A 115343-nucleotide genomic window follows, 5' to 3' on the forward strand; every position below is an offset into this window, starting at 1 on the left:
ATGAATATATTGAGGCTACCAAGGCTAGGGATAACATTTATCTTTCAACCAAACCGGCTTCAGTTCCCCATATTAAAAGGGTCGAAATAAAAACCTCGCTTCCCAATAACGTGCATGAATGTACCGCACCATTAGCATTGGAATTCATCGTAAATACTCCTTCTCCTATAAAAGATGCCTGTTTTTCATTTCAGATTATCGATTCCAAAGGAAGAAATTATGTCCATCAATGGATTTTTGATTGCGATATGCCCTATGGCAGAGAAAGCGGCCAATACAAGCTGATCTGTGCCATACCAGCTATCAAGCTTTACATGGGTAAGTACTATTTACGATGCTACTTTTCGGAACCACCAGGGGGTGCCATGTTTGAAGTGCTGGAAGATATATGCCCTTTTGAAATGGTGATGTATAAGGTAATACGTAATAAGTTTCAATGGTATCCTGATGCTTGTGCCTATCTGGAAGAGGCAAATTGGAGTATTAAAAAACTACTGTAACATATGATATTTAAAAAGCTTTTTGGCGTTGCTACAAAATCCAGAGATCAGTCGAGGGCTCAAGAGGTGATCAATGAAGTCTATCAAGGAAGAGGCAATATGGATAAACGGTACCCGTCTGATTTCAGTGTTGATGAAATAGCACAAATAGAAAAAGTAAGACTATATACCATGACAAGTAGCGAAAGATTGGTAAGCCTTTCGCGGGCTATTGAGTATATCCATTATAATAACATTGAGGGCGATATGGTGGAGTGTGGAGTTTGGAAAGGGGGCAGTATGATGTTAGCAGCCAATAAATTGAAATCTTTAAATAACACAAGCAAGAGCTTGTTTCTGTTTGATACATTCGAAGGAATGTCCCATCCGACAGACGTAGATGTAACCTACGAGCATAATTCTGCAAAAGAATTGTTGGAAAACCAGGAGCGCAATCCGGAAGTAGCAAATATATGGTGCTATTCTACACTGGAAGAAGTAAGGGCCAACTTACATTCAACGGGTTATCCATCAGAGAAGATTCATTTTATAAAAGGGAAAGTAGAGCAAACGTTACCTTATGGCAAAATCAATACGATCTCATTATTAAGGCTGGATACAGATTGGTATGAGTCTACCAAACATGAACTGGAAATCTTGTATGATAGGTTAGTGTCAGGCGGTGTATTGATCATCGATGATTATGGACACTGGAGCGGTGCCAGAAAAGCAGTAGATGAGTTTATAGCGAACAGGAAACTAAAATTATTTTTAAATAGGGTAGACTACACCTGCAGGCTAGCCATTAAAATGTAACAGCAATATGAAACGCATAATCTAATCTCTTCTGATTTATGGAAGACACAGTTATAGATCAATCAATACTTCACCAATATATCTATTTGCAAAACTGAGGATTTCTTCTGTATTAGTATGACGGATTGATTGAATGGATTAGGAGGAGATAGTTATTTGATAACGTTGAGCTTACATTTTCTATAGAAAGTACTAACGTTTTAATTATAGGAACTAGGCTTGATTTATAAATATCTCTAACTAAATGGACAATAAATTAAGAATAAAATGTTTTTAAAAAGAATATTTCAACAAACGCTAAATGTCCAGGAACGCATAGCTCTACCCAAAGCAGAACTAGTAGCTTCAATTGAAAAGAATCGAAGGTCCTTGGAGCTAATAGATAATTGGATAGATGATGTTGCATTTCTGCAATCGGTTTTTAATTATGGAGTTCCAGATTTTATAAAATCGGAGTTAAATAAACCAATTGATAATCAGCCAACCTATAGTGATTATATAGTTGCAATTGCCAATAAACATTTTGATTCTGTCAGTTACTTTGAAATTGGTGTTTCAGTTGGAAAGAACTTCTTTCAAATGATAAATGGTATTAATAATGCAAGCTTTACGGGATTAGATATTGAAGAGATTAACCCTATAATAGAAAAAAAGCTGCAGTTAAAAGATATTGTTGAATGGGATAGAATGGAAGGCTCTATTAAAAAAAATAAATCTTCCCTTCGAAAATATGTATCTAACGGTAAAGAAGTTAAATACCTATCAGCAGATGTTTGGGACCAAAATAGTTGGTCTAAACTAAGTGGCAATAAATTCAATATTATTTTTTCGGATGCTCTTCATACTCCCGAAGCAATTTTATTTGAATTTGAAATGCTAGTAAAGTTCAACCTGTTATCAGAAAAATTTATAATAATCTGGGATGATTTAGTAGGAAGTATGAAAGATTCTTTTTACAAAATCATAAAAAGATATGATAAGGCCTTTAAGGTAAAGGACGTTTATTTATTAAATGTGAATGGTTGGGTTGGGCAACATGAACAAGCTCATACAATAGGAATTCTATCAAACTTTGAAGTTTAATGAGAGTTGTACTTACAAACTTATCAAATGAACTTTATGAGCAAAGTCGCTTTGTTTTGAACAATTCTGCAAAGAAGTTTGGAGTACAAGAAGTATATTCTTATGACTTTGATGAGATAAAATATACCGCTTTCTTTTCAGCGAATAGAGAGATATTAGAGCAGCCAACGGGTTTAGGTTACTGGCTTTGGAAACCTTATATAATTCTAGAGGCTATGAAAAGACTGTCAGAGGGAGATATAGTTATTTACTCGGATTGTGGAATTGAAATCATTAACGATTTAGAACCATTACTAGAAATATGTAGAGCAAGAGAACCGATTTTGCTTTTTGGTAATGCTAATGATAGTAATTCTGCATGGACAAAAAGAGATTGTTTTGTGCTGATGGATTGTGATAATGAGTCCTATTGGAATAGTCCACATTGTGATGCAGCTTTTTCTCTGTTTCGAAAAAGCGAATACAGTATCAGGTTTTTAAATGATTGGCTACGATTTGGTAGTAATAAATATATTATTTCAGATTTAGAGAATGAATGTGGCTTGCCTAACCTACCCAATTATATAGCTCATAGGTGGGATCAATCTATCTTATCCTTATTGGCGCAGAAATATAAACTTTCTTTATACAGAATGCCAACGCAATTTGGTAATCATTATAAAATACATAGCGCTCGTGTACAAGGTGAATTTAACTGTGTAAATCAAAGCGACTATAGCCAGGTAAATTATTATTTTATTATTCCTTATTATAATTCACATTATGGCCAGCTACTTGACCATCATCGTAAAAAGAATAATAGTAATAGTGATCATAATACTCACCAGCAATCACAATATCCTAACAAAGGCATTCGTCAATATTTGAAAAGAGGTATAAAAAGACTAATAAAGGGAATGGGAATAAATGGTAAATTCTTTTCAAAAGAAACTGAAAGCTATAGTAGATTTCTCTTTTAATTTTAGTTAATTATAGTAGGTGATTATTTATGTCTTCCGTTTGAATAATTGCAAATCTGATCAATGCTTCATCCAAAAATTAGTATAATACTTCCAACATTCAACTCAGAAAAGTTTATATGCTCATGCCTTTCCAGCTTAGTTACCCAATCGTTTGAAAAAATTGAAATAATCATTCAGGATGGAATGTCTACGGATAATACGGTAAAGATCATTCAAGAGTTTTTAAATAAGCAGAACCAAGTTAATATAAGAATTGTTTCTGAAAAAGATAATGGTATTTATGATGCAATGAATAAGGCCATAAAAATGGCAAAGGGAGACTATATATACTTTCTAGGAAGTGATGATATTTTAATTGAAAGCAATTCTTTGCAAACTGTTTATGAGGCTATTGAAAAAAACAACTTCCCGGACTTTGTATATGGTAATGTACTCTTCGGTGAAACTAACTATCTATATAATGGGGAATTTGATATTTGTAAGCTGTATGATATTAATATCTGCCATCAAGCCATTTTTTATAAACGAACGGTCTTTAACACTATAGGTTTTTTTGATCTATCATTTCCAGCCTTGGCTGATTGGCACTTTAATATCAAATGCTTTCTTAACAGTCATCTTATAAAAAAGTATATCCCTGTATTGATCGCAAGATATGCAGCAAAGGGGTTTAGTTCTCAATTCAAGGATCCTTTCCTAGGCCAGAAGGAGTCTATAGTTAGGTTATTGGCAGTAAATGCTGAAAAAAATCAGTATCATCTGTTAATGCGTTACTTGTGTAATACCCAAAAACTAGCTGGTAGGCTTAAATCCTTTTATCATCAAGGCATGTATCATTTACTGCAAATCAAGAAAAAGATTTTCAGCCATACACCCAATAGAAAAATAGTTTAAAAGAATATTTATCACGTATAAATTTAAAACAATTAAGAGACGCTTGTTGCTCAATAGTTGAGCAATACTTTGTTGAAAATAATTTTGATCAAAAGTTACAATTGCCGGATTTGTAGAATCTGTCGATAGTTTCTATCTTAATGTTTATTGCCCTTTGTATGTTTCAATAATCGAAACAATTGGAAAAGTAAGAGTAGAGGCAATGTCATATTGAACTCCTGTAATTACATTAACCCAGGCAGGAAGGATAGAGGTTGTTAAACACATGGAGACTTTATTACTGCTTAATGAAAGTAATAATGATTTAGATTAAAAGACTCTACAATTTTAAAAGACAACTGGTGGTATCAGAAACTTGCAATGAATAGACAAAAAGCAACTACTCTATAGAAGTGCTGACTCAAAACTTTTATGACAAATGGATTCTGTCAATAATGGAAAAATAAGAGCTATTGCCATGTATCTCCCCCAATTTCATCCCATACCGGAAAATGATGAATGGTGGGGCAAAGGTTTTACGGAATGGACAAATGTAACAAAAGCAAAGCCCCTGTTTAAAGGCCATTACCAACCACATTTACCTGCAGACCTTGGGTTTTATGATTTGCGGTTACCCGAAATCAGGGAGCAACAGGCGCAGTTGGCAAAAGCGTATGGCATTTATGGGTTTTGCTACTACCACTATTGGTTCAACGGTCGCCGGCTTTTGGAACGACCTTTTGAGGAAGTGTTTAAAACCGGCAAGCCTGATTTTCCATTCATGTTGTGTTGGGCAAATGAAAACTGGACACGGGTTTGGGATGGAATGAATAATGAGGTCTTACTGGCACAAAACTATTCTGAAGAAGATGACCGGGCTCACATTAAAACCCTGATTCCTTATTTGAAGGACAGTAGGTATATAAAGGTGAACGGAAAACCTGTCATAGCCATTTATCGGTCCACCTCATTACCTTATCCAAAACGGACTACAGATGTATGGAGAGAAGAAGCCCGAAGGCAAGGGGTTGAATTATACATTTGTCGCTTTGATAATTCTTCTAGCATTGGCGAGTGCTACATTAAAGATGGAGGCTTTGATGCAGCAGTGAACTTCGAGCCATTTGGTTATCACTTCAATGAGTTCAAGGTGGAAATGGATCGGGTTAACCGCAAGCAGATCGGAAAAAGAATAATAGAAAAACTGCACCGCACACTATTGAAAAACTTTGATAAAGAAGCGTATAGAGAGGCATTGCAAAAGAAATGGCACATACTGGATTATAACAGCTACTCAGCATTTGTTTGCAATAAGGGCCTTCCTTCTTATAAATGCTTTCCAGGCATTACGCCTATGTGGGACAATTATGCACGTAAACAAAAGAACTATCTCATTTTTAAAAATGCTAGCCCTGAAAGTTATGGGCATTGGCTTCGGTTTATCGTTCAAAATTTTAAACCCTATTCTCCTGACGAAAATTTCATTTTTATAAATGCTTGGAACGAATGGGCAGAGGGTAACCATTTAGAGCCTTGCCAAAAATGGGGGCGTAGGTATCTGGAAGTCACAAAGGAAGTTTTGAACGGAAAGCAATAGGGGTAATGGAAAGTATACCAATACATTGTTTTAAGTAGTACTAACCCTTTTGGTCCAGCGATGAAACTGGTATTCTTATGTAAAGATTTGTAACTTGTATATGACAAACTTACAGAAGCCATTTAATGCTTACCCTGCTAATGAAAACAATAGAAATCAGCGCTTTGTTCATTCGATATACTAGCAGGCATGATCTCCATTATTATTTGTTCGAAAAGCCCAGCTTTATTGGAGCAAGTATCCCAAAATATTGCAGCCACTATTGGGCTGCCTTATGAGATCATAGCTGTTGATAATACAAAAGGAGAGTATGGTATTTGTGCAGCCTATAATAGAGGTGCAAAAAAGAGCAACTTCGAATGCCTGTGTTTCATGCACGAAGACATTTTATTTCATACCCAGAACTGGGGAAATGCGGTGGTTGATTTGTTGGCTGATCCATCCATTGGATTGGTAGGCGTTATTGGAAGTAAGTACTTAGTAAATGCCCCTGCCCATTGGTGGGGGGGAGGCATTGATCTTTGCCGCCGCCATATTATTGATGGGTATCCTGATGGTAAACAAGAATATGTATTACAAAACCCCGACAATGAGTCGATATCAGATGTAGTAGCTGTAGATGGAGTATGGCTATGTACACGCAGGCATATATGGCAGGAACACCCTTTTGATGAACAAACCTTTCCTTGGTTTCACTTTTACGACATTGATTTTTCGGCCCAGGTATTTCAGAATTACCGGGTTATAGTTACCTATAATGTTTTACTGGAACACTTCTCAAGAGGGAATATCGATCAATCATGGGTAAAAAGCGCAATTGCTTTTGTAAAGAAATGGCGCCGTCAATTACCGTTGGAAACTAAACCTTTACCAAAAGAAAAAGCGCAACAAATAAAAGAACGTGCCTATCAGGCTTTTGCCTCACGGTTGTTATCGTTACACTATGATAAACGAGTAACACTCAAGTATATTTTTAAAGCGCTTTCTTACGATTGTTTTAACCGGGATAATCTGTGGCGCGTAAAACAATTTATGAAAAACACATTACAGGTGAAATAGCAGTAAAATGAGATTAGCTATTATATCAATGTTGGATATAGCGCCATGGGGCGGAAGTGAAGTTTTGTGGTCTGCAACAGCAAAGCTGGCACTTTTGGCGAAACACGAAGTCTTTACTTCCACGTACTATTGGGAGCAGCCACCGGCAGTTATCAGAGAGCTAAGTCAATTGGGGGCTAAAACTCATTTTAGAAAGGGCTATCAACCCGATTTGGCCTCGCGCTTGCTAGAGCGTATCAGGCATGTCATAAAAAGCGAATCAAGAGAAATCAAAGCGTTAAAAAAGTTCAATCCAGAGAGGATATTGATCAATCAGGCAGGCGCTTACGATATGGTGCGCAACGCAGATCTCATGTCTTGGCTGTTGACTACCCCAAAACCTTTTTTTATCTGCTGCAATGGTTATCATGAAGATGAGGTATTGACAGAGGAAAGTAGAGCTATTCTCTTGAAGATATTTATGAAGGCAAAAGGAGTATTTGTAATTTGTAAGCGACAGGCTACTGTTATCATGAAGCAGTTGGCGCATCAACTTTCAAACATACAACTGATCAATAATCCGGTAAATCTGAAAGAGATCAAATGTCAGGAATTGCCTTCTTTTACTATGATTCAAATGGCAAGTGTGGCCAGTCTGCATGTTCATCTGAAAGGTCAGGATATCTTATTAGAAGTATTGAGTGCAGAGAAATGGAAAAGAAGGGCTTGGCAGCTCAATTTATATGGGGATGGTCCACATAAGACCTATCTTCAGGAGTTAGTGGAATACTTTGGGTTGCAAGGTCGCGTGGCTTTTAAAGGACATGTTCCTGACGTAAATAGTATCTGGCAAAACAATCATTTGTTAGTGCTTTGCTCTCGAACAGAATCGGGCCCCATGGCGCTAACGGAAGCCATGCTTTGTGGGCGGCCAACAGTGGCTACACGTGTGGGTAAGGTACCCGAGCTGCTGCAGGATAATCAGAATGGATATGTGGCGGCAGCTGCTACGGTTGTGTTGTTGGAGGAAGCATTAGAGCGTGCTTGGCAGAATAGGGAGAATTGGAGTGCTATTGGTAAGCGTGCACATGATTCAGCGTTAGCTATGGTAGATCTACATGCCCCGGAAACGTATTTGAATCTTTTGCTGACTGAATAAAGCATTCAGATATAAAGAGCTTCGTATTCGCTATATTGAAACTTTCGCTTACCATATCCATTACCTAAAGGAAACTTGTTTGAAAGTTTAAGTTGTTGTTGAAACCAATAAAAATGACATCAGCGCCTTTGGTCTCCGTTATATTGCCCTGTTATAATTATGGGAGGTACCTTTCGGATGCCTTAGAAAGTCTGTTAGCTCAGACCTATACAACCTGGGAATGTATTATAGTCAACGACGGCTCAACAGATGAAACAGAAGAAGTAGCTAAACGCTTTGCTCAAAAAGATACACGCTTCAAATACATCTATCAAAAAAATAGTGGTGTATCCATGGCCAGAAATCAGGCATTACAGGCAGCAGCCGGTACCTATTTCCAACTCTTGGACGCAGATGATATCCTGGAAAAAGATAAGCTAAAATTGCAAGTGGCATACTTGGAAGAAAACCCAGAAATAGACCTGATGTATAGCAGCATGATCTTTTTTAAAGAAGCCGATCCCAATTATGTTGTAGGTCCAAAATTAATGCATGACAAACAGCCGGTATCTGGTAGTGGAGAAGCATTGTTAAAACAACTCTTGGACGATAATCTTTTTTTACCAGGTTGTATGTTTTTTCGGAGAAGCCTATATGAAGAAGTCGGGCTATTTAAAAAAGGCATAGAGGGGATTGAAGATTGGGATTACTGTTATCGGGCAGCCTTATTGCAAAAGACCTTCTTTCATGATAGCAGAAGCGGAACCTGTTTGCTAGTTCGGAGTCACGATAACAATGCCTCTAACAATAGCAAAACAATGCTTATCCATAAGATCAAAGCCAGGCTGGCTTTGATGGAAGAGACAGATGCGCTCCTGACCAAAAAGCAGGCAGCATTTTCTAAAAGTTTTCTATACCGGGCTGGTAGGCTACACAAAGCATTTTTGAATCGCGATAAGTCCCGGTTGTATTTATATCATGACAATATTTTTAAAGGAGTCGGTAGCGTATTACGGCACGGATACTATTCCGGTAAACCTTTTTTCGCATTGTATGATGGAGCATATTGGATTAAAGAGCGAATAAAAAGAAAGATGCGATGGCCGTAGCGTTAATCCGGGTATTGGAAATGAATCCACTAATGAATTTGTTATAGTAAAGCTGAGGATAAGCTTCAGTTAGCATTGTAAGTTTGAAAACACACTTCTATATGCCGCCTTTAAAAAACAAGAAGTTTGATGAACTGATTGTGCTCTATGATTTTACGCTGGCAGGAGGTGCAAGTAGGCCCATCTATAATTATTACAAGCATCAACAAGAATCAGCTGGAAAAAGAATGGTTTTGTTGCGCTTGTTTACCAGGCGTAGCTTTTTGAAGTTGTGGTATTATGGTTTCTTGTCTGAACGGATAATTATAAACGGTCTCCCTTGCTTTAACTATTGGCAGGTTCTTTTGCTTTGCGTTTTAAAAAGAGGAGTGGTGATCTATTTGCATGAGGCAGCACCTCATGTCGAACCTTTTGCACAAAGACATGCCTTAAAATTCAAAGCTTTTTGTTGGATGCTTCGGAATAGAAAGGTAGCTTTTGTTTCTGAATGGCAAAGGCATTACTTTTTAAAGTGGACGACCGTTCCACGTTATAAAATAGTTTACAACAACATAAATTTTCCTTATGAGCAAAAGGCTGAAAAAGGTAAGATAACCATTGCTATGGTGGGTTACCAAAGTCGTTATAAGAATGCTGGGTTTTTCTCGAAAGTGGCTGATGAGGCTGTTAACAGGTACCTGCCTTATGAGTTTATTTGGATAGGGGGGGAAGGAGGAGAAATGAGCCAGATGTACCACTCTCCAAATGTTCGGTGGTTAGGTGATCTGGAACATGTAATGGATGCACTCAACAGTATTGATATTTTGTTTTTCACCTCTTACGGCGACACATTTGGTTTGGTCATTACAGAAGCCTTATACAAAGGGAAAAAAGTAGTTTCTTTTATAGAGAATGGTTTGGCCCCATTTGTCTCAAAATTAAAAGGTTGCCGTGTCTACGAACAATTTGATGAAAGTCTTGTTTTAGAATTGATTGATCAGGTGTTGAAGGAAGAGGTGAATGTAAAAGAGCATAGAGATTTGGTGGAACACCTATGTTCAATGGATAATTTTAAATCCCGTCTAGAAGAGCTCTTTGCAATGCCAGATGAATAGCAGAGGCATATTCCTGAAAGCAAAGTATTATTAGCTCAATAAGAGAAGCAGTTATGAATAACCGTAACACTTGGCTGAATTATTTTATAAAATGGTTTGTATATAGGAGCAGAAAAAAGAAAGTCTTATTTTTATTTTAGTGTTTTTTTTGAAAGGAACATGATACATAAGAATAAGTAATAAACACGCTCAAATTTTAATGGATTATCTACTCTTCTGTACTTCTTGTAAACAATTTCATGACCTGCCTTACGAGTACATAGCATTGTTTTTCTAATCTCTCCTTGAAAATAAAGCGTAAGCGGTGAATGAGTTATAGCCGTTGATGCTTGTAATTAGTACTCATTTGAAACAATGGCAAGCTGTTTGTGTGCTAAGCTTTCTTCTATCACACAAGTAAAGATCAAGGTTTGTATTCGAGTGAATAAAGGCATAAAGGCTTGAGATCAATTGCTGTCCTTGTGAACTATTATTAAAGTAAATAAATGATCACTATTATTTATTTATAGCAGATTATCCTCACACTATGTAGAAGTCCCTATAAAGCTGCTAACCTTAAAAAACGCAATTATGCCGCGACTTCTGCACATGATTGACTCCTTAGGCTTGGGTGGTGCTGAGCAACTACTGGTAGCCATCATTAATGATTTACACGAGTTCGAGCATCATATCATTATATTGAATGATCCTGAAGATTTAAATCAGGAGATTACTGTCGATCATCAATTGGTAAACTTGCACATGGCCAGCCACCTGAAACTGTTTACACAAGCGAAAAAGGTCAGGCAATATATTCAGCAAAATGGAATAGATATAGTGCATTCACATCTCTATTTTTCCAATATTTTGGCCCGGTTGGCTGTTCCCGCAACTGTACCCTTATTTAATAGCCTTCACACAATATCTAGTCTGGATAATTACTGTAAACATAAACTGACGCTGTATATTGATCAGTGGACATATCGGAAACGTCATCATATTGTTGCCGTTTCGAAACAGGTGTTGGATGATTATAAGCAATGGGTGGGTTTAAAAGGTGCCGCCACTGTGTTAAATAACTTTATCGATGATGAATACTTCCAGGCGCCAGCTAAAAAAACGATTTCTACACACCCATTGCGCCTGGTAGCTATTGGTAATTTAAAAGAAGTGAAAAATTATCGCTATCTGGTGGAGGCCTTTAAGCACTTGTCAAATGATGTTACACTAGATATTTACGGTGAAGGCGCACTTCGTCCCACGTTGGAAAAAGAAATTGAAAACAGTCATTTGCCAATACGACTAATGGGGGCTCAAAACCAGTTGCATAAGGTGCTTCCTACTTATGATGCCTTTATAATGAGTTCCTTATTTGAAGGAGGGCCTTTAACATTATTACAGGCAGCTGCCTGCGGTCTTCCCGCCATTATATCCGACATCCCCAGGTTTCATGACGTGATGGACGACCATGCAGTATTTTTTTCATTACAAAATCCAATGGATCTGGTAGGTAAGATCAATGCCATTCTCAAAGGCGAGTTGTCTATTTTAGACCATGTAAAACCAGCGTTAGAACATATCAGACGTTTTGCAAAAAAGGAAACTTATTTGGCCAAACTGCGCCAGTTATACCAAAGCAAATTATTGCATCCTAGCTCTAATCCACAGGCGTTTGAACAAGTGGCTTTTTAAGGCTTTGTAAATCCTATGCTCACAAACTTTTTAGTTACTTACATTATCAGGTTGCTATTTTGAACTTTTAAGAAATGCGTATTAGATATTGGTTTATTCTGTTGGTAGCCCTGTTCTTTAATTCTAAAGCAGCTAATACGTCGCCTTTTTATTCTCAAAGTATTTATGCCGATCAGCTGGATGATGGATTGTTTCAGCAATCGTTGGCGGATCTAAAATTTTATTTGCAAAAGGCAACGAACAAGGATTTTACCACGCAGCTATTTGATAAGCAGATTAACAAAGGCATTTACATTTTATTGAATCAGCCCGGCATCATCTCTACTACTCTTTTTGAAAGGTTAAAAAAGGGTTCTGTTGAAGATTTTGTTTTAATGGGTGATAAAGAAAAATTGGTAGTTGTAGCCAATCATCCCAAAGGTTTATCCAGGGCTATCTATACCTATTTGGATTGGCTAGGAGTTAAATGGTATTTCCCTGGTGATGAATGGACATCCGTTCCCTCGCTCTCGCAAATAACTTTTTCCAAAACACAATACATATCACCTTCTTTTTTGATACGCGATTTTTTCGGTACAGGCGGCATCGTGCCTATAAAAGCAGTGGACCCTAATGGCTCGCTGTCTGGGAAATGGGAAGAATGGAAACGTCGAAACAGACTAGGTGGACAGCTGGTATTGGCTGGGCATTATGGAGAGGCCTTTAATTTAAAGTATCGTAAAGAATTGGAGGCCCATCCAGAGTATCTGGCATTAGTGAGTGGGAAGCGTCAATGGAGTACAACGGCCAAGTGGAACATAAGCAATAAAGCGTTTAGAGATTTATTTATTGCCGATCGTATAGAGGAGTTGAAAAAAAAGCTGCAACAGGTTAAATACAGCAATGAAATCACCACCATTTCAGTAGAACCTGCAGATGGCTATGGCGATTGTGAATGCGAGGATTGTAAAAGGCTGGGATCGGTGAGTGATCGATACTTTTTTCTGGCCAACGAAGCTGCAAAGGCGGTTGCAAAAATTTCGCCTTTTGCATACGTAAATCTTTATGGTTACAATACCCATGCCGCACCACCTGCTTTTACACTGGAGCCTAATGTCATTGTCCAAATCATACCCTATGCTTTTCAAAAGATCAGTACTCCAGAACAACTGATTACTGATTGGAGAAAAAAGTGCCAGAACTTATTTCTCTATGATTATTATGGCATACCGGACTGGCACTATGATACACCATTAACAGCGGGATGGTCACCTGCTGGTTTGGTGAATAAGATAAAAGATTGGAAAAGGTTTGCGATTAAAGGATTTATGTTAGAGTCTTCGTACAGTATAGGCAGTACAGGATTGGGATTGTACTTTATGAGCCGGTTGGGTTGGAATATGAATGAGCAAGTAAACCCTATACAGAACGGCTTTTATAAAAACATGTTTGGGCAGGCCGCTTCGCAGGTAAGAGCATTTTACGAAAAGATCAATGGCAGTTTTCAAGGAGCTGCAGATCTGCCCTACTTGTTAAATCAATTAGAGCAGGCTAGTATAATTAGTAAAAATGATAAGGTGAATGAAAGGATCCAATTGCTTCAGGCCTACTTGCATTATTTGATAGTTTATTATCAATGGCAGGCCGCTACCCCAGAAAGCAGGGACAAGACATGGGAAGAACTTGTCAGCTATACGTGGCAAATTTATCCTACGGCCATTGTGCATACCACAAGGCTTGCACAATTGTTTAACACAAAAGCGCCAAATAATACCATTCGAAACGAATGGCAATTGCAGGGAGCTGCTACTAATAAGTTAAAAGATATACGATCTATAACTAGTAATGATATGAGCGAAACGTTCATAAAAGATCGCCAATCATATCCTTTATTGGAGGATTTTGTTTATGAAAGCAAAGGCAGGACTGAAAATTTTATAGTAAAGCCAGGTGCTGCCGGGAACTCTCAGGAAATGATGCTTTTAGACATTCCGGAAACTTACGTCAGGGCCAGTAAAGACGGGTATTTTACATTTAGTATAAAAGTAAACGACGGATCTCAGAATAATCAGCAACAAACTGCCACCATACAGTGTCTGGATACACCAAGCAACAAAAAGGTTTTTGAGCAGAGCGTCTCAATTGACCGCAACTGGAAACAACTTCAGATCAAATTACCTGCTTCCAAATCGTTTAGGCTGGTAGTTAAAAACAGTAACTGGATTCGAATGCAATTCCAACTAGATCAATGGGTGTCATTTAAAAACATTCCGGTTCATGCCGTCATGGGCCGGTTGTGGTTTTATGTGCCTTCAGATGTGAGCTACATTTATTTCAGTAATAACAATAACCAGCAGCCTTCATTTCAGGATGCAGCAGGCAAGCCTTTAAAAATTGATGCTGTAAATAAGCAGCACCTGTACCGTATTAAAGTAGGAGCGTCTACTGGCGATCGCTGGTTCTCTATAAATGAAAGCCAGTATAAGTTTTTGCAGTTTTATGCGATTCCTGGTTTGTTTTTCCTGCACCCTGGTTTTATCGTACGGCAAGGTTCCAAATAGTACCGCTACGTGCAGTATATTTGACCTTAATTTCCAAAATTATGTGCGGGATAGCCGGATTTGTTGATTTCAGAAATAATAGCAGTGAAGAAATTCTAGCGCGTATGTCTTGCGCTGTACCCCATCGCGGCCCAGACGGCCAAGGAGTTTACCTGGCACAGGCGCCAACCGCTCAAATTGGCTTGGGGCACCGTCGCTTGTCAATCATAGACCTGAGTACTTCGGCTAATCAACCCATGCATTATGAGGGCCTGCACCTTGTATTTAATGGAGAGATTTATAATTATAACGAAATCCGGGACCGGCTGATTGAACTGGGGCATGTTTTTTCAACGCATTCAGATACAGAGGTGATATTACATAGCTGGAAGGAATGGGGTGAAAATGGAATAGCACAATGGCGGGGTATGTTTGCCATTGCTATTTATGATGAAACTAAAAATGAAATAATCTTTATCCGAGACAGAGCGGGGGTTAAGCCTGTCCATTATTATTGGAAAGACGGGTTGTTCCTTTTTGGCTCTGAGTTGAAGTCTATTGTAGCGCACCCGCATTTTAAAAAGGAAATTAATCGTGATGCTGTAGCTTCCTTCTTGCAGTATGGTTATGTTTCTTATCCGCATTGTATTTATCAGGATACCTATAAGTTAGCGCCAGGACATCTCTTACGGTTGGATCTTACACAAAAGAAAATAGCCATTCAACAATACTGGAATGTCTATGATTATTATAACAAGCCGAAGCTAACCATTGACCTTCCAACGGCTATTGAAGAAACAGAAAAGATTTTGCAGGAGGCATTTCAACTACGCATGGTGGCAGATGTGCCGGTAGGTGTGTTCTTAAGCGGGGGCTACGATAGTTCATGTGTAACAGCTTTGCTGCAAAAAAACAGCACGGAAAAGATCAAAACCTTCACTATTGGATCAACTGCTGATCATTTGAATGAAGCCCCATTTGCCAAAGAAATAGCAAACCGATTAGGGACCGACCACACAGAATATTATTGTACCCACCAGGAGGCTTTGGAGATCATTCCCGAGTTGCCTTTTTATTATGACGAACCCTTTGCTGATAGCAGTGCCATTCCTACGATCTTAGTGAGCCGGATGGCCCGTAAAAAGGTGACAGTTGCGTTATCGGCAGATGCCGGTGATGAAATATTTGCAGGGTACAACCGCTATGATTATATAAGCCGTTATGGGCAGCGTTTACAGTCCATTCCAAAACCCTTCCGTAAGCTGGCTGCAGCGGCTATGGAAAGTATTTCTTCTGAAAGCTTACCTTATCTACGCAACAAACGGAATTTTCACAGTCGCTACGATAAGCTAAAAAACTTGTTGAATGATCCTTCCACCTCGCAACTCCTGAAAAATTTAAGCCATGTATTCTCACAAAAAGATATAGAAGCAATTTTTCAACTACGTGTACAGGAATTACAGACAGCGCACGACAGCACCGAGCTGAAACCATTGTTTAGTGATCCATTATCATATATGATGGCTATCGACTATCAAACCTATATGGTAGATGATATTTTGCAGAAGGTAGATCGGGCTACAATGTCAACCAGTTTAGAAGGCAGGGAGCCTTTTCTGGACCAACACATAATTGAGTGGGCCGCACAACTTCCATCAGATTATAAATACCACCAGGGTCAGAAAAAATACATACTAAAACAGATAGTCCATAAATATATACCTCAAGAGGTAATGGAACGTCCTAAAATGGGCTTTGCTATACCGGTAGAGTCATGGCTGACTAATGAATTAAAAGAGTTGGTTCAATATTATCTGAGTGAAGCAAAGCTAAATGAACACAACCTGTTCAACATTTCACAGGTTAAAAAGCTAACAGATGAATTCTTTAGCGGCCGCACCGAAAAATACCTGAAGATCTGGCACCTGTTGATGTTTCAGATGTGGTATGAAAAGTGGATGGCCTAGTAAGAATGCTTGAATGCATAGCCAGTAATACTGATTTTTTACATAATAACTATCGACTCTTTTTTGAAAAAAGTACTATACATTACCTATGATGGCCTCACTGACCCCTTAGGTCAATCGCAGATTTTGCCTTACTTGCGACATTTGTCTCAGCAAGGCTATCAGTTTACCATCTTGAGCTTTGAGAAAAAGGCCCGGTATCAAAAAGAAGGTGCATTGATCAAATCAATAACTGAAAGTTATGGAATCAATTGGGCACCTCTTTTCTTTACGGCCAATCCTCCCATACTCTCCAAAATGTATGACCGGCATCAAATGTGGCAAACGGTGCTTTCATTACATAAAAAGCACAAGTTCGATTTAACGCACTGCCGGAGTTATATAGCCGCAGAAATGGGCTTGCGTTTGAAACAACGGTTTGGTGTGAAGTTTTTATTTGACATGCGGGGTTTCTGGGCTGATGAAAAAGTAGACAACGGGCAGTGGAATCTTAAGAAACCTTTGTATAAGTACATTTACCAACACTATAAAAAGAAAGAAGCTGAGTTTTTACTAAAGGCAGATGGTATCGTATCATTGACCCAGGCTGGTAAGGAGTATATACTTGGTCAGAAAGCATACCGGAATCTATCTATATCAGTTATTCCCTGTTGCGCTGATTTGCAGCATTTTAATTACCAGGCAGTGTCAGAAGAGGAGGTGAACAAGCAAAAAGCGCATTTAGGTATTCCGGCTCAGGCTAAGGTGATCACTTATTTGGGATCTGTAGGAGGGTGGTATATGACAAAGGAAATGTTTGATTTCTTTGCCTTACTGTCTGCAAAGTATCCGGAGTATGTAATGCTGGTACTTACAAAAGATGATCCGGAAATTGTAAAACAAGAAGCAGAAAGAAGTGGCGTTTTGCCAGAAAAGCTTTTTGTAACTTATTCTACCCGGCAACAATTGCCAGCCTATTTAGGAATGTGTGAAAGCAGTGTATTCTTTATCCGCCCCACTTTTTCTAAAAAGGCATCTTCTCCTACCAAGCATGCCGAATTGATGGGTATGGGCATTCCTGTTGTTTGTAACGATATTGGCGATACCGGAAATATCATTCACGCCACCCAAACAGGTATTTTAATAAACAAATTTGATCGTGAAGAGTTGGTCAATGGTGTTGAACAATACGAACGTCTTCAGGAAGTGAGTAAAGCCACTATACGAGCCAGCGCACAACAGCTGTTTGATTTAGAGGCAGGGTCAGAAAAATACCTACAATTGTATCGAACTATATTGGAAAACCCAAAGGCTCCAACTAATTATAGCTAATGCCAGAAAAGAAACGCGTTTTATTTTTAGTGCCCTATCCCTTACATCGGGCGCCCTCTCAACGATTTCGAGTGGAGTTATTTTTGCCTATACTGAAACAACAGGGTGTTAATTACCGGCTTAGGCCATTTATGGACGAAGCCACATGGGAGGTGCTTTATAAATCGGGTTCTCCACTGCAAAAAGTATGGGGGGTTGTGAAAGGCTTTATTAAAAGGATAAAGGATGTTGTATTTATAGTGCCACAATACGATTATATTTTTATTCACCGCGAAGCCACTCCTATTGGCCCTCCTATAGTAGAATTTATTGTCAGTAAGCTATGGCGTAAGAAAATTATTTATGATTTTGACGACGCCATTTGGATTCCTAATACAACACAAGAGAATAAAATAGTTAATTGGGTAAAGGCCTTTTGGAAAGTAAAGTATATCTGCAAATGGTCTTACAAGGTTGTAGGAGGAAATGACTACTTATGCCAATTTGCAAAGCAATACAACAAGAATGTTGTTCTTATTCCTACATGCGTAGATACAGTAAATCAACATAATCAATTAAAAGAACAGCAGACCGAAAGGGTTGTAATTGGGTGGACAGGTAGCCATTCTACAATGAAGTTCTTAGATGAGATAATAGAAGTATTATCCAGGATAACGGAAGAATTTAATGTTGATATACTCATCATTTCAAATAAAGCACCACAGTTCACAATAAAGAACTTACGCTTTATCCCTTGGCAGGAAGCTACAGAGGTTGAAGATCTGCTGCAAATGAACATAGGGGTAATGCCATTAGAGGCAGATCCATGGTGTGAAGGCAAGTGTGGATTTAAATTGATTCAATACATGGCATTGGGTATACCAGCTGTAGCAAGTCCCATTGGTGTAAATAAGCAAATTATCGATGAGGGGCAAAATGGATTTCTCTGTAACACAAAAGAAGAATGGTATAACACAATCGCCCTCTTAATTCAGGATGTAGAAAAAAGACGCTTATTAGGGACAAAAGGACAAGCAAAAATTAAGGCACAATTCAGTATTCAGGCTAATGCCGGGGCTTTCGTTGACCTTTTCAATTGAGGTATAGGATTTCTTTGAGCTAGCTTATCATAATTTAAAATGATCATTAAAAAGGCGCCATAAAAGGGTAAACAAGGAATTTTATAACGCGAAAGAGAACCGAAGTTATAAGATGATATGCCCACCGCAAACGCAAAGATTAGTGAGAAGATAAGGCAGAATAAGAGATTAGGGTCTTTGGCTATTAGTTTAAAAGTATTTAATACTCCTCTCTTCCGGAAAGCTTTAAATGTAAAGTAAGCGAATAGTACAGCTTCTATGGCTGAAAGAAATACAATCACCTTTCGTGCTTCCCAAGGAAAGGGACGGAACAAGGTTACCACAACAGCTTGGGGAAACTTCTTTATCATACCACCTATACTGGGATCAAACTCTCCTAAATCATAAGCAGAACCTTCATCTCGCCCTGATACATAATAGATCCATTGGCGAGTAGTTTCTGCTGTTTTAGCAATGTTGTCCAAAGAATATCGTTGCAGCTCTTGGGCAAATAGCCGGGTAAAGAAAAGAAAGCCCACAATGGCAATCCCAATAAAAGCAATCCTGGTAAGGAAACGTAAAGCCGTTGATTGTATCCTGGAAGAATAGATGGTTAGTAGCCAAATAGAAAGGGCGGGCATAAAGCCAAGAAGAATGTAGATTTTGATCAAAAAGATGGAAAAGAAACTAAGGATCAAAAGCGTTACATTTTTGACTGAAAAATCTGCGTAAATAAAAATTCTAAAAGTGGTATATGTTAGCCAGCCTAAGCCAAACATACATACGGTGTCTTTGAATATCGCCGATCCCCACACAAAGGTGCTGGGAATAAAAAGGAAGGCTATGGCTAGCTCTTTATAGATCTTAGGGTATAAATTGGCAAAGGTTCTATACATGGCCCAAACACCTGTAAAAGAGAAAAAGGCAAAGAAGAGGGCTATGGGCAAATAAGTAGTGCCGGTAAACAAGCCAAAAACAGCTGCTATGGCTGCAACTGAATAAGAGGCAGGATCTCTATACCATTCCATTTGAGAGACGTAGGGATAAAGTTCTGGATTGGTTTCAACTGATTGTCTTGTTATCAATTTAAACCAGGTGGTAAATGAATCCTGTAAAGAAGAATTAATGATCTTGGTATGCGTAAAGTAATTAAATGTATCTCCGCCGCCATAGTAGTATTGATAGACCAGTGCAATAAAGATGGCTCCGCCAAATTTTACATACAATCCTTTCATGAAATATTCCCGTAATGGATGGCCCAAGGGATAACGCTTATCGCGCATCCGCTTGGCAATGGCTGTTAGTATCAGAAAGTAAATTGGTGTAAGTAGGAAGTCCCAGATAGTTAAATACTGCACAGGCTTGATTTCTTCAAAGGCGAAAATAACGTTTTCGTGCCGCTGATATTTGATTTTACTTTCTTTCATTCCCTTATTTTCGCTATCCTTAACAAAATGCCCAGAGTTTTACGCATATTAAATCGACTGGCCGTAGGCGGCCCCGTGCTGAATGCAACGTACCTGACAAAGTACCTGGCTCCTGAATTTGAAACCATTTTGGTGGTTGGAGAGCGGGAAAGTCATGAAAAAAGTGCTGATCATCTTACTGAAGCTTTAGGGATTGAATGTGTGACCATTGAAGGAATGGGTCGGTCAATTAACCCCACTTCTGACTATGTGGCCTATCAAAAGCTCAAGAAGCTAATAAAGGACTATAAGCCGGATATCGTACATACCCATGCCGCTAAGCCCGGCGCTATCGGGCGATTGGCAGCTTCGGCGGTCAAGGTGCCAGTAATTGTACATACCTTTCATGGCCACGTATTCCATTCTTACTTTAATTCCTTAAAGTCTAACTTCTTTATCCAGACAGAGCGATTCTTAGCCCGAAAGAGTGATGCTATTATTGCCATTAGTAATCAGCAGCATAAAGAGCTAACCGAAGAGTTCCGGATAGCGCCTAAGGAAAAGTTTCGTGTTATACCGCTAGGCCTGGATCTGGACAAATTTCAAACCAACCAGGAAGAAAAACGAAAACAGTTCCGTAAAGCCTTTGGTTTGGCTGATGATGAAATTGCTATTGGTATTATCGGTCGCCTGGTGCCGGTTAAGAATCATATCCTTTTCTTGCATGCGCTCAAGCATCTATTGAATAATACATCCAAAAAGGTAAAGGCATTTATTATTGGTGATGGAGAAACCCGCCATTCCTTAGAAACGCTGGCAAAGCAACTTGGGATTGCCTACAGTACTGAAAAAGATACCAATCACGTTAATTCATTAGTATTTACATCCTGGCGGAGCGATGTAGATTACATTATGGCAGGTGTGGATATTGTTACTTTAACTTCTTTTAATGAAGGTACCCCCGTAAGTTTGATAGAAGCACAGGCTGCCAATAAACCCATTGTCTCTACTCGAGTAGGAGGAATCAGTGATATTTTGCTTGAGGGTGAAACCGGCCTGCTAGCCGATGTGCAAGATGAGGCTACCTTTGCGCAGCACTTGTTACAGTTGGTAAACGACGATGCACTCCGTTTACGCCTAGGTGCTAACAGTCGCGCGCATGTAATGCAGCGATTTAGTTACCAGCGACTGATGCGCGATATGTCGGCGCTTTACAATGAACTGCTTGAAAAGAAAAAGGGATAGATATGTTTTTCTGGAAAAAGAAAACTGAGCCGGTTGATCTTTCTTGGTTAGGTGTGGATATGCATTCGCATCTAATTCCTGGTATTGACGACGGCTCTCCGGATATGGCCAGCAGTATTGCGCTTATTAAAGATTTGCAGCAATTGGGCTATCGCAAGCTTATCACCACACCTCATATTTTATCCGGACTTTATCCTAACACGCCTGAAATAATTCAAAGTGGCCTTGCTGAAGTGAAACAGGAGCTTGCTGCCCAGAAGATCAATATTGATATACATGCCGCCGCTGAATACTTTATCGACGAACAGTTTCAGGAACAGCTTAGTGAAAAAATACCTTTATTAACACTTAAAGACAACTTAGTGTTGGTAGAGTTCTCTATGATTACTGCTCCTTTGGATCTGCAGGACGTACTGTTTGAAATGCAGCTACAGCACTACCAGCCCATCATTGCACACCCGGAGCGTTATGTATACCTGCGCAGCCGGCTGGAGTTTTTTGAAGAATTGAAGCACGCTGGCGCGCACCTACAGCTGAATTTGCTTTCGCTAACCGGGCACTATGGCGTACATGTGCGGGAATTAGCGGAATACTTACTTAAGAATGGCCTATATGACTATGCGGGAACTGACTTACATGGGCCCCGCCATATTGAAAAATTAAAAACCCTTTCCTCTTCTCCATTATATTCCATTTTAAAAGACGCCAATCTTAAAAATACCAGCCTGTAACCGCAGATCGGTAGATTTTAGAATAGATAGATAGTGCATGAAGTTCAGAGAATAACACAATGTGGTTTAGTGTTCTTTATGCTTCCTAGCGCTTTCCCATCTTTGTAGTTTCCTCTCCTTAAATTTTAATCATTTGCCTCTTATTTATCAACAAATAAACCTGTGAACCGGTAAGCTGCAAATTTTCCTACTCATCTTCATTAATCTATAAATCCTAGTTCTCTCAACTTTTTTTTATTTTGTTTGTCATTATTAGCTGATGGGATTTACAATTAAAGAATTGGAGACATTGTCGGGTATCAAAGCCCACACCATTCGTATTTGGGAGCAACGTTACCATTTTTTAAAGCCTACGCGTACTTCTACCAACATACGCACCTATAGTAATGAGGAGCTCAAAACCATCCTTACAGTTGCCCTACTCAACAAACATGGATATAAGATCTCCCGTATTGATACCATGCCGCCCGAGCAGCGCAACAAGGAAGTGATTAATTTATCTTCTGAAGAAGCGCAGAATGAATATTTAGTGAATGAGCTGATTAGTGCAATGATAGATCTGGATATTTATGGGTATGAAACACTCTTGAATGATTGTATTCAACGGGTGGGCATTGAAGCCACTATTAAAACCATCATTTTCTCGTTTTTGGAAAAGATTGGAATTCTTTGGCAAACAGGCCATATCAACCCGGCTCATGAACATATTGTTTCTAACATAATTCGTCAGAAGCTGGTGGTAGCTATTGAAGGATTGCCATTCCCTGAGCAGCAAAAGCCATTGTTGCTATTGTTGTTACCAGAAGATGAGCATCATGAGTTAGGGCTTTTGTTCGTTTATTACCTGCTCAAGCAAAGAGGTTTGCCGGTTATCTATTTAGGCGCCAATGTGCCCTTAAAAGATGCGCAATATGTAATTAGTCTAAAACAGCCAGATCATATATATCTTCATTTAACGTCATCTCCTTCAAAGGCCAGTTTCCAAAAATACCTGAAAGGCCTAGCGGCTTCCAATTCGTCTAGTAAAGTAGTGCTTTCTGGCCATATTGCCGAGAGTTTTCCAGGCATAAATGGGCAGTTACTACCGCTGCATACGTTGTCTCAAGCTATTACTTATATATCTTCTCTGTAATGACTGCCTGATAGTGTCTTTATTCTTGCGTTTAGCTGATATAAAGGGTGGCAAACCACGTATGGCTACCTAATTCCTCTCGGTCATATTGTTGTACTAATCTTTATTAATACATCTAAATCATTCTATTAAGCCGTATATAAGCCGTCTCTTTATAGGGGCAGCTTATAGGCGGTTTATATACGGCTTATATACAGGTTATATACGGGATATTGCTGAAAAATGAGATGAGTATAGGGGATTTACAAGCCTGCTGCCTTTTCTAATTTTCTTGTATCAAGCCTTATTTATAGGTAGCCTGTATGCTCATTTTCTAAGAATAACTAAGGACTGAATAATAGTTGAGCCAATGCTATGATGGCTTTTTTGTTTAAATAAATATTTTATTTGTTAAACAAAACTGTTTAACTTTATCTTGTAAAATGTTAAACAATATGAGTACGCAGGAGTTTAATACCATAGTGGTAGCTAATGCAGACGGGCTAAAACCCTTTGCCATTACCCTGACGAGGGACCATGAAGCGGCGCAGGATCTGTACCAGGAAACACTGTTTAAAGCCATTGCTCATAAAGACAAATACCAACCGGGTACTAATATCAGGGCTTGGCTTTGTACAATCATGCGTAATATTTTTATTAATGATTATCGCCGCAATGAGCGTAAACATCAAATCATTGATACTTTACGATATGTAGAACACCAAAACAGCTATTCATTAAATGCAGAGAGAAACGTAAGATTAAAGGAAATCCATTCTGCTATTCACAACTTACCTATTATCTTTAAAAACGCTTGTGTTTTATACCTGCAAGGGTATAAGTATAATGAGATCGCATTGGCCTTGGATGAGCCTTTGGGAACTATTAAAAGCCGGATTCATTTTGCCCGTAAACTATTACAGAAACAAGTAGATCGTTGAGTAAAAAAGTTACCATAATAGGGGCTGGGTTTGCCGGCTTGTCCGCTGCTGCATTTATGGCCAAAGAAGGCTGGCAAGTAACTGTTATTGAAAAGAACGCTACAGCTGGAGGTCGCGCACGCCAATTAAAAGCAGAGGGCTTCACATTTGATATGGGGCCAAGTTGGTACTGGATGCCCGATGTATTTGAACGCTATTTTCAACAGTTTGGTAAACGAGTAAGGGATTATTATACACTTACTCGTTTAGATCCTTCCTATCGTGTGTATTGGCCCAATAGTCAAACAGATATTCCCGCAAACTATGAATCTTTAAAAGCATGGTTTGATTCTATAGAAAAGGGAAGTGGTGTGCAGCTGGACACTTATTTAAAAGAAGCTGCTCATAAATACAGTATTGGTATACAGCAATTAGTATATAAACCAGGTCAATCACTTTCTGAGTTTATGGATTGGGAAGTTATTAAAAATGTATTTCGCCTGGATGTGTTCACTTCTATAAAGCGGCATATAGCTAAATATTTTAAGCATCCCAAACTGCAACAACTCATGGAGTTTCCTGTATTGTTTTTAGGAGCGTTGCCAAAGGATACACCCGCTTTGTATAGCTTGATGAATTATGCTGATATTAAAGGTGGTACCTGGTATCCGGAAGGAGGAATGTATTCCATAGTTAGCGCCATGCAGCGCTTAGCAGAAGAGTTGGGTGTTTGTTTTCAGTTTAACGAAGAAGCCAAAGAAATTGTTATTGAAAAAGGAAAGGCAAAGAGGTTGGTAACGGATAAGGATAGTTATAATACTGATGTAATCATTAGCGGTGCCGATTACCATTTTACCGAAAGTCAACTCCTGACTGCCCCATACAGAAGTTATACAGAAGCCTATTGGAATAAAAAAGTATTAGCTCCCTCTTGTTTAATCTACTATGTAGGGTTAAATAAAAAACTGCCTGGCGTGTTGCATCATAATCTCTTTTTTGATGTACCTTTTGAACAACATGCTGGCCAGATTTATACAAATAAGCAGTGGCCTACTGAACCTTTGTTTTATTTAAGTGTTACTTCAAAAACAGATGGTCGAGTAGCACCTGCTGAAGGAGAGAATTTGTTTATTCTTATTCCCATTGCCGCTGGTTTAGAAGGTGATACAGAAACTATTCGTGAGCATTATTTCCATCAGGTATTGACACGTATTGAAAAGAGAACTGGGCAATCTTTGCATAACCATATTATTTATAAGAAAAGCTATTCCGTATCTGATTTTAAAAATGATTATCACTCGTTCAAGGGCAATGCCTATGGACTAGCCAATACCCTTTTGCAAACCGCCATTTTAAAACCATCCTGCCAGAGTAAAAAGGTGAAGAACCTTTTTTATACCGGTCAATTTACTGTGCCTGGTCCTGGTGTGCCGCCAAGCCTTATTAGTGGTGAGGTGGTATCGAAACAAGTTATTAAACTGTTCAAAGAAAGATGATATGACGGTGGAAACCTTTAACCAAGCCAGCTATGATTGCAGTAAGGCCATTACTATCAAGTATAGCACTTCTTTTTCTTCGGCTATCAAACTATTACATGCCGATTTGAGAACACCTATATTTAATATTTATGCTTTTGTACGCTTGGCCGATGAAATAGTAGATACATTCCACCAACACGATAAAGCTTTGTTGTTGCAGCAATGTAAACAAGAAACTTTCGCTTCTATTGAAAGAGGGCTTAGTCTAAATCCGATTTTGCATGCTTTCCAGCAAACTGTAAATCACTATAAGATTGATTTAAACTTGGTTCAGGCCTTTTTTAAAAGCATGGAAAGCGACCTAAAAGAAAATGCTTATGATCGGCAAGGATATGAAGAATACATTTACGGTTCAGCAGAGGTGGTAGGACTGATGTGCTTACACGTTTTCTGTGAAGGTAACCATAACTTGTATAACAAGCTGAGGATGCCTGCACAAGCATTGGGCGCTGCGTTTCAAAAGGTTAATTTTCTTCGCGATATTAAAGCTGATTACCAGGATCTTTCTCGCATGTATTTTCCCGGCTGTAACTTTCATAATTTTACCAACGTTGAAAAGTTGCAGATAGAAGCGGATATTGAAAAAGACTTTCAGCAAGCTTATCAAGGTATACTACAGCTACCTATTAAAGCCCGCTTTGGGGTGTATGTGGCATTTAAGTATTATTATTCGCTTTTTAGAAAGATTAAAAGCACCGCACCAGCACATATTTTGCAGAAACGTATTCGTATTGCTAATTATCACAAAGCCTATATTGTGCTAAGGGCTAGTGTAAAAAACCGGTTGCGCCTTATTTAGGATGGAGAAAAATAATGTCATACTAGTAGATGAGCAAGACCAGCCGATTGGTACCATGGAAAAGATGGAAGCGCACAGGCTTGGTGTGTTACACCGTGCCTTTAGTGTATTCATCTTTGATAAGAATGGGCGTATGCTGCTACAACAACGGGCTGCACAAAAGTATCATGGTGGACTGCTGTGGAGCAATACCTGTTGCAGCCATCCTTATCCTGACGAAGCTACTACTGCAGCTGCACACCGTCGGCTAACCGAAGAGTTGGGATTTGATACGGCTTTGACAGAGATCTTTTCATTTACTTATAAAGCGGAAGTGGAGAATCATTTGATTGAGCACGAGTTTGATCATGTGTTTGCGGGAGAATATGAAGGAGATGTAAAGATCAATCCGGATGAAGTAGCCGATTATTGTTATACGTCTATGAATGAAATACAAGCGGCTCTACAATCGAAGCCAGCTAAGTTTACTTCCTGGTTTCGCATTGTGTTTCCACAAATAGAAGCATGGTGGCAACAACATTACGCTCAACCCAAACCAAAAGAAATAGTGTAGCATGGTAGCAATCTATTTTATAGGAGTTTTAGTGGGTACATTTTTATTAATGGAGGGCGTTACCTGGTTAACCCACAAGTATGTCATGCATGGTTTTTTGTGGTATCTCCATCGCGATCACCATCAAAAAGAACCAGGTTTTTTTGAAAAGAACGATTGGTTCTTTGTCATTTTTGCTATACCCAGTATGCTGCTGATTTTGTTTGGTACTTTACACCAGTCCTGGTGGATGCAGGCTATAGGTTTTGGTATTATGGCGTATGGAGCAGCCTACTTCTTGGTGCATGATGTAATAATACATCAACGGTTTAAGTGGTTTACACGCAGCCGTAATACCTATGTGCGTGCTATTCGCTGGGCACACAAGATGCATCACAAACATTTGGATAAGCAGGAGGGCGAGAGTTTTGGTATGCTTTACGTGCATAAAAAATATTGGGAAAAAGTGCGTAAGGATAGACAACTAGGTGGCAAGAAAGTATCTTATGCTCCTGATGTGGACTGAAGTGGTTGTTTTCACTCTTATCAACTTAAATTACTAATACCGGTTATTAATTTTTGTCTTCTTGAATTCATCTGAATCATACGATTATATAATTGCTGGTGCTGGCTGTGCAGGGTTGAGCCTGGCAGTGCATCTGATTCAATCTAGAAAGTTTACTGATAAAAAGATCTTGCTTGTAGATCAGCAGACTAAAAACCGGAATGATCGCACTTGGTGTTTTTGGGAGAAAGGAACAGGACTTTTCGAATCGATTGTTTACAAGAAGTGGCAGCAGTTGACCTTTCATGCTGAGGAATGTAGTAAGACATTGGATATCGCTCCCTATACGTATAAGCTGATCCGTGGTATTGACTTTTATAATTATTGCTTACAGCAAATAAAGTCGCATCCTAATTTCAAATATCTGCAAGCGCCAATTGAAAGCGTTTTTAGTGATGAAAAAGGGGCAGGTATACTGGTTGGTGACAAATTAATAAGAAGTCAATTTGTATTTAACAGCATCTTATTTACTAAGCCGCAGTTGTCAGCCAGGCAGTGTTGGCTGTTGCAACATTTTAAAGGTTGGTATATTAAAACCGAGCAGCCAGTCTTTAATTCAGCTATAGGCACGTTAATGGATTTTAGGACCTCACAGGAACAAGGGGCTACCTTTTTTTATGTACTGCCTTTTTCACCTACAGAAGCCTTAGTAGAATACACGTTATTTTCTGATAAGCTGTTAGAATCGCAAATTTATGATGCAGCCTTGCGGCAATACATTTCTATTAAAGTAGGCATTACGGATTATCAAATAATAGAAGCAGAGTATGGTGTAATACCTATGACTAATTATAAGTTCTCTAAAAGACAAGGAAACATTGTTAACATAGGAACTGCCGGTGGACAAACAAAAGCATCCAGCGGATACACCTTCCAGTTTATTCAGAAAAAGAGTAGGGCGCTAGTAGATAGTTTAATACAGTATGGGCATCCCTTTAATGCGCCATCTGATAGCTCTCGTTTTCATTTTTACGACAGTGTGTTATTAAACATTCTGCATAAGCGGACACTGCAGGGAGCAGCTATTTTTACAGAATTATTTAAGAAGAACAAAGCAAGTAAAGTGTTTGCTTTTTTAGATAATGAAACTACACTTGCGGATGAGTTGAAGATCATCAGTACATTACCTACATTACCTTTTACCAAGGCGGCTTTACAGCATCTAGCATTTTAATTGTGTTGATTGACTACTTGTACAATCGTATTGGCGGGCATGACCCCCGATTGCCGCCATTTCATCTGCCCTTTTTTAAATAAAATAAGAGTTGGCACTCCTTGAATTTGATAGTGCTGTGCTACAGCAGGGTTCTTGTCAATATCTACTTTTAGAATAGTAACGGCATCTCCCAATTGTTCTTTTGCCTGCTTTAATATAGGGGCCATCATTTTACAAGGGCCGCACCATTCGGCAAAGAAGTCTACCAAAACCGGTTTGTCAGCATTTATAATTTCACCAAAGCTTGCCATTGTTTTTCATTTAATCAATCAGATAGTGTACCAGAGTCAATAACATTACAAATCTACACTACTGGTATAATTATTTTCATGTTGGCCATATGCGTCGGTTTTCTCTTTCTCATTCTGTGCAGGTGCTCTTATTCAGTATTCTTTTGATAGTAGCCTTGTACTATGGTAGAGCTTTTTTAGTGCCCCTGGTATTTGCCGGTATTTTATCCATGTTATTGTTGCCGGTAACAGAGAGGCTGGAGCAATATCATTTTCCTAAAGCATTGGCTATAGTATGTGCGGATCTATTGGTGGTAGCAGTAGTAGCTGGGATCATTGGCTTAATAAGTTGGCAAATTACTGACTTAGCCAATAATGCCGCAGAGCTGGAATCAAACATTACACAAAAAGTAGAACAGTTAAAACAGTTTATTGCTACTTCGTTAGGCGTATCTGCAGAAGAGCAGCAGCAAATGCTGAAAAAGCAACAAGATGCAACTTCAAGTATCGGGCAAAATATAGCAGGTGTTTTTTCTTTTTTGGGAAGTATACTTACCGACTTCCTTTTAGTGCTGATTTATATATTTCTGTTTTTGTATTACCGTAATCACCTTTACTCTTTTGTACTAAAACTGGTGGAAAAGGAAAAGCAAGAACAGGCCAGGGATGTAATGGAACAAATTGAAAAAACATCCCGGAATTACTTTTCTGGATTGATAATGATGATTGGGTGTTTGTGGATTATGTATGGAATTGGTTTTTCAATAGTAGGCGCTAAGAGTCCTATCTTCTTTGCTATCCTTTGTGGTATACTGGAGTTAGTACCATTTGTAGGAAACCTTGCCGGTACTACGCTTGCTGTTTTAATGAATGTTGCTCAAGGCAGTGATACTAGTGTTTTAATAGGAATAGTAGTAACCTATGCGGTCGTTCAGTTTTTACAGAGTTACATATTAGAGCCGCTGGTTGTAGGCGATAAAGTACGTATTAACCCACTGTTTACAATTGGAGGTATCGTTGCGGGTGAATTAATATGGGGTATTCCTGGAATGATAATGGCCATTCCTTTACTGGGCATGACAAAGATTATATGTGATCATATTGAATCACTACAGCCTTATGGTTTTTTAATTGGGGCTGAGGAAAAAAGGAAAAAGAAGGACATAAAAAATCCCCTCACAAAGAGGGGATAAAGCGTTTCAGGCGTAAATATGTTTAAAACATAAATCTTGGCTCAGTTTTCGGACGGGCACGCCTGCCGGACTTTTTCAAAGGATTGGATAAATATGTTTTCTAGAGTTGGATTTTGGTTGGTTGTTTAAAGGATTGGATTTTAAAGATGGGGCTATTTTTCCCCCAAGAGAAATGTCTTATAAGTCTATTTGAGAGAGTACTGAATCAATTTAAGTCAAAATAGGTAAATATACTTATGCCTTTGGTTTGTGCTACTTTAACACCCCTCACTGACAGCTTAGGTATGATTTTTCATCTATATAATACTGTGATAAACGTTACGTGTATGCATGTATTTTCTACAGTGTTGTTTGTAAACGGAAACCCAGTTGGCTATAAAGTATTTAAGCAGGAAAACCGACTGGTATTGAATCCTGCCGAAAATCCTAGTCGGGAAATTCTTCCTCCTGCCATTTCTGCCCGTAACGAGGGCGGGGAATGGTTGGTAGAAGGTACAAGTGACCGCGATTTAATAGCGCAGGTTATTGAAGATGTAACTTTAAACGAAGGCCGTTTACCTACAGCCTTGTTGAGCGCTGCCCCTTAATAATTTAAATGAAAAGCCCGCTACATATGTAGCGGGCTTTTCATTTAAATTATGTGCGGTTCTACGCTGTTTTACTGGGCTTTAATAGCTATTTGGTTGTCGCGGTATAATATCATTTGGGGTTTGCCGCGATGGAGTTCTATTTTTCCTGCAACTTGTACTTCTTGACCTTTATAGGCTTCTTCTGGGGCATTTTTGAAATTAGAGCGGTCTTTTCCCCAAACTACTAAGGTTAATAACTGATTAGGAAAATCGCCTCCAACATTTAAAAAGGTAGGTGCGTCTTCAGACTTTGACAAAAAGCGGCTGCCAAACACTTTTCCGCGGACAATTACACTATCTCCAATATGGTTAGAAAGCTCTTCGAGTTTAATAGTTTGCTGTGCAGATGCGGTGTAAGCGCCTATGGTCAGCAATACAACAGTTAGCAAATTTTTCATGGGGGACGAGGTTTCTCCAAAGATAAAAATTGCAACGGTTAATCCTAGGGGTTATAAATAATAAAGGCCGGATAGAAATCCAGCCTCGTGTAAAATCCAATATCCTATGAAAAACCGAGATAAAAATAAGGTAAATCTCTTAGCGTGTCAACCGTATTTCTACGCTATTTGATAATAAATTTTGAGTTTCTGATTTATTACATTCAAGTACAGGCGTTTTTACTAGAGAAAGTAATGAAAGAGAATGTGTTAGAAAAGTAGTGGCCTCGTCAGGAATCGAACCTGAATCTGGAGCTTCGGAAACTCTTATACTATCCATTGTACTACGAGGCCGGGTAAATTAGCTAGTGTGATGATTATGATTAGCTAATTGGCTGATTATTTAATTAAGCCGTGGGCATTAGTGGCAAAGATCTTTACCGCAATGGCGAGCAAAACTACGCCAAAAAATTTACGTACAGCAATCATTCCTGCAGGTCCCAGCAACCGTTCAATAATACGTAAGGATTTCAGTACAATATAGACGATGATCAGGTTTATTAAAATGGCCAATAATACCGTTGTTTGTTCATAGTTAGCCTTTAAGGAGATGATGGTAGTAAGGGTACCGGAGCCAGCAATTAGTGGAAAAGCTATGGGTACAACTGTCGCAGCTCTCACTTCTGGATCGCTTTTAAAAAACTCCATGCCCAATACCATTTCAAGCCCCAAAATAAAGATCACAATTGAACCGCCTACCGCAAACGAGCGCACATCCAGGCCTAATAAATTCAAAAAGGGTTCACCAATGAATAAGAATAAAATCATTAGGCCACCAGAGATCAATGTAGCTCTTAACTCATTAATGCCACCCAGCTTTGTTTTCAGCGAGATAAGCACTGGTACAGAACCAATGATATCGATGATGGCAAAAAGGGTAAAGGATACGGTAATGAGTTGCTTGATGTCTATGGCCATGGGTTAAGTTTCATCAAAAATAGGATATACCAAAGTTTGTTTAATACGAAGCTGGACGGTGTTGTTCTTTTGGTCTATCTGGATTGTGTAAAATAGTATGTCGAAATTGTTCGTTGGTTCCATGCACCTTTATTACACAACCATAACTAAAAGAAAACTGGCCAAAAGAGTCCCTTAATTTCACTTCATTAATATAGGCCAGGAGGCTGCGGATGACGCCACCATGCGCTACTATAGCCAGTGAAGAGTATTTCTGAACAACTTCTTCAAAGAAAGATGCAACCCGCTGGTACAGCTGCACATAGCTTTCTCCACCTGGTATCTGTACATTTATAAAGTCTGCCATCCAAGGATCCAGTTGTTGTTTATCAATCACATCCCAAGGCTGTAATTCCCATTCACCGCAATGGATTTCTTTTATACGGTCATCGTATTGAATGGTATGGCTGGGAAATAGATATTGAGCCAGTTTGCTACAACGCTGAAGTGGACTACTTATCACCTTTTCAATGAGTGGTGATAAGTAAGGCTTAATACAGGCGGCCTCCTGATCAAAGCTGTCTGTAACATCCAGATCCGCCTGCCCATAACAGGTGCCTTTATCTATCTGAGGTGTTGTATGTCGTATCAGGTAAATCTCCATAGTTTGGTGAGAGGCAAATAGCAAACCAAGTTAACTAAAGTATAAAACTGATGAACTATACATTGAAAACAAAAAACATTTTATAAAAAGAAGGGGAGCGATTCGCTCCCTTTCTAACGTTTAGAAATTAAACCGGAAACCTCCGTAGCCATTAAAGCCGGGGGCATTGTATCCATAAATTTCATTGTAATGCACATCGCCAAGATTGCGCAGGTCTGCAAAGATCTTTAAGCGGTTCTTCAGCAAAGCATATTCTGCATAGAAGTTGATCAATAGGTAATTGTCAAGCGTTAATTCTTTCTGCTCATATGTAGGCGGAGGGAAAGTAACGTCTTTGTTTTTGCCGATAGCATTTGCCTGTGCACTGATATACAGGGCTTTTGTTAATTGGCTACCCCAAGAGATGTTTAACTGACTCTGTGGACGGCGATACAGGTTAAAATAGGTAGTGTCTTTAGTTGCAGCTTTTGTATGTACTTCGCCATCTACATATGAGTACATTACTTTAGCCTGTAGTTGTTCAATAATCTTCCACTTAGCTTCCAGCTCAAAACCATGATCTTTTTGTTTGTCCTGGTTTATGTATTGCGATTGCATAGTAGCACTGTTAAAGCCAAAGTTGATCACATCATTGATGGTTCGGTTAAAGTATGTAGCTCTGACATTCGCTTTTTCATCTTTAGTAAAGAACTGTAAGCCGCCTTCCCATGTAATAGAGTTTTCTGGATCAAGGTATCTATTACCATAATTGGAGAACAATTGGTATAAGCCGGGCGTTTTATAACCAGATGAAAGATTAGCAAATACTTTCCATTGTTCATGTATCAAATAAGAAGGGTTAAGGTTAAAAGCAAAGTGACTACCGTATTCAGAGTGATGATTGAATCGGCCACCGCCTTCTAGATTGAACCCGTTTCCAGAATTAAAGTTCAACGAAGCATAAGCACCTAATTGATTATGATGTACACTATCGCTGCTTAAGTTTGGCACCCATACAGAACCTGATATTTGATCTGTATTAGAGCTACGGAAATCTATACCACTTGTTAGTGTTAGTTTGTTAAATGGAATAACGGCAAAGGCTTCTGCATAATGCTCATTGGCCTTATAGGAAGAGGCCGTAGTAGGTTGCTGATAGCCACGGTCTACCTTGTTATAGTTATAAAGCACATTTAATTTGGAGGCCCCCAGTTTCAATTCATTGCGGACACCAGCTTGCAGGTTTTCTACTGTATAGAAATAGTTCTCGCCATCGGTAAAGCCGCCGGCATCGTAACCACCTTTGTTCTTAGAATAGCGGACATAAGGTTTTACAACAAGTATGCTATTGGCTTGTATACGAAGGTTAGCCTGAAAAGCGTGCTGCTTCAAACCGTCTTTATCAAAGGTTTTTGTTGCTGATGTTGGCTGTTCTGCTTCAGAGATGCCATCTGTGTTAGAATAGCTGTAGCCTATTGAATAATCAAATTGTTTCTGCTTGCCATTCAAGCCAACATTAGCATGCAATGTGTTGAAGCTTCCATAATTGAAAGCACCATAGCCACCGAAAGGCTTTGTGCCACTTTTGCGTGTGATGATGTTGATCACACCGGCAATGGCATCGCTTCCATAGAGTGTGCTTTGGCTGCCTTTCAATATCTCTACACGTTCTACCTGGTCAATGGAGATCTGGCGGATGTCGAAGTTGCTGCCAATACCAGATGCATCATAAACAGGTACACCATCAATAGTGATAAGGGTGTGCTCTACACGGCCACCGCGGACATAAATACTTTTATCTTTAGCAGCGTTGCTATTGGCGCCATTAATGTAAATGCCGCCTTGTTCTGTAATCAGTTGTGATAGGTCGCGACCGCCTGCACGCTCAATGTCCTGACGGCTGATAATTGTAACTACTTTACCTGTCAAAGATGTTTTGTTAGGGTACTTGTTAGCGGTTACTACTACTTCGTTTAAAGTGTGCCCAGTGGTGTCGGCTTGGGCCATGAGTTGGCTGCTGGTAATTAATGCAGCCACAGCAAAAACTTTTCTCATTACGGTTAAAATTCTTTGTGACTGCTTTCGGAAAAGAATAAGGTAGAAGTGTAAAGCGCTGTTGCAGCCTGACATTTCCTGCTTTTCACCCGAAAGCGTAAATGGTTTTATGGAAAGTGGCAGGTCTTCTGGCTTGCTCCGTTGTTGCTCGTCTTCCCATCTGCCAGAAGCAGACAGTGACATTGTAGTACAACAACTCTAAAGGAGTTTACAGCTACGGGGATAGCGCCGGAATTACACCGGACTTCCCTTTTAATGATTCGCCTGAGGCGGATCAACCAATTTCTGGGCGCAAATGTATAGGTAAGAACGTGATGAAGCCAAATCTTTTTGTTTGAGAGTGGTGCAGGGGCGTGGGGAAAGGTTTCGCACAGAGGACAGGAGAAAAGGAGGAGAATATCGAACAAGGAACAAGGAATAATGAATGAAGAAGTGGAGAAAAGGCACAAGGGGCAAGAAACAAGGAACAAGAAAGGAAATGCTCAACGCTCAATAATCAATGATTAGAAATGAATAATGATTGATTATTAATGGAGGCGGTAAATAAAAAATCACCCCTTAAGTGGAGGGCTTGTTCTTCAATCCATTCCTTCTTAAAAGCCTCTGTGTCCCTTCCTGTCTCTGTGGTTCCCCTTCTGCGCCGATCGGCGCCATCTGCGGGACACCTGTGCGCAGGCCCTCCCCTTTAGGGGCCGGGGGCGTGCGGCTGGCCAATGACTATTGACTACTGACCATTGACTTTCTTTCTGTGGCCTGTCGTCTGTGGACCGTGGACTTCTTCTCACAGTTCATAGCTCGCAGCTATTCTCTTTTTCTCTGTGCGAAACCCTTTATTAGTATTCACATATGACGAATGCTCCAAATTCCTAGCTTTTCTCCTAACTTCAGCGCATGAGTACAAAACCAAAACTGGGTCTGTTCGACCTGACGATGATTGTAGTGGGTCTGGTAATCGGTATGGGCATCTTCCGCACTGCTTCTGATGCCGCCAGTGCAGCTATTACACCGGGCGTATTTTTCTTTGCCTGGGTGGCCGGTGGCTTGGTGGCTTTGTGTGGTGCATTGACCTATGCCGAGATAGGGTCGCGCTTTCCGGTAACAGGTGGTTACTATAAGGTATTTGCCGAGTGTTATCATCCATCCATAGCCTTTGCCATTAACTGTATCATTCTCATTTCCAATGCCGCCTCTATGTCGGGTGTGGCCCTAATTGGTAGTGAATATATTTCGCAGGTGATTTTTGATGTGGAGCCTACGGCTACTACCAAGGCAATGATTGCAATGATCCCCATTCTTATCTTTTATGGTATTAACCTAATGGGGCTGCGTATGAGTGCCAAGACACAAAATGTACTCATGATCATCAAGATCTTGATGCTGGTACTGTTGATCAGCTCTTTGTTCTTTACCATTGGGAAGGATACACCGGCATCGGCCGTTGCTGTAACGACTACCTATAGCTGGAGCGATTACATCAAATCGTTTGGAGTGGCCTTGATTGCTGTTTCGTTTACTTATGGAGGCTATCAGCAGACCATCAATTTTGGAGACGAAGTTGAGAATCCAAGACGTACCATTCCACGTGGTATTTTTATTGGTATCATCTTGATTATCACCTTGTACCTGGCGGTAAGCTTTGCTTACTATAAAGCCATTGGTTTTGAGAATTTAAAAACCTCTAGAGGCATTGCTTCTATTGTAGCCGAACAAATGTTTGGTCCTACCGGTAGGTATGTGGCTTCTATTCTTTTGTTCATTGCTGTACTGGCCTATGTGAATGTATTGCTGTTAAGCAATCCGCGCGTGATGTATGCTATGAGTACGGATGGTATTTTGCCTCCTGCCTTTAAGAAGAAGAATGAACAGAAAGATGTGCTCACCATTAGCTTAACTGCATTTGCCGCCATTGGAATTATTGTGCTGTTTTTCGCTAAGACTTTTGATAAGATATTAGGCTTTACCATTTTTCTGGATTGTATTGGTATGGCCACATCGGCTGCTACCATTTTTATTTTGCGCAAGCGTACACGTCACCTGGATGGTACCGGTATTTATAAAATGGCCATTTATCCCGTAATGCCGCTGATCTTTATTGCAGCGTATATATTCGTCGGTATCAGTATCTGGGTGAGTACGCCGGATCTGGCATGGACAGCCATAGCTGTATTTGCGGCCTTCTTGCTCATTTACTTTTTGGTAATGGGTGTTAAGAAGAAAGAGATCAAAGGGAGTTTAGAAAAAAAAGAAACGTACGAGCATCATATAAATCAATAGTTTTTTAAGACGAATCAACCACGTAACACATGCCTTTTCATTCAGAAGATCCCAGTTCAGATTTATCTTACATCATCAACGAGCTTGGCGAGGACCGCGAGCATTATTTCAATGCCATGGCGCCGCCAATTATGCAGACCAGCAACTTTGCCTTTCATAAAGTGGAAGATCTGCGTAAAGCGTTTGAAGATGAAATGAGCGGCTATTTGTATAGCCGGGGCTTGAATCCTACTACTGATATCTTGCGTAAGAAATTGGCAGCCATGGATGGGGCAGAAGATTGCCTTGTGTTTGCCAATGGCGCTGCGGCCATTTTTGCCGGGGTGCTTCCTTTTGTAAAAGCGGGTGATCATATTATTTCGGTACGACACCCCTATACCTGGGCGCAACGAACGTTTGATGTTATCTTACCACGCTTTGGTGTTAGCACTACTTACGTAGATGGTTATACGATTGAGGAGTTTGAAAAGGCATTACAACCTAATACAACCTTTATCTATTTAGAGTCGCCTAACTCATGGACCTATGCTATTCAGCCCATTCAAGAAGTGGCAGCACTAGCTAAAAAACATGGGATCATTACGCTGATTGATAATAGCTATTGCACCCCGTTGTATCAAAAACCTTTTGAGCTTGGCATTGACCTGTGTATGCAAACTGCTACCAAGTATATTGGCGGACATAGCGATACGCTGGGTGGTGTGCTAACCGGTACACACAAACACATGAAAAAGATCTTTGATAGTGAGTACCTGAATATTGGTAGTGGTATTGCGCCATTTAATGCCTGGCTGTTGATACGTGGTTTGCGTACACTGCCAGCACGAATTGAACGGATCACGCGCAGCACACAGCAAGTACTGTCGTATTTGAAGCAGCATCCTAAAGTGGACAAGATCTTGTTTCCTTTAGATGAAACTTTCCCTCAGTATAGTTTAGCAAAGCAACAAATGAAGGGAGCCTGTGGCCTGCTAACCTTTACTGTAAAGGAGGGAACTATGGAGCGGATCACAAACCTTTGCGAGTCGTTGCAACACATTTTAATGGCAGTAAGCTGGGGAGGGCATGAGTCATTGATACTACCCAAATGTGCAGGTATACGGCCTTCTCATTTTGATCCGAACAAAGTGGAGCATCAATATATTCGCTTGTATGTAGGCTTGGAAGAACCTGGTTATCTGATACAGGACCTGGAGCAGGCGTTAGATAAGATTTAACAGAGCGGCTTCCATTTTACTTTATTTTTATATTATGAAGCAACCATTACTTTGCTTACTGCTTTTAATTGGTGGCAGTACGGTCTTTGGGCAGGAAAAATGGGACCTGCAAAAATGTGTTACGTATGCTATAACCAATAATATATCTGTACGACAAGCAGATCTGCAAAGTCGTTTTTCCAAATTAGATGTACATCGGAATGAGTTATCGAAATACCCTGGCGCTACTTTTCAAACCAGTGTAGGTTACCAGTTTGGTCGTTCAGAGAACCCCACTACTGGTGTATTGGAGGACAGAAACTTTTTAAGTTCCGGTATACAGCTACAAACAAACGTATCTCTATTCAACTGGTATTCCAAAAAGAACACCATAGAATCATCACGACTTACCAACCAGGCTGATGTGGCGCAGGTAAAGAAAGTGCAAGATGATGTGGCACTCAATGTAGCCGTTGGATATTTGCAGGCGCTGTTGGCAAAAGAGCAGGTAAAGATTGCCAGCATTCAAGTACAACAAAACATTGCCCAATTAGAGTTAACACGTAAGCGGGTGAACGCAGGTGCATTGCCTGAATTAAATGCGGCTGAATTAGAAGCACAGGTAGCGCTGGATAGTTCCAGTTTGATTACTGCTCAATCGCAAGTAGAACTACAACTGCTACAGTTAAAAGCCATCTTGAATTTAGATGCTGCTGCTCCTTTTGATATAGAAGCGCCTCCGGTAGAAATGATTCCTATTGAGCCCTTGGCGGAATTGCAACCTGATCGAGTTTATCAGTTGGCTATAGTAAACCTGCCACAGCAAAAAGTAAATGACTTACGCTTGCAAGCCAATCAGGAAGCCGTGCGGGCAGCCCACGGTAGTATGTATCCTACGCTTTCGGCATATGGTGGATTGGCTAGTAATTATGTTAATCTGCAAAGTACCCAAAAAATAGTGCCTGTGCCTAGTGCTCCCACTGCGGCTACCGTGACGGTAGATGGCACTACCTATCCAGTATATGCCCCTAGTTCAAATTTCTTGTATGGCGTAACTCCATACGGTGAGCAATTACGCAACAACTTTGGTCAGAATATTGGATTGGCACTCAGTATCCCCATTTTCAATAATGGAACATTGCGTACGAACTGGGAGCGCTCCAAGTTGAATGTGCAGCAGGCTCAATTAAATATTGAAAGTAGCAACCAGACGCTGAAACAGGATATTTATAAGGCGTATAATGATGCTGTTGCATCTTTACAGAAGTTCACGGCTAATCAAAAAGCGGTTACTTCTGCTGAAAAAGCCTTTACATTTTCACAGAAGCGTTACGATTTGAGCCTGATGTCTACTTATGAACTGCTGAACAGTCAGAATAATTTGTTGCGTGCCCGTACACAGTTGCTGTTGGCACAGTTTGATTATGTGTTCAAGATGAAGTTGCTGGAGTTTTATAAGGGGCAGGGGTTGAAGTTGTGAGGGTGATGAGTTTACAAGTTTACATGTTCACAAGTTTGATTGTTAATAAAGCAGGTGAATTATGTAAGCTAAGCATGGATATTAATGTGAAAGATCAAATGCCAGATAAGTGTTGTTAAGTTAAATTGAGGGACAGGTCATTTTCGTCTTTTAACAGGTGAACTAGTGAACTCGAAAACTTGTGAACTTTTCATTTGAGACGCTAACCTCAATAAGAAAAAACATACTTTAATAAGTTACAATGTTCTTATATGAATAAAACAGTAAAATGGATATTAATTGGCGTAGGTGGCGTAGTGGCTTTATTGGCTATTATGAAATTTACGGCTGGCGCTTCTGACAGCGGGGTGAAAGTGGCGGTGGAGAAGGCTGCTAAACGCACCATTGTGGAAACAGTGAATGCCAGTGGTAAAGTATATCCAGAGATTGAAGTAAAAGTAAGCCCGGATATTTCGGGTGAGATTGTAGACCTGACTGTTCAGGAAGGCGATAGCGTTAGGAAAGGACAGGTGCTGGCACGTATCTATGCCGATATTTATTCCTCTCAGCGCGACCAGGCAGCAGCGCAGGTGTCACAGTCGCAAGCCTCTGTTGCCAATAGTTCTGCAGCTTTAGAATCTTTGCGCGCACAATTGGAGCAAGATCAACAGGCTTATACACGCAACAAGCAACTGTTTGACGAGAAAGTTATATCGAAGTCAGAGTTTGAGCAGTATGAAACCAAGCTGCGTTCATCACAGGCCCAGTTTAATGCTGCCCAACAAAATATCCGCGCCTTACAAGCTGGTGCACTAAGCACCAGCACGCAATTGCAGATGGCCAATAAAAACTTAGGACGCGCCACTATCGTAGCTCCTATGAGTGGCGTGATTTCAATGCTGAATGTAAAGAAAGGTGAGCGCGTAGTAGGAACCGCACAAATGGCTGGTACAGAAATGATGCGCGTAGCCGATATGGCTACTATGGAAGTAAGGGTAGATGTAGGTGAGAATGATATTGTAAAGATCAGTATTGGCGATGAGGCAGATGTGCAAGTGGATGCTTATAATAACCGTAAGTTTAAAGGACAGGTTACACAGATTGCCAGCAGCACAAAAACAGGCACGGCAGCTGTTACCTCAAATGATGTAACCAATTACGAAGTTCATATTCGCTTAGATCCTAGCTCCTATGCTGACTTGATGGAACCAGGAAAGTCTAAAAAATTTCCTTTCCGTCCCGGTATGAATGCCAGTGCCGATATTAAAACAAAACGAAAAGAAAATGTCATTGCGGTACCTATAACTTCGGTAGCGGCACGCATAAAAGGAAGTGATAAGAATATTGATCAAAAGAAAAAAGAAGCCAAACGTGGTAAAGATGAAAGTGAAGAAGATGCTGTGGATAATGCGGTATCAGATGAGTTAGAAGAAGTAGTGTTCCTGGTGAAAGAAGGAAAAGTGGAGAAGAAGGTAGTAAAAACTGGTATTCAGGATATTAACTACATTGAAATCACCAGTGGGCTGAGTGGTAATGAGGAGATTGTAATAGCACCTTATAATGCAGTAAGTAAAACATTAAAGTCGGGTACCAAGGTAAAGGTGGTAGAAAAGGATAAGTTGTTTGAACGATGATCTCAGATTTGATGGATTGTTCGGATTAACAGGATTTGATTTCTACATCGTTGAAATTTTTTTGGCAGCCAGAATAGACTACTATTCTGGCTATTTTGTTTTAGTAACTAGTTATTTCATTTTCGTCCATCGATTTTTGAATAAGAATGGTGCTTGTTCTATTGATGTGTTGTTATAGGAGATTATGTAACGTGTTGCAAAGGTTAGAAACTGCTAAATTTGCCGACATCTATTAAATATGTCGATTCAATCAAGCATGAGTTTTGGCGTTATTGGAAGCGGAAGTTGGGCAACAGCCCTGGTGAAGATCTTGACCGATAACGGGCAACGTGTGAACTGGTGGGTGCGAAATGCTGCTCACAAAGATTATATCTATAAGCGTAAGCATAATCCTCAATACCTGACATCTGCACATCTGAATGTGTCCTTACTCAATATATCCTGCGATATCAATGACGTAGTGGCGGCCTCCAATACATTAGTACTGGCTGTACCATCTGCCTTTATTCAAGATGCATTAAAAGGCGTAGATAAAGCAGAATTCAGTTCTAAAAGAATTGTATCGGCTATTAAAGGTATCGTTCCAGGGCCGGATATTTTGTTGAATGATTACCTGCAACAAGAGTTTAATATCCCCTTGGAAAACTACTTTGCTTTGCTAGGTCCTTGTCATGCGGAAGAAGTGGCCTCAGAGAAATTGTCTTACCTCACTTTTTCGGGTATTGACTTGCATGCAACTGAAGAAATTAGCCAGTTGTTCAAGTCGGATTATATCAATACCGTTACCAATAATGATATACTGGGCGTACAGTATGCTGCCGTTTTGAAAAATATCTATGCTTTAGGCGCCGGCATTGCTCATGGCCTGGAGTATGGCGATAATTTTCTGAGTGTTTACATTGCCAATACAGCTGATGAAATGGCGGTGTTCCTGCGTAAGGTAGGTATTCAGCATATGGTGGTGGGGGAGCACGATGAAGAACCCAACACACACCGTAAAACGCCAAACTATGCTGCCTCTGTGTATTTAGGTGATTTACTGGTAACCTGTTATTCGCCTTATAGCCGCAACCGCACTTTTGGCAACATGATCGGCAAGGGCTATACTGTGCAGTCGGCACAACTGGAGATGAATATGATTGCTGAAGGGTATTATGCCTCTAAATGTTTGAATCATATCAATCAAACGGTAGGAGCGGAGGTTCCGATTGCCGATACGGTTTATAAAATTTTATGGGAACGCTTATCGCCTGCTCAAGGATTTGCCAAGATTGAAGAAGGGCTGATCTAATGCCTGCGGCATTACTTAAATAAAGAAGCTGCAATACCATCGGCTAGTAAAAGACCTTCATCGGTAAGCTTTAAATGATGGTTTTGTTGTGTCACTGTGCCATGTGCCAGCGAAGGCTTGATGGTATGGAGGAGACGTTCCCGTTCTGTATGCCCCCATTTGTTTTCAATAACGTTCAGGTCTATACCTTCCATGGTCCGTAATGAAATCATCAGGTACTCATTCAACTGATCTGCTGAACTGAGTATTTCTTTTTCAAAAGGCACTTTATCTAGTTGGATAGCTGAAATGTACTGTTGGTTGTTGGCTACATTCCACTGGCGTTCTGTACCATTAAAGGAGTGAGCTGAAGGTCCCAAACCTAAATAAGCTTGTCCTTTCCAATAGGAGGAGTTATGACGGCTTCTATGGCCGGGTTTGGCAAAATTGGACACTTCATAGTGGTCATAACCCGCGGCCCGCAGCCACTGCATGAGCAGTAGAAACTGGTGGCCTTGTTTATCGGCATCCACCGGTAGTTTTTGATGATTGCTGATCAATTTATGAAGCGGGGTCCTTTCTTCTACCGTAAGCGCATAACAGGAGAGGTGTGGGATATTGTATTGAATAGCCGTCTGTACATTTTGCTCCCACATTTCGTTTGTTAAGAGCGGTGAGCCATAAATCAGGTCAATGGTCAGATTGGTTATGCCGGCTGCTAAGCTCAGTTCTATACACTGTCGTGCATGATTAGCCGTATGGGCCCTATTCATCCAACGAAGTTCCTCTTCAAAAAAGGATTGAACGCCTATGCTCAGGCGGTTAATGCCTGTGTCCTTCCAGCCCTTGAGTTTATCGGCCGTAATATCGTCTGGGTTGGCCTCCAAAGTGATTTCTGCATCTTCTGCAACAGAAAAGGTTTGCCTGATGTTTTCAATCAGCAATCGGCAATCGTCGATCGACAATAAGCTTGGCGTACCGCCGCCAAAATAGATGGTATTTACCGTAGCGTCGACCAGATAATCCTTTTGAAGGCTGATTTCTTTTGCCAAGGCCGCTACCAGGTCATCTTTATATCTTAAAGAAGTGGTAAAATGGAAATTACAGTAGTTACAAGCCTGTTTACAAAAGGGGATATGCAAATAAATTCCAGCCAATGACGTTCTAATTAAGCTCTACAAAATATTTTTACAAGATCGGATGGCGAAGTTAAAGTACCTATGTCTACTAATATTGTTAATGGTTCATGCTGCCCTATGGGCGCAAGACACCAGTTATCAGGTACATTATACCGTAGTAGATTCAGCCTCCCAATCTAATACGCCTACACTAACTACTTCATTCTCAAGCCGGGAGGGCGCAGCCGCCTATCTTACTGGCTTACCCACATTATTGCAAGCCAAGGGTTATATCAGTGCCTCTGTAGACAATATACGTTTTGATAGTGCCCAGGCACAAGTGCAGCTCTTCCTGGGGCAATTGTATAAATGGGCACGCTTACGTACCCAGCCTGAAGATGAAGTGTTTTTACAAGGTATTCGCTGGAGCAATGCGGCCTTCAGTAACAAACCCTTGCTTTTTTCCGACTGGCAAAGCCGGCAGCAACAATTGCTGAATTATTTGGAAGAAGCCGGCTACCCGTTTGCCCGTATCTATTTGGATAGCCTTTCACTTGATAATCAAGAGGTAACAGCCTTGTTAAAGGTGGAAAAAGGACCGCTTTACAAGATCGATAGCATTCGTGTATATGGGGATGTAAACGTGAGCAACAAGTTTTTGCAACGTTATTTAAATATTGAAAATGGCAGCATTTACAGTAAACGTAAACTGGCGGGCATAAGTAAAAGGTTAGCGGAGCTGCCCTATATCACTGAAGAGCAGCCTTCAACTGTTTCCTACTTGTCCACAGGATCCGTACTAAACTTGTATTTAAAGCCTAAAAAAAGCAGTCAAGTCAACCTGTTAGCAGGATTTTTACCTAACAGTGATCCTACAGCCAGTAAGAAGTTCCAGTTAACCATGGATGCCAATATTATGCTGCGCAACGCATTAGGGATAGGGGAGACGATTGGGCTGGTATGGCAAAAGCTGCAGCCACAATCTCAGCGTCTGAACCTGCTTTACGAGCACCCCTATATATTTCGGTCACCACTGGGGATGGGCTTTAGCTTTGATATGTTTCGTAAAGACAGTACGTTTTTAAACATGAATATGAAGTTAGAGGCTAAATATGGTGTCAATGAGCACCAGAGTGCGTCTTTCTTTTTCTTACGTCAGCAGAGCATTGTTAATGGTATCAATGTCCAGCAGGTTCAGCTTTACCGGCAGCTGCCGCCGGAAGCCGATGTGAGTTCCAATAACCTGGGCTCCAGCTTTACATTTAATAATACGAACTACCGTTATAACCCCCAACGAGGTAATGAGTTGCTGATCACTGCATCGGCGGGTATCAAGCGCATTAAAAAGAACAATCAAATATTGGAGATCAAAGACCCCAATGAACCTTCTTTTGATTATTCCCGGCTTTATGATACGGTAAAGCTGAAGACCTACCAGTTTAGGGTAACGGCTACTGCTGCCCATTTCTTTCCCTTGGGTAAACAAAGCGCCCTTAAGACCGCCATTAATGGAGGGGTTTTTAATAGTGGTAATATATTTCGAAATGAGCTGTTCCAGATAGGGGGGTACCGGCTATTGCGTGGGTTTGATGAAGAAAGCCAGTATGTGTCGCAATATGCAGTGGGCACACTAGAGTACCGTTACCTGATTGGGCAAAACTCTAATTTTTTTGCTTTTGTGGATGGGGGATGGGGGCAACCCGGGCCTAATATGGGCAAGGGGCATACCTATGTAGGTACTGGGCTGGGCCTTTCCTTTGAAACCAAGGCAGGGCTATTTAACCTTGCATGGGCGCTGGGGAAGCGTGATGATACTGAGCTTAACTTACGCCAGTCTAAGATTCATTTTGGGTTTGTCAACTATTTTTAGGGGGAAAGCATTTGTCTAACAGTTGTGCTCAATACATTTGCCTATAAACACTACCGGATTGCGTTTTTATCTTTTTATACTAAGTTTTTCGTTGAGTTTAGGGGCCTGGGGACAAGCTGATTCCTTAAAGCGCACTGATAGTATAGTGGCTGCAAAGGATACATTGGTACGGCAGGATACTGTAAAAGCTGATACCACTACCATACAGCCGGTAGCTGTTGAGCCTCCTTATATTCGATTTGATACTGTTCTGTACAAGAAGCACCCTTATTTCCAGATTGAAAACCCAATCCGGTTTATTGCCCCAAAACATGAATGGCATGGAAAAGATGCTCTATTTTATGCCTGTATAGGCTTGTTGCTCTTTTTTGCCTTTGTACGCAATGCCTTTCAGCGATACCTGCAGGATCTATTTCGTCTGTTTTTCAGAACTACGCTTAAGCAGCGGCAGGTAAAAGAACAGCTTATGGCTTCCCCCTTGCCTTCGCTGCTACTGAATATCCTTTTTATATTAAGCGGTGGGTTATTTATTACCATTTTGCTGCAGTATTATGGATTGGGTAAGGATTACAATTTTTGGCAATTATTATTATACGCAGCAGCTGGATTAGGAGTAATTTACCTGGTTAAGTTTATTACACTTAAGCTGTGCGGTTGGCTTTTTCGCCTGAAAGACGCTACAGATTCTTACACATTTATTGTTTTTACCACCAATAAGGTGTTGGGGATAGTGTGGTTACCATTTATAATTATAATGGTCTTTACCAGTGGTTTAACTCAGCATTTATTTATTACTGCTGCCCTAATAATTACTGGTGGCGCATTTTTGTACCGTTTCTTTTTGTCCTATGCTACCATCCATAAGGGGGTTAAGATAAATGCCTTTCACTTTATACTTTACCTCTGCGCCTTTGAAATTGTACCGTTATTATTGATTAACAAACTGTTGTTTACGTATCTTTCCTGATTTTTGTACTTTTGCGTTAACTTTAGCCCGACCACATATGGTAAAAAACGAGGTTTCTAAGCCTACTAGTGCATCTACAAAGGCCAGAAAGAAGATATTAATTACACAGCCCCGGCCCGAAAGCGACAAATCGCCCTATTTCGACCTGACTAGGAAATACAATGTTGATCTTCATTTTCAGCCTTTTATAAAGCTGGAACCCATTTCCGCTAAGGATTTCCGTAAGCAAAAGATTGATATTGCTGCGCATACTGGTGTGATTCTAACAAGCCGTAATGCTATTGACCATTTCTTCCGTATGTGTGAAGAAATGAGAATAACGGTATCGCAAGACACCAAATACTTCTGCATTACAGAAGCCGTGGCTTTGTACCTGCAAAAATTCATTTTGTATCGCAAGCGTAAGGTTTTTTATGGTGCTGATGGCAGTAATAAGAGTTTATTTGACGCCATTAACAAGCATAAGAACAATGAAAAGCTGTTGTATGTATGTTCTGAAAACCAGCAGGATAGTGAAATAACCGGCTGGCTGAAATCAAATAACTGTGATTTTTCATTAGCTTATATGTACCGCACGGTAAGTTCTGATGTTAAAGAAATTCTTGACCAGAACTCTTATGATGTCATTTGCTTCTTTACTCCTAGTGGTGTAAAAAGCCTGTTTGATAATGTACCCAAGTTCAAACAGAATGGTACCGTAATCGGCGCATTTGGAAATAATACCTCTAAGGCTGTTGAAGAAGCTGGTTTAGAGTTGGGTATTAAAGCGCCACAACCCCAGGCACCGTCTATGGTGGCTGCCCTGGATCAGTATCTGGCTGCTCAAACCAAGAAGAAGTAACATTCCTTATATAACTGTATAATGAAGCACCCTGATCCAGGGTGCTTTTTCGTTTACAACATCACGTGAATTTATTTAGATAGGATACCTCTGCCGCACCAAATGCGTTTACGGGCAACGGAAAGGTATAATTGAAAAGGATTTGTGTCTTGCTAAGCTATGTCCTTTTATAACGGTGAGTAGTAAAAGTAAATCCTGGACCAATAGCATAGTCGTCAGCTTTTTATCAGCTGCTTTATTTAATCTCGATAAGAAGGAGGGGACAGCCCAAACCAAGGGCATAAAATGTATTAAGTGTTGCTCCTACACATCAAATCTTGCACGTTACAAATCTGAAAACATGAAACAGGGCTGCTTTTTTTAAAGTTGCTCAATATTGACAATAGACTTGGCTTGGACGTTATTATTAGATATAAAAAGGGTATGTTTATGCATTAATAACCAACTGACAGGCAATTAAATAGAAATAATTTGTTAAATATGCAATAAAAAAAATACGGTTCCGTTTAATTCTATAAGTCAACATAGGCTATTGCAAATGAAAAAAATATATACTAACCTTGTGTATCTGTTAATTCGTAAATCATATATTTGCCCAATACCCCTGTATATGAAAATGAAAAACCAATACTTCACCCTATTTGCCCTGGCCTCTATTTCACTGGCTGGTTGCGGCATTATTGGAAAGAAGGACAAAGGTGGTAGCCTGCCAAATGATGGTCAGCTCCACGGCATTTCTCCTGGTAGCAAGTACGTTCTACCTAAACCTCCTGGTATGGTTTACATACCTCAAGGGACTTTCCACATGGGCCCTAGCGATGAGGATCCTTCTTATGCTTTCAGCGCCCGCAACCGTTCTGTATCCATTAGCGGATTCTGGATGGACGCCACAGAGATTACTAACAACGAATACCGTCAATTTGTTTACTGGGTACGCGACTCAATTGCTGCAAAGAAATTGGGTTATGTAAAAAGTGGCTCTGATGGTAATGAGTATGTTGACTGGGCGAAAATGAAAACCCTGAAATGGAGCGACCCCAAAGTCGTAGAACAATTAGGTCAGACAGATTTGATCCTTTCTCCTGAAGATCGCATTTTCGGCAAAAAGGAAATCGATGCGTCTAAGCTGATCTACCACTCTGAGACATTTGATCTGAAAGAAGCTGCTAAAAGAGAAAATGCTGGTAAGGCTCGTTCTCAGTTCATAGTAAAGAAAGACGTTCGCATTTATCCAGATACTTTAGTTTGGATTCGTGACTTTGCGTATTCTTACAATGAGCCTATGACAAAGCGCTACTTCTCTCACCCTGCTTTTGGTAACTATCCAGTAGTAGGTGTGAACTGGCAGCAAGCAAATGCTTTCTGCGAGTGGAGAACGCATTTTTTAAATTCTTGGTTGGATGGAAAGAAAAGAGCTCAGGAGTCTGATTTCCGTCTTCCAACAGAAGCCCAGTGGGAATACGCTGCTCGCGGTGGCCGTTCCCAATCAATGTATCCTTGGGGTAACTATTATTTAAGAAACAAAAAAGGTTGTTTATTAGCTAACTTTAAGCCTGGACGTGGTAACTATCCTGAAGATGGTGGTTTCTATACAGTACGTGCTGACGCTTATTGGCCAAATGACTTTGGTTTATACTGTATGGCTGGAAACGTAGCAGAATGGACATCTTCTATTTATTATGAAGGTTCCTACACTTTCCAACATGATATGAACCCAGACGTTCGTTGGAACGCAAAAGATTCTGACCCTCCTAAAATGAAGCGCAAGGTAATTCGTGGCGGTAGCTGGAAAGATGTAGGTTATTACCTGCAAACTGGTACCCGCACTTACGAATACCAAGACACCACCAAATCTTACATCGGTTTCCGTACCGTGATTGACTTACCTGCACAGCAAGGTAAAAAGGGACGTAAATAATCTAAACTACATACTGTGTTATGAATAGAGGTCTGCAACTGCAGTCCTCTATTCATCCTAAAATTCATTTTATCTTTTTAAACCATCTATTCTAAAAGTAAAGTTTTATGGCAGCTGCTATTCCTCCTAAAGTGAGCAAAATCGTTGACGTATTTGTATCTATTGCCGCGGCAATCGTTATCTGGGGTGCATTAAGAAAGATCTTACACTCCCCTGACGCGGATATCTGGTTGAAAATCGGTTTGACCACAGAAGCCGTTGTATTCTTAGTTTATGGTATTCTTTATTTAAGATACCCTGCCATTGAAGCTGATCACGGCGGTGGTAAGTTAGCTGTAGCTCATGTACCTCATGCTACTGGTGCTCTTGACAAGGCATTAATGGATGCAGACATCACTCCAGCTAATCTGAACAGATTAAGCGAAAACTTTAAAAAATTAAACACTACTGTAAGCAACATGAACAACATTTCTGATGTTGTAGCTGCTACTGGTGATTATACTCAAAAAACAAGAGAAGTAACAAGTGCTTTAGCTCAGGTTAAAGATGCTTATGTAAATGCTGCTAATTCAGTTGGTGCTTTCAACCAAGCTGGAGAAGGTGCTAAACAATTCCACGATCAAATGCAAGTAATGACAAAGAATTTGTCTTCTTTGAATACGATCTATGAATTGGAATTACAAGAAAGCAACAACCACCTGAAGGCATTGAATGGTTTTTATGGTAAACTGGCTGAAACATCAAACGCTATGTTGACTAGCGCCGAAGATGCTAAGAAAGTACAAGAGCAAATTGGTCATTTGGCTAACAACCTGGGCCGTTTGAATAGCATCTATGGTAACATGCTGAGCGCTATGCAAGGCAGATAAGAATGATGGTATAAAACCAATAACTGATTTAAAAACCGATACAAAATACGTAATAGAATATGGCACTACCTGCAGAGCCGCGGCAGAAGATGATTAACCTGATGTATTTGGTGTTGACAGCCCTGTTAGCATTGAACGTATCAGCTGAGATCCTGAATGCCTTTAAAACGGTAGATAATAGCTTAGTTGCAACAAATAAAACAATTAATAGTTCCACTGAAACGATCATGGCTTCTTTTGAAGAAAAATTAAAAGAACCTGAGAGTGCTGCAAAAGCAGCAGAGTGGATGCCTAAAGCCCAACAAGCAGTTGCTTTGACCAAGGGTTTAAATGACTATATCCAAGGTTTAAAGCAAGACATTTTGAAGGGTGCTGGCTTTGATCCTGCTAAAAATGGTGACTCTACTTTTAAAGAAGATAACCAGGATGTAGCTACTCGTATCATGGTGGAAGAAGGCAAGGGCAAAGACTTGTACAACAAGTTGGCTGAATATAAAAAGCAAATGGCAGCCGTTGCTCCAGCTTTAGCAAACCAGATCAACAATTACATGCAGCAGATTGATCTGAGTGTACCTCATACAAAAAACAGTCATGGTGGTGCTAGTGGTAATAATACTTGGGAGGGTGCTTACTTCCGTATGGTACCTACAGTAGCAGCTCTTACTATGCTGAGTAAGTTTCAGAATGACGTAAAGACTTCTGAAAACAAAGTGGTTTCTTTATTCCACGAGCAAGTAGGTCAAGTTAAAGTACGTTACAACCAGTTTGCTGCTATCGTAGGTCAAAGCTCAAACTACTTAATGCCTGGCCAAGAATTAACAATAAATGCTGGGGTTGGTGCGTTTAGTACTGATGCTAAGCCACAAATCAGCATTGGTGGTGTAGGTGTACCAGTAAATGCTGAAGGTGTAGCTGAATGGAAAACAATGGCAAGTGCTATTGGTACCAGACAAGTTCCTGTAAACATTCAGTATATGGACCAGGATGGTAACATGAAAACAATTTCTAAGACCATTACCTATACTGTAGGTCAGGCTAACGCTTCAATTGCCCTTGATAAAATGAACGTTCTGTATGTAGGTATCGATAACCCAGTATCTATTGCTGCCAGTGGTGGTGGTGATGATAAAGTGCAGGCTTCAATTACTGGCGGCGGCGGTTCTTTAGTTAAAGTTGGCCCTGGTAAATACATCGCTAAAGTAAATAGCGTAACTGATGATTGTAAGATCACTGTGTCTGTTGATGGAAAAGTAGCTGGTGCTTCTATGTTCCGTGTACGTACCATTCCTACACCAGTAGCGACAATTGGTGGTTATGCTTCTGGTGAGAATGTAAACGCTGGAGCTTTCAAATCTCAGGCAGGTGTGGGTGCTTATATTAAAGATTTTCCTTTTGATCTGAAATATACTGTTACATCCTTTACGCTCACCGGTGATACAGAAGAAGGTGATCTTATTGAAGCTGCATGTACTGGTAATACTTGGAGTGCACAAGCAAGATCTCTGATCAACCGATTGAAGCCAGGTGCTACAATAACTGTTGATGGTATTCGTGCACTGGGACCTGATGGCAGAAGCATGAAATTGCCTTCATTGGTATATTATATCAAATAATTAAGCTTTATGAACATGAAAAGCAATATTCTCAAATTTTGTCTCGTTTGTTTGGCTGTATCTTCACTAGCAGTGAATGCAGATGCGCAGCGTGCTCCTCGTAGAAGGACAGGCGGCGGTAATCCTCCTGCTGGTAATACAGGTGGACAAACGCAAACAGAAAGCGAGCAAAATAATGTTAACCGTCAACCTTCTGGTTATAATCCCTATGGTAATATTCCTATTAGGGTAGATAACAGTTCCGGTGGTTATAATGATTCATCTTTTAAAAAGTCGCTGCGTCCAGATGCAGCTTTTGATAAAAGCTTTATCAACGAAAGAACGCCACTTCCTTATGAGCATTTGCGTTGGGATGACGCCTTATATTCAGAAAAAGTATGGCGTGAATTGGATCTGCGTGAGAAAATGAACCAGCCCTTCCGCTTTAAGGCTGAAGATGATAATGGTGATCAGCGATTCATTTCAATTTTGCTTAGAGCAGTTAAATCCGGACAAGTGACAGCGTTCTCTCCAGAAGATGATCGTTTCACAACTCCATTGACTGCCGCTGAAGTAGGCCAGTTAACTGCAGGCGGTTCTGCTGATACCAGCCCTGTACGTGATCCTAATGACCCCAACAAAATCATTGAGTATGTGGTAACACAATCTTCTTTTGATCCGGAATCTGTAACCAAATTACGTATCAAGGAAGAGTGGGTATTTGATAGAGAAGCCAGCCGCATGTTTGTAAGAATTTTGGGTATTGCTCCGTTAAAAACTTCTTATCTGCCAAACGGCCAAGAGCGTGGTAACACCGTAATGTTCTGGGTATATTATCCTGACTTGCGTCCTACATTGGCAAAGTATGAAGTATATAATCCAAAGAATATGGGTATGGGTCGTATGACATGGGAAGAGCTTTTTGAAAGTCGTATGTTCTCTAGTTATATTACCAAGTCTACGTTGGATAATCCTTTCAACCAAACTATCAAGGTGCGTCTTAAAGACCCTATCCTTAGCTTGTTAGAAGGCGATAATATTAAAGATCGCATTTTCAACTACGAGCAAGACCTTTGGTCTTACTAAGATGGAATTGTAAATAATAAAAAAACCCGCATATACATGCGGGTTTTTTTATTGCCAATAGGTGACATTGTAACTAAATAACCTTTTTTAAAATATGAGTAAACAGCTCTATGAAATCTGGGTAAATGTTGTATTTTTATCTCGGTTTTTCATAGGATATTGGATTTTAAAGCGGGGCTGAATTTCCATTCTGGCCCCATTTTATTTTTAGGCTTTATCCTCCTCAGTATTAAAGTAGGCCTTTACAATTTTTGCCTTAGAAATACCTACCACTTTAGCTAACTCTTCAAGCGTTTGTTTACGTACGTTATTTACAGATCGGAATGTTTTTAGTAATTGATTAGCTGTAGTAGAGCCAATACCTTTAATATCCTCCAGCTCATTTTTGAACGTGCCTTCACTACGTTTCTTTCTGTGAAAATTTACACCATGATTGTGCACTTCATCCCGGATTCGTCGAATCAGTTTATGACTCTCACTATCGTAGGGTAGTTTCAGGCTTTGCTGATCGCCAACAAAGAAAAGCTCTTCTTCATTCTTGGCTAAGCCAACCAATGTCATTTTACCTTGCAGCTTCAATTCTATTATAGCTTCATGAGCCGCATTTAACTGCCCTTTACCACCATCTATAATAACCAATTGTGGGAAATCTTCACCTTCCGCCAATAAGCGTTTATATCGCCTGTAAACGGCTTCTTTCATGGTGGCAAAGTCATTAATGCCTTCAACTGTTTTTACATTAAATACACGATAATCTTTCTTGCTAGGTTCTCCATTTTTAAAGCAGACCATAGCTGAAACCGGATAGCTACCCTGGAAGTTGGAGTTATCAAAACATTCAATATGTGTAGGCACTTCGCTGAGCTGCAGATCGTCTTTAATCTGTATCAATACCTTTTGTTTGCTAACGCCAGTTCCATTACCGCGTAGGCGGTTCTTATGTTGCAGCTCGCTGATAAAGTATTGTACATTCTTTTCAGAGAGGTCTAATAATTTTTTCTTTTCACCCGCTTTCGGTATCGTGATCTGAACACCGGGTTCTTCATATTCCAGTGGGAATGGCACCACAATTTCTTTTGCCGAGCTATTAAAGGTTGTGCGCAACTGACCTATGGTAAAGGCAAGGATCTCTTCTACAGTTTCATCCAATTGCGCCTCTACCTTTAGCGTCTTAGTTTGCACAATGGAACCGTTCTCCATCATTAAGTAGTTGACATAAGCAATGTCTCCTTCTTTTTGAATGGAAAACACGTCCAGGCCATCTAAGGAATTGCTGACAATGATTGAGCGCGACTGGTAGTTTTCAAGAAACTTGATCTTTTTCTGAACCAATGCTGCTTTTTCAAACTCTAATGATTCAGCATATGCTTTCATTTCATTTTTGAAATGCTGAAATACAGGAGTTAGGTGACCTTTTAAAAGGTTCTTTATCTGAGCAATGTTGTCGTTATAGTTATCCAGCGTTTGATGACCTTCACAAGGACCTTTACAATTGCCTAAATGATATTCCAGGCAAACCTTAAACTTGCCTTTTTCAATATTTTTTGGTGTCAGGTGTAAGGGACAGGTACGTAATGGAATGGTTTGTTTAATGAAGTCCAGCAGGTCTTTTACCTTACTTACTGATGTGTAAGGGCCAAAGTATTGCGACCCGTCTTCAATCTTTTGTCTTGTTAGAAATACTCTAGGAAAATCTTCATTCTTAATAACAATGTAAGGATAGGTTTTGTCGTCCTTCAAATTGATATTGAACAACGGCTGAAACTGCTTAATCAGTGAGTTTTCTAATAAAAAAGCATCCTGCTCTGAGTTAACAATAGTAAACTCGATACGCTTGATCCGCTTTACCAGTTCATGCGTTTTATAACTGCTGATGTTCTTATTAAAATAAGAGCTTACACGCTTGCGAATGTCTTTGGCCTTGCCTACATAAAGCAGCGTACCATTAATGTCATAGTATTTGTAGATACCCGGTAGATGGGGTAATGTTGATGAAATTTGTTGAAATTCTATACTCGTCATTTATTTCAGTCCTCACAATTATTCTGCCGAAGGGCCTTCTGTCCAGATCACCTGAACGGTTTTAATTTGCTCCGGCTGGTTAGGCTTTTGTGTTATCGTTACAATCCGAAACCATTTATTGACCTCCCAAAGCATTTTTTGCTGTACAGAGCTACTGCCATCTTCAAAGGAGCGATCAATAAAAATGGTTCTTACCTGATCCCCTTCATTAGCATTGGGCTTTATGATCACCTCTTGTCGTCTTACTTCTGCATCTTCTTCTTTAGGGGTATAAGTAATTACTGCAGATTGTAATACCTCATCATATATTTTGGTCTCTGTATAATCGTCTTTCCATTTATTTTTTGAGATATCTGGGATCTCCAAAAAGTCTTTGGCTTGTGCTTTAAAATCTTCCCTTTTAATAATAGTAGTATCAGAGTGGTTGTTTATCGTTTCAATACGTCGGATATTGTATAACGAGGTGTCTACATGGGCAATCTGGCTTTCTATGTATGACTTAATGGGAAAATAAGGTTCTGCATCGGCCGCTTCTATTTTAGCCTTATTCTGACAAGAAAATAGTAAGGGTAGGAAGGGTAATAATAACCATTTACTCATGCCCTAAAATTACTATGCTTTAAGATAAGCAGAACAAAGGAAAGGTTAAGAACAAAAAATCCCGCACGAAGCGGGATGAAAGCAATTAGCTCGGGCCTTATTTCGGATACTCAGAATCTTTTTTCTCAGCTTCCTTTTTGTTGATAGAGACTCCGACCTTGAAGCCAAAGTCAAACAGGTTTTCTTTAACCGGGTATTTCTCAATAAAGCTTGATAATAGTTGATAGCGCATTTGAGGGCCTACCTGCCAATTCATCCGCCCTGTAGAGTAAGAAACAAAGGCTTCTGCTGACGCATTTACATTCCAGCGGCGAGTTAGCCAAGGCACTTCTGAGTAGTTTTTATAATCACTCGATATTACATAGGTTCTATCGCCAATCAGGTAGGTAGGTTGAACGGTACCTGCTACACCAAAGTGTGTTTTGTTATTATTATTAAAGTGTACTTCAGCACCGAGGGGAGCAGACACCTGGAAGTAAAAGTTTTGTAACCAATCTGACTTGTAGCCATTAAAATTGCGGTAGTCTGAAATAGAGCCTACATAGTCAACACCATTGTCATTACCACGGTTCAAGGCAATAGTGGCTACTTCTGGAGAGGATTTGAACGCTTTAATGTCGTAGCGATTTATATTAAATTGTAAACCGCCGCGCAAATTGATGCTATGCGTAATGGGATATCTGGTTGCCAGCCCTAATTCTAATCCAAGATCTGGTTTATGTGTGACAGCATCGTTAACATTAATGGATGGTCTAGGATTGCTTGTTAATAAGTTTGGTTGAGGTAAAGAACGCAAATATGACTTATTCTCTGAAAGCTTTCTATAACTTACTGTAGGTGTAAAAAATACCTGCACTCCAAGTTTAGCTTTTTTGCGTCCGGCCTTAAATAAGTTGGTAACACTTTCAATGCTTAAAGGATATTTAGTAGGCGTTTCTGGAGTGTTAGCAGATGCTTGCTCTGTTTCAGAAGCTACAGGGTCTGAATCAACAACAGTGGGCGTAAATCCGTTAATAGCCGTTAGGGTCATTAGAGTCGGCACGTGCTGGCTCTGGTCAGCTCCATTATTCTTTTGTTGATAAGTTGACTGATCAGCAGTTACTGCATTACCAGTTGCGTTCGTTGGGCGTTGCTTTATATCAATTACCTTGGCTTCAGTAGAAGCTGTGGACGTCAAAGAATGTGAAGGTGAAGAAGGCACATTGTTTTTGCCTTGTATTTCTGAAGGTAGCGTAGCTACTGGTGTTGGTGCTAATTGTTTGGAGTTATCTATTAGGAAATAGCCTAAAACGGAAGAAAGCAATAAGAACGCACTGCTGGCAAAGGCTACCCGGCGTCGGCGCTTTTTCAGGTTGGCCGCTATTCCTTGCCATACCTGATCTGAAGGCCGCATGCGTATTCCATCAGCGCTTTGCTTCAGAAAATCCTCAAACTCATCATTTAAAAAATTACTCTCCATAGTGAGCCAGCAATTAAGGGATTAGATCAACGACCACCAGACCCTGCGGCTAGTGCCTGATCTTTTGCCTTATAAATAATATTCTTTTTAACTAAAATGTCTTCCAACATTGCTTTTGCCCTGGTATACTGGCTTCGACTTGTGCTTTCTTCAATGTCCAACATGGCACCGATTTCCCGGTGCGAATACCCCTCCACAGCATATAAGTTCAAAACCGTCCGATAGCCTATTGGCAAAAGACGGATACACTCTACCACTTGCTTTGCCTGGATAATAGATGGAATACTTTCCTCTCGTACCTGTAAAGCCGTTGCATGAATCAGATCCACGCTTTCTGTAAACTTCTTGTTTTTCTTCAAAATGTTGATACAGGTATGTACGATGATCCGGCGGATCCATCCTTCTAATGCACCACGGTTTTCAAAAGTGTGTATCTGTGAAAACACCTTAATAAAACCTTCCTGTAACATATCCTCGGCATCCTCTCGGTTATGTGCATACCGGTAACAGACTGCTAGCATCTTAGCACAATACTTTTCGTACAGTGCTTTCTGGGCAACAGCCTTGTTCTGAATACAACCTTGTAAAAGGGCTTCCTCGGTCATAAAATCCGTGTGGGTGCCTGTAAGTTAGACAATTTTTTGAAATGATTGCTGCACCAATGCTCAAAAAATTATGGAAAAAAAGCTAAATAAACCCTTTCCAGATAAACTGTGGAATACGACTGTTTTAACCGATTTTAAATAATTGAACCAGTGCTTCTAACATATATCGATTTGCTATAAAATGACTTAGAGGCATTTTTATAGCCTATAGCGAATTGAGGGTTACTGGTTGGGTTAGGCGAAAGAGCCACTCCTGCTGTTTGATATATAAGAAAAGAAAAGGCCCGTTGCCGGGCCTTTTCTTAAAAGGAGGAGCGCACCGCAATAAGTATATTCCTTCCAGGAGCAGAAAAACCGGAAGCAAATGGCCTGTAGTTACGATCTAGCATATTTTCTATCCCAGCCTGTATTGTCAGGTTTTTGGTAACTGTTGCACTGGCTTTTAGGTTTAGTGTATACCAGGCAGGGTAGCCCTCTGGAATTACCTGCTTGGATACATAGCCATTGGGTGCTGCATATTGAGGATTATCCTCACCCTCAACAATCATATCTTTGACGCGTTTCCACCCATTGAAAAGTGTGTAGGCATCTAACGTTAGCCAGTTATAAGCATAACGAAGCGAGACCTTTCCGTAAAATGGCGGTATATGATCTAAAGGCCGGGAGCTTACGTAAGCTGTTGAATCTATGTAGCTGCCATTGCTACGTTTCAGGAATACATTCGAAAGCTTGCTTTCATCTGTTTTATAACGTCCATAAGTGTAGTTGATGGTTCCATAGGCACTTAAACGTTGGCTAATGTTTGCAGTGATAGTAGCATTGACTCCATACAGGTACGCCTTATTCACGTTTTGATTAGCCAATCCTTTCACTGTATTGCCATTATAAAATGTTGATTCTTCACCATTCACCTGGTAAGGTGCTAAGGCTATAGCATTGCGAAAAAGCGTATAAAATCCGGTTGCTTCCAACCGTAGCTCTTTAGTGATCGAATGACTAAACCCTAGATCTGCATTATAAGTGTATTCTGGCTTGAGGTCTGGATTCGGTACAATCAATTGACTATTGCTGGATTCAAAAATGCGAGCTGCATCATCAATATTTGGAGCACGAAAACCTGAGGAAAGACCAACCGTTAAGCGTGTTCTATTAGAAGGCATATGGATCAGACCAAGATTACCAGTTAGCGCTAAATTGTCCTGGTCAATAGTAGTAAACGGAAAGTTGAAAAAGGAATTGTCGGCGATGGTAGAATGAAGCGTTACAGCTTGTATGCGGAGCCCATCATTCAACACCCATTTACCATTCCCAAATTTGTAGGTATGTTGACCGTACATACCATAGTAGTTCATGCTATTATCACCATTGGGATAACGGCTATCTAACTTAGACACGGCTCCAGTCTGGGTATTCTTCCTAAATGCGGTAGACTGCAGTCCGTTTAGCTGAGCATCAACACCTACTGTTAACTCATGTTGCTTCCAAAGCTTACGGGCATCTATAGTGGCAGAAATTACACCCAGATCTTCGAGCCGGTTGTCCAAGCGATCATACCGGGTATAATCGCGCTGGTGTCGGCTCTCTTCTATGTGCTGATAGCTAAGAATGGTGCGAAAGTTATCAAAGGTGCCCAGCTTATTTATATTCAGCTCATAGGCAGCTAATGCCCGCTCTTGAGGACCATAATACCATTCTGCATAGCGCAAAGCTCCATTACGAACATCTTGTAATCGATCGTAGCGTGGTATATTACTGCTATTGGACAGTTGCAGATTTAGCAGGTGCGATACCTTTTCACTAGGCTTGTAGATAAGCTTTTGCGTCATATCCCATTGCTGGTAACCAGAGAACTTCTGTATGCGGTCATCTTCATTGGTTACTATGCGATCTACACCATTGCTTGTTTCTATGTATTGCGAGCGACGGCCATAGTTGGGGTATTTATCAGTGTAGTTATCGCCCATCCGCATGTCATCAAAATCGCTGTAGTTGTAAGCTTGCAACCAAGCCCATTTACGTCCGCCAATACTTAAATCAATATGGCCGGTTTTTTCATGGTTGGCACTGCTATAACGTAAAAAACCAGAGCCTGTCCACAGGGTTTTGCCGGTGGTACTAAGTTTTGGCATTTTGGTGCGCATGTGCACCACGCCCCCCAAGGCATCGCTACCGTAAAGAGTAGAGGCTGGACCATACAATACTTCTAGTTGCTCCAGCATATTTTGATCTACAGTGATCACGTTCTGCAAGTGACCAGCCCGGTAGATGGCATTGTTCATACGTATACCGTCTACTACTAATAAGACACGACTGGCTTCAAAACCTCGAATGACAGGAGATGAGCCACCTTGCTGGCTTTTTTGTACAAAGACATTTCCTGTACTAATCAATAAATCTCCCGTGTTTTGTGTATTCTGTATGGCTATCTGACGGGCTGATATAACATCTATTTTTTGAACAATATTTTTCTTGCGTTCAGCAAATTTGTTGGAGTAGATGATTACCTCATCTAAGTTTTTTTCTTGAGTAAATGATGTGTCCTGTTGTGCCCACAGGAAGGCAGGCAGCAACAGCCCAAGGCTAATCCCTAAAGCTTTTTTCATGATGAAGGATTGGTAAAAAAAATAATGAATAAAGGGTTGGTTAAAAGGAAAAGCGTAAAACTTTAGGTGGGGGTGCCAGAATTGATAACAGAGGCGGGAAATAAAATAGAGAGAAAATGGAAAAGCGTTTTGGTAAAAGCTTAGTTATGCCAAAACTTACTGAATAAAAGGAAAAGAAAAGAAGGCAATGGCTGAGTACTAAAAGCTGTATAACTATTAGTGTTTGTTCATTATTACTCCATGTGCCATTTAACAGGTTTATTATTTCAGTTTCCTGCTCGTCAAATACACCTTGAGCAGTTAGTGTCCCATTGGTAATAGAATAGGACTTAACATCAAACAGTTGTCCATTGATCAAAAGCTCTTTGTCTTCTTCATACCAAATAACCTCATTTTCCTGTAATGCTATAGATTGTAAAGCGTCCCTTTGCAGGGACGCTTCAATACGTTCTTTTATATAAAACTGAAACACTTGCAGGCTACCCATAAACAGAAGGGGTGCCAGTGTAAGCAGTAGAAAAAAGATGGGTATAATATAATGACCTTTCTTTCTCACATTGTTGTTACAATGTTACAGCTTTAAGACTCAATCAAAATGTTACCTGTCATTTCTTTTGGTATCGGCAGCTCCATCATCGTTAAAATGGTGGGGGCAAGATCACCCAATTTTCCGGGTTTGACGGTACCATGCCAGTCTTTATCAATAATAAAGAAGGGTACAGGGTTCGTTGTGTGCGCCGTATTGGGCGAGCCATCTCCATTGATCTCGTAATCGGCATTGCCATGATCGGCTGTTAAAAAGATGGTGTAGCCGTGTGCTAAACCGGTAGTTACAATTTGTGCTACACAACTATCTACGGTTTCTACTGCTTTAATAACTGCATCCCATACACCTGTATGGCCTACCATATCAGCGTTGGCATAATTCAGACAAACAAAGTCCACTTCTTCTTTTTCCAGTTCTGGCACAATAGCATTGGTAATTTCTAGCGCACTCATTTCTGGCTTCAGATCATACGTTGCTACTTTAGGGGAAGCCAGCAGAATGCGTTGCTCTCCTTGAAATGGTTCTTCGCGGCCCCCACTAAAGAAAAAGGTAACGTGAGGGTATTTCTCTGTTTCGGCAATCCGTATTTGTTTTTTGCCAGCATTCTGTAATACTTCACCAAGCGTATTGGTTAGGTTATCATTTTCAAAAATCACATGCACGTTTTCAAACGTTGCATCATACTCGGTCATAGTAGTATAATGCAGGTTCAGCTTCTTCATATCCAGGTTAGGGAAATCAGTTTGTGTTAACGCCTTAGTAATCTCCCGGCAGCGATCGGTACGGAAGTTAAAACATAACACGGCATCGCCTTCTTTGATAATGGCTATGGGCTGCTCGGCTTTTGTAATAAGTGTTGGAAGTATAAATTCATCCGTTACATTATTGGCATAAGAATCTTCAATGGCCTTTACTGCTGAGGTAGCGTGCTGGCCCATTCCTTTTACTAAGGCATCATAAGCCAACTTTACGCGTTCCCAACGGTTGTCGCGATCCATGGCATAATAACGGCCGCTTACGCTGGCAATGGCACCTGCCGATACGGCCATATGCGCTTCCAGCTCCTTAATAAAGCCAAGGCCGCTTTTAGGGTCTGTATCGCGTCCATCTGTAAAGGCGTGTACGAATACGTCTTTTAAACCATTGGCTTTACAGACATCCAGAATGGCTTTTACGTGGTTAATATGTGAGTGCACTCCACCATTGCTCACTAAACCCATTAAGTGCAGCGGTTTGTTGTTTTTAGCGGCAAAGTCAATGGCGGCCAAAAGTTGAGGGTTTTTGGCAAATTCGCCTTCCCGGATGGCTACATTAATGCGCTGCAACTCCTGGTAAACAATACGACCGGCACCCAGATTCAGGTGGCCTACTTCCGAATTACCCATTTGCCCCTCTGGTAGCCCCACTTCTTCACCACAGGTAATTAAAGTGGTGTTAGGATATTTATTGTATAAAGAATCTACAAATGGGGTATTGGCAGCTTGTATGGCGTCAGCATTTTTTACTTGACCAAGGCCCCATCCATCCATGATCACTAACATTACTTTTTTCTGTGGCATAACTGGTTAATATTGATTGAAGTATGCAAAGCTATAAAAACGTAAAGGTTTTGTTTAATTTAGCAGAGAAACTAACTTAAATCTGTACTGTGGCACATTTTTCGATCATAGCGGGGCAAAAAAGGCCAATATCTATGCAACAGATTTTTACGCTTCTTAGTGCAGTCTTGATGCTCATCATGAGTGCGTTTGCACCGGTGAGTGAAAAGACTACCCCCACTAGCATTACGAAGCCCGTCAGTGGCTTAGATGAAGTCATTAGCGCCTTGCGTACGGGAAATGCCACCGAGCTGGCCAAGTACGTGGACGATAATATTGAAATTACGCTGCCAGATAAAACAGATACCTATAGCCGTGCACAGGCTATCATGGTGCTGCAGGATTTCTTTGCTAACAATGGAGTTCGCTCTTTTGAGATCAAATTCAAAGGCGATGGTAGTGGCGGTAGCCAATTCTGTATAGGTACATTGCAAACAAAGGCGGGTGCCTACCGAACAACGATCCTCATGAAAACCAAGAATGGAAGGCAACTTGTTAAACAGATTCAGTTTCAGTCCATTTAGGCTTCATCTAAAACCATATTATCCCTACAGCCCCGCATTAGCGGGGCTTTTTTGACCGAGGATTAGTGGGATGGGTAGAGGATTAGCAGGATTTTGAGATTCCAGATTTGATGTTTGGGATTTGAAATTGGTTGCAGGCTTTGGGAGGCTTTTTGGTTGCCGATTTAGATTGGCGATTGCGGATTGGGAAGAAAAGCCGCTTGCTTTTAGTATCTTTAGGGTCTTCTCTTTTAAGGTGTTTCCTGCCTTTCTTATTACACTTTTTTACTATTTCTACAGGGTTTTTATAGACTGATATACGGTAGTGGTAGGGCTCAGGTACGGGTGAGGTACGGACTTCATACGGAGTTAGTATGGACCGGATACGGAGTAACCTAGTATTCCATACGGAGTAACCATGAATGGACAGAGGAGTGGCAGTGAAGGAACATAGGAGTAGCAGGCAAGGAACCATGAAGGATGGGGGATTTGGGGGTTGAGGATTATTAGTTTCCTCTTTTTCTCCTTGGCAATATGCGAAACCTTTTCTTCCTAATCCCTAAATCTCCCCAAATCATGGTTCAGACTATCTTTGCCTCATGATAGATTTTGATGCGCAGTTATACAAGTTGGTAGAGTCCGCCCTGCAAGAAGATATAGGCAATGGTGATCACTCTACCTTGTGCTGTATACCAGCTGACGCGAAAGGAAAAGCGGTTTTAAAGATCAAACAGGATGGTATACTGGCAGGTATTGATGTGGCTGAAAAGATATTTAAGTACCGGGCCCCAAACGTGGTGTTTAACCGCTTTAAATCAGATGGAGAGCCTATGCAATCTGGTGAAACGGCTTTTGAAGTGGAAGCTGGAGTGCATACCATTTTGCAATGCGAGCGGCTGGTGCTGAACATTATGCAGCGCATGAGCGGAATTGCCACCCTTACGGAGCAATACACCCGTCAATTAAAAGGCTATAAGACTCGCCTGCTGGATACCCGCAAAACAACACCCAACTTCCGGTTATTAGAGAAAGAAGCCGTGCGAATTGGCGGCGGTGTGAACCACCGCTTTGGCTTGTTTGATATGATCATGCTGAAGGATAATCATATCGATTACTGTGGCAGTATTGAAGAGGCAATTTTGCGGGCGCACGATTACGTGGTGCGTTATCAGCCTCAATTAAAAATAGAGGTAGAAACGCGTAGCCTGGAAGATGTAAAGAAAGTATTGCAAATGGGCGTAGGCAAAGTGCACCGGATAATGCTTGATAACTACACGCCTGCAGAGGTTAAAGAAGCCGTACAGCTGATTGGTGATGCGTTTGAAACGGAGGCTAGCGGAGGCATTAACTTAGGCACTATTACCAGTTATGCCGAAACAGGTGTAGACTATGTAAGTGTAGGCGGTTTGATCCATCAGGCTAAGAGCTTGGACCTAAGCTTAAAAGCAGTAATTATTTAAACCGAACTACTCACCATTCACGACTCATAATTCACGATCTCATGAGCAAGAAAAATAAAAGTGACCGCCATGGTTTTGTATACAGTACTGATCCCAACTTTCGCTTTGAAGAAGAAAACGAACCGGTACAAGAAACCCTGCCACCGCAGCAACAAAAGCTAAAAGTAAAAATGGAAACCAAGCACAGGGGTGGTAAGGCTGCAACATTGGTAGAAGGTTTTATAGGTACGGAAGAAGACTTTCAGACCCTTGGTAAAAGTCTTAAGAACTTTTGTGGAACAGGTGGGTCTGCTAAGGACGGTGAGATATTGGTACAAGGCGACCAGCGCGACAAAGTGCTGCAGTGGTTATTGAAAAACGGTTATAAGAACACTAAACGAATCTAATTGCTGCTTAATACACTTATTGTACTGGCATTTACCTGTGGCTTCATCGGAATAGTATTCTATGTACTTCACGGTGTTTATCGAATGAAGGAAGATACCCGACGAGAAAATTTATATAAATCCATCAGCGATTATGCCCTGCTGCTTCTTTGCATACTAGGTGTAATTATCATGCTTTATTATGCGCAGTATTCAGATTAGCCATTTGCTATAGCTATAAAGACCAAGAGGAAATGCCATGCATTTCCTCTTGGTCTTTATGATGTTAATTGTTTTAATTGATTGGCAGGTCTTTCTTCATTTGATTCAAAATATCATCCCACTCTTTAGTTGGAAAGCCTCTTCCTTTTTTTAACTCTATGGCACTGGACATCGTGGTAAGGGCTTTTTGTTTTTGCCCTTGCTTGTATAATAAGCAAGCATAGGTATGCAGTACTTCCGGCGACTCAAAGAAGCTTACCGCTTTGGCAGCCCACTCAGTGGCTACAGAAAGTAAAGATGTATTGGATGTCATTTTGTAGAAGTTCCATGCTCCTGCATTTAACTCCAACATATAGTTTTGGGTAATAGGTCGGTAGGTTATGTTTGAACGTACTTGTATGGTGTTGCCATTTCGGATAGTATCACGCTTGGCTGTTTTTGCTATTCGTTCTCTATTGATTGTATCAATCCTTTTAATGGAGTCAACATTGAGTGCCATATAATAGCGATCGTAATAGGCAATGGCATTTTTGAAGTAGTTAGTTGTATCGCTGGTTTCTTCATAAAATTGAAGCATGTTTTTGTCATAGACCTTAATGCCTGCCGCGCTACCAGAATAGGTTGATTGAGCAAAACGGGCTACTTGATTCGCATATGTTTCATCATGATTTTTGATAGCAATATTTATAGATTTATAGATAATGCGGTTATTGAGAGTAATACGAGTGTTCAAATCCATCAAGTACCAGGCTTTATTAAAGTTCATTGGGGATTGACGCAATGCTTTGTCGGCCTGGCTGTTGATGGATGGTGCCATTTGTGCAATAAACTGTAATGTTCGGGCTGATTGCAAGGAGTCTGCAGGAAGGGTTGATACATATTCATCAAGCAGCTCTTCTGTAGATAGATTTAATGATTGTTTCTTTAGTAGCAAGGCTTCCAAAAAGCCAGGACTTTTGTTTCCCTTTTTGTATTCAGCTTCCAGTTCTGCAACCTTTAAGGTTTCCCCAGCTTTTTCAATCGCTATGTCTATCTGCTGTTGATAGTGGGTTGGAAATGATGAAGTTTGCTGAAACGCATGAATCAATGTTCCATCTTGATTGATAAACAACGAGCCAAACCCTGTACTAATATTATATTGTTGACCGATGTATTTCCGTTCTGGATGATCGGTTGTTATTTTAAGAGGAATAAATGCTTCTTTAATTCTTTTTGAAACAGCTGCGTCGGACAAGCCTTTATCACCTACTTCATTACATTGTGAGCAGTCGCTTGCTTCAAACTGAATAAATAGAAGCTTGCCTTCTTTATGAGCCTTTTTCAAGGCTTCTTTAAAGCTTATATTCTGGAAATCTATTTGAGCATTGGCCCAATGGCCAAGAAACAATAAGAGTAGTATTGGTATATATTTCATACGGTAAGTAATGAGGTCTAAATATAAGAGACCACTTCTGGCTGTACAATAATCATATTGGGTTATAGAATATTACTTTGGTGCTTTATTGCTTTTACTTGCTTCATCTCTATCAACCCTGAAAGCCATTCCGTTTATGACTGCCATCACAAAAAGGTTTGTTGCCTGAGCCTCCACAGCGACAAAGTGCTACTTTCTCTCTTTTTTCTTCCTGGCCGTCGGGAAGTTTGATCAGGAAAGATCCAGAGATCAGTAAAGGACCATTAGGTGTTACATGTATAGCAGTAGTCTCTGTTTGTGTAGGATCTAACGGTGTGGCTTCTGCGCCCGCGATTTCAATACTCAATGCGCCGCTTGGACATTTGCTTACTTGTTCAATAATCATTTCACTGTTACTGCCTTCCATATTTACCCAAGGGCGTGCCTTTGGATTGAATACTTCCCCCAAGCCCTTCCAACAGTTAGTAGAATGCATGCAGAGTTTCGGCTTCCATACTACGGTGATCTCTCCATTGGTGTATTTTAATGTCTCTTTCGCCATGATAACTTGTTCTTATGAAGGTACAATAATTCTCTGCTCAACCTTGAGGCCTGTCAGGAGGGAATAAATGGTTGAACTGATCAATACAGGCATGAACTTTTTAGTCTTTATGAAGAACATTAAACTATGGCAGGCTTATACAATTCTATTTCAGTTTCCGAAGCGGCTGCACTTCAAAAAGAGATGCGTAACAAGCTCATCCTGGAAACACTTGAGAACTTTATGGTTCATACAATTGGTGGTGCCGATATTTCTTTCAACAAATATGAAACGACAGTGTATGCCGGCATCATTGTACTCAGCTTTCCAGACCTGCACCCGGTTGCCTATTCACTAGTGAAGACAGAGGTTACTTTTCCCTACGTTTCTGGTTATCTGGCATTCAGAGAAGCGCCGGCACTTATAGAGGCATGGGAGCAGCTGCCTCAAAAACCTGATGTATTGGTGGTAGACGGACATGGCATTGCACATCCCAGGCGCATGGGCATAGCCTCACATTTTGGTGTATTGACGGGGCAGCCAACGATAGGTTGTGCTAAGAAGATCTTGTTTGGTAAATACGAACCACCACTTGATGTGAGAGGTGCCTACAGTTACATTCATGATAAGGAAGATGTATTAGGGGCCGTATTACGGACTCGTGAAAAGGTAAAACCAGTGTTTGTGTCGCCGGGGTATAAATTAAACCTACAGGATAGCATCAACATTATTCTACAGTGTATGGGCAAGTATCGTATACCGGAGCCGACGCGTAGGGCACATGAGCTGGTAAATGCCTTTAGAAGAGGGGAGTTGCAGGAAGGTTATATAAAGCTGTAACATAAGCATAAAAAAACAGTTGGCAACATCGGGTAGTCCCCTGCTGCCAACTGTTATCTATCAACGATTAACTATTAAGCCTTAACGGTTAACAGTCTTTTCTTATTGTCCTTGTGCCAGGCTGTAGCTGCGTTTATCACCCCACATATTCAATATCTCCAGTGAGCAAATTTTAAAGTCTGCACTCAGTGATACATACAAGCCAATGATGTCTTGTTGTGTCAATGCCTGGTTATTGATGCTTTCAAAGCGTAAGTTGAACTGGTTTACCAGGTTGGTAAACTTTGAACCAGTAGGCCACACCTGCGTACCGCGGTTAGAGACATTGATCAACTTGAACTTGGTACCGCCGTGATGTTGGCATTTCTGCGCAATAACATCCGGTTGTTCAATGCTTTCAATAAACATATCTACACCAACAATCTTCTCTTCCTCAGCTTCTTTTGAGAACATCATTGGGTTTCTTTCCAAGTGACAAACAGCTGGTGTAATTGGTTTGTTAGGGATCATTGGTTTCATACCTTGTTGAGGTACGCGGCCAAAGTTGGCAATGATAGCGTTAGCAAACTCGGTTGTATTCACTGATGGCTTGCTTTTATCACCAAAGTCACCAGTATGTACACCTGTCTCCAAAGTATACAACAGTGCGTTTTCAATAGTTGCAGCATTCTCTGTCAGTCCTAAGTGACGTAACATAGCAAGACCACTCAGTAGTAGTGCAGTGGGGTTAGCAATGTTCTTCCCAGCAATATCTGGCGCTGTGCCATGCACTGCTTCAAAGATGGAGATATGATCACCAATATTAGCAGAAGGGGCAAAGCCTAAACCGCCCACTAAGCCAGCACAGAGGTCAGAGATGATATCACCTTGCAGGTTGGTCAATACGATTACATCGTACTGCTCTGGCTTTACTACTAACTGCATAGCCAAGTCATCTACAATCTTGTCGTCAGCATTCAATTCGGGAAATTCTTTCGCCACTTCGTAGAAGCACTCCAGGAACAAGCCATCGGTAAGCTTCATGATGTTAGCCTTATGACCGCAGGTAATGCGGCGAGCACCTTTTTGCTGTGCCATTTCAAAAGCATAACGGATCACCTGCATACTACCTGGACGGGTGATGAAACGACGGCTCAGTGCCACATCGTGTGTAAGCATATGCTCAATACCACCATACGTGTCTTCAATATTCTCACGAACAATGGTAACGTCGATAGGGATACCTGCTTTGGAGAAGACGGTGTCTACGCCGTGCAGTGTTTGAAATACGCGCTTATTGGCGTAAGTATTCCACGTTTTTCGTGCAGTAACATTCACACTTTTTACCCCTTTACCTTTTGGGGTTTCCATGGGACCTTTGAACAAAATCCCCAGTTCTTCAATGGTGCGTTGTGCCTCTGGAGTCATACCATTAGAGAAGCCTTTATCAAACACCCATTTACCCATTTCTACATACTCATATTCTAAGTCTACCTGATTGGCTTTGAAGATGTTAAGAACAGCTTCCATAATTTCCGGACCTATACCATCGCCTTTAGCAACCGCTATTTTCATATAGAGGGTTTTTTATGTTAGGCAAATTTAGGGGATGTGGAAAGGAATACCCGTAAAAAAGGATTTGAATATTATGGTAAGGACTTTGATTATTATAAATTAAAATTGTGGTATGGTTAGTAAAATATCAGAAGGGGTGAAGATTAGCGTGGAGACTTTCTACCAGCAAGATTATTCCAATCCGATCCAATCAGAATACATGTTTGCGTATCGCATTACTATAGAAAATCATAACGATTTCCCTGTGAAGCTGCACAGTCGTCATTGGTATATTTTCGATAGCGATGGTTCTTATAGAGAAGTGGAAGGAGAAGGTGTGGTAGGAATGCAGCCAACTATTGAGCCCGGCGACGAATATCAGTATGTGAGCGGTTGTAACCTTCATACAGAAATGGGACGTATGCACGGTGCTTACCAAATGGAGAACCTGCATAATAAACAGCTCTTTGAAGCAAACATTCCAGCTTTTGAAATGATAACACCGTTCAAGTATAATTAATTGGAACCGAGATTTGGGGAGATGGAAAGATTATAATGAAAAAGATAGTTTGAGCGATCAACTTATTCATTATAGCCTAGAAGATAAACAAGTTATTTTAAACGTACCTGCTATCCTGTGCTCTTTCCCATCTCATAATCCAGGTTTGTGAATAGAAACGTTTATCAAAAGGCTATTGTAGTTCATTTTTTAAAAGCCTTTACCAGAAGTACTCAGCAAGAGTGCTATTGTGGCCTTTGCTTAGCCAATTTTAACATTACAGTTTTGTTTGGTAACAGGCCTTCTATAAACTAAAATGTTCTTCCCTGCCATTTCTATACAAAACGGTCAATTGTCGTTTGTTGTCTATATGGTCAATCCTATAACGTGTATTAGTCAGTTCTTTTGACAGAAAGAAGTTAGGCTCTATGCTAATGAGCTCATACTGGCTTTGATCTGCTTTTCGCTCCATAAACAATTTTGTGCCTTTTGCTACTATTTTGTATTCTCCAAAGTCTCCTGTCAATTGCCCTGCTTGTACAGAATTCAGTACTAACGGTGATAAGTTTGCTTTGATATCATCGGCTATCCATTTTAACAGACGTTGCTCTTCTTTACTAGTGGACTTTGTAATTTTCTGATTGATTAATTCCAAATGGGATATTAACAACGCTTGTTCTGACTCAGTCGGTTTATCTGGAACAACGCCTACGCCTTCCCAATTTGATTGTGTAACTGTATTAATAACATGTCCAAATGGAATAAAAAGAGATAAGGTGACTCCATCTTTAAATTGATAAAAAGGGATAGGACGGCCAGGGTTAGCTCCGCCTTTTGTAGTATCACCAACCACTGTAACACGGTTTAAATGTTTAAGATCATATACGAATTCTTCAGCAGAGGAAAATGTCACATCGCTGGTAAGTATATAAACTGGCCGGTTTAAATAACGGGGACCATCTAATTTTTTAAAAGTATAAATACTATCAATATTGCCATCTTTCCACTTGTAGGTAATCAGGTGTATAGAAGTTTCTGGTAAAAGATAACTACTAACAAGTCTTGAATAAGTACCGCCACCGTTTTTACGCAAATCAATAATCAGTGCATCTGTATTCTTAACGAAGCTAAAGACTGCTGCCATCAGACTTTTATCAGTTTCAAAATCACCAAAACTAGTCAGCTTTAAATAGCCAATATTGCCAGGTAAAACTTCTACTGCCGGTAACCCTTCATTCAGGTAGGAGGGGTTTTTTAGGTACATCGGCACCGCCTCTTTTTTCGTAGTGGTTGTATTAACAGCAGGCTTTTGATAAGTAATGCGGATGTGCTTGTCTTTAGTAGTAGCATATATATCCTCCTCAATTGTCTTAAAGAGTCGGTCAAGTGTTGGTGCATTATTATACCGTCCTGCTTTTTCTGCAGCATCTAATCGCTGGATGGTAGCTGGAACAGTTTCCTGGAAATAATAATTGGTTTGCAATTGCTCTTTGATTCCCTTTAAAAGGGCCATCCTTTCTTCTGCTGTTGGAAGGCTTTGTGCAAAAGATTGTAGGCTGGCAACTACTAATAAGCAGTTGAAAAGAATTGTTTTGGTGTACATAGTATTGGTTTACCAAGGCAAGTTAAGCGAAGTAGCATCTAATCTTAACCTATTGGGATGAGTGGGAATCAGTTAAAAACACAAATATTGCAAAAGGCCCTGCTTAAGGGCCTTTCAATAGAGTGGATGTAAATTTCTGCCACTACTTCGGTCTATACTTACTCTGCTCAAAAATTTCACGTGCAGGCTTAGCTAATACTTCTTGCAGGCTAAGCTCATCATGGGCGTCAGCATATTTCTGCACAATGCGCCAGCCAATCCATTGGCCAATGTTACCAGGAGAGGCTTCGGGCATGTTTTGCGTAAAAGGAGCTTCGCCAATATAGGTTTGGATAACGTGCGGTTCAATAGAATAGGGATTTTCGTTTTTCAAAATATACCCCCAAATATTGCCTTCATTTTCTTTGCTCCAATCCAGTTGCTTTTGCGTGTAACCTGTTTTCACGCTGTCTGCTGCATCGGGCAACAGATGATCTAATAAATACCAGGCCTTTCCTTTTTCTACCATTTGTTCTATTAGTGGCCTGCCAACACTTTGGTCAGGATAGATATCATCGGCAATAGCCTTAATAGCATTCGGCACTATGTATTCCTTATCAAAACGGCGGGAAATGTACGTTGGGTACATCTGTTGAATAGGCTCTTCCTGATATACGGAAAAGTTCTTGCCTGCAAACTGTTGCAAGCCTATGCCCAGGTAATCGGGAGTAATAACAGCACCCGGTACATCTAGTGGACCTACAAAAGTGATCACACGTGGCAGTTTATAGTTGGGATAATAATACTTTACATATTTGAAGGACTGGGTAAGATCCTCAGTAAGCCAGTTTAGGTTTTTGTATTTGAGCTGTAAACTATCGTTAATGGGTTTATAGCTACCGTACACTTGGCGGATAATTGAAAACGCAGTGGTGTCCATAGGATTTACCTGTAAAATATCGCGCATGAACACAGGGTAGAATGCTGGAAAGCCATTGCGTAAGTCAACCAGTCCGTTTCTCAGGTTATTGGTATCTATCTTAAAAAAAGCCTGCTCAAAGCGTTCCACTTGTACGTTTTCTACCTTGATGCCAGAAACATCTGGCTTCTTTTTACCAGAATTACAAGCTCCAAGAGTAAGTAATGTTATAGCTAGTATGAAGTATTTCATAGTCACGCAAATAAACGCAGATTTGATTACTTTATTCTTAAAACCAAATGTTGAGATTTTTTAATATAGGATAAAGCATTATCATTTCGAGACTATTCACTAGTATTGATTAACTCCTTTATTCCTTTGCCTCTTGGCGCCTTTGCGTGAAACTCAATCATCCGCGTTTATCTGCGAAATCTGTGGGCACAAAAACTGCAGGCACAAATCCAATAACTTTGTTCTATGAAGATTTTCTTAGCCCAACAGAATTACCATATTGGAAACTTCGAAGCCAATGCTCAAAAGATAATAGATGGAATTAGCAAGGCTAAAGAGGCCGGAGCCGACTTGATCATGTTCCCAGAGTTGTCTATTTGCGGTTACCCTCCCCGTGATTTTGTAGAGTTTAAAGACTTTATCGATCAGTGTTACAAAACAATTGACCGGGTAAAGGAACATGCCGATACGATAGGTGTACTGTTGGGCAGCCCGGCATATAACCCTCAAAAAGAGGGGAAGGATCTGTTCAACGCTGCCTTCTTGTTGTATGAAAAAGAAATCAAAGCCGAGATCCATAAAACCCTGTTGCCGACTTACGATGTGTTTGACGAGTACCGCTATTTTGAACCGGCCTTTGAATGGCGTTGTATAGACTTCAAGGGTAAAAAGCTGGCTGTTACCATTTGTGAAGATATCTGGAACCTGGGTGATAACCCGCTATATCGTGTTACGCCAATGGAGCATTTGATAAAAGAGAATCCAGATGTGATGCTCAATATATCGGCCTCACCTTACAACTATGCGGCAGATACCGTGCGGAAAAGCATTATTGAAGCACACGTAGCCAAGTACAGCATACCTATGTTGTATTGCAATACGGTGGGCGCGCAAACGGAAGTGATCTTTGATGGCGGTAGCTTGGTTTACGATATCAATGGCCAGTTGATAAAAGAGATGAAATATTTTGAAGAAGACTATGCCATTGTTGACCTGGAGCTCCTTACGCAAAAGAAAGACATGCCTGCCGTTGCGCATAAATACTATTACTCTGCGAATGAAGTAGGTAGGGATACGGATACGCTGGATTACCTTACCGATGAAAAGAGTATTTCTGAAATTCATCAGGCCTTGCTGCTAGGTATACGTGATTACTTTGGAAAGATGGGCTTTAAGAAAGCAATTCTGGGTGCCAGCGGCGGTATTGACAGTGCGGTAGTACAAGCCCTGGCTGTTGAAGCATTAGGAAAAGAGAATGTGCATGTGTTGCTGATGCCTTCAGAATATTCAAGCGAGCACTCCATTAGTGATGCTGAGGAGTTAAGTAAGAATTTAGACAACCGCTACGATATCGTACCTATTAAAGATGTATACAATCAGTTTCTCTCCACATTAAAGCCTTTGTTTAAAGATTTGCCCTTCAGCTTGGCAGAGGAAAATATTCAAAGCCGTTCCCGCGGCAATCTGTTAATGGCTGTAGCTAACAAGTTTGGATACATCTTACTTAATACTTCCAATAAAAGTGAGCTAGCTGCTGGTTACGGTACCCTGTATGGTGATATGGCCGGTGGTATCAGTGTGCTGGGCGACCTGTATAAAATGCAGGTATATGCTCTGGCCAAGTATATCAATCGTGAAAAAGAAATTATTCCCAATAATATTATAACTAAGGCGCCCTCAGCAGAATTGAGGCCCGGACAAAAGGATAGCGACAGCCTGCCTGATTACCATATTCTGGATCGGATCTTATACCAATATATTGAGCTGCGCCAAGGCCCTAAAGAGATCATTTCCTCTGGCTATGATGCTGCGTTGGTAAACCGGATTTTGAAACTGGTAAACACTGCCGAATACAAACGCAATCAATTTTGCCCAATCATACGTGTCAGCAGTAAAGCCTTTGGTGTAGGTCGTCGTCTGCCTATTGTGGCTAAATACCTGTCCTGATTTCGGACAAAAGAAGTCATAGTAACACCTTTTTCCTGAGCAAATCGATGTTAGGCTAGGTTATACTTAATTATGGGTATAACTCTAGCTTATTCCTGTAAATGTTCTGACCAACTCCGTAACATTACGGAGTTGGTCAGAAAAATACCAGACGTATGTAAAGCTTATTTGGGATTAGGGCATAAGATGGGAAGCGCATAAGAAAGTGCAATTCCTATCCGTGTACTGATGTCTTTAAGAATATATGCTTATTAAAGTGAATGAGTAATCCTGTTAATCCCACCAATCCATTCCATCCACGGCCCGGATTTTTTATACTACTTATTACTAAACAACCGTTAACTCTTAAGAAGTTATTAGTAAACTCTGCAATTAGTAGGCCATTTTTTAAAAAGAGGCAGACAATTTGCTAATAGCAGTTCGTATTTTCAATTACCTAAACCCTAAATATGTACAGGACAGCCGAAGATATCCGTCAACTCAATGATAAAATAAGCTACGCAGGCAGGTTTATAGATGTATTACGTAAAGAAGTAGGTAAGGTCATTATTGGTCAGAACTATATGTTGGACCGCTTATTAATCGGTTTGCTCAGCAACGGGCACGTATTGTTGGAAGGGGTACCCGGACTGGCAAAGACTTTGACGATCAAATCGCTTTCCCAGGCTGTACACGCTAAGTTTAGTCGTATTCAGTTTACTCCCGATCTTTTACCGGCCGACGTGATCGGTACCATGATCTATAACCAGCAGCGCAATGAATTCATTGTGCGCAAGGGGCCCATCTTTACCAATTTTGTGCTGGCCGATGAAATTAACCGTGCTCCAGCCAAAGTGCAGAGTGCCTTATTGGAAGCCATGCAGGAACGCCAGGTAACCATTGGTGATAATACGTATAAGCTGGACGATCCCTTCTTAGTACTGGCTACACAAAACCCACTGGAGCAAGAAGGTACCTATCCCTTGCCGGAAGCCCAGGTAGACCGTTTCTTGATGAAGGTTATAGTGGGGTATCCTACAAGAGATGAAGAGCAGCTCATTATTCGCCAGGCTGTGCAAGGCTTGTCTATGCCGGTGATAAATCCTGTAGTATCATTACAAGAAATCATTACTGCCCGCCAAATGGTGCGCGATATATATTTAGATGAAAAAGTAGAAGGTTACATCTTGGATATTGTATTTGCTACCCGTAAGCCCGATCAGTATGGCCTGGATAAATTAAAACCTATTATATCCTACGGTTCATCTCCCCGTGGTAGTATTAACCTGGCAATAGCTGCCAAGGCGCAAGCGTTTTTGAATAGGCGAGGGTATGTAGTACCGGAAGATGTGCGTGCTATTGCAGATGATGTATTACGTCACCGTATTGGATTGACGTATGAAGCGGAAGCCGAAAGCATAACCACTGAAGATGTTATTGCACATATTATCAAGAAGATCAATTTGCCGTAGAGAAGATGACAGAGGATAGTTGTAAGTTGGCAGGAAAAACTAACTGCAATGACAAACTATCAAAATCTGGACGCTTAGAAAAAGAGTATGGAACTAGTAAAGAATGTATATGATTTAGTTAAAAGATATCCAAGAGAGGAATTGTATGCTTTAACACAACAAACAAAAAGAGCAGTGGTGTCAATCCCATCCAATATTGCTGAAGGGATAGGTAGGAATTATAAGAAAGATACCATTCAATTCTTGCACATTTCAAGAGGTTCTTTGTATGAGTTAGAAACTTTGTTGTTGATTGCTCATTCATTGGACTTTCTGGAAGAAGTTAGTTTGGATTCTTTGATCAGGCAGGTTCAGGAATGTTTACGTCTCTTAAATGGATTGATTGCCTATTATGAGAAGTCAAACCTGAAATAACTGTCAACTGTCATCTCTCAACTGTCAACTATTAATGCTAACAACAGCAGATATATTAAAGAAGGTTCGCGAGCTGGAGATTAAGAGTAAAAAGCTTACTACAGATTTATTCACTGGTGAATATCATAGTGCTTTTAAGGGACGTGGTATGTCGTTCAAGGAGGTTCGTGAATATGCGCCTGGCGATGATATACGCTTTATTGACTGGAACGTATCGGCGCGTTTTGGACACCCCTTTAGTAAAGTGTTTGAAGAGGAGCGCGAGCTAACAGTAATGCTGCTTATTGATGTGAGCGGCTCTTCTCTGTTTGGTACTGTCAATAATCGCAAGCGTGATATGGCAACAGAGATCGCTGCCGTGCTGGCATTTTCAGCGGTTAACAATGGTGACAAAGTAGGGGCCATCTTGTATAGCAACAAAGTGGAGAAGTACATTCCACCCCGTAAAGGGAAGCAGCATGCATTGTTCCTGGTACGCCAGTTATTGTCTATTCAAAGTGAAGGCAAGGGGACCTATTTGAGTCCGGCCTTAAAACTGTTCCAGAATACCACACGCCAGCGGAGCATTGCTTTCATCTTAAGCGACTTTATCGATGCCAATTATAGTGAGTCTTTACGCGTGTCGGCGAACAAGCATGATGTAGTAGGGATCAAGCTATATGATAAAATGGATCGGTTCTTACCAAAAGTAGGCTTGTTGAAAGTAGAGGATGCTGAAACTGGTGAACAAAAATGGGTGGATACCAACAACGATCTGGTGCGTCATGAATACGAGCGAGAGTTTTTTAGAATTACTGATTATTGCAATGAGGTGTTTAAGAAAAGTGCAGCCAGTCTCTTGCATATTCGTACAGACGAGGATTATGTAAAAGTGCTACAACATTTCTTTATTAGTCGGAATAAATAATGACAGGACGGATTTTAACGATACTTCTTTTTCTTTTCTATACCCAAACAGGCCTTACCCAGAAAACGAATGTAAACGTAGCGGTAGATCGCAACCAGATTTTAATTGGTGAGCAGCTTACCTTAACAATCGAGGCTGTAGTGCCCAACGCTGGTTACTGGCCGGCTATTGACACCATACCGCATTTTGAGATCATGCAGTCTAAAATAGACTCGCAGCAAAATGGCAATAATCTACAAATCAAGCATACCCTTACGCTGACTAGCTGGGATAGCGGGCGCTGGAGCATTCCTGCAATTGTTATTAGCGGACACAATAAGACAAAGCCTATACCCATTACCGTTAGTTTCTCTTCACCATTTGATCCGAATCAGGATTATCATGATGTAAAGGATATCATGGAGGTAGAACGGCCCGCGCGGGAAACATGGTTTTGGTATCTTATAGGCTTACTGTTACTATTTGTTTTATTTGTCTTGCTATTTCCTACTAAAAAGAAAAAGAAGGCAGAAGGGTTTGTGCCGGATGAGGGTATTTACCGCGAGTCATTAAAAAGACTGGACAAGTTACAGCAGCAACCACCTGCTGAAGCCAAACTGTTCTATACAGAAATGATTATTATTTTCAGAGATTATCTCTATAAGCGAAAGGGTATTCAGTCTCATGCGCAAACTACAGATGATCTCAGCCATCAATTGAAAAAGTTGGATTTAGATGATGCCACATATCGCCCGCTGGTTCAAACGCTGCTGTTAAGTGACTTGGTAAAGTTTGCCAGGTTTGAGCCGATAAAAAGCGATAATGAAAAAGCATTGGATACGATCCGTCAAAGTATAATAGCTATAGAGAAAGGACAATGATGCTATACGATTGGGTACAAAATATAGAGTTTAAATATATCTGGGTTTTGCCGGCATTGGGAATGTTGCCAGTGTTGGCCTGGTTGCGCTTTCGCATGGCGCGTTCGTTAAAGGCCGCCTTTCCGGTAACTACTACAAAGGCATTCCAGGAACGGGGTGGTAAAGCCGCATGGGTGCAATTTCCTTTTTGGCTGCAGCTGTTGGCTATTGGCTGTTTGCTAGTAGCGTTGGCTCGTCCGCAAATACGGGATGTACGTAATAGAAAAACAGGTGAAGGCATTGATATTGTACTCTGTATGGATGTGAGTGGTAGTATGCTCTCGCAGGACTTTTCACCCAACCGCTTATCGGTGGCCAAGGATATGGCTATTGAGTTTGTACGCAATAGGCCCATTGATCAAATTGGCTTGGTGATCTTTTCGGGTGAAAGCTTTACACAATACCCGATTACCACCGACCATGAAGGGTTAGTAACACAGATTTTAAGTCTTCGTAGTGGGATGTTGGAAGATGGAACCTTAATAGGTGAGGGGTTGGCTACATCCGTTCAACGTTTGGCTACCAGCAAGTCGAAGAGCAAGGTTGTTATTCTGCTTACCGATGGTAAAGAAGAAGCACCTGAAACCCGTTTGATTGATCCGAATACCGCCTTAGAAATTGCTAAAGCAAAAGGTGTACGTGTATATAGTATTGGGATGGCGGGCATGGACCGGGTGCTGGTCCAAGAGGGTGGTGTGGTTACCCGCTCTGAGCCGCTTTTAGATGAGGCTTTGCTTAAGCGCATTGCTACTCAAACGGGTGGACAGTACTTTAGAGCCCGCAATAAGGAAGGGCTACAACTGATTTATGAACAAATTGATCGCTTGGAAAAGTCTAAGGTAGAAGTCACTTCTCGTACCCGTTACCAGGAGCAGTTCCCGTATTTTATTTTAGCTGCACTTATACTCCTTGCCTTATCATTACTTTTGAAGTATACAATCTTACGTACATTTCCATAATGGCAACAGGTATAGTTTATAGGTCTACAGGTAGTTGGTACAATGTAAAGGATGAACAAGGGAAGTTCTGGAATGCCCGTATAAAAGGTGTTTTCAAGCTTGATAATATTACCTCAACCAATCCCATTGCCGTAGGTGACCTGGTAGAATTTGAAACCGAGAATGAAAATGAAAACTCGGTTATTATTACCAAGATTCATGGCCGTAGGAACTATATCAACCGGCAGTCGCCACGCATGAAGCACCAGCATCATATTGTGGCGTCAAATCTGGATCAGTCAATACTAATAGCTACTGTAAAAGATCCGCGCACCTCACAAGGCTTTATAGATCGCTTTCTGGTGGCTTGTGAAATGTACCACGTACCTGCCGTTCTTATTTTCAACAAGTTAGACGCCTATAAAGACAAGGACTTTGAGCAGTTGGCTATCATGCAAGAGATGTATGAAGGTATAGGCTATAAAGTGCTACCGCTTAGTGTCAAAAACAAAACAGGATTAGAAGAGGTAGAAAGTTTGCTAAAGGATAAAACCTCTCTAATAAGTGGACATAGCGGAGTAGGGAAGTCGTCGTTTATAAATACTATTATTCCGGGGAGTAAGATCAAAGTGAAAGACGTAAGTAATTGGAGTGGGAAAGGGCAGCACACCACTACGTTTGCAGAAATGTATGATCTGCCTTTTGGTGGAAAGATTATAGATACTCCAGGGATGCGCGAATTTGGACTGGTAGATGTTGGGCGTTTTGAGTTAAGCGGCTATTTTCCCGAAATGCGCGAACGCCTGAATGATTGCCAGTTTAATAACTGCCAGCACATAAACGAACCAGGTTGCGCTATTAAGCAAGCTGTAATTGATGGAGAGATTACCGAAGATCGTTATGTAAGCTATTACAATATCTTAGTGAGCATTCCGGAACAAAGCTGGAAATAAAGGGCCGAGCACGCCCCGGCCCCTAAAGGGGAGGGCTGCGCTCGTGAATGGTCAATGGTGAGTGGTGAATAGGGCTGCACGCAAACCCTTAAAAGCAAACGCACTTATAAAACAAAAGCACTCCTTTAATTGGAGTGCTTTTGTTTTATTTATCAATTCTCTTTTCTTCTTTCTTTATATCCTCTCTTAGCTTTCTGTGCGCCCCGGCGCGCTTTGCGTACAGCGTATAGCTTGTTGCGTGCAGCTTATAGCCTTTTCACGTTTGACGTAAAGACAAACTACATTGGAAAAACATTGGTTATAGACGTCTCATGTCGATTGACATCAGCTTTCCTTCCAATACATTGGCTAATTCTACAACGGCTTCATTAGCGCGTTTGGATGCTTCCTGCATATGTGTTGGAAAAAGTGAGATACCGTTATAAATACTATAACACAAGGTGATAAGATGCTTACCAAAGGAGAAATCCCAATTGATGGCATCAAAGTCATCTTCCTTGTTCGTGAACTTTACTTGTAAATCGGTTTTTAAGATGTCAGCAATCAGGTAGAAGCGGTTTAGTTCGGCGTCATCGTCTAATACGGCTTCAGTACAACCTAAAGCTGTTCGTAGGGTTAGACTCATAGTATGGGGTTTTAAACTAAGACACAACAATTGTGTCATTAGCTGCATAACACCAACCCCTATCCTTTGAACTTTGGAGATTTTTTTGGCGCACTGCCATCCAGTACCTTTTCAGCGCCTACATTTCTGCCATTACTGGGGCATCCTTGCTTGTTTTTGGAGAAAACACCACAAGAACTTAACAAAAGCGTAATAATTGAAGCTGTAAGTAAAAAGCGCGTGCTTTTCATATTCGGGGATATTTATACCTAAAGAACGGAAATTTTTGGCAGAAAAGTATATCGGTCCACGGTCGACAATCCACTGACCACTGTGTGGAAAGCTAATTCAGGTAGTTTATTCTGTCGACTGAGAACTGCCGACCGTGGACTGGGCTTCATTTACATTATCAAACCACTTACTATAGCGTATGTAATTATTGGCAATACGGTTGATTTCACCTTCCACTTTTTCCTGGGAGATCGTTTTTACTTTTTTGGCAGGTACACCAGCATAAATAGAGCCGCCTTCGCAAATGGTGCCTTCCAATACTACAGCACCGGCAGCAATAATTGTATTGCTATGTACAATAGCATTGTCCATAACTATGGAACCCATGCCTACCAACACATTATCATGTAGTGTACAACCATGTACTATGGCATTATGACCAATGGAAACGTTATTCCCAATAATGGCTTTTGTTTTTTGATAGGTAGCATGAATAACAGCACCATCCTGCACATTTACTTTATTACCCATGCGAATACTGTTAACATCACCGCGTACTACAGTATTAAACCAAATGCTGCACTGGTTGCCCATTACTACATCGCCAACAATGGTAGCATTTGGTGCTATAAAACAATCCTCACCCCACTGAGGGTTCTTGTCTTCAACTGGTAATATCAAAGCCATAAAAGCGTCTTTTCTTAAATGCAGAATTACGAATTTTCTTTCAGGCAGCCTGCAATTCTGGAATACATGAGCCGTAATAGAAAATAGTCGATAAAATATTTGGAAGTGATAATTATTTCTTGTTTACTTTGTAGTTCAAAGTGCTTTTTTATGGTCAGTCAAAACCAACAATTAGAGGCTTTACAAGATATTCGTCGCATTATGCAACGCTCCAGTCGTTTTATTTCTTTAAGCGGATTGAGTGGCATAGCTGCCGGTATTTGGGCCTTAGTAGGAGCCTATATAGCATATGACTGGATCTATGAATATTATGTAAGCTATAATTCCGAAGGTTATACTGGTATTGCTTTTCAAAAGCTGAAGCTGTCTTTAGTGGTTTTAGCCGCTGCGGTGTTAGGAGCCGCATTAGTATCAGCGTTTTACTTCACCTGGCGTCGCGCCAACAAAAACAATTTGCCTATTTGGGATCATACAGCTAAAACACTTACGCTAAATATGGCCATTCCTTTGGTAACAGGTGGCTTATTGATTTTAGCATTATTGCGATATAACGACTGGCGGTTTGTAGCACCACTCTGTTTGATCTTTTATGGCTTGGCCTTAGTAAATGGAAGTAAGTACACCTTAAGCGAAATACGATATTTAGGTATTTGCCAAATCATATTGGGCCTGGTTAATACACAATTTATTGGTTATGGCCTGTACTTCTGGGCAGTAGGTTTTGGAGTACTGCATATCATTTATGGATTTATTATGTGGTGGAAACATGAGCGTCAATCATCAAACGATATGGTTATCGCTAACAGATAAGGAATGAGCGTCAATAATCCCATAGCAGGTTTAAACAAGGTGTTCGACAACCGTATCCGGTTGGGAGTGATGAGCATGCTTATGGTCAATGAAGAAGTAAGCTTCAATGATTTGAAAGGCATGCTGGAAGTAACTGATGGCAACCTGGCTACGCATTTGATTAACCTGGAAGAAAATGACCTGATCAAAGTGCACAAGGGATTCATTGGCCGTAAAACCAACACAACTTATTCAATTACAAAAGCAGGTGAAAAAGCATTTACAGATCATATCACAGCTTTGGAAAAAATGATCAATGGCGTAAAGTAAATATTTTTTTGCCCTTACACTTTGAAATGCAAAGCACTTTTTATTATAGGAAATCTTAATACTACAGTTATGAAGATCAAAATGATTTTACCAGCTCTTACAGAAGCAAAAAGCCCCTACTGGCGGCCTATCAAGTACTCTTTGTTTCCTCCGCTTGGCTTGGCTACACTGGCTGCTTATTGCTCGCCGGACGATCAGATTGATTTACAAGATGAACATGTTGAAGTTTTAAATATTGATGATAATCCCCAATTGGTAATTATCCAGGTGTATATAACCAATGCTTTTCGTGCTTATGCATTGGCAGACCATTATAGGAAAAAAGGGGCTCATGTATGCTTGGGTGGTCTACATGTTTCTTCACTACCAGAAGAAGCCGCACAACATGCTGATACCATCTTTATTGGACCAGGAGAAGATACTTTTCCAAAATTTCTTGATGATTTTAGAAAAGGAAATCCTCAAAAGATATACCTCAACGCTAAACGTGATATCAGCGAGGTGCCACCAATTCGCAGAGACCTGATCAAACGGCATTTATACCTAGTGCCTAATTCAATTGTGGTATCAAGGGGCTGCCCACATCATTGCGACTTCTGTTATAAAGATGCTTTTTTTGAAGGTGGTAAATCTTTTTACACACAACGTGTTGATTCCGCTCTAGCAGAAATAAATCGCTTGCCGGGAAGGCACTTGTACTTTCTGGATGATCATTTATTAGGTAATCAAAAATTTGCATCTGCTTTGTTTGCAGGTATGCAAGGTATGAACCGTGTCTTTCAAGGAGCGTCAACGATTGATGCTGTTTTAAGAGGTAACCTGATAGAACACGCGGCTAAAGCTGGAATGCGCTCTGTCTTTATTGGCTTTGAATCCTTAAGTTCCTCCAACTTGCAACAAAGCAATAAGAAACAAAATCTTGGAAAGGACTATACAACCGCCATCAAACGGCTACATGATTTGGGCATCATGATCAATGGTAGCTTTGTGTTTGGTTTAGATGATGATGATAAAGATGTATTCAAGCGTACTGTAGACTGGGCGGTTGCTAATGGTTTAACAACTGCTACCTTTCATATTCTTACGCCTTACCCAAGCACACGCTTGTTCCAAACAATGGAGCAACAAGGACGTATCCTTCATCGCAATTGGGAGTTATATGATACGAGGCAAGTTGTTTATAAAACGGTTGGACTAACAGCCAATGAATTAAAGCAAGGCTACGACTGGTCCTATCAATCATTCTATAGCTGGAGCAACATCCTAAAAGCCAGCGCTCAACACGATAATATTAAACATGCCATCAAGCATTTTACATATGCCGGTGGTTGGAAAAAGTTTGAACCGCTATGGAACTTCATTATTAAAACACAAGGGCTGAATAAGATGCTGCCATTACTGGAAGCCATTTTATCAAAAGTGGGTAGTAAAACCAATCAAAAACAGCCATTGTCTCCGTTCCCTGCTATTGCTTAATAACTCCGCATTTTAAATACATTTTATGATAGAGCAAATCATTCTAAAACGCATTCGCTTACTACTGCTGTTCTTTATCGTTAGTCTATTTTTAAGTGGTCTAACAGCTATTCCAGTTGCTCCAGAGTTACGTTGGCTATTAAAACATTTACCAGCAGACTCAATGGCAGCCACTCTTTTTCAAATTGTTTTGGAGGCTTATTTAGAAGTGCAAAACAAGTACAGCTTCTTATTATATGGGTACGATTGGCTGGCCTTTGCGCATTTTGTTTTAGCCATTCTTTTTATAGGCCCCTACAGGAATCCTGCACAGAATATCTGGGTGATACAGTTTGGATTGATAGCCTGTGTACTCGTAATTCCATTTGCTTTAATAGCGGGCTATTTAAGGGGCTTGCCACTTTGGTGGCGCTTGGGTGATTGTGCTTTTGGTATCATAGGTTTTGCAGTTTTATGGCCTTGTTACCAATTGATAAAAAGACTGCAAACAATCCAATCCTTTCCTTTCTCACCTGTTCAATATGCCTGGCTATGAACACATTCAAACATGTTTTAAATACATGGCTTTTATCACATCTGCTACACCCATTTGTATTTCTATTTTTCAAGAATTGGATAAGTAGTTATATCACTTGGGATGATGTTGTCATATTAGCAGTAGTGTCCATAATTATCAGTATTCCTGCTTTGTTGCTCGGGTGGTTTTTTCTAAGCTTTTTGAATTTCAATAGCGACATCCCGTTTGTTAAGCAGGGATTATGGCTATTCCTTACAGCATTAGCTATCATACTTAATCTATTAATTATTCTCATAATAGTAGGTGCGCCGGAAGAAATATCTGAAGGCTTTATATTCTTAATCCCTGCTATCGTTTCTTCCTGGATTGCCATTCTTATTCGCACCCAACAGTTTCAATATCTCTTTACATCTAAATCAACAGACAATGAAAATAGTTTGGTTTAAACAAACCGGCTGGACCTACGTGCCAGTACATGTTATCGGTTACCTGATTACTCTTTTGGCTATCATCTTCTTAGTACCGGTATATGTAAGTATCACTCGATTGGGGCACTCTGTAAGCGATGACCTATATAACCTTTTTATATATACCACATGCACTGCTTTCTGGTGGAAGTGGATTGCAGAAAAAACAAGTATTTAATCTTTAAAACCATAAACCAACATGGAAACAATTCCAACAGCAACTACTACAATCGCGAATGATATCTGGTCTAAAAGTAAAGTTCTCATTAAAGCAGGAATCATTGGTGTCCTTATTCTCCTGCTTCTTATTCCTACCAATTATGTGGAGGGGCTAATTCAAGAGCGTGAAGCCCGGCAGAAAGAGGCTATTGCAGAAGTCAGTCAAAAATGGGCAGGCAAGCAAACCATTACGGGCCCTATACTTACTATACCCTATATCACTACAGCAGCAGATGCGAATGGTAAGTTAACGAACGTAAAGAAGTACGCCTATTTTTTGCCCGATCAATTGCAAGTGGATGCAACGGTTAATCCTCAGGAGAAACACCGTGGTATTTATAAAGTAATGTTATACAATGCGCTGGTGAATTTGAAAGGTCAATTCGCTAAGGTGAATCTGTCGCAGTTAGGTATTGATCCGCAAAGTGTTGTCTGGAACGAAGTATTTGTTCGTATGGGCGTCACCGATACACGAGGCTTGAATGAAGAGTTGCAATTGAAATGGAACAACTCTACGTTGTTGTTTGCGCCTAATGCTATTGGCGGGCAAGATGGAGCTGACGGCCTTACGGCACGTCTGCCTATTCAATCTGCAGAGGAACTTAACAATATTTCCTTTGAAAGTATATTGAATGTGAGTGGTTCTGAACAGCTACTATTTACACCTATAGGTAAAACCTCAAAGATTAACCTGCAGTCAGCTTACCCTCACCCTAGTTTTACTGGAGATGTGCTGCCACAGTCAACGTTGGTTAAGGATAGTGGCTTTAGTGCTAACTGGATCAGCTTAGCGCATAAGCGCAACTTTCCACAAGAGTTTCGTCAATACGAATCTCCTAATGGTAAAACCTACGATGTAGAAAATTCCGCTGTTGGGGTTAGTCTCTTTGTACCCGTAAATGCCTATCAAAAAACACTACGCTCTATCAAGTATGCTATTTTGTGTATTGCCTTAACCTTTGTTGCCTTCTTCCTAATTGAAACCATCAATCGCAAATCGGTTCACCCGTTTCAATATGGATTAATAGGGCTAGCTCTAGTATTATTCTATACACTATTACTTTCTTTTTCCGAGTATGTAGGTTTTAATGCAGCCTATGGAATAGCGGCTTTATCCACCATTGGCCTGATAGCCTGGTTTGTCAAAGGCATACTAGCGTCCGGTAAGCTATCAACTGTTTTATCTGTTGTACTCTTGTTAGTGTACAGTTATGTGTTCAGCATTCTACAACTGCAAGACTATTCCTTGTTATTTGGCAGCATTGGGTTGTTTATCACATTAGGTGTCATCATGTATTTCTCAAGAAAACTACAATGGTAATATTAAGGCCCTTAGGGGCCTTCAACTCTTTAACTTATGCGTTACACACAAACAACTTTTTCCTGGCGCGCCCGCCGCAAAAGTTTCTTTTATGCAGGGGCTGGTATTTTTCACTTGCTCAGAACAGAGCACAATGCCTGGATTCATTTAGCGATCACTATACTTGTTGCTGGGGCCTCTGTTTACTTTAACATCAGTCAAATAGAAATAGCGCTTTTGTGTTTTGCTATTGGCCTTGTTTGGATAGCTGAAATGTTTAATACCTGTGTCGAGAAGACACTAGACTTTATTACACAGAAACGATGCGAAGAGATCAAGCGCATTAAAGACATGGCAGCAGGCGCTGTACTTATTGCATCATTAGTTGCCGTTCTAATTGGTGCCATTGTTTTCATTCCTAAAATCATTGTTATATATGGTTCATGAATTGACCCGAAATACGATTATCAAGAATTACTTTTTAAATAAGAACGGACTATACCAGATCCTTGTGTTACTAACAGCCTTTTGCCTGGCGCTCGTAGCTTTTCGGATTCTATATACAGGAGAATGGATGTTTGCTTTTTTGATCTGGAATTTATTCCTGGCCTATTTACCTTATAGTCTTTCATCCTATATCGCCAGAGAAGAGCGGCATATGTCTAAGCCATTTCTGATCTTACTACTTATTACCTGGCTTTTATTAATTCCTAATTCCTTCTACATTATTACCGATTTGTTTCATCTGCGAAAGCAAGATGTAATACCCTTGTGGTACGATCTGGCGTTGATTATGTCCTTTGCCTGGAATGGTTTAATTGTAGGTGTATTATCAGTTCGACAAGTGGAGAAAATACTGCAGCAACGTTGGCATGTTTACGAGTGGCTGTTTATTTTACCCTTGATGTACTTAAATGCACTGGGTATTTTTATTGGCCGCTACTTGCGTTTCAATAGTTGGGATGTAATTACAAATCCGGTAGCCTTAATTAAAGATGTAGTCTATCTCGTTATTCATCCCATACGCAACCGGTTTGATTGGTGTATGATTATCTGCTTTACTGTCTTGCTAAGCATTTTTTATCTCACCCTAAAGAAAATGAGTAAGATGAATGAAAACGAAAAAGGGACGCAATAGCGTCCCTTTTTTTATGTTTCTTTTTAAAACGATTAGAAATCTAAACCTAGTGCTACATACAGTTGCGGCTTGCCTCTGAAGAAGCCATTCATTTGCCAGGAGGCATCAAAGCGAACGAAGTAACCTAATAGGGTGCTGCGTGCTCCAAAGCCATAACCACCAGCAAATGGTCCAACACCACCGGCTTTCAGGTTTACCACTACATCCGGATTGCTTGGATCAGTGTAAGATACCGATGGGCGCTTAATTGAGTTATAATTTCCATTCCATGCGGTACCCAGGTCTACGAACTGTACCAGTTGGAAATTGCGCAGTAGCGCATTATTAATTGGGCGGTTAAAGAAGGTGCTGAAAACTGGCAGGCGAACCTCACTGTTCAGCACAACCGCATTATTACCATTGGCTACATTTTGCTTAAAGCCACGCATGTTTACGGCCAGTGCTTGGTAAGCGTAATTTGCATCTTCAGCTGGTCTGTTGAATGGATCAAAGTAGCGGAAGGTTAAATTTCCTTCATTATCGACTTTTTCATTGTCACCAAATTTCAACCAGCCATCTACACCACCTAAGTAGTATACCACTTTTTGACTACCCCAGGAGAAGTCTCCTGCAGCACGTACAGCCCAAATAACATTGCGATAAATAGGTAAGTAGTGGCGGGCATCGAAGCCGGCGTTGAACAGGAACTTGCCACTGGTAGGTACACTTACACCAGAAGTCTTTAGTCGTGTGAACCAATCTACATAAGTCTTCCAGCGTAGGCCATGCCAAATGTTTTGAGCTGGATTTATTGTATTGTCATGTACATATTCTAATGAAACCTGACCGAAGATTTGCTTCTTATCAGGATACGCTACTGTAGCCGGGAACGGCGCTTTACCTTCTACGATCTCATTATCAAAGCGAGGTCCAACTGTAGCTCGAAGACTTCTAACTCGGTCGAATGCATAACGCAGACGCCCCAAGTAGTAAGAAGAGTGTTGCTTAATAGTTATAGGAATATTAATTCCTGTGCCCGACAATGAACCTCCGTAAGTAACGGTACTTCTATAGTAGCTAAAGCCCCAGTCAAAGCGCTTGCGCAAGTTGTTGAACTCAAACAATACATCGTTATCGCGCAGGTTAGGAGCAATACGGAAGCCGCCAGATATTTTATAATCTTCAAACAGGTCTACCGTACCTAAGCGAATCAAACCATTCAAGTCATTACCATTGGCAGGATCAATAGGCCCCGCACCATAAGCATATTGCTGATAGCGACTGATACCAAACACTGTGTTGTTAAGGCCTGCCACCAGGTAGTCGTTAAAGAACTTAGGTGGACGGTATTCAAATAGCTTCGCTTTTTTCAAAATGGGCTCTGGGGCATTTATTTCTTCACCCTGAACCACCTTGCCTAATTTCGAGCTATCTGCTGCTTCATTACCAAATTCAGTTTGGAAAGCATCTGCAGGTTTCGCAGTATCCTTTACTGGTTGGTAAATGGTTGTAGAACTATTGGCAATCTTTTCCTGAGTCATTACTTTTTTCATGTACTCAGTAGGTCTTGCGGTTATATTACGACGACGCAGTACGTCCTCATTTACTTTTAGACGATAAAGATTCTTGTAATCACCCAGGCGTGTTACCTCGCTCACTTGCTGATTATCACCAGCAGTGCGGGTTTCCAGCATGCTGCTTTGGTAGTTGGTCAACGGGAATACATAGGCCGAGTCATGTGTGGTAGCATAATAGCCTACGGAGTCAATATCGGTTTTATTCCACTCTCTTAATACAGAATCCACTTCAGGAAGTGTTGGATTTCGCATTACTTCATCTCCAATGTAAACTAGTGTGTCTAGTCCTGCCCGTTCAGTAGAGAAGAAGCCTGCATAGCGGTTATTTACACCATTTTCATCGCTTACAAAAGTGAAGTGATAAGTGTTGTATTGCGAAGGATAGCGTGCATTTCCAAACTTCACGTTAGTTAGCTGAGAGATTTGCTTATACTCACTCTTATTCCAGTTATCTACTAAGAAGATATTGAAGTGCTTTGATGGTAAAGAAGTATCAGATCCTGTTGCATTAGCCGATGGTCGGTTTGAGGCAAAGATGATACCTGTCTTATTAGGGAAGGTAACAAATGAGGCATCGAGATCATCATAAGAGTCGTTAGTGATCTGCTCCACAGACATCTTATCTATCTTATACACAAAGATGTCAGTTTGCCCACCTTTCACAGCACTAAAGATGAGTGTGTTGGCATCCAGCATATACTTCATATCCTGTATCTGGTCAAAGGCTGTAATTTCCTGCTTGGTGGTTTTAATGCGTCTTACAATATCATACACAAACAATTTGATCTTTCCTTCTTCACTGTACAATACAGCTAAACGAGTTCCTTTACCATCCCAGGCAAGAATAGGGTAGTTAGGGTTAACCTCATCCTGGCGAGAGCGGGTACCAAACTGCAACAATACTTTACGGTTAACAAAGTTCTCATTCAATACCACACTGTATTTACCCTGCTTGAATTCAACTACGGCATAGGTAAAGCTTTTCGGTTGAGGGCTGGCGTTAAAACGGATAAAGTCCTTTTTACCAATTTCTTCACTGATACCCAGCTGACCTTTAGGGCTGTTGCGTCGGCCGCGGATGTCCTTGAAATACATTTGCGACATCTCTGTCATGAAGTCGGCCAGTACATCTTTAAACTTTTTCTTAGCAATACGTTGTGTGGCAGTGTTCAGGTTGCGGTACACACGTGCCAGGTAAAGCAGGTAAGTAGTTCTGCTTTGCCCATACTTATTTCCAAAGTAGTACCAAAAGGCATGTCCCGCCAGCATAGGCTTTTCAAAAGCAAACTGATAGAAGTTGGTATATTCTGCACTTAATAACGTATTCCGAAGTTGGTCGTCCAGGCTAGTACTCCAGGTTTCCGCTGCGTATTCAATATATCCATCGGTTAGCCATTGCGGTAAGTCCAGCAGCGTTTGATTAGCAGCCATTTCTCCCAAGTCATCACCAAAGAGCAGGTTTTGTACCAACACTTGGGCAATGCCTTGACGGATCTGCCGGCGCAGGTTGTTTTTGTTGGCGTCAAAATACACCAGCATTTTATTGTTCACAAGCTTAGTAACACCGCCTGTGTTTTGCCAGTCAATACCTAAGCCAATATTGGACTGCTGCATTTCATTGAAATTGTTATAAACAGCAATGTTGGCCCGGCGTTGCATGCCATATTCAACAAACTCTTCCAGCTGGGGAAGCTCTTGTTCTGCCATTTGAGCAACATACTTGCCTATTTCAAGCCCATCCTGGGCAAAATAGGTGTTGAAATTTTCAGTCTGATAATAGCGCCAGTTAAACTTTTGGTATTGCACACGGTTCTTTCCAAACTCAACCGCATTCACCTGCGCTTGTGTAAATTGGACAAAACAAAACAAGGTAGCAACACTAAAACAAAATCGTCCAAGGGATTTATTCATAAAGTATGTCAGTGTTAGGGATAAAATGGTGCCTTTTGAAAGTAAATTGCATTAAAAATACAAAAAAGCTGCATGCTACATATTCAATCCTTCACCTTCAACCCTGTTCAGGAAAATACATATATCGTTTATAACGAATTAAGGCAGTGCTGTATTATAGATCCCGGCTGTTATTTTGCAGCAGAAGAGAAAGCCATAACCGATTTTATCAGTGCTAATAACCTAACGCCCACGCACTTACTGAATACGCATTGTCACCTGGACCACATATTTGGTAATCGTTTCATACATAAAACCTATGGTTTACCGCTACATCTGCACCAGTTGGAGAAACCGGTTCTGGAATTCGGGCCTACCGCCGGCCTGCAGTGGCAAATGCCTTTCGATAACTATGATGGAGAACTGAAGTTTTTGGAAGAAGGAGATGTGGTAAAACTGGGCAATGAAGAGCTGCACGTATTATTCACACCTGGTCATTCACCGGGCAGTATTTCGTTTTACAGTAAAGAACATAAGTTCCTCATCAGTGGCGATGTGTTGTTTGAAGGAAGTATTGGCCGTACCGACCTTCCCGGCGGCAGTTTTGATGTGCTGGAACAAAGCATTCTTACCAAACTGTATACACTACCAGCAGATGTAGTTGTCTATCCTGGCCACGGCGATAGCACTACCATTGGCGATGAAATGAAAACCAATCCTTTTGTAAAGATGGTGTAAAGGGCGAATAGTGAAACGTCAAACGTGAGACGTGAGGCCCTTCCCAGCCTCCCTGAAGGGGAGGAGAGCAAATGCACAAAACCAGAGGAGCAAATTCATTTTAATACTAAAGCACCCCGTTTGTGGAGTGCTTTTTTATACTGGAAAGCAAAGTCCTTCACATCAGAAAGAAGATTGTTTGAACCGGGATTTGGGGAGATTCAGGGATTAAAGGAAAGCTGGGCTGTATTTTGTATCTTTAGTGTCTTCTTTTTAAGGCGTTTTCAGCCTTTCGAATTACACTTTTTTTTACTACTTCTTCTGTGTTTATAGCAGTGAGCGGATGGCGCCATACGGCTCTAGGTACGGGTGTGATACGGAGTAAGGGAGGAGGCCATACGGAGTAACCTAGTATTCTATACGGAGTAACCATGAAGGGACAGCGGAGGAGTAGGCAAGGAACAGAGGAGTGGCAGTGGAGTATCCATGAAGGTGAACTGCCGATTGGTTGGAATTGGACGTTGGGGGAAAGGTAGCAGGATTTGTATTATATAGGGTTTGTTTAATCCATAAGAAAAGTACTCTGCAAAGTGGAGTGCTTCTGTATTTGTAAGAGCGTCTGATTTTTGGGGTTTAGTGCGTTAGCCAACTCACCATTCACCATTGACCATTCACGAGCTTGGCTTTGCTAGAGATATTTACCAATAACTGGCAGTCGCGCAAATTCTTTTCGCTCTACGCGAAGAATAAACAGGGTGTAAAGCGATAGCAGGATAAGGGCAATGACACGATTCACCCATACATTATCAATAAATCCTTGGAATAAGGTATACAGACCAAAGAAACCTACCGATATAAGTATATAGGCTACCAGTTTGCGCCAGGCATAAGGAACAGGATATGCTTTTTGCCCCCAGATATATGATACCACCATCATGGTGCCATAGCACAGGAAGGTAGCCCAGGCGCAGGCCATGTATCCATAGTGTGGAATAAAGAAATAGTTGATGACAGTAGTTACCGCTGCTCCCAAAAGCGTGATCCAGGCACCCGCCATAGTTCTATTGGACAATTTATACCAAATAGAAAGGTTGTAGTAAATACCCAGGAACATATTGGCCAATAAAAGAATGGGAACAACCTTCAATCCCACGCGGTACGACGCTCCGATCATGTACTGCCATACATTCAAAAACAGGCTTACCAGCAGGAACATGACAGAAATGACAATAACAAAAAACTTCATTACGCGGGCGTATGTACGTTGGGGCTTTTCTCCCTGCGCCTGCTTAAAGAAAAAAGGCTCGGCACTCATCCGGAAGGCTTGTATAAACAAGGTGATAAGAATCGAAAGTTTATAACAAGCGTTATAGATACCTACTTGCGACTCTCTATAAATTTCGCTGCCAGGTAACCACCAGCGGAGCATAAGCCGGTCAAAGGTTTCATTGATCACACCGCCAAATCCTACAATGAGCAGCGGCATGGCGTAAACCATCATTTCGCGCCACAGCCTACCATCGATTTTCAGCCTTACCTGTGCAATCTCGCGCGACAACATTAAAAGCGTAATAATTGCCTGCAGCAGGTTGGCAACCAGCACATAGGTTACCGGGTTGATATAGGGGTTATAAATCAGGGTCAGCCAATTAGGGTTTTGTGGGTCAAAATGGGAAGGGCAGTAGCTGATAAAGAACCATGTAACCAATATATTAATGAGGATACCGGAAATTTTTACCAATGCATACATCCTGGGCCGTTCTTCCTGCCTCAAACGCGCAAAAGGAATAGTGCTTAACGTATCAAATGAAATGATCAGAACAGATAGCTTGATCAGTTGTGGCAGGTCTGTTAAGCCGGTGATCCCTCCTAAAATGCCAGGAAACGTATATAGAATAAGTGAAAAGAATAGCGTACTAATGGCTATGGATAAAAAGGCGGTGCTGAAAATGGTAGACCGGTTTTCTGCCTTGGCTGAAAAGCGGAAGTAGGCTGTTTCTAAACCATACGTAAAGAGAACATTCAATACCGGGAGCGCAGAATAGATTAACCCGATCTTTCCATAATCAGCCTTGGAAATGACTGCTGAATACGTCAGAAGAGGGGTCAATAAATAATTGATAAAACGGGCAGCAATAGAGCTTCCACCATACCAAAGGGTTTGTCCTGCCAGTTTCTTAATACCACTCACGCCAATACAATTTGCGACAAAAATAATGGGTACAACTGTGCCATACTTGTTAAAGCCTGTTTATTATGGCGCTCCAAATTTAGGATTGTGAAGAATGCTGGAGTCCGATAGGGTGCGTAAAAAGGCAACTACATTATCCAGCTCTGTATTGGTGAGCGGAATACCATTCTTTAATGAAGGATCCAAAGTAGGCCCTTGCTCTACGCGACTGCGGTAGTGATCTACCATATTTCGAAGGGTGGCGCTGCGGCCGTCGTGTATATAATAAGAAGTGAGTTCAGCGTTGCGTAAGCTGGGCACCCTAAACTTTAGCGAGTCGGACGATTGGTGGGTAACGCGCTGTCGACCAAAGTCGCTAAGAAAATCCTGTATAGGCAATCCAATGTTGCGATAGGTAAAATCGGTAAACAGTGGCTCGGTGTGGCAGCCGGTACACTTGGCTTGAAAAACCTGGTAGCCGTTTGCCTCTTGAGATGTAAAGCTGGCTGTGCCTTTTTTTACCCGGTCGTATTTAGAATCGGCTGTTACAATAGTGAGCATAAATTGGGTAAGTGCCTTTAAAACGCGATCGCCCGTAATCTGTTCGTCACCATAAGCGGCTTTGAACAATTGTTTATAGTTAGCATCCTGTTGCAGCTTGCGGATAATACCTAGAATAGATTCGGCCATTTCATCGGGGGCCGTAATATGTGCATAAGACACTTCCTCCATCGTTTTGGCACTACCATCTTGCCGGAAGGCGCGTTGCCAGGCCAAATTGAGCAGGGCAGGGGCATTGCGTAAGGTATGGGAGTGGTTATAGCCATGGCTGCGGTCGTGTTCATAGGTGGTAAAGCTGGCTACTTGCTGGTGGCAGGAAGAACATGGAAAATTACCATCTATAGATAGGCGTCCTTCATAAAACAGGTGGCGACCTAATTCTACACCTTCCTGGGTCAGCGGGTTTTTCTGAAAGTTATAAACCGGGGGAGGAAAGCCTGCAGGTACTTCAAAGGCCAATGGCGTTGTGTGCGGGCGAGGGAAATAATCTACATCACTACAGCTTTCTAAAAGACTTACTGTTACAGCTACAATTGCTACAAGGCCTCCAATAACAATCCAAGGTTTCATAATTACTTCACGTCAATGGAAGATAACGAGAATTGCCCGGAATAATTGTCTGCAATTTTCATGGCCGCAGTTCCTGGATTTAGTATGGTGGGGTTGTCGGCAATTGACATGGGATAAATGCCATCAAACCAGCGAAGCAGTTCAGCCTTGATCGTCAGTTTTAAAGTTTGTCCTTGGTTAACTACCATAGTAGCGGGGAAGGGAATGATCACATAACGAAGAGCATTCGTTTGACCTTCAAATCCCCCAATCTCATGTCGTAATACATTACCGGGAGCCCCTGAAAAATCAGAGGTGCCCTCCATCTTGGCAGCCATGTACCCTTCGTTGGCATCCCAATACATTCCTTGCGCGGGATCTAACACACCTGTATGATTGCCACTAACCTGCCGCGTGCTATCTATTCCTACCAAAAATACCAGGCCATCATAGGCGTCAGCCCTGATAGTTGTTTTCAGTGTTTTGGAGTCGGCGCTTTGTTCATTAACTAAAAAATAGGTGTCTGAAGCTTTAAAGTTTTTGCTTGGATTGAGCAGCTCCAGGTTGCTGACATAATATTTATACTCGGTTAGTGTAAATGTTTCTTGGAATGAGTTGGTCAGTGTTTTGTTTAACTGTAGGGGCTGACCATTAACCTGATTAACCAGCTGAATTTCTAAAAACGCACCAGTGTCATCGGTGGCGCTTTTTTCTTTTTTACAGCTGTTAGTAAACAGGAGTAAACATACGATAGTAATAGAGGTGAGTAACCGCATCATATCAAAAGGGTGGGCTTAATAAATGTTAGGCGTTGTAACGAAACTTTTGGCGGCCTTGCTTTCGTTCTCCCTGTTTCTTTTTGCTATCCAAGCGCTTTTCCTTTGCTTGTTTGGATGGCTTGGTAGCAATCCGAAACTTCTTTTTTTTCAAAGCCTGCGTAATCAGTTCATTAATTTTCTGAATGGCTTCTTCTTTGTTTTGCAGTTGGGTACGATGTGTTTGAGCTTTTACAAACAGTTCTCCTTCTGCATTGATACGGTTTACAAGCTTTTCGTGCAGCACTTGCTTTTGCTGCGGGGTTAAGATGTTGGAGTTGTCAATAGGGAAGGTCGCGATCACTGCGGTTTCTACTTTATTTACATTCTGTCCGCCTTTTCCGCCACTCCTGGTAGTTTTCAATTCTATTTCCGCCGATACGTCAACCATAATTCGGTGGTGAAGCTAAAAAAAACAACTGATTTATGAAACCCTGCCGTTAACTTCCCTTTTTTAATGATGCAAATTTTATGCGAGTAGTTATACAACGGGTTACTAAAGCTAGCGTAACGGTGGAGGGAGAGATAACGGGACAGATCAATCACGGGCTACTAGTATTGCTTGGTATTGAAGATGCGGATACAGAAGAAGATAGGGTGTGGCTGAGTAATAAAATCGTCAACCTCCGGATCTTTAATGATGAGCAAGGTGTTATGAACCGCTCTGTACTTGAAATAGGTGGTGGTATTTTATTGGTAAGTCAGTTTACTTTGCATGCCTCAACCAAAAAAGGTAACCGGCCCAGTTATATAAAAGCAAGCAAGCCAGATGTAGCCATTCCCATATATGAAAAGATGAAGCTACAATTGGCAAAGGACTTAGGGAAACCCATACCTTGCGGAATATTTGGTGCCGATATGAAAGTGGAGTTGTTAAACGATGGACCTGTAACAATTGTAATAGATACCAAAAACAAAGAATAGTAGTTTAGTAAATAACAAGAGATGAAGCGTGATATAGAAAACCGTGAAGACATAGAAAAACTGTTGGAAGCGTTTTATCAGCAGGCCACACAAGATCCTTCTATTGGCCGCTTTTTTACAGAGGTTGTTCCATTAGATATGCAGCAACACATTCCCGTGATTGCCGGATTCTGGGAGGCCATTCTTTTTGGCAGCCGTACCTATAGTAAAAACGTAATGGCGGTGCACCAACACATTCACCAACTGTCCTCTATTAAAAAAGAACACCTCGATCGCTGGGTACAATTGTTTACTCAAACTGTAGATCGTTTATTTGAAGGAGAAAAAGCAACACTCATGAAACAGCGCGGTGCATCTATCGCTACGCTCATGGACATTAAACTCAACTATAATCAGGTAGGTAATAAATAACTTGCTTCTTAGGTTTATTACACCAATTTTATTGAATTACATGAATTGTAATAGGTTATTGTCAATTTTGGAGCAAGGTCACTTATGTTTAAACGAATCGTTTTCTAACTATCAAATTCGTGTAATTCAAACCTTAAATTCGTGTCATGACAATACAAGAGGCGCAAGCGCAAGTTGATAACTGGATCAAGACAACAGGTGTTCGTTATTTTAATGAACTAACGAATATGGCTATCCTAACAGAAGAAGTGGGAGAGGTGGCCCGCCTAATGAGCCGCTTGTATGGTGAGCAAAGCTTTAAAGAAAGTGATAAAGGGAAGGAGCTTAGTGATGAGCTGGCCGATGTAATGTGGGTGCTCATCTGTATTGCCAACCAAACCGGTGTAGACCTAACCGCTGCCCTGCAAAAGAACTTTGAAAAGAAATCTATCCGTGATAAAGACCGCCATCAGCAGAATGAGAAGTTATAGAGATAGAGGAGAGGGTTGACAAGTTTACAAGTTGAAAAGGGATGTTTCAATCTTGTATCTATCCTTTTCAACTTATCAACTTGTAAACTTATAAACAGCTTCTAATCCCACTAATCCCTTAATCTGCGGTCCCTTTTTTGTATACCCTTACCTAAACAATGCGTTTATGGCAAAGGTTACCTTTAAAGGAATGGTGCAGGTGATGAAAGATGCGTTTAAAGGATTCTCTGATCATAAAGTACCAAAGCTCAGTGCTTCACTGGCTTATTATACCGTCTTCTCCATTGGCCCCCTGCTATTACTAATCATTTCATTAGCCGGCCTGTTCTTAGGGCGCGAGGCCGTGGAGGGTTCTATCTATAATCAACTGGGTTCTTTTATTGGGAGGGAACCTGCTGCACAGATTCAGGATATTGTCAAAAACGCCTTTAAAAGCGGCGACAGTAATATAGGGGCTACGGTTGGTATCATTACCTTGTTGGTTGGTGCTACTGGTATGTTTGGCGAACTGCAGGATTCTATTAACACCATTTGGGGATTAAAGTCCAAGCCCAAGCAAGGGATGTTTCTGCTTATTAAAAACCGCCTGTTGTCCTTTGGTATGATCGGTGTCTTAGGCTTCTTGCTATTGGTGTCTTTGGCAGTAACAGCTTTAACTGCGGGTCTGGGCGATCGTATTCAGCAATTGCTACCGGGCGTAGGAGAGGCCGTTATGTTTGTGATTACAGGTATTTTGTCACTAGTAATTACAACATCGCTCTTTGCTGTTATTTTTAAAGTGTTGCCAGATGCTCGTATGGAATGGAAGCAAGTGTGGCCAGGCGCTATTGCTACATCTATACTGTTCCTGATTGGTAAGTTTGCTATCTCCTTCTATATCGGTACCAGTAATGTGGGCAGCTCATTTGGAGCGGCTGGCTCATTGATCATACTGTTAGTGTGGATTTATTATTCTGCTTTCATACTGTACTTTGGTGCAGAGTTTACAAGGGCTTACGATGTAAAATATACCAAGGGTATTATACCTAATAAATATGCGGTAACGCAAAGTACAGTTGTAGTAGAAGGGGATAAGCCGGTCGCAGCGCAAGTACGAGAGCAGTTATCTGAACCTCAGGCGCAGTTCGGCAAACAACAGGATGAAGAGAATGAGGAAAAACAACAGCCTAAAGCGGCTAAGCCTGATATCCGCAAACCTAAGCTGCAGCCTACAATAGTGTATGAGCAGGTATACACATCTAGCCATAATGCAAAAGCCGCTAAACCGGATAAAGAGGGTTTGTATCGTATTCGTGTAGAGCATAAGAAACCTACCAATATTGGAGTAGCATTGGCGGGTCTATTGTTATTCTTTGTTAATACGGCTGTTGATCAAAGTAATGATGCAAAAGCATAGCTAAGAGAGAAAGAGATAAGGAGAGAGAGATAATTATATTAAAAGAGTACTATTCTATTGTAGAAGTCCTATGTCTTCAAGACATAGGACTTCTTACTTTATAGTCGGACTATAACTAACGGCTGGCTCGTAAAACTAACGCTCGTAAAACTCTATGGGCAACAGATCTGGATCAGAAATGAACGTAAACTTTTTTCCTGTGTATTCATCAATACGGATAGGCTCTGCTACCACCTGGTGTTTATTAAGTTGACGAACTGTTTCTTCTATATCGTTTACTTCAAAGGCTAAGTGTCGTAGTCCCGTACCTTCAGGGCGCGATAGGCGTTGCGGCGGATTAGGAAAAGAAAATAATTCAACAACATAGTGGCCATTCAAAGCCAAGTCCAGCTTATAGGACTGCCGCTCTGCTCTATATACTTCTCTGATAATGCTAAGGCCCAATACTTCTGTATAAAAGACTTTTGAGCGCTCATAGTCTGAGCATATAATGGCAATGTGATGTATAGCGTTTAATGATACCATAATTGATTACTGGTAATTAGCTCTTTTGAGACGCCAAATTAAGACTACTATTACTAATGCAAGTAGCGACCCACTGATCCACATGATTGTTTTATAGGTTGATCCATTGCTCACCTTTGTGCTTTTAACAAGCGTTACCGGTTGCTGTTTCTTTTCCCAGGGGCGTATTATTTGATTTTGATATTCATTCTTTAATCCTTTCTGCAGACTTAAGAAATGCTCATATCTTTTCTTGAGTACGTCATTTACAAATCCATATTCCACTGCTTTGTCATAAATTCTTAGGGCTGAAGTTACATCATGCGTCAGCGCCGTTATATTTCCCAATTCAAAAAGAAGTAGTCCTACAATCTTATCCTCAGGTTTGATAAACGATATGCGTTCATACAGTTGGTAATAGATGGCTTGTCTTAGTTTTTTGAGATCGTTTTCACTTAAAGTAGTTTGTGGTTTGACATCGCTGCCAAATGTTGTTCCAATAAGAAACTGACTATTAACAGAACGATCGCCATTGATTTTAGCTTCCAGAATTTTAGCATGTAGCCATTCCGATTCCATATGTGAGGAGGGATCAATTTGAATAGCCTTTTTTATCCAATAAAGCGCAGAATCGTTTTGTCCCAAGAGCTCATAAAGGGTTCCAATATTTGCCGCAGTGGAATACCTTCCCGGATGCGTACTTTCTATTCGTTGATAAACTTCTTTTGCTTCATTATAGCGACCTAAATAAATAAGGTATACACCGTAGTCAGAATAATCGTCGATCTTCTTATCTTTTTTCCATACACTATCTAAGTAAGCAAGTTGCTTGATGTAGTAAGTTTTACCTTCAATTTCACTGCTATCACGCCCAATTGGTACTTCATCACCCAACCCACTAACTTCCACTTGCTTACCGGAAAGCAGCACACGCATTTCATTTATACAGGCAAAGGAAGAAATGGAATATGTGAATAAGAAGAGTAGGGCTAAAGATCTAATCATGATCATTCATTAAAGAGTTAGTATTGGATTGATTTAACTTCTAAATATATAGAAGCTATAGGGAAGATAATTACATCTGCGAATATTTACAATTACCGATTTTGTCTGACCAACTCATTGAATTATTACAAATAGAAAAGCCCCGTTAAACAGGGCTTTTCTATTTGTAATAAACGATTATAATTATTATAACTGTCCTGGCGCTTTGGGGGCAGGTACTACATTATCCACAGGATTTGTGCTTTTTAAATAGGCAAAGATGGCTTTGATATCTCCATCATTGAGTTGGGCCGTATTTTGCCATGGCATAGGCGGCAGAAGCGGACGGCTATTTTCAAGGCCTTTATATTTTCCTTTACGCAGGGCTGTAAAGAATTGCTCTTCTGTCCAGTTGCCAACACCGGTAGCATCAGAGGTAAGGTTGGCGGCATAGGACGTACCCCAAGGGCCAACAACGGCTGTATTATTGAAGTTAAACAACACCCATGATTTAAGTGTCGATGTATCTATAGGTCCTAAATTTTCATCAGCACGATGACCGCTTAAAAGACGCTCAGGGTCAGGTGCCGGCCCTTGAGGGGTCATAATTTTAGGCGAATGACAGTCACCGCATCCCATGGTTGCAACCAGGTATTCGCCCCGCTTGATCGTATCTTGTTTGGTGGGTAATTGGGAAGAAGAAGTTTTGTCCTGTTGGTTGCAGGCAGAAACGCCACAGATTAGGGCAGTGGCAATGATCATGGATACTGTGCTTTTCATCATATCTATTCTATTTTTAGGTTGCAAAAATGAACACTTGTTCTAATGCCAGATTGTAGAAATGCGACATGTTTAATACAATTCATACATGTCGCATTTCTACAATGAGATAGCGTTGTATACTTTTAATTTCACATATAGGGAGTCAAGATTTTATACTAACTGACCTTTTAAGAAACAATAACAGTAATACGCGCAATTAACCATGAACATCCAATACTGTGAATTTCAACCTTCAGCCTCTTTGCAGCCATTTGTAGATTGCTATTGGTACCATGAGTTTGAGGCAGGTGAGCATCAATACTCACCCTTGCAGCGTTGTTTACCATTTGGTACCACCGAATTGATCTTTGTTGATGGCCGCTGCGAGGTATATGCTAATGAAAGATGGCAGGTATTACCTGGTGCTTTTGTTGCCGGTGTATATAAAGATGTAGTAACATGGAGGTGTTTGGGGCCTACCGTCAAGTTTGGTATCCGCTTAAAACCGGAAAGCTTGTTAAGTCTGTTTAATGTTCCCGCCGGCACACTGTTTAATTCGTTTTCCCATCTGAGCGCTGTATTTGGTAAGTATATAAACGAGTTAGTAGAACGAATAGGAGAGGCAAATTCGATGAGCCAATATATACGTATTTCTGAAACCTTTCTGTCTACATTACTAACACAAAGTATTCAACCACGTACATATGTAACCGAAGCTTCAGAAATTATACGCCGATCGGAAGGTTCAATATCTATAGCCACTTTAAGTCATCGGCTGAATATCAGTCGCCGCCAGCTGGAACGTGGCTTTCGTGATACATTTGGAACTAGTCCTAAAACTTACACCCGCATTATCCGTTTCCGAAATACGTATAGTTATTTGCTTTCTAATAAAGCTCCATCACAGTGGACAGACGCTGCCTACAACTTCGGGTATGCCGACCAAGCCCACTTTATTAAAGAGTTCAAAACCTTTGCGGGTGTGCTGCCTACCTTAATGATACATAATAGCCAGGAATTCTTTCAGAGTAAGGGTGATAAGTATCCAATAGATTTATGCTAAGTTAATTTCAAGGGTTATAAAAAAGAAAATGGCCACAAGGGCCATTTAGTTACTTTACTGATTTACCTTGTTTAACTCTTCCAGTTTTTGATTGATCAATTCCGTTAAGAAACCATCTTTATTTTCTTCTGCTTTAGCTTTTGCTGTTTGGTAACTAGTCTTTGCTACATCAAACTTCTTTTGTTGCATGGCCACATTACCACTGATATACCATACTTGCGGTGCTGTAGGATATTGTTGCTGAGCAATCGTTAAAAAAGCTTCTGCATTGGTAAAGTCCTTTAGCTCTGCCAGGTTTTCAGCAGCATTTATTACTATTTGGGGAGATGGCGTAACGCCTGCTTCTTTAAAGAACTCATAGGGTTGTGTAGTAAGGTAGTTGCTGCCTTTTAGTTGAATTAAATCAACGGATCTGATCACTGAACTCTGTTGTACTTTTTTGGGCGCTTGGTTAAAGAGTAGCTTAAAATAATTTTCTGTAATGCTTCTGCCGGTACCGTACATATTGCTGCACATAACAACCATATAGCCGCTTTCCGGTTCAAAATAAACATCTACTGAAAAGCCTGCACCACCACCGTTGTGTCCAATAATTGTTTTGCCGGCAACCATATTATCTGTCGACACTTCAAAGCCAAACGTATAGTAGCGGCCTTGCTTGCTGATGTCTGCTGTGCCATTGGCTGTGTATTGCAGCTTACGTGTTTGAGGCTTCAGATAAGCGCCGCTTAAGTATGTTTTGGCAAAAGCCATCAACTGTGATGCATTTGTAATCCACCCACCAGCAGCGCTAGCTCTTGGGCCTACGCCCTGGTTGGATTGCACATAGTCTTTGCTGGAATAAAAGAAATAGGGTTGGGCAGCAGTTTGTGGCATTACGGTATCCTTCAGGTGATCAATTTGCTTCATGCCTGCTACTGTAAATATGCTTTTGCGGATAGCTTGATCAAAAGGCTGATGATCCAGTTTGGCAATGATCTCACCTAATATTATATAGCCGCTGTTGCTATAAGAAAATCGTAAACCTGGCTGGTCAAAGGCCAATGGCTGATTTTCAATAAGCGACTTTAATTCCTCGGTTGAATAGACTTTTTTGAAATCATAGCTGGGATCATCCCAAGGGCTAAGTAATCCAGATGTATGATTAAGTAATTGATGGATAGTTATTTTATCGGCGTTCTTTATTTTCCAGTCGGGTAGGTAATAGGCCAAAGATTTTGATAGGTCTATCTTACCCTGTTCTACCAATTGCATAATACGAGTAGCTGTAAACATTTTTCCTACCGATTCTGTTTTGAATAGCTTGTCTACAGTCATCGGCATTTTCTTTTCTTGGTTGGCAAAACCAAAGGCATTTTTATAAATGATGCTGTTGCCCTTACCAATAAGAATAACACCATTGAAGTAATGGTCCTGGTATTCTTTTGTAAGGCTGTCAAAGCGCTTGGTTAGTGCATCTTGTGCAAATAATTGGCTAAAGGCACATAAAAAGAAAAGCAGATAGAAGGTCTTCTTCATGACCGGTAAATTTTATGATGGTATCTTCTAAAGGTACGATTCGATTCGTACCTTTTGTACTTAAGATACTTCAGATGGTATTAAGTAAGCTTGAATTGTGAAAATAGAGTAGTGAATAGGTTGATTGAAAGTGCGGAATATATTATTAACAGTTTCAATTTTTCAGAGTAAAGGATATAGACCAGGTAGGGCATAAAACAAAAATAGCCGATCTTAAAAAGATCGGCTACCTAGTGCCCCGGAACGGACTTGAACCGTTACGACCGTTGCGGGTCACAGGATTTTAAGTCCTGCGTTCCCGAAGCTTCGGGATACCAATTCCACCACCACTAAATTTTAGCAAGAACCGATTCAAGTACACCAGGAACGTCTTTGAGCTTTTGAATAAAAACCGATGACTTCATCTTTTTAATAAAGCGCTCCAGTTTATACGCTTGTTCACTGTTTGTGCACGCTATTGTCAAGTAAATCGTCCATGGAATGCCCTTGACGGTATACGCATCCTGGTAATGTGCCGTATTGTGTTCCAACAGGCGCCTTTCCGCATCATCCGTTGTTCCAACATAAAAGCGGTTCAATTTTTCAGAGTAAAGGATATAGACCAGGTAGGGCATAAAACAAAAATAGCCGATCTTAAAAAGATCGGCTATCTAGTGCCCCGGAACGGACTTGAACCGTTACGACCGTTGCGGGTCACAGGATTTTAAGTCCTGCGTTCCCGAAGCTTCGGGATACCAATTCCACCACCACTAAATTTTAGCAAGAACCGATTCAAGTACACCAGGAACGTCTTTGAGCTTTTGAATAAAAACCGATGACTTCATCTTTTTAATAAAGCGCTCCAGTTTATACGCTTGTTCACTGTTTGTGCACGCTATTGTCAAGTAAATCGTCCATGGAATGCCCTTGACGGTATACGCATCCTGGTAATGTGCCGTATTGTGTTCCAACAGGCGCCTTTCCGCATCATCCGTTGTTCCAACATAAAAGCGGTTCAATTTTTCAGAGTAAAGGATATAGACCAGGTAGGGCATAAAACAAAAATAGCCGATCTTAAAAAGATCGGCTATCTAGTGCCCCGGAACGGACTTGAACCGTTACGACCGTTGCGGGTCACAGGATTTTAAGTCCTGCGTGTCTACCAATTCCACCACCAGGGCTCCAAAAAAAATCCTCCCAAAGCGGGAGGAAATATTGAGCGGAAGACCGGGCTCGAACCGGCCACCCCGACCTTGGCAAGGTCGTGCTCTACCAAATGAGCTACTTCCGCTTTTAAAGAACTTTTGTTTGGGGGTGCAAATATAAGGAGCTCTGCTATTCAAAGAGAATAAGATTGAAAAAATGTTTCAATTTTTTACAATAACGATAGTCAATTCTTCAATTTCACTGAATCACTTTTAGTGTGTGATTGGTATTAAAATATTTATGACTAGCTGATTGCTCCTTATCGATATCAAGAAGACTCTAAGCTCATAACTCACCATTCACCTGCTCACCACTCCATAAACTCCCACGCACTCTTATACGCATCCTTTTCCTGGGCATAAGTAATAAAGTCCGCATAGAAGGCATGCTGTGAAAGTGTACTACTATCGCCAATTACTATCAGCTTTTTGCGAGCCCTGGTCATAGCCACATTCATACGGCGTACCTCTGATAGAAAGCCAATTACATTGTCCACATTACTGCGCACCATGCTGATGTATATCACATCGCGCTCTTGGCCCTGGAAGCTATCAATGGTATTTACAGTAATAGTGTTGGGTAGATCTGGGTGTGAGGCTACAGCTTGTTTTAATACTTCCACCTGGTGGCGGTAGGGGGAAATGACACCTACACTAGGAAATGGGGCGTCTGCAAATAGCGGTTGCAGGTGACTAACCAGTAGGGACAAGTGCTTTATTAAGAAGGCCGCTTCTTCCGGATTTGACACACTGGTGCCTTCCCAGGCTTCTTCAAAACCACAACCTGCCGTATCAATAAAGACAAGTGGTGCTTCATCTGGCGCCAGTATATGATGTGCTACAGACACATGTGCCTGTAAGCGACTTCTATAAAACTCCCTGGAGGGGAAGCCTGCAATGTTTTCATTCATGCGGTATTGCTCTTCCAGCAATACGACTGCCTCGGGGTGAAGAGCTACACATTTTTCCATAAGTGTTTCACTGAGTCCACTACGCGCTGCCACTTCCGATTTAATGGTAGGAGGTAACTGATAATGGTCGCCCGCCATCACTAGTTTTTTGGCTTTCAGGATAGGTATCCAGCAGGCGGGTTCCAATGCTTGTCCAGCTTCATCGATTACAACCGTATGGTAACGCAAATGGCGAATCGTATAATGATTAGCACCCACCAGCGTAGCGGTAATGACTTGTGCTCTAGAAAGCAGGTCTTCAGTTATGTATTGCTCTGTACGTTCAGCTTCCTTCTGTACGTTGCGCGCTTCTGTGTATAATGCCTTGCGTTGCTCGCGTTCTGCTGGGCCAAAACTGCGCTTGTACTTCTGCGCCATATCGCGATACTCTGCGGCTTGCTTTTTAAGACGCTTGATTTCTTTAAAACTAGGATGCGCAGTTATCTTACTATCTAATGATAAGGACAATTGTTCTTCTGACACCCGCGCCGGGTTGCCAATGCGTAATACATTGAGACTTATCTTAGATAGCTTTTCACTTAACAGGTCTACTGCTGCATTGCTGGGTGCTACTACCAATATGGGTTGCCGATCTTGCTGCAATAGCGCTTTAATGGCTTGTACCAATGTAGTGGTCTTACCCGTGCCCGGCGGGCCATGCACTATCGCTAGTTCATTGGCTGAAAGGATTTTTTGTACTGCTTCTTGCTGACTAGCATTTAAGCGATTGTTGATATAGGGAGTTTCAAGTGGTTGAAAGGTAGCCTTGGTAGTACCGGTCAGTAGCCGGGTTAAGTGACCTTCCTCTTTTTTCTCTGCCACTAATGGGGCCAGCTTCAGTGTGGCCTCCATCTCGGTATAGCTGTTTTCATCAAACACCGCATCTACGCCCAGCTTGCCGTTACGTGTCCAGTCGGGCAGATCATCTACACGCAGGCTGATCTTTAGCCGGTTACCGCTGATGTAAGAAATGGTACCCTCTATACGGTCGTTTTTAGCATCATGATTAGAGAATAGTGCGGCCGTCATACCAAAACGCAGCTGGTGAACAATGTCCTGGTGGGTAGTACGTTCAATCTCTACCGTTAGGTAGTCGCCCCGGCCAATCTCTGTATCTCTTATAGCCACTGGGTACCAGCTCATGCCAACTTCGCGGCGTTCGGCTACAGGCGTATAATGTAATAATTGTTCGTAGGATCGTCTGTCTTCCTCTTTTTCCAGTTGTAATAATTCTTTAAGCCTCTTGAAATAATCCATCCGGCAAAGGTAATCAACGGAAATGTGCAGTGTGTAGGCTTGTGGCAGGCCTTATTTAATACCTGAGAGCTGTTGGGAAGCGTAATTGGCTACTGATCGATCTATGAATTGATGTTGGGAAAAACGCGTTACTTATACATGAATGCTATCCAGCACAGCTGTTTCTGTAAGTTTCAATGAAGAATCAACAATGCCTATCCGTACCCGCTTTGCCTGGGGGCGCGTACGGTTTACTGGTTTGCCGGGGTCTGAAAAGTATAGAAAGGCAAACAGTAACAGCATAACAGACAGTAAAATGAAAATGGGAATGAATGTCTGTTTCATTGACTTGTAATATTCAGGTACAAAAATCCTTTCTTCCCTAATGTCAAACAACCGTAATTGTACGGATGTTTGACACTACGGCTGCTTACTTCCTTTTCAACGCTTCTGCTATAGCTTTTTCTACCAGTGGTTCCATTACTTTGTAGCCAGCAAGCGTTGGATGTACTTCATCGTTTGTATATCTTTTGTCCAGTCCTCTCCGTTCATCAACCATAGCCGAGTAATAGTCTACATACACCAGTTTATTCTTAGTGCAATATTCTTTTATCATAGCATTCAGGGCTGCAATCTTTTCTATAGGTTGTATCTGGGGGCGCCAGCGGTATGAATAGGCGGGCAAAACAGACGATAGTACTACACGAATATGATTGGCTTTAGCCAGTTCAGCCATCGACACAATATTTCCCAAAATAGCTTCTAGGGTAATGGGGCCCGTATTCTCAGCAATATCGTTTGTGCCAGCAAGGATCACTACTACGGCAGGCTTCAGTTCAATTACATCCTGTCTGAAGCGAAGCAGCATTTGAGGAGTGGTTTGGCCGCTGATACCGCGGTTAATGTAAGGCTTGCCGGCAAAAAAAGCACTATCCGCTTTTCGCCATCCTTCTGTAATTGAGTTGCCCATAAATACCACCCGCTTCTCCTTGGCAGTTGGTGGTGGCAATTGCTTGTTGTCGGCCGCATAGCGTTTAAGGTTAGCCCAGTCCGTTTTCATAGCATCATCCTGGCCAAATGCCCATAAGGAAAGAAAGCTTAGCATGATTAGCAATAGTTTATTCATGTGTTAGGGATGTTTTAGAAGGGTAGTAAAATGTAAACCTACTACAATCTAGTAAATAGAAAATAACTGCTAAGCGAATACGTAAGTGGCACTACTAGTTACTAAAGACAATCATAAGAAAAAGTTAATCAATGGGCATTTCTATCCACCGTTTGTCAACATACGTAGAAATACGATTGTCTGGTATTAAACCTTCGCTGAAATTTGAAGTCTTATCGGTAAGATAAGTCGACATATGCAAAAACTAACTGTTACTCTTTTTATTTTTTCATTCCTGTTACTGGGCGTGGCGCTTTGTGTTGTACCTGAATTAATCCATAACAAACAAAAAGAGATCATTCAGCTGGCTTTGTTCATTCTGGCTTGCCTTATTGATATAGTGGCCTTGCGTCATCATCAAAAACATTCCATAACACGCTAATTCTCATTCGGACGGTTGATTATAGTTTTTCTCTTGTGCATTCCTATAAACAGTAGGTCCCGCTTTGGCGGGACTTTGTTTTCTTATAGGGTACGCTTATGCGAGTTCCAGTTAAGTAGTTGAGTGTAATGCCATTTGGAATTTGGGCTTTGGAATTCAGATTTCCAAATACCAACCTATTCAATTGAAAACGATAGTGTTGATAGGCATTAAAGATATTACTGCCGCATTTTCTCTATCTTGTCCACATGATCAAGTACCTCCTCTTTTTAAGCAGTTTTGCCACACTACAGGCTGCTGCACAGAAAACGGCTGTTTCTAAAAACATTCAGCAGGCCATGGATCGTATTGATACCAATACGATTCGCTCTCATATAGCTTACCTGGCCGACGATCGCTTAAAGGGGCGTCTTCCTGGTACGGAGGGCTACCAAATGGCGGTGGATTATGTGATTGACCAATATAAAAAAATGGGGGTAGCACCCGGTGGCGATAATGGTTCATATACCCAAAAACTGATCCTGCGTAAATCTATTGTCAACAATACATCGGCTGTTGCTGTGTTGAAAGATGGTAATGGCAATATCGACTCGTTGGTATTTGCCAAAGACTTTGCGCCGGCACCGCACCCTATGAAAGCCAATGCGGTTGCAGAAGGCAAGTTGGTGTTTGTGGGTTATGGAGTAGAAATTCCCAACTTCTACTCCGATTATGCGGGTGTGGATGTAAAAGGAAAAATAGTGGTGTTTGTAAACGGTGTACCTGATGGCCTGCATTCTACGCTGGCTGCGCATTTCTCTAATGCCGGTAATAAAATGACAACAGCGTATGAAAAAGGAGCAGCAGGTGTAGTTAGTATCAACCTGATGGCACGTGGGGCTGCCACCGCCAGTCCTGTGCTGCAAGCTAATGTGGCCTTGAATCCTGAAAAAACGGTTGCTTATGGCCGTGGGTTTGTGGGCAATCTGCCGCTTGTGTTGAATGGTTATAAATCTTTGCTGGGCCGTTTGTTCCTGAACTCAGGTAAAAAGCTGGAGCAAGTATTGGCAGATATTAAAAACAAAAAACCGTCTTCATTTGAATTGCCTGTAACGCTGGCTGCCAGTTATGCTACTACGCACAACGATTTTGAGAGCTATAATGTAGTAGGACTTATTCCCGGATCAGACAAGCAATTAAAGAAAGAATATGTAGTGCACTCTGCGCATTTGGATCACGTAGGAATTGGCAAGCCGGTTAATGGCGACTCTATCTACAACGGTGCTCATGATAATGCATCGGGCGTAGCATCACTATTGGAAATAGCACGCGTTTATAAATCTTCTGGTGCCAAACCCAAGCGTTCTATATTGATCGTAATGGTAACAGGTGAAGAAATGGGACTTATTGGTTCTTCCTATTTCGCGGCCAATCCTACAGTACCTAAGTCGTCTATTGTAGCCGATGTAAATACCGATATGCCTACCTTGATTGCGCCATTGCTATCTGTAGTGCCCTTGGGTGCTGAGCATTCCAGCCTGATGGATAATGTGCAGTTTGCAGCTGGCCATCTTGGACTGGATATAGAAAAAGATCCAGAGCCAGCAGAGAACCGCTTTGTACGTAGCGACCAATACAGTTTTGTAATGAGTGGTATTCCGGCCCTGCACATTAAGTATGGCAACAAAACAAATACACCAGGATTTGATATGGTGAAATTTGTAAAAGAATGGCGTGCTAAATACTATCACCAGGCGGCTGATGGTATGGATGGCATCTTTGATTTTGCTGCCGCTAAAACCTATGTGAAGTTGAACTTTTTGATCAGCTATTCCATTGCGCAAAATACTGCGCGACCTACCTGGAATAAAGGCGATTTATTTGGACCTGCGGAGAAAGAAGGTGTAGCCAGTAAATAAGAATCGTTTAGAATAATTATAATCGAACTACCATAAAAAGAGGAGGCATGAAAATGCCTCCTCTTTTTATTTTTAAGGAAAGCTGTTTTAGGAGAAAATTGGGCGATGCATAGTTGAATCAAATAGCTATTGTTTTAAATAAGACTTCTGGCAAAAGCTTACCCGGACTCTAGATGAGCTTTAGCCAACCCCGTAAGGATACGGAGTTGGTCAGAACTCTGGTAGGCTTGGGGCAGAAAGTGGGCTTACCTTTTAGAGTAGAAAAAGGCTAGTATGTGCTGCCGAGACCACGGTATTCTTTCTTATAGCCGGCAGCTAAAAGCTCATAGTTTGCTTTTATTACATGTGTATAACTAAAGGTGGCGGAAGACTTGGAAAGGGGTGGTTAGAATGGTAGATTTGCTAAATAATTTAGTATTAAACCGCTTCTTACCGTATGGCTAAACAAACGAATCAATACTATATTGGCCGGCAGGGCAACCTGCTCTACTACCAGTGGCGGGATGTCTTTTGTATACGCACCAAGGGTACGCTGGATAAAAAACGCTTCTATGAAGACAAAGCCTTTGAAGGCAGTAGAAAACGGGCGGTGGAGTTTGGTGAGGCCAGTAAGCTGGCTGCGAAAATATACGAGCAACTACCTGCAGTATTAAAAGTACGTGGGTTCATTGGTAGGGTTACAGGGCTTGTGCATCGAAAGTTGATGGCAGGCAAAAGTAGGGAAACGGTTATGCTGGAATTGTTGATGGAGTATGGCGTTATAACTAAAGCAATGTTTGAAAGGCTGGGAGGTAAGGAGCGTATAAATAGTCAACATTCTACGTTGTCACGCTATGGGATAAACGAAAATATAAATTTTTATTTCTGGTGGGTGAATGACAGTGGTGTTTTGCAGCAACAATGTACAAAAGCACTGGAACCGCCGAGTGGTTAAGTGTAATCATTTTTCCTGTCAAGCATTCTTTGCTGCTACATCAGGTTCAAACATGCAGCACATGTTCCAGGCTATTAGAGCCGTCTGAAAAAGCGAAACAAGGTGTTAAGTATTGTGTCTATTTACTACTCGCCTTTGCTTTTTGTTTATTATTGAGTTAAAAGCTGTTATTTCAATTGCGCCAAGTATCCACCAGGTTGGCCATCTTAACCAAATATAGAGAAGATTGAAGCCGTCAACTATTTCAAATTTTCTATAGACATTAGCCACTTCAACTTTTGAAGAAAGCATTGGGAAGATGATAAACAGTATAGCAAAGCGAATAACAATGACTTTCCAACTAATCTCCTTTACTATATCAAATTTCAACAACAGTATGTTGAATAAAATGATTACCGATAGTAGTATAATATCAAAATAACCAAAAAGAGTAAAGGGCGTAGCTGGTTCCATTCTAAAGTTTAAGCATTTAGTAAAGTACAATTCTATGACAAGGAATTTGAAATATTGAATAAATCATCTTTTTAGGTCCCCGCCATGTCTCCTAAGCCTGGCTTAGTGTGTTAGCAGGGACACGGCGGTAGCAGGAGTACTGACTGGATCTTTTCTCAGTGGTTGCTTTGAAGAAATACAAGAAAGCAGGTTGCCTTACTTGTCTCGACTGCCACCGTGTCCCTTCCTGTGCACAAGCCCACCCAAAGGAGACACGGCGGGAACCGAACTTCTATTATAGTTCTTAATCGTCTTACTCTTTAAGTTTACGGAAAAGTAAAGGCATGGTTTCCACATCCAGCGCCTCCATATCTATAAGCTTCAATGATTTGACCATTTTTAGCGTAGTAGATTTATACGTTTGGAAATGCGGTGTCTTTAAATGCGCCTCATAGGCTTCTTTGCTGGCATATATTTCCAGGATCCTTATATGGGTTGGCGCCTCTTTCTGATACATGGGATAAATGGAAATAACGCCCGGTTCTAATTGTACAGATGCTTTGGACTCCTCTTTGAGAATGGTTTTGTATTGGTCAATATAGCTTGAGTCTATTTCAATTTCTGATAAGCGTATCAACATAATATTCTTTTGTGCAAAAACAGTTTGTGATAATAGAAGAATCAGTATACTAATTGCGCCATGTTTCATTTGATTAGGTTGTTACTGATGAACATAATAATTTCTTTTCATTCTTGTATAAAATCGATCGGTTTAGGTCTCTGCAAAGAAGAGAGCCTCGCTACTGTAGAACCATAGGCTCTCCTTTTTTCCTTTGGTTAAAGTTATCACCACCATTTTTCCGTGATCGTTTTAGGCCTGCAATTTTGGGATTGAATTTAGCCTGGTGGTAAAATGTAATAAATATTGCATTTTGTTGGATATGAGGGAAGTAGTTCTTATCCACTTTTGCTTTCTCTATAACAGTAATGCTTTTGACTTTGCTGCTATTCAGTACTGCATTTACAAATTCTGCTACTTGATAAGATTCAATGATGTCTAGTTTATACTGATATTGTCCATTTACAATATATAGGCTGGAGTAAGGTTCTTTATTCCTTGTATTATTTGTAGTATGAACCAGGTTTGACCGATTGAATTTTATAGTGTCTGTGTAAATAGCTTGTTTCAAGCTGTCCATAAACGGTATAAGCCTATCTCCATTAATTATAAGTATAGAGTCTGTCTGGGTTGCTTCCTTGTCTGATTGAGCAACAACTTGAGTATAGAGCAATACAAAAAGTAAAGTCAAAACACCAATTCGCATAGTGAGTATAATTACGGCTGACAATTAAATATACGCAACTGCTTATGAGTTTTAAGGCCCCTGCCGTGTCTCCTAAGTTTGAATTAGTGTGTTAGCAGGGACAAAGTGTGGACTGAGAAACTACTAGCAATCATTTCATTTGTATCAAAACATTCTTATAGTTTGCCTGAAAGGCTGCCCAATCCGTTTGCTTGAAAAATATAGTGTTTAAAAAAGTGGTAACAGCATTTACAGTCAGCTCGCCTGCTTTTTTGCCGCCAATAGGTCCAAATCGATTTCGATATTTTGTAGGTATGGAATCCATAGGTAAATGTGCGGCATCCAAAAAATCGCCGTGTAACATGCCGGGTACTTTCAAGCGTATAGTGGTTGCAGCCTTTGCTGAATTGAATTCAAACTGGCCATCTCTTCTTTTTTCATTGCGTTCAGTGCCCCATTGTTCCACAGCTAAATCTTCTACATCATCGGGCTGTGTAGTAATGTATAAAATAGGTTGAGTGGGTTGTGCGGATTTTGCAGCCTCAATAACATCGCCATCTAAATTAACCAGGGCTTTGATCTGGGCGCTTTTGCTACCTGTCAGCAATGTGGCAGCACCTGAAATGGAATGTCCAACAGCAGCCACTTTTTCTAGATCCAGTGCTGCCGCCAGAGGCCAGCTACTATTCTTATTAAGGCGTTCAAGTTGCTGTACAGCAAATAGCATATCTTCTGCCTGTAAGGCATAGCGATCAATACGGCCACCAGTCCACTGTCCAAAGGACTGATCAGGGAATTGCACTGCTTGCGAAACAGGCTGGCCGGCCAGCGCTACTACGATATAACCCTTTCTGACTAAGGGGAGGATCAGTTCGGAATAGTCGGTTGGCAACCACCCCATGCCTGGAGAAAATAAAATAACGGGATGCTTCTCCTGAACTTTCTCCTTTTGACTCGTTCCTGTAAAGGTGGCTTGTGCCATTTTATTAGCAGCCCACCCCCCTAATTTGGAAGCCATAGCTTCAAAGTGTTGCCGTTGCCAGGCTTCTGTTGGTAATACGGGTTGTTGCAGCGGTTGTTGATTGGCGTTAGCTAGAGGATAATAAAGAAAAACGGATAGCTCTCTTTCTTTCCTTTGTGGATCTCGCCAATGCTCCCACACTCTGCCCACACTATAGTTGCCAGGATTGTTGGAAACTTGAAAGGGAGATATGTTCTTATCGAAATATTGCGCAGCAGAATCTTCTGAATGACACCCAGATAAGACTACCCAAATAGTGAGGGTTACTATGCGAGTCAATTTTTTCATAGCCTGTTTCTTTTACCAGTAAGAGTCAAATTATACGAGGCGGCGACTGGTCATTCAAATTTAGGCGCTTTTTTATAACAGGTTTAACAGCTACTCGACTAATGCGGGTATGCAAGGTTGTTAGACGAGCCTTTTTTGCTGTGCTTATGTAGCGATAGAGTCTGTGTTGTTTTTTCGTTGCCGTTGGTCGCCGACCAACGGTTCTTTAATTGACTAATGCATGTCCCTTTAATGAGAGCATTGCGCGCAACTTTTTACTGCCGTGTACAAAGGAACTTAATGAACCACCATTAGTGTATTACAATTCCTTTGCAGCATTTGAAGACGGTAATGATTCTTTTCAGTTGCTGACACAGTTTTAGGATATATAGAACCGTTGGTCGGCGACCCCAAGTGTCCGAAAGCTATAATAGACAGTAGAGAGCGTACTCTTTGAAGCAGTTTCCTTTGCGCCCCTCTGCGGTTTCTCTGTGGCCTTTGCGGTAAAAAAACAACCGCAAAGCCGCGCAAAGAA

The 115343-nt window shown here is 40.9% G+C and carries 106 protein-coding genes, 3 tRNA genes, 1 pseudogene and 1 riboswitch (1 of these 111 running past the window's edge); of the genes and pseudogenes, 68 read left to right on the forward strand and 42 right to left on the reverse strand.

Annotated elements, in window-relative coordinates; all coding sequences use genetic code 11:
* The 15 genes from SY85_RS20230 to SY85_RS20300 all read left to right on the forward strand — a co-directional run.
* Positions 1-500 carry the 3' end of an ABC transporter ATP-binding protein gene (locus SY85_RS20230; protein ID WP_066406937.1) on the forward strand. 772 nt of this gene lie to the left of the window's left edge, so only the last 500 of its 1272 coding nucleotides appear in the window; its start codon lies off the left edge, out of view; the stop codon is at positions 498-500.
* A 3-nt stretch (positions 501-503) separates the two neighbouring features.
* Positions 504-1295 (forward strand): TylF/MycF/NovP-related O-methyltransferase, encoded by a 792-nt coding sequence (locus SY85_RS20235; RefSeq protein WP_066406938.1) that lies wholly within the window; start codon positions 504-506, stop codon positions 1293-1295.
* A gap of 267 nt (positions 1296-1562) precedes the next feature.
* Positions 1563-2378 carry a hypothetical protein gene (locus SY85_RS20240; RefSeq protein ID WP_066406940.1) on the forward strand — a complete coding sequence of 272 codons (816 nt, stop codon included), beginning with the start codon at positions 1563-1565 and terminating at the stop codon, positions 2376-2378.
* Positions 2378-3337 carry a hypothetical protein gene (locus SY85_RS20245; protein ID WP_066406943.1) on the forward strand — a complete coding sequence of 320 codons (960 nt, stop codon included), beginning with the start codon at positions 2378-2380 and terminating at the stop codon, positions 3335-3337. Before SY85_RS20240 ends, SY85_RS20245 begins: the two co-directional genes overlap by 1 nt.
* 63 nt (positions 3338-3400) lie before the next feature.
* On the forward strand, positions 3401-4234 hold the full coding sequence (locus SY85_RS20250; RefSeq protein WP_066406945.1) for a glycosyltransferase family 2 protein: 834 nt from the start codon (positions 3401-3403) through the stop codon (positions 4232-4234).
* A 418-nt stretch (positions 4235-4652) separates the two neighbouring features.
* Positions 4653-5810: a glycosyltransferase WbsX family protein gene (locus tag SY85_RS20255; RefSeq protein ID WP_066406947.1), complete on the forward strand. Its 1158-nt coding sequence runs from the start codon at positions 4653-4655 to the stop codon at positions 5808-5810.
* A 189-nt stretch (positions 5811-5999) separates the two neighbouring features.
* Positions 6000-6869 carry a glycosyltransferase gene (locus SY85_RS20260; protein WP_066406953.1) on the forward strand — a complete coding sequence of 290 codons (870 nt, stop codon included), beginning with the start codon at positions 6000-6002 and terminating at the stop codon, positions 6867-6869.
* A 7-nt stretch (positions 6870-6876) separates the two neighbouring features.
* Entirely contained in the window at positions 6877-8007 is a 1131-nt protein-coding gene (locus SY85_RS20265; RefSeq protein ID WP_082886629.1) for a glycosyltransferase, read from the forward strand.
* A 113-nt stretch (positions 8008-8120) separates the two neighbouring features.
* Positions 8121-9095 carry a glycosyltransferase family 2 protein gene (locus SY85_RS20270; protein WP_066406957.1) on the forward strand — a complete coding sequence of 325 codons (975 nt, stop codon included), beginning with the start codon at positions 8121-8123 and terminating at the stop codon, positions 9093-9095.
* Positions 9096-9235: 140 nt separating this feature from the next.
* Positions 9236-10189: a glycosyltransferase gene (locus SY85_RS20275; RefSeq protein ID WP_158513011.1), complete on the forward strand. Its 954-nt coding sequence runs from the start codon at positions 9236-9238 to the stop codon at positions 10187-10189.
* Between the two features lie 570 nt (positions 10190-10759).
* Positions 10760-11860, forward strand: a complete 1101-nt coding sequence (locus tag SY85_RS20280; protein ID WP_082886630.1) for a glycosyltransferase — start codon at positions 10760-10762, stop codon at positions 11858-11860.
* A gap of 74 nt (positions 11861-11934) precedes the next feature.
* Complete coding sequence (locus SY85_RS20285; protein WP_066406963.1) at positions 11935-14400, forward strand: DUF4838 domain-containing protein; 2466 nt, start codon at positions 11935-11937, stop codon at positions 14398-14400.
* A gap of 41 nt (positions 14401-14441) precedes the next feature.
* Positions 14442-16346: an asparagine synthase (glutamine-hydrolyzing) gene (gene asnB, locus SY85_RS20290; protein WP_066406965.1), complete on the forward strand. Its 1905-nt coding sequence runs from the start codon at positions 14442-14444 to the stop codon at positions 16344-16346.
* 63 nt (positions 16347-16409) lie between these two features.
* Positions 16410-17657: a glycosyltransferase gene (locus tag SY85_RS20295; protein WP_066406967.1), complete on the forward strand. Its 1248-nt coding sequence runs from the start codon at positions 16410-16412 to the stop codon at positions 17655-17657.
* Positions 17657-18736 carry a glycosyltransferase family 4 protein gene (locus SY85_RS20300; protein WP_066406968.1) on the forward strand — a complete coding sequence of 360 codons (1080 nt, stop codon included), beginning with the start codon at positions 17657-17659 and terminating at the stop codon, positions 18734-18736. Before SY85_RS20295 ends, SY85_RS20300 begins: the two co-directional genes overlap by 1 nt.
* Here SY85_RS20300 and SY85_RS20305 read toward each other — a convergent pair.
* Entirely contained in the window at positions 18697-20142 is a 1446-nt protein-coding gene (locus SY85_RS20305; protein WP_066406969.1) for a hypothetical protein, read from the reverse strand. The genes SY85_RS20300 and SY85_RS20305 overlap by 40 nt on opposite strands.
* Before the next feature lie 27 nt (positions 20143-20169).
* On the opposite strand from SY85_RS20305, the gene SY85_RS20310 reads away from it, so the two are divergent.
* The 9 genes from SY85_RS20310 (at position 20170) to SY85_RS20350 (ending at position 28736) form a co-directional block, all read left to right on the forward strand.
* Positions 20170-21366, forward strand: coding sequence for a glycosyltransferase (locus SY85_RS20310; protein WP_066406972.1), 1197 nt, complete (start codon positions 20170-20172; stop codon positions 21364-21366).
* A 2-nt stretch (positions 21367-21368) separates the two neighbouring features.
* The gene (locus SY85_RS20315) at positions 21369-22097 is read left to right on the forward strand and encodes a tyrosine-protein phosphatase (RefSeq protein WP_066406973.1); all 729 of its coding nucleotides are present in this window, start codon (positions 21369-21371) and stop codon (positions 22095-22097) included.
* Between the two features lie 259 nt (positions 22098-22356).
* Complete coding sequence (locus SY85_RS20320; RefSeq protein ID WP_066406974.1) at positions 22357-23229, forward strand: MerR family transcriptional regulator; 873 nt, start codon at positions 22357-22359, stop codon at positions 23227-23229.
* 422 nt (positions 23230-23651) lie between these two features.
* Entirely contained in the window at positions 23652-24149 is a 498-nt protein-coding gene (locus tag SY85_RS20325; protein ID WP_226998915.1) for an RNA polymerase sigma factor, read from the forward strand.
* Entirely contained in the window at positions 24146-25624 is a 1479-nt protein-coding gene (locus SY85_RS20330; RefSeq protein WP_066406975.1) for a phytoene desaturase family protein, read from the forward strand. The genes SY85_RS20325 and SY85_RS20330 overlap by 4 nt, the downstream gene beginning before the upstream one ends.
* 1 nt (position 25625) lies before the next feature.
* Entirely contained in the window at positions 25626-26465 is an 840-nt protein-coding gene (locus SY85_RS20335) for a phytoene/squalene synthase family protein (protein ID WP_066406977.1), read from the forward strand.
* A 1-nt stretch (position 26466) separates the two neighbouring features.
* Positions 26467-27018, forward strand: coding sequence for an isopentenyl-diphosphate Delta-isomerase (idi, locus tag SY85_RS20340; protein WP_066406979.1), 552 nt, complete (start codon positions 26467-26469; stop codon positions 27016-27018).
* A 1-nt stretch (position 27019) separates the two neighbouring features.
* A complete protein-coding gene (locus SY85_RS20345; RefSeq protein ID WP_066406984.1) occupies positions 27020-27523 on the forward strand; it encodes a sterol desaturase family protein in 504 nt (167 codons plus the stop codon).
* Positions 27524-27584: 61 nt separating this feature from the next.
* Positions 27585-28736: a lycopene cyclase family protein gene (locus SY85_RS20350; RefSeq protein WP_066406985.1), complete on the forward strand. Its 1152-nt coding sequence runs from the start codon at positions 27585-27587 to the stop codon at positions 28734-28736.
* Here the strand turns inward: SY85_RS20350 and trxA are convergent.
* On the reverse strand, positions 28733-29029 hold the full coding sequence (gene trxA / locus SY85_RS20355) for a thioredoxin (RefSeq protein ID WP_066406986.1): 297 nt from the start codon (positions 29027-29029) through the stop codon (positions 28733-28735). The two genes, SY85_RS20350 and trxA, sit on opposite strands and share 4 nt — an antisense overlap.
* 89 nt (positions 29030-29118) lie before the next feature.
* Between trxA and SY85_RS20360 the strand changes: the two genes are divergently transcribed.
* Entirely contained in the window at positions 29119-30201 is a 1083-nt protein-coding gene (locus tag SY85_RS20360; protein ID WP_066406987.1) for an AI-2E family transporter, read from the forward strand.
* 326 nt (positions 30202-30527) lie between these two features.
* On the forward strand, positions 30528-30788 hold the full coding sequence (locus tag SY85_RS20365) for a hypothetical protein (protein ID WP_066406995.1): 261 nt from the start codon (positions 30528-30530) through the stop codon (positions 30786-30788).
* A gap of 71 nt (positions 30789-30859) precedes the next feature.
* On the opposite strand, the gene SY85_RS20370 is transcribed toward SY85_RS20365, so the two are convergent.
* The 5 genes from SY85_RS20370 to SY85_RS20390 form a co-directional block, all read right to left on the reverse strand.
* Positions 30860-31228: a hypothetical protein gene (locus SY85_RS20370; protein ID WP_066407003.1), complete on the reverse strand. Its 369-nt coding sequence runs from the start codon at positions 31226-31228 to the stop codon at positions 30860-30862.
* Positions 31229-31489: 261 nt separating this feature from the next.
* Positions 31490-31561 (reverse strand) — tRNA-Arg (locus SY85_RS20375).
* A 45-nt stretch (positions 31562-31606) separates the two neighbouring features.
* Entirely contained in the window at positions 31607-32185 is a 579-nt protein-coding gene (locus SY85_RS20380; RefSeq protein WP_066407010.1) for a MarC family protein, read from the reverse strand.
* A 40-nt stretch (positions 32186-32225) separates the two neighbouring features.
* Entirely contained in the window at positions 32226-32828 is a 603-nt protein-coding gene (gene cobC / locus SY85_RS20385) for an alpha-ribazole phosphatase (RefSeq protein WP_066407013.1), read from the reverse strand.
* A gap of 120 nt (positions 32829-32948) precedes the next feature.
* Positions 32949-34862 (reverse strand): TonB-dependent receptor plug domain-containing protein, encoded by a 1914-nt coding sequence (locus tag SY85_RS20390; protein WP_158513012.1) that lies wholly within the window; start codon positions 34860-34862, stop codon positions 32949-32951.
* Positions 34863-34963: 101 nt separating this feature from the next.
* Positions 34964-35160: riboswitch (cobalamin riboswitch) on the reverse strand.
* 593 nt (positions 35161-35753) lie between these two features.
* On the opposite strand from SY85_RS20390, the gene SY85_RS20395 reads away from it, so the two are divergent.
* From SY85_RS20395 to SY85_RS20415, 5 genes are all read left to right on the forward strand, one after another.
* A complete protein-coding gene (locus SY85_RS20395) occupies positions 35754-37136 on the forward strand; it encodes an APC family permease (protein WP_066407017.1) in 1383 nt (460 codons plus the stop codon).
* A gap of 29 nt (positions 37137-37165) precedes the next feature.
* Complete coding sequence (locus tag SY85_RS20400) at positions 37166-38353, forward strand: trans-sulfuration enzyme family protein (RefSeq protein ID WP_066407019.1); 1188 nt, start codon at positions 37166-37168, stop codon at positions 38351-38353.
* Positions 38354-38387: 34 nt separating this feature from the next.
* Entirely contained in the window at positions 38388-39812 is a 1425-nt protein-coding gene (locus SY85_RS20405; protein WP_066407022.1) for a TolC family protein, read from the forward strand.
* Positions 39813-40063: 251 nt separating this feature from the next.
* Positions 40064-41425, forward strand: coding sequence for an efflux RND transporter periplasmic adaptor subunit (locus SY85_RS20410; protein ID WP_066407037.1), 1362 nt, complete (start codon positions 40064-40066; stop codon positions 41423-41425).
* Positions 41426-41663: 238 nt separating this feature from the next.
* Entirely contained in the window at positions 41664-42716 is a 1053-nt protein-coding gene (locus SY85_RS20415) for an NAD(P)H-dependent glycerol-3-phosphate dehydrogenase (protein WP_226998916.1), read from the forward strand.
* Between the two features lie 11 nt (positions 42717-42727).
* Here the strand turns inward: SY85_RS20415 and hemW are convergent, their stop codons facing one another.
* Positions 42728-43852 carry a radical SAM family heme chaperone HemW gene (hemW, locus tag SY85_RS20420; RefSeq protein WP_066407041.1) on the reverse strand — a complete coding sequence of 375 codons (1125 nt, stop codon included), beginning with the start codon at positions 43850-43852 and terminating at the stop codon, positions 42728-42730.
* 82 nt (positions 43853-43934) lie between these two features.
* On the opposite strand from hemW, the gene SY85_RS20425 reads away from it, so the two are divergent.
* The 7 genes from SY85_RS20425 (at position 43935) to porN (ending at position 52956) form a co-directional block, all read left to right on the forward strand.
* Positions 43935-45683: a BamA/TamA family outer membrane protein gene (locus SY85_RS20425; RefSeq protein WP_066407043.1), complete on the forward strand. Its 1749-nt coding sequence runs from the start codon at positions 43935-43937 to the stop codon at positions 45681-45683.
* 58 nt (positions 45684-45741) lie between these two features.
* A complete protein-coding gene (locus SY85_RS20430) occupies positions 45742-46650 on the forward strand; it encodes a DUF4271 domain-containing protein (protein ID WP_066407045.1) in 909 nt (302 codons plus the stop codon).
* Positions 46651-46687: 37 nt separating this feature from the next.
* Positions 46688-47491, forward strand: a complete 804-nt coding sequence (locus tag SY85_RS20435; protein WP_066407047.1) for a uroporphyrinogen-III synthase — start codon at positions 46688-46690, stop codon at positions 47489-47491.
* A 610-nt stretch (positions 47492-48101) separates the two neighbouring features.
* A complete protein-coding gene (gene porK, locus SY85_RS20440) occupies positions 48102-49409 on the forward strand; it encodes a T9SS ring complex lipoprotein PorK/GldK (protein WP_226998922.1) in 1308 nt (435 codons plus the stop codon).
* 107 nt (positions 49410-49516) lie between these two features.
* Complete coding sequence (gene porL, locus SY85_RS20445; RefSeq protein ID WP_066407048.1) at positions 49517-50278, forward strand: type IX secretion system motor protein PorL/GldL; 762 nt, start codon at positions 49517-49519, stop codon at positions 50276-50278.
* Positions 50279-50337: 59 nt separating this feature from the next.
* Positions 50338-51891 (forward strand): type IX secretion system motor protein PorM/GldM, encoded by a 1554-nt coding sequence (gene porM, locus SY85_RS20450; RefSeq protein WP_066407050.1) that lies wholly within the window; start codon positions 50338-50340, stop codon positions 51889-51891.
* 15 nt (positions 51892-51906) lie between these two features.
* A complete protein-coding gene (porN, locus tag SY85_RS20455) occupies positions 51907-52956 on the forward strand; it encodes a type IX secretion system ring subunit PorN/GldN (protein WP_158513013.1) in 1050 nt (349 codons plus the stop codon).
* A 207-nt stretch (positions 52957-53163) separates the two neighbouring features.
* Here the strand turns inward: porN and uvrC are convergent, their stop codons facing one another.
* The 7 genes from uvrC to gpmI all read right to left on the reverse strand — a co-directional run bounded on the left by uvrC (position 53164) and on the right by gpmI (position 62351).
* Positions 53164-54978, reverse strand: coding sequence for an excinuclease ABC subunit UvrC (gene uvrC, locus SY85_RS20460; RefSeq protein ID WP_066407060.1), 1815 nt, complete (start codon positions 54976-54978; stop codon positions 53164-53166).
* 18 nt (positions 54979-54996) lie between these two features.
* The gene (locus SY85_RS20465) at positions 54997-55578 is read right to left on the reverse strand and encodes a hypothetical protein (protein WP_066407063.1); all 582 of its coding nucleotides are present in this window, start codon (positions 55576-55578) and stop codon (positions 54997-54999) included.
* 97 nt (positions 55579-55675) lie between these two features.
* Positions 55676-57037, reverse strand: a complete 1362-nt coding sequence (locus tag SY85_RS20470) for a porin family protein (protein ID WP_066407067.1) — start codon at positions 57035-57037, stop codon at positions 55676-55678.
* A gap of 26 nt (positions 57038-57063) precedes the next feature.
* Positions 57064-57642 carry an RNA polymerase sigma factor gene (locus SY85_RS20475; RefSeq protein WP_066407069.1) on the reverse strand — a complete coding sequence of 193 codons (579 nt, stop codon included), beginning with the start codon at positions 57640-57642 and terminating at the stop codon, positions 57064-57066.
* A 302-nt stretch (positions 57643-57944) separates the two neighbouring features.
* On the reverse strand, positions 57945-60245 hold the full coding sequence (locus SY85_RS20480; protein WP_082886634.1) for a TonB-dependent receptor: 2301 nt from the start codon (positions 60243-60245) through the stop codon (positions 57945-57947).
* A gap of 40 nt (positions 60246-60285) precedes the next feature.
* Positions 60286-60801, reverse strand: a complete 516-nt coding sequence (locus SY85_RS20485; RefSeq protein ID WP_066407071.1) for a hypothetical protein — start codon at positions 60799-60801, stop codon at positions 60286-60288.
* Positions 60802-60824: 23 nt separating this feature from the next.
* The gene (gene gpmI / locus SY85_RS20490; RefSeq protein ID WP_066407073.1) at positions 60825-62351 is read right to left on the reverse strand and encodes a 2,3-bisphosphoglycerate-independent phosphoglycerate mutase; all 1527 of its coding nucleotides are present in this window, start codon (positions 62349-62351) and stop codon (positions 60825-60827) included.
* Between the two features lie 179 nt (positions 62352-62530).
* Between gpmI and SY85_RS20495 the strand changes: the two genes are divergently transcribed.
* The 3 genes from SY85_RS20495 (at position 62531) to SY85_RS20505 (ending at position 64739) form a co-directional block, all read left to right on the forward strand.
* Complete coding sequence (locus SY85_RS20495; RefSeq protein ID WP_066410028.1) at positions 62531-62914, forward strand: DUF4783 domain-containing protein; 384 nt, start codon at positions 62531-62533, stop codon at positions 62912-62914.
* Between the two features lie 578 nt (positions 62915-63492).
* Positions 63493-64353 (forward strand): carboxylating nicotinate-nucleotide diphosphorylase, encoded by an 861-nt coding sequence (nadC, locus tag SY85_RS20500; RefSeq protein ID WP_066407075.1) that lies wholly within the window; start codon positions 63493-63495, stop codon positions 64351-64353.
* 41 nt (positions 64354-64394) lie between these two features.
* Positions 64395-64739: a translation initiation factor gene (locus SY85_RS20505; protein WP_066407079.1), complete on the forward strand. Its 345-nt coding sequence runs from the start codon at positions 64395-64397 to the stop codon at positions 64737-64739.
* Between the two features lie 274 nt (positions 64740-65013).
* Here SY85_RS20505 and SY85_RS20515 read toward each other — a convergent pair whose 3' ends face one another.
* Together SY85_RS20515 and SY85_RS20520 are read right to left on the reverse strand one after the other, a co-directional pair.
* Positions 65014-66354 (reverse strand): thioredoxin family protein, encoded by a 1341-nt coding sequence (locus SY85_RS20515; protein WP_066407084.1) that lies wholly within the window; start codon positions 66352-66354, stop codon positions 65014-65016.
* A 112-nt stretch (positions 66355-66466) separates the two neighbouring features.
* Entirely contained in the window at positions 66467-66895 is a 429-nt protein-coding gene (locus SY85_RS20520; protein WP_066407090.1) for a (4Fe-4S)-binding protein, read from the reverse strand.
* Between the two features lie 126 nt (positions 66896-67021).
* On the opposite strand from SY85_RS20520, the gene nfi reads away from it, so the two are divergent.
* Entirely contained in the window at positions 67022-67714 is a 693-nt protein-coding gene (gene nfi, locus SY85_RS20525; protein ID WP_066407092.1) for a deoxyribonuclease V, read from the forward strand.
* Positions 67715-67816: 102 nt separating this feature from the next.
* Here nfi and SY85_RS20530 read toward each other — a convergent pair whose 3' ends face one another.
* A complete protein-coding gene (locus SY85_RS20530) occupies positions 67817-69268 on the reverse strand; it encodes an NADP-dependent isocitrate dehydrogenase (protein WP_066407094.1) in 1452 nt (483 codons plus the stop codon).
* A 112-nt stretch (positions 69269-69380) separates the two neighbouring features.
* On the opposite strand from SY85_RS20530, the gene apaG reads away from it, so the two are divergent.
* Positions 69381-69767: a Co2+/Mg2+ efflux protein ApaG gene (apaG, locus tag SY85_RS20535; RefSeq protein ID WP_066407101.1), complete on the forward strand. Its 387-nt coding sequence runs from the start codon at positions 69381-69383 to the stop codon at positions 69765-69767.
* A 283-nt stretch (positions 69768-70050) separates the two neighbouring features.
* On the opposite strand, the gene SY85_RS20540 is transcribed toward apaG, so the two are convergent.
* Both SY85_RS20540 and gldB read right to left on the reverse strand, forming a co-directional pair.
* Positions 70051-71349, reverse strand: a complete 1299-nt coding sequence (locus SY85_RS20540; protein WP_066407104.1) for a S41 family peptidase — start codon at positions 71347-71349, stop codon at positions 70051-70053.
* Between the two features lie 142 nt (positions 71350-71491).
* Complete coding sequence (gene gldB, locus SY85_RS20545; protein ID WP_066407106.1) at positions 71492-72499, reverse strand: gliding motility lipoprotein GldB; 1008 nt, start codon at positions 72497-72499, stop codon at positions 71492-71494.
* 225 nt (positions 72500-72724) lie between these two features.
* On the opposite strand from gldB, the gene SY85_RS20550 reads away from it, so the two are divergent.
* The 7 genes from SY85_RS20550 (at position 72725) to rsgA (ending at position 79987) form a co-directional block, all read left to right on the forward strand.
* Complete coding sequence (locus tag SY85_RS20550; protein WP_066407115.1) at positions 72725-74425, forward strand: NAD+ synthase; 1701 nt, start codon at positions 72725-72727, stop codon at positions 74423-74425.
* Between the two features lie 449 nt (positions 74426-74874).
* Positions 74875-75876, forward strand: coding sequence for an AAA family ATPase (locus SY85_RS20555; RefSeq protein ID WP_066407116.1), 1002 nt, complete (start codon positions 74875-74877; stop codon positions 75874-75876).
* An 87-nt stretch (positions 75877-75963) separates the two neighbouring features.
* Positions 75964-76290 carry a four helix bundle protein gene (locus SY85_RS20560; RefSeq protein WP_066407118.1) on the forward strand — a complete coding sequence of 109 codons (327 nt, stop codon included), beginning with the start codon at positions 75964-75966 and terminating at the stop codon, positions 76288-76290.
* 34 nt (positions 76291-76324) lie between these two features.
* Complete coding sequence (locus SY85_RS20565) at positions 76325-77197, forward strand: DUF58 domain-containing protein (protein ID WP_066407119.1); 873 nt, start codon at positions 76325-76327, stop codon at positions 77195-77197.
* Complete coding sequence (locus SY85_RS20570; protein ID WP_066407123.1) at positions 77197-78057, forward strand: BatD family protein; 861 nt, start codon at positions 77197-77199, stop codon at positions 78055-78057. Before SY85_RS20565 ends, SY85_RS20570 begins: the two co-directional genes overlap by 1 nt.
* The gene (locus SY85_RS20575) at positions 78054-79055 is read left to right on the forward strand and encodes a vWA domain-containing protein (protein WP_099459401.1); all 1002 of its coding nucleotides are present in this window, start codon (positions 78054-78056) and stop codon (positions 79053-79055) included. The genes SY85_RS20570 and SY85_RS20575 overlap by 4 nt, the downstream gene beginning before the upstream one ends.
* Positions 79055-79987 (forward strand): ribosome small subunit-dependent GTPase A, encoded by a 933-nt coding sequence (gene rsgA / locus SY85_RS20580; RefSeq protein WP_066407125.1) that lies wholly within the window; start codon positions 79055-79057, stop codon positions 79985-79987. Before SY85_RS20575 ends, rsgA begins: the two co-directional genes overlap by 1 nt.
* Before the next feature lie 298 nt (positions 79988-80285).
* Here rsgA and SY85_RS20585 read toward each other — a convergent pair whose 3' ends face one another.
* Positions 80286-80612, reverse strand: coding sequence for a hypothetical protein (locus SY85_RS20585; protein ID WP_066407128.1), 327 nt, complete (start codon positions 80610-80612; stop codon positions 80286-80288).
* A 336-nt stretch (positions 80613-80948) separates the two neighbouring features.
* Positions 80949-81509 carry a gamma carbonic anhydrase family protein gene (locus SY85_RS20590; RefSeq protein WP_066407131.1) on the reverse strand — a complete coding sequence of 187 codons (561 nt, stop codon included), beginning with the start codon at positions 81507-81509 and terminating at the stop codon, positions 80949-80951.
* Between the two features lie 150 nt (positions 81510-81659).
* Here SY85_RS20590 and SY85_RS20595 point away from each other — a divergent pair, with 150 nt between their 5' ends.
* The 9 genes from SY85_RS20595 (at position 81660) to SY85_RS20635 (ending at position 87745) form a co-directional block, all read left to right on the forward strand.
* Complete coding sequence (locus tag SY85_RS20595) at positions 81660-82319, forward strand: hypothetical protein (RefSeq protein ID WP_066407136.1); 660 nt, start codon at positions 81660-81662, stop codon at positions 82317-82319.
* Between the two features lie 3 nt (positions 82320-82322).
* A complete protein-coding gene (locus tag SY85_RS20600; protein ID WP_066407139.1) occupies positions 82323-82628 on the forward strand; it encodes a winged helix-turn-helix domain-containing protein in 306 nt (101 codons plus the stop codon).
* A gap of 69 nt (positions 82629-82697) precedes the next feature.
* Positions 82698-84104, forward strand: a complete 1407-nt coding sequence (locus SY85_RS20605) for a B12-binding domain-containing radical SAM protein (protein WP_066407142.1) — start codon at positions 82698-82700, stop codon at positions 84102-84104.
* Positions 84105-84129: 25 nt separating this feature from the next.
* Entirely contained in the window at positions 84130-84639 is a 510-nt protein-coding gene (locus tag SY85_RS20610; protein ID WP_066407144.1) for a hypothetical protein, read from the forward strand.
* Positions 84636-85067 carry a hypothetical protein gene (locus SY85_RS20615; RefSeq protein ID WP_066407146.1) on the forward strand — a complete coding sequence of 144 codons (432 nt, stop codon included), beginning with the start codon at positions 84636-84638 and terminating at the stop codon, positions 85065-85067. Before SY85_RS20610 ends, SY85_RS20615 begins: the two co-directional genes overlap by 4 nt.
* Positions 85048-85266: a hypothetical protein gene (locus tag SY85_RS20620; protein ID WP_066407149.1), complete on the forward strand. Its 219-nt coding sequence runs from the start codon at positions 85048-85050 to the stop codon at positions 85264-85266. The genes SY85_RS20615 and SY85_RS20620 overlap by 20 nt, the downstream gene beginning before the upstream one ends.
* Positions 85267-85287: 21 nt before the next feature.
* Positions 85288-86628, forward strand: coding sequence for a cell envelope integrity protein CreD (gene creD / locus SY85_RS20625; protein ID WP_066407152.1), 1341 nt, complete (start codon positions 85288-85290; stop codon positions 86626-86628).
* 36 nt (positions 86629-86664) lie between these two features.
* Positions 86665-87054 carry a diacylglycerol kinase gene (locus tag SY85_RS20630; RefSeq protein WP_066407155.1) on the forward strand — a complete coding sequence of 130 codons (390 nt, stop codon included), beginning with the start codon at positions 86665-86667 and terminating at the stop codon, positions 87052-87054.
* Positions 87044-87745: a DUF1361 domain-containing protein gene (locus SY85_RS20635; RefSeq protein ID WP_082886636.1), complete on the forward strand. Its 702-nt coding sequence runs from the start codon at positions 87044-87046 to the stop codon at positions 87743-87745. The genes SY85_RS20630 and SY85_RS20635 overlap by 11 nt, the downstream gene beginning before the upstream one ends.
* Positions 87746-87777: 32 nt before the next feature.
* Here the strand turns inward: SY85_RS20635 and SY85_RS20640 are convergent, their stop codons facing one another.
* Entirely contained in the window at positions 87778-91212 is a 3435-nt protein-coding gene (locus SY85_RS20640; RefSeq protein ID WP_066407162.1) for a TolB-like translocation protein, read from the reverse strand.
* 72 nt (positions 91213-91284) lie between these two features.
* Here SY85_RS20640 and SY85_RS20645 point away from each other — a divergent pair, with 72 nt between their 5' ends.
* Positions 91285-91929 carry an MBL fold metallo-hydrolase gene (locus tag SY85_RS20645; RefSeq protein WP_066407165.1) on the forward strand — a complete coding sequence of 215 codons (645 nt, stop codon included), beginning with the start codon at positions 91285-91287 and terminating at the stop codon, positions 91927-91929.
* Positions 91930-92596: 667 nt separating this feature from the next.
* Here SY85_RS20645 and SY85_RS20655 read toward each other — a convergent pair.
* From SY85_RS20655 to arfB, 4 genes and pseudogenes are all read right to left on the reverse strand, one after another.
* The gene (locus SY85_RS20655; RefSeq protein ID WP_066407170.1) at positions 92597-94099 is read right to left on the reverse strand and encodes a lipopolysaccharide biosynthesis protein; all 1503 of its coding nucleotides are present in this window, start codon (positions 94097-94099) and stop codon (positions 92597-92599) included.
* 63 nt (positions 94100-94162) lie between these two features.
* Entirely contained in the window at positions 94163-95209 is a 1047-nt protein-coding gene (locus SY85_RS20660; protein ID WP_066407172.1) for a cytochrome-c peroxidase, read from the reverse strand.
* A 2-nt stretch (positions 95210-95211) separates the two neighbouring features.
* A complete protein-coding gene (locus SY85_RS20665; RefSeq protein ID WP_066407174.1) occupies positions 95212-95967 on the reverse strand; it encodes an MbnP family protein in 756 nt (251 codons plus the stop codon).
* Positions 95968-95992: 25 nt separating this feature from the next.
* Positions 95993-96376 (reverse strand): annotated as a pseudogene (gene arfB / locus SY85_RS20670) (alternative ribosome rescue aminoacyl-tRNA hydrolase ArfB); the annotation flags it as partial.
* Positions 96377-96474: 98 nt separating this feature from the next.
* On the opposite strand from arfB, the gene dtd reads away from it, so the two are divergent.
* From dtd to SY85_RS20690, 4 genes are all read left to right on the forward strand, one after another.
* The gene (dtd, locus tag SY85_RS20675; protein ID WP_066407179.1) at positions 96475-96927 is read left to right on the forward strand and encodes a D-aminoacyl-tRNA deacylase; all 453 of its coding nucleotides are present in this window, start codon (positions 96475-96477) and stop codon (positions 96925-96927) included.
* A 21-nt stretch (positions 96928-96948) separates the two neighbouring features.
* Entirely contained in the window at positions 96949-97338 is a 390-nt protein-coding gene (locus tag SY85_RS20680; protein ID WP_066407181.1) for a group III truncated hemoglobin, read from the forward strand.
* A gap of 146 nt (positions 97339-97484) precedes the next feature.
* Positions 97485-97808, forward strand: coding sequence for a nucleotide pyrophosphohydrolase (locus SY85_RS20685; protein ID WP_066407182.1), 324 nt, complete (start codon positions 97485-97487; stop codon positions 97806-97808).
* A gap of 166 nt (positions 97809-97974) precedes the next feature.
* A complete protein-coding gene (locus tag SY85_RS20690; RefSeq protein WP_066407184.1) occupies positions 97975-99204 on the forward strand; it encodes a YihY/virulence factor BrkB family protein in 1230 nt (409 codons plus the stop codon).
* Between the two features lie 135 nt (positions 99205-99339).
* Here the strand turns inward: SY85_RS20690 and gloA2 are convergent, their stop codons facing one another.
* The 3 genes from gloA2 to SY85_RS20705 form a co-directional block, all read right to left on the reverse strand.
* The gene (gene gloA2 / locus SY85_RS20695; RefSeq protein ID WP_066407185.1) at positions 99340-99729 is read right to left on the reverse strand and encodes an SMU1112c/YaeR family gloxylase I-like metalloprotein; all 390 of its coding nucleotides are present in this window, start codon (positions 99727-99729) and stop codon (positions 99340-99342) included.
* 6 nt (positions 99730-99735) lie between these two features.
* Complete coding sequence (locus SY85_RS20700; RefSeq protein WP_158513014.1) at positions 99736-100713, reverse strand: tetratricopeptide repeat protein; 978 nt, start codon at positions 100711-100713, stop codon at positions 99736-99738.
* Positions 100714-100899: 186 nt separating this feature from the next.
* On the reverse strand, positions 100900-101475 hold the full coding sequence (locus tag SY85_RS20705; RefSeq protein ID WP_226998923.1) for a c-type cytochrome: 576 nt from the start codon (positions 101473-101475) through the stop codon (positions 100900-100902).
* Between the two features lie 202 nt (positions 101476-101677).
* On the opposite strand from SY85_RS20705, the gene SY85_RS20710 reads away from it, so the two are divergent.
* Positions 101678-102517, forward strand: a complete 840-nt coding sequence (locus tag SY85_RS20710; RefSeq protein WP_066407190.1) for a helix-turn-helix domain-containing protein — start codon at positions 101678-101680, stop codon at positions 102515-102517.
* Between the two features lie 54 nt (positions 102518-102571).
* Here the strand turns inward: SY85_RS20710 and SY85_RS20715 are convergent, their stop codons facing one another.
* From SY85_RS20715 to SY85_RS20750, 8 genes are all read right to left on the reverse strand, one after another.
* Entirely contained in the window at positions 102572-104035 is a 1464-nt protein-coding gene (locus SY85_RS20715; RefSeq protein WP_066407191.1) for a serine hydrolase domain-containing protein, read from the reverse strand.
* Between the two features lie 329 nt (positions 104036-104364).
* On the reverse strand, positions 104365-104649 hold the full coding sequence (locus tag SY85_RS20720) for a GIY-YIG nuclease family protein (protein WP_066407194.1): 285 nt from the start codon (positions 104647-104649) through the stop codon (positions 104365-104367).
* A gap of 135 nt (positions 104650-104784) precedes the next feature.
* Complete coding sequence (locus tag SY85_RS20725) at positions 104785-105069, reverse strand: GIY-YIG nuclease family protein (RefSeq protein WP_066407194.1); 285 nt, start codon at positions 105067-105069, stop codon at positions 104785-104787.
* A 40-nt stretch (positions 105070-105109) separates the two neighbouring features.
* A tRNA-Leu gene (locus SY85_RS20730) sits at positions 105110-105195 on the reverse strand.
* A 37-nt stretch (positions 105196-105232) separates the two neighbouring features.
* Positions 105233-105305: transfer RNA gene (locus SY85_RS20735), tRNA-Gly, on the reverse strand.
* A 222-nt stretch (positions 105306-105527) separates the two neighbouring features.
* The gene (locus SY85_RS20740) at positions 105528-107426 is read right to left on the reverse strand and encodes an AAA domain-containing protein (protein ID WP_066407196.1); all 1899 of its coding nucleotides are present in this window, start codon (positions 107424-107426) and stop codon (positions 105528-105530) included.
* A gap of 132 nt (positions 107427-107558) precedes the next feature.
* Complete coding sequence (locus tag SY85_RS20745; protein ID WP_148661250.1) at positions 107559-107750, reverse strand: hypothetical protein; 192 nt, start codon at positions 107748-107750, stop codon at positions 107559-107561.
* A gap of 85 nt (positions 107751-107835) precedes the next feature.
* The gene (locus tag SY85_RS20750; protein WP_066407200.1) at positions 107836-108531 is read right to left on the reverse strand and encodes an SGNH/GDSL hydrolase family protein; all 696 of its coding nucleotides are present in this window, start codon (positions 108529-108531) and stop codon (positions 107836-107838) included.
* Positions 108532-108766: 235 nt separating this feature from the next.
* Between SY85_RS20750 and SY85_RS20755 the strand changes: the two genes are divergently transcribed.
* The 3 genes from SY85_RS20755 (at position 108767) to SY85_RS20765 (ending at position 111784) form a co-directional block, all read left to right on the forward strand.
* Positions 108767-108952 (forward strand): hypothetical protein, encoded by a 186-nt coding sequence (locus tag SY85_RS20755; RefSeq protein WP_066407201.1) that lies wholly within the window; start codon positions 108767-108769, stop codon positions 108950-108952.
* A gap of 248 nt (positions 108953-109200) precedes the next feature.
* A complete protein-coding gene (locus SY85_RS20760) occupies positions 109201-110850 on the forward strand; it encodes a M28 family peptidase (RefSeq protein WP_066407204.1) in 1650 nt (549 codons plus the stop codon).
* 436 nt (positions 110851-111286) lie between these two features.
* On the forward strand, positions 111287-111784 hold the full coding sequence (locus SY85_RS20765) for a hypothetical protein (RefSeq protein ID WP_066407207.1): 498 nt from the start codon (positions 111287-111289) through the stop codon (positions 111782-111784).
* A 105-nt stretch (positions 111785-111889) separates the two neighbouring features.
* On the opposite strand, the gene SY85_RS20770 is transcribed toward SY85_RS20765, so the two are convergent.
* The 4 genes from SY85_RS20770 to SY85_RS20785 form a co-directional block, all read right to left on the reverse strand.
* Positions 111890-112237, reverse strand: a complete 348-nt coding sequence (locus SY85_RS20770) for a hypothetical protein (protein ID WP_066407209.1) — start codon at positions 112235-112237, stop codon at positions 111890-111892.
* Between the two features lie 292 nt (positions 112238-112529).
* Entirely contained in the window at positions 112530-112925 is a 396-nt protein-coding gene (locus SY85_RS20775) for a putative quinol monooxygenase (RefSeq protein WP_226998926.1), read from the reverse strand.
* A gap of 91 nt (positions 112926-113016) precedes the next feature.
* A complete protein-coding gene (locus tag SY85_RS20780) occupies positions 113017-113541 on the reverse strand; it encodes a hypothetical protein (protein WP_066407218.1) in 525 nt (174 codons plus the stop codon).
* 130 nt (positions 113542-113671) lie between these two features.
* The gene (locus SY85_RS20785; RefSeq protein ID WP_066407225.1) at positions 113672-114829 is read right to left on the reverse strand and encodes an alpha/beta hydrolase family protein; all 1158 of its coding nucleotides are present in this window, start codon (positions 114827-114829) and stop codon (positions 113672-113674) included.
* Between the last annotated feature and the right edge of the window lie 514 nt (positions 114830-115343).

The organism is Flavisolibacter tropicus (assembly GCF_001644645.1).
Taxonomy (GTDB): Bacteria; Bacteroidota; Bacteroidia; order Chitinophagales; family Chitinophagaceae; genus Flavisolibacter; species Flavisolibacter tropicus.

What these genes read in the sequence shown, in the direction of transcription:
- SY85_RS20235 (WP_066406938.1), top strand. Translation starts at nt 504, where the DNA reads ATGATATTTAAAAAGCTTTTTGGCGTTGCTACAAAATCCAGAGATCAG.
- SY85_RS20240 (WP_066406940.1), top strand. Translation starts at nt 1,563, where the DNA reads ATGTTTTTAAAAAGAATATTTCAACAAACGCTAAATGTCCAGGAACGC.
- SY85_RS20245 (WP_066406943.1), top strand. Translation starts at nt 2,378, where the DNA reads ATGAGAGTTGTACTTACAAACTTATCAAATGAACTTTATGAGCAAAGT.
- SY85_RS20250 (WP_066406945.1), top strand. Translation starts at nt 3,401, where the DNA reads ATGCTTCATCCAAAAATTAGTATAATACTTCCAACATTCAACTCAGAA.
- SY85_RS20255 (WP_066406947.1), top strand. Translation starts at nt 4,653, where the DNA reads ATGGATTCTGTCAATAATGGAAAAATAAGAGCTATTGCCATGTATCTC.
- SY85_RS20260 (WP_066406953.1), top strand. Translation starts at nt 6,000, where the DNA reads ATGATCTCCATTATTATTTGTTCGAAAAGCCCAGCTTTATTGGAGCAA.
- SY85_RS20265 (WP_082886629.1), top strand. Translation starts at nt 6,877, where the DNA reads ATGAGATTAGCTATTATATCAATGTTGGATATAGCGCCATGGGGCGGA.
- SY85_RS20270 (WP_066406957.1), top strand. Translation starts at nt 8,121, where the DNA reads ATGACATCAGCGCCTTTGGTCTCCGTTATATTGCCCTGTTATAATTAT.
- SY85_RS20280 (WP_082886630.1), top strand. Translation starts at nt 10,760, where the DNA reads ATGCCGCGACTTCTGCACATGATTGACTCCTTAGGCTTGGGTGGTGCT.
- SY85_RS20285 (WP_066406963.1), top strand. Translation starts at nt 11,935, where the DNA reads ATGCGTATTAGATATTGGTTTATTCTGTTGGTAGCCCTGTTCTTTAAT.
- asnB (WP_066406965.1), top strand. Translation starts at nt 14,442, where the DNA reads ATGTGCGGGATAGCCGGATTTGTTGATTTCAGAAATAATAGCAGTGAA.
- SY85_RS20300 (WP_066406968.1), top strand. Translation starts at nt 17,657, where the DNA reads ATGCCAGAAAAGAAACGCGTTTTATTTTTAGTGCCCTATCCCTTACAT.
- SY85_RS20305 (WP_066406969.1), bottom strand. Translation starts at nt 20,142, where the DNA reads ATGAAAGAAAGTAAAATCAAATATCAGCGGCACGAAAACGTTATTTTC.
- SY85_RS20310 (WP_066406972.1), top strand. Translation starts at nt 20,170, where the DNA reads ATGCCCAGAGTTTTACGCATATTAAATCGACTGGCCGTAGGCGGCCCC.
- SY85_RS20315 (WP_066406973.1), top strand. Translation starts at nt 21,369, where the DNA reads ATGTTTTTCTGGAAAAAGAAAACTGAGCCGGTTGATCTTTCTTGGTTA.
- SY85_RS20320 (WP_066406974.1), top strand. Translation starts at nt 22,357, where the DNA reads ATGGGATTTACAATTAAAGAATTGGAGACATTGTCGGGTATCAAAGCC.
- SY85_RS20325 (WP_226998915.1), top strand. Translation starts at nt 23,652, where the DNA reads ATGTTAAACAATATGAGTACGCAGGAGTTTAATACCATAGTGGTAGCT.
- SY85_RS20335 (WP_066406977.1), top strand. Translation starts at nt 25,626, where the DNA reads ATGACGGTGGAAACCTTTAACCAAGCCAGCTATGATTGCAGTAAGGCC.
- idi (WP_066406979.1), top strand. Translation starts at nt 26,467, where the DNA reads ATGGAGAAAAATAATGTCATACTAGTAGATGAGCAAGACCAGCCGATT.
- SY85_RS20345 (WP_066406984.1), top strand. Translation starts at nt 27,020, where the DNA reads ATGGTAGCAATCTATTTTATAGGAGTTTTAGTGGGTACATTTTTATTA.
- trxA (WP_066406986.1), bottom strand. Translation starts at nt 29,029, where the DNA reads ATGGCAAGCTTTGGTGAAATTATAAATGCTGACAAACCGGTTTTGGTA.
- SY85_RS20360 (WP_066406987.1), top strand. Translation starts at nt 29,119, where the DNA reads ATGCGTCGGTTTTCTCTTTCTCATTCTGTGCAGGTGCTCTTATTCAGT.
- SY85_RS20365 (WP_066406995.1), top strand. Translation starts at nt 30,528, where the DNA reads ATGCATGTATTTTCTACAGTGTTGTTTGTAAACGGAAACCCAGTTGGC.
- SY85_RS20370 (WP_066407003.1), bottom strand. Translation starts at nt 31,228, where the DNA reads ATGAAAAATTTGCTAACTGTTGTATTGCTGACCATAGGCGCTTACACC.
- SY85_RS20380 (WP_066407010.1), bottom strand. Translation starts at nt 32,185, where the DNA reads ATGGCCATAGACATCAAGCAACTCATTACCGTATCCTTTACCCTTTTT.
- cobC (WP_066407013.1), bottom strand. Translation starts at nt 32,828, where the DNA reads ATGGAGATTTACCTGATACGACATACAACACCTCAGATAGATAAAGGC.
- SY85_RS20390 (WP_158513012.1), bottom strand. Translation starts at nt 34,862, where the DNA reads ATGAGAAAAGTTTTTGCTGTGGCTGCATTAATTACCAGCAGCCAACTC.
- SY85_RS20395 (WP_066407017.1), top strand. Translation starts at nt 35,754, where the DNA reads ATGAGTACAAAACCAAAACTGGGTCTGTTCGACCTGACGATGATTGTA.
- SY85_RS20400 (WP_066407019.1), top strand. Translation starts at nt 37,166, where the DNA reads ATGCCTTTTCATTCAGAAGATCCCAGTTCAGATTTATCTTACATCATC.
- SY85_RS20405 (WP_066407022.1), top strand. Translation starts at nt 38,388, where the DNA reads ATGAAGCAACCATTACTTTGCTTACTGCTTTTAATTGGTGGCAGTACG.
- SY85_RS20410 (WP_066407037.1), top strand. Translation starts at nt 40,064, where the DNA reads ATGAATAAAACAGTAAAATGGATATTAATTGGCGTAGGTGGCGTAGTG.
- SY85_RS20415 (WP_226998916.1), top strand. Translation starts at nt 41,664, where the DNA reads ATGTCGATTCAATCAAGCATGAGTTTTGGCGTTATTGGAAGCGGAAGT.
- SY85_RS20425 (WP_066407043.1), top strand. Translation starts at nt 43,935, where the DNA reads ATGGTTCATGCTGCCCTATGGGCGCAAGACACCAGTTATCAGGTACAT.
- SY85_RS20435 (WP_066407047.1), top strand. Translation starts at nt 46,688, where the DNA reads ATGGTAAAAAACGAGGTTTCTAAGCCTACTAGTGCATCTACAAAGGCC.
- porK (WP_226998922.1), top strand. Translation starts at nt 48,102, where the DNA reads ATGAAAATGAAAAACCAATACTTCACCCTATTTGCCCTGGCCTCTATT.
- porL (WP_066407048.1), top strand. Translation starts at nt 49,517, where the DNA reads ATGGCAGCTGCTATTCCTCCTAAAGTGAGCAAAATCGTTGACGTATTT.
- porM (WP_066407050.1), top strand. Translation starts at nt 50,338, where the DNA reads ATGGCACTACCTGCAGAGCCGCGGCAGAAGATGATTAACCTGATGTAT.
- porN (WP_158513013.1), top strand. Translation starts at nt 51,907, where the DNA reads ATGAAAAGCAATATTCTCAAATTTTGTCTCGTTTGTTTGGCTGTATCT.
- uvrC (WP_066407060.1), bottom strand. Translation starts at nt 54,978, where the DNA reads ATGACGAGTATAGAATTTCAACAAATTTCATCAACATTACCCCATCTA.
- SY85_RS20465 (WP_066407063.1), bottom strand. Translation starts at nt 55,578, where the DNA reads ATGAGTAAATGGTTATTATTACCCTTCCTACCCTTACTATTTTCTTGT.
- SY85_RS20470 (WP_066407067.1), bottom strand. Translation starts at nt 57,037, where the DNA reads ATGGAGAGTAATTTTTTAAATGATGAGTTTGAGGATTTTCTGAAGCAA.
- SY85_RS20475 (WP_066407069.1), bottom strand. Translation starts at nt 57,642, where the DNA reads ATGACCGAGGAAGCCCTTTTACAAGGTTGTATTCAGAACAAGGCTGTT.
- SY85_RS20480 (WP_082886634.1), bottom strand. Translation starts at nt 60,245, where the DNA reads ATGAAAAAAGCTTTAGGGATTAGCCTTGGGCTGTTGCTGCCTGCCTTC.
- gpmI (WP_066407073.1), bottom strand. Translation starts at nt 62,351, where the DNA reads ATGCCACAGAAAAAAGTAATGTTAGTGATCATGGATGGATGGGGCCTT.
- SY85_RS20495 (WP_066410028.1), top strand. Translation starts at nt 62,531, where the DNA reads ATGAGTGCGTTTGCACCGGTGAGTGAAAAGACTACCCCCACTAGCATT.
- nadC (WP_066407075.1), top strand. Translation starts at nt 63,493, where the DNA reads ATGATAGATTTTGATGCGCAGTTATACAAGTTGGTAGAGTCCGCCCTG.
- SY85_RS20505 (WP_066407079.1), top strand. Translation starts at nt 64,395, where the DNA reads ATGAGCAAGAAAAATAAAAGTGACCGCCATGGTTTTGTATACAGTACT.
- SY85_RS20515 (WP_066407084.1), bottom strand. Translation starts at nt 66,354, where the DNA reads ATGAAATATATACCAATACTACTCTTATTGTTTCTTGGCCATTGGGCC.
- SY85_RS20520 (WP_066407090.1), bottom strand. Translation starts at nt 66,895, where the DNA reads ATGGCGAAAGAGACATTAAAATACACCAATGGAGAGATCACCGTAGTA.
- nfi (WP_066407092.1), top strand. Translation starts at nt 67,022, where the DNA reads ATGGCAGGCTTATACAATTCTATTTCAGTTTCCGAAGCGGCTGCACTT.
- SY85_RS20530 (WP_066407094.1), bottom strand. Translation starts at nt 69,268, where the DNA reads ATGAAAATAGCGGTTGCTAAAGGCGATGGTATAGGTCCGGAAATTATG.
- apaG (WP_066407101.1), top strand. Translation starts at nt 69,381, where the DNA reads ATGGTTAGTAAAATATCAGAAGGGGTGAAGATTAGCGTGGAGACTTTC.
- SY85_RS20540 (WP_066407104.1), bottom strand. Translation starts at nt 71,349, where the DNA reads ATGTACACCAAAACAATTCTTTTCAACTGCTTATTAGTAGTTGCCAGC.
- gldB (WP_066407106.1), bottom strand. Translation starts at nt 72,499, where the DNA reads ATGAAATACTTCATACTAGCTATAACATTACTTACTCTTGGAGCTTGT.
- SY85_RS20550 (WP_066407115.1), top strand. Translation starts at nt 72,725, where the DNA reads ATGAAGATTTTCTTAGCCCAACAGAATTACCATATTGGAAACTTCGAA.
- SY85_RS20555 (WP_066407116.1), top strand. Translation starts at nt 74,875, where the DNA reads ATGTACAGGACAGCCGAAGATATCCGTCAACTCAATGATAAAATAAGC.
- SY85_RS20560 (WP_066407118.1), top strand. Translation starts at nt 75,964, where the DNA reads ATGGAACTAGTAAAGAATGTATATGATTTAGTTAAAAGATATCCAAGA.
- SY85_RS20565 (WP_066407119.1), top strand. Translation starts at nt 76,325, where the DNA reads ATGCTAACAACAGCAGATATATTAAAGAAGGTTCGCGAGCTGGAGATT.
- SY85_RS20570 (WP_066407123.1), top strand. Translation starts at nt 77,197, where the DNA reads ATGACAGGACGGATTTTAACGATACTTCTTTTTCTTTTCTATACCCAA.
- SY85_RS20575 (WP_099459401.1), top strand. Translation starts at nt 78,054, where the DNA reads ATGATGCTATACGATTGGGTACAAAATATAGAGTTTAAATATATCTGG.
- rsgA (WP_066407125.1), top strand. Translation starts at nt 79,055, where the DNA reads ATGGCAACAGGTATAGTTTATAGGTCTACAGGTAGTTGGTACAATGTA.
- SY85_RS20585 (WP_066407128.1), bottom strand. Translation starts at nt 80,612, where the DNA reads ATGAGTCTAACCCTACGAACAGCTTTAGGTTGTACTGAAGCCGTATTA.
- SY85_RS20590 (WP_066407131.1), bottom strand. Translation starts at nt 81,509, where the DNA reads ATGGCTTTGATATTACCAGTTGAAGACAAGAACCCTCAGTGGGGTGAG.
- SY85_RS20595 (WP_066407136.1), top strand. Translation starts at nt 81,660, where the DNA reads ATGGTCAGTCAAAACCAACAATTAGAGGCTTTACAAGATATTCGTCGC.
- SY85_RS20600 (WP_066407139.1), top strand. Translation starts at nt 82,323, where the DNA reads ATGAGCGTCAATAATCCCATAGCAGGTTTAAACAAGGTGTTCGACAAC.
- SY85_RS20605 (WP_066407142.1), top strand. Translation starts at nt 82,698, where the DNA reads ATGAAGATCAAAATGATTTTACCAGCTCTTACAGAAGCAAAAAGCCCC.
- SY85_RS20610 (WP_066407144.1), top strand. Translation starts at nt 84,130, where the DNA reads ATGATAGAGCAAATCATTCTAAAACGCATTCGCTTACTACTGCTGTTC.
- SY85_RS20615 (WP_066407146.1), top strand. Translation starts at nt 84,636, where the DNA reads ATGAACACATTCAAACATGTTTTAAATACATGGCTTTTATCACATCTG.
- SY85_RS20620 (WP_066407149.1), top strand. Translation starts at nt 85,048, where the DNA reads ATGAAAATAGTTTGGTTTAAACAAACCGGCTGGACCTACGTGCCAGTA.
- creD (WP_066407152.1), top strand. Translation starts at nt 85,288, where the DNA reads ATGGAAACAATTCCAACAGCAACTACTACAATCGCGAATGATATCTGG.
- SY85_RS20630 (WP_066407155.1), top strand. Translation starts at nt 86,665, where the DNA reads ATGCGTTACACACAAACAACTTTTTCCTGGCGCGCCCGCCGCAAAAGT.
- SY85_RS20635 (WP_082886636.1), top strand. Translation starts at nt 87,044, where the DNA reads ATGGTTCATGAATTGACCCGAAATACGATTATCAAGAATTACTTTTTA.
- SY85_RS20640 (WP_066407162.1), bottom strand. Translation starts at nt 91,212, where the DNA reads ATGAATAAATCCCTTGGACGATTTTGTTTTAGTGTTGCTACCTTGTTT.
- SY85_RS20645 (WP_066407165.1), top strand. Translation starts at nt 91,285, where the DNA reads ATGCTACATATTCAATCCTTCACCTTCAACCCTGTTCAGGAAAATACA.
- SY85_RS20660 (WP_066407172.1), bottom strand. Translation starts at nt 95,209, where the DNA reads ATGAAACCTTGGATTGTTATTGGAGGCCTTGTAGCAATTGTAGCTGTA.
- SY85_RS20665 (WP_066407174.1), bottom strand. Translation starts at nt 95,967, where the DNA reads ATGATGCGGTTACTCACCTCTATTACTATCGTATGTTTACTCCTGTTT.
- dtd (WP_066407179.1), top strand. Translation starts at nt 96,475, where the DNA reads ATGCGAGTAGTTATACAACGGGTTACTAAAGCTAGCGTAACGGTGGAG.
- SY85_RS20680 (WP_066407181.1), top strand. Translation starts at nt 96,949, where the DNA reads ATGAAGCGTGATATAGAAAACCGTGAAGACATAGAAAAACTGTTGGAA.
- SY85_RS20685 (WP_066407182.1), top strand. Translation starts at nt 97,485, where the DNA reads ATGACAATACAAGAGGCGCAAGCGCAAGTTGATAACTGGATCAAGACA.
- SY85_RS20690 (WP_066407184.1), top strand. Translation starts at nt 97,975, where the DNA reads ATGGCAAAGGTTACCTTTAAAGGAATGGTGCAGGTGATGAAAGATGCG.
- gloA2 (WP_066407185.1), bottom strand. Translation starts at nt 99,729, where the DNA reads ATGGTATCATTAAACGCTATACATCACATTGCCATTATATGCTCAGAC.
- SY85_RS20700 (WP_158513014.1), bottom strand. Translation starts at nt 100,713, where the DNA reads ATGATTAGATCTTTAGCCCTACTCTTCTTATTCACATATTCCATTTCT.
- SY85_RS20705 (WP_226998923.1), bottom strand. Translation starts at nt 101,475, where the DNA reads ATGATGAAAAGCACAGTATCCATGATCATTGCCACTGCCCTAATCTGT.
- SY85_RS20710 (WP_066407190.1), top strand. Translation starts at nt 101,678, where the DNA reads ATGAACATCCAATACTGTGAATTTCAACCTTCAGCCTCTTTGCAGCCA.
- SY85_RS20715 (WP_066407191.1), bottom strand. Translation starts at nt 104,035, where the DNA reads ATGAAGAAGACCTTCTATCTGCTTTTCTTTTTATGTGCCTTTAGCCAA.
- SY85_RS20720 (WP_066407194.1), bottom strand. Translation starts at nt 104,649, where the DNA reads ATGCCCTACCTGGTCTATATCCTTTACTCTGAAAAATTGAACCGCTTT.
- SY85_RS20725 (WP_066407194.1), bottom strand. Translation starts at nt 105,069, where the DNA reads ATGCCCTACCTGGTCTATATCCTTTACTCTGAAAAATTGAACCGCTTT.
- SY85_RS20740 (WP_066407196.1), bottom strand. Translation starts at nt 107,426, where the DNA reads ATGGATTATTTCAAGAGGCTTAAAGAATTATTACAACTGGAAAAAGAG.
- SY85_RS20745 (WP_148661250.1), bottom strand. Translation starts at nt 107,750, where the DNA reads ATGAAACAGACATTCATTCCCATTTTCATTTTACTGTCTGTTATGCTG.
- SY85_RS20750 (WP_066407200.1), bottom strand. Translation starts at nt 108,531, where the DNA reads ATGAATAAACTATTGCTAATCATGCTAAGCTTTCTTTCCTTATGGGCA.
- SY85_RS20755 (WP_066407201.1), top strand. Translation starts at nt 108,767, where the DNA reads ATGCAAAAACTAACTGTTACTCTTTTTATTTTTTCATTCCTGTTACTG.
- SY85_RS20760 (WP_066407204.1), top strand. Translation starts at nt 109,201, where the DNA reads ATGATCAAGTACCTCCTCTTTTTAAGCAGTTTTGCCACACTACAGGCT.
- SY85_RS20765 (WP_066407207.1), top strand. Translation starts at nt 111,287, where the DNA reads ATGGCTAAACAAACGAATCAATACTATATTGGCCGGCAGGGCAACCTG.
- SY85_RS20770 (WP_066407209.1), bottom strand. Translation starts at nt 112,237, where the DNA reads ATGGAACCAGCTACGCCCTTTACTCTTTTTGGTTATTTTGATATTATA.
- SY85_RS20775 (WP_226998926.1), bottom strand. Translation starts at nt 112,925, where the DNA reads ATGAAACATGGCGCAATTAGTATACTGATTCTTCTATTATCACAAACT.
- SY85_RS20780 (WP_066407218.1), bottom strand. Translation starts at nt 113,541, where the DNA reads ATGCGAATTGGTGTTTTGACTTTACTTTTTGTATTGCTCTATACTCAA.
- SY85_RS20785 (WP_066407225.1), bottom strand. Translation starts at nt 114,829, where the DNA reads ATGAAAAAATTGACTCGCATAGTAACCCTCACTATTTGGGTAGTCTTA.